At 65.7% G+C, this 111,469-nt stretch carries 106 protein-coding genes, 8 tRNA genes and 4 pseudogenes (2 of these 118 cut by a window edge); 52 read left to right on the top strand and 66 right to left on the bottom strand.

Going from position 1 to position 111,469, the window contains the following annotated elements; translation table 11 throughout:
* Positions 1-530 carry the 5' portion of a redoxin family protein gene (locus V3B30_RS04025; RefSeq protein ID WP_262084393.1) on the bottom strand. 274 nt of this gene lie to the left of the window's left edge, so 530 of the gene's 804 nt are visible here — the first part of the coding sequence; the start codon lies at positions 528-530; its stop codon lies off the left edge, out of view.
* An 81-nt stretch (positions 531-611) separates the two neighbouring features.
* A complete protein-coding gene (locus tag V3B30_RS04020; RefSeq protein ID WP_100473173.1) occupies positions 612-1,679 on the bottom strand; it encodes a helix-turn-helix domain-containing protein in 1,068 nt (355 codons plus the stop codon).
* 186 nt (positions 1,680-1,865) lie between these two features.
* Between V3B30_RS04020 and V3B30_RS04015 the strand changes: the two genes are divergently transcribed.
* From V3B30_RS04015 to V3B30_RS03985, 7 genes are all read left to right on the top strand, one after another.
* Positions 1,866-2,264, top strand: coding sequence for a heavy metal-responsive transcriptional regulator (locus V3B30_RS04015; protein ID WP_100473174.1), 399 nt, complete (start codon positions 1,866-1,868; stop codon positions 2,262-2,264).
* A 103-nt stretch (positions 2,265-2,367) separates the two neighbouring features.
* A tRNA-Ala gene (locus V3B30_RS04010) sits at positions 2,368-2,443 on the top strand.
* 54 nt (positions 2,444-2,497) lie between these two features.
* Positions 2,498-2,573, top strand: a tRNA-Glu gene (locus tag V3B30_RS04005).
* Positions 2,574-2,757: 184 nt separating this feature from the next.
* Positions 2,758-2,833: transfer RNA gene (locus V3B30_RS04000), tRNA-Ala, on the top strand.
* A gap of 48 nt (positions 2,834-2,881) precedes the next feature.
* A tRNA-Glu gene (locus tag V3B30_RS03995) sits at positions 2,882-2,957 on the top strand.
* Between the two features lie 46 nt (positions 2,958-3,003).
* A tRNA-Ala gene (locus V3B30_RS03990) sits at positions 3,004-3,079 on the top strand.
* Positions 3,080-3,126: 47 nt separating this feature from the next.
* A tRNA-Glu gene (locus tag V3B30_RS03985) sits at positions 3,127-3,202 on the top strand.
* 139 nt (positions 3,203-3,341) lie between these two features.
* Here the strand turns inward: V3B30_RS03985 and V3B30_RS03980 are convergent.
* Complete coding sequence (locus tag V3B30_RS03980; protein WP_100473175.1) at positions 3,342-3,758, bottom strand: GNAT family N-acetyltransferase; 417 nt, start codon at positions 3,756-3,758, stop codon at positions 3,342-3,344.
* A gap of 77 nt (positions 3,759-3,835) precedes the next feature.
* Between V3B30_RS03980 and V3B30_RS03975 the strand changes: the two genes are divergently transcribed.
* Positions 3,836-4,792, top strand: coding sequence for an SOS response-associated peptidase (locus tag V3B30_RS03975; RefSeq protein WP_262083120.1), 957 nt, complete (start codon positions 3,836-3,838; stop codon positions 4,790-4,792).
* Positions 4,793-4,837: 45 nt separating this feature from the next.
* On the opposite strand, the gene V3B30_RS03970 is transcribed toward V3B30_RS03975, so the two are convergent.
* Both V3B30_RS03970 and V3B30_RS03965 read right to left on the bottom strand, forming a co-directional pair.
* Entirely contained in the window at positions 4,838-5,035 is a 198-nt protein-coding gene (locus tag V3B30_RS03970) for a hypothetical protein (RefSeq protein WP_075677767.1), read from the bottom strand.
* Positions 5,036-5,104: 69 nt separating this feature from the next.
* On the bottom strand, positions 5,105-5,485 hold the full coding sequence (locus V3B30_RS03965) for a response regulator (protein WP_188485166.1): 381 nt from the start codon (positions 5,483-5,485) through the stop codon (positions 5,105-5,107).
* A gap of 133 nt (positions 5,486-5,618) precedes the next feature.
* On the opposite strand from V3B30_RS03965, the gene V3B30_RS03960 reads away from it, so the two are divergent.
* From V3B30_RS03960 to V3B30_RS03950, 3 genes are all read left to right on the top strand, one after another.
* Positions 5,619-5,704, top strand: a tRNA-Leu gene (locus V3B30_RS03960).
* A 70-nt stretch (positions 5,705-5,774) separates the two neighbouring features.
* The gene (locus tag V3B30_RS03955) at positions 5,775-6,128 is read left to right on the top strand and encodes a GNAT family N-acetyltransferase (RefSeq protein ID WP_262083121.1); all 354 of its coding nucleotides are present in this window, start codon (positions 5,775-5,777) and stop codon (positions 6,126-6,128) included.
* Between the two features lie 304 nt (positions 6,129-6,432).
* Positions 6,433-7,875, top strand: coding sequence for a GGDEF domain-containing protein (locus V3B30_RS03950; RefSeq protein ID WP_262083122.1), 1,443 nt, complete (start codon positions 6,433-6,435; stop codon positions 7,873-7,875).
* Here the strand turns inward: V3B30_RS03950 and V3B30_RS03945 are convergent.
* Positions 7,872-9,698 (bottom strand): methyl-accepting chemotaxis protein, encoded by a 1,827-nt coding sequence (locus V3B30_RS03945; protein ID WP_262083123.1) that lies wholly within the window; start codon positions 9,696-9,698, stop codon positions 7,872-7,874. The genes V3B30_RS03950 and V3B30_RS03945 overlap by 4 nt on opposite strands.
* 551 nt (positions 9,699-10,249) lie before the next feature.
* On the opposite strand from V3B30_RS03945, the gene V3B30_RS03940 reads away from it, so the two are divergent.
* Both V3B30_RS03940 and V3B30_RS03935 read left to right on the top strand, forming a co-directional pair.
* Positions 10,250-11,338: a DUF5694 domain-containing protein gene (locus tag V3B30_RS03940; RefSeq protein WP_262083141.1), complete on the top strand. Its 1,089-nt coding sequence runs from the start codon at positions 10,250-10,252 to the stop codon at positions 11,336-11,338.
* Between the two features lie 62 nt (positions 11,339-11,400).
* Positions 11,401-11,691 (top strand): putative quinol monooxygenase, encoded by a 291-nt coding sequence (locus V3B30_RS03935; RefSeq protein WP_262083124.1) that lies wholly within the window; start codon positions 11,401-11,403, stop codon positions 11,689-11,691.
* A 1-nt stretch (position 11,692) separates the two neighbouring features.
* On the opposite strand, the gene V3B30_RS03930 is transcribed toward V3B30_RS03935, so the two are convergent.
* The 10 genes from V3B30_RS03930 to V3B30_RS03885 form a co-directional block, all read right to left on the bottom strand.
* Positions 11,693-11,932 carry a hypothetical protein gene (locus V3B30_RS03930; protein WP_238381588.1) on the bottom strand — a complete coding sequence of 80 codons (240 nt, stop codon included), beginning with the start codon at positions 11,930-11,932 and terminating at the stop codon, positions 11,693-11,695.
* Positions 11,933-12,097: 165 nt separating this feature from the next.
* Positions 12,098-14,281 carry a PAS domain S-box protein gene (locus tag V3B30_RS03925; protein WP_262083125.1) on the bottom strand — a complete coding sequence of 728 codons (2,184 nt, stop codon included), beginning with the start codon at positions 14,279-14,281 and terminating at the stop codon, positions 12,098-12,100.
* A gap of 207 nt (positions 14,282-14,488) precedes the next feature.
* Entirely contained in the window at positions 14,489-16,876 is a 2,388-nt protein-coding gene (locus V3B30_RS03920; protein ID WP_100473186.1) for a Tex family protein, read from the bottom strand.
* Positions 16,877-17,083: 207 nt separating this feature from the next.
* Positions 17,084-17,299 carry a hypothetical protein gene (locus V3B30_RS03915; protein WP_006452005.1) on the bottom strand — a complete coding sequence of 72 codons (216 nt, stop codon included), beginning with the start codon at positions 17,297-17,299 and terminating at the stop codon, positions 17,084-17,086.
* 379 nt (positions 17,300-17,678) lie between these two features.
* Positions 17,679-18,131 (bottom strand): hypothetical protein, encoded by a 453-nt coding sequence (locus V3B30_RS03910; RefSeq protein WP_100473187.1) that lies wholly within the window; start codon positions 18,129-18,131, stop codon positions 17,679-17,681.
* The gene (locus V3B30_RS03905) at positions 18,128-18,325 is read right to left on the bottom strand and encodes a PspC domain-containing protein (protein WP_202908150.1); all 198 of its coding nucleotides are present in this window, start codon (positions 18,323-18,325) and stop codon (positions 18,128-18,130) included. Before V3B30_RS03905 ends, V3B30_RS03910 begins: the two co-directional genes overlap by 4 nt.
* 73 nt (positions 18,326-18,398) lie before the next feature.
* Positions 18,399-18,773, bottom strand: a complete 375-nt coding sequence (locus V3B30_RS03900) for a YfeK family protein (RefSeq protein ID WP_100475212.1) — start codon at positions 18,771-18,773, stop codon at positions 18,399-18,401.
* Between the two features lie 52 nt (positions 18,774-18,825).
* Positions 18,826-19,893, bottom strand: a complete 1,068-nt coding sequence (locus V3B30_RS03895; protein WP_262083126.1) for a class III poly(R)-hydroxyalkanoic acid synthase subunit PhaC — start codon at positions 19,891-19,893, stop codon at positions 18,826-18,828.
* Positions 19,890-20,978, bottom strand: a complete 1,089-nt coding sequence (gene phaE / locus V3B30_RS03890; RefSeq protein WP_262083127.1) for a class III poly(R)-hydroxyalkanoic acid synthase subunit PhaE — start codon at positions 20,976-20,978, stop codon at positions 19,890-19,892. The genes V3B30_RS03895 and phaE overlap by 4 nt, the downstream gene beginning before the upstream one ends.
* 22 nt (positions 20,979-21,000) lie before the next feature.
* Positions 21,001-21,615, bottom strand: a complete 615-nt coding sequence (locus V3B30_RS03885) for a CDP-alcohol phosphatidyltransferase family protein (protein ID WP_100473191.1) — start codon at positions 21,613-21,615, stop codon at positions 21,001-21,003.
* A gap of 347 nt (positions 21,616-21,962) precedes the next feature.
* Between V3B30_RS03885 and V3B30_RS03880 the strand changes: the two genes are divergently transcribed.
* Positions 21,963-22,613 carry a class I SAM-dependent methyltransferase gene (locus V3B30_RS03880; RefSeq protein ID WP_262083128.1) on the top strand — a complete coding sequence of 217 codons (651 nt, stop codon included), beginning with the start codon at positions 21,963-21,965 and terminating at the stop codon, positions 22,611-22,613.
* Between the two features lie 64 nt (positions 22,614-22,677).
* On the opposite strand, the gene V3B30_RS03875 is transcribed toward V3B30_RS03880, so the two are convergent.
* From V3B30_RS03875 to V3B30_RS03855, 5 genes are all read right to left on the bottom strand, one after another.
* Positions 22,678-24,042 carry an MATE family efflux transporter gene (locus V3B30_RS03875; protein ID WP_262083129.1) on the bottom strand — a complete coding sequence of 455 codons (1,365 nt, stop codon included), beginning with the start codon at positions 24,040-24,042 and terminating at the stop codon, positions 22,678-22,680.
* A 118-nt stretch (positions 24,043-24,160) separates the two neighbouring features.
* Positions 24,161-24,775, bottom strand: coding sequence for a DUF2239 family protein (locus tag V3B30_RS03870; RefSeq protein WP_262083130.1), 615 nt, complete (start codon positions 24,773-24,775; stop codon positions 24,161-24,163).
* A gap of 143 nt (positions 24,776-24,918) precedes the next feature.
* Positions 24,919-25,407 carry an 8-oxo-dGTP diphosphatase gene (locus V3B30_RS03865; RefSeq protein WP_075677609.1) on the bottom strand — a complete coding sequence of 163 codons (489 nt, stop codon included), beginning with the start codon at positions 25,405-25,407 and terminating at the stop codon, positions 24,919-24,921.
* A 42-nt stretch (positions 25,408-25,449) separates the two neighbouring features.
* The gene (locus V3B30_RS03860; protein WP_100473195.1) at positions 25,450-25,959 is read right to left on the bottom strand and encodes a DUF1249 domain-containing protein; all 510 of its coding nucleotides are present in this window, start codon (positions 25,957-25,959) and stop codon (positions 25,450-25,452) included.
* A 150-nt stretch (positions 25,960-26,109) separates the two neighbouring features.
* The gene (locus V3B30_RS03855; RefSeq protein ID WP_005417170.1) at positions 26,110-26,931 is read right to left on the bottom strand and encodes a pyruvate, water dikinase regulatory protein; all 822 of its coding nucleotides are present in this window, start codon (positions 26,929-26,931) and stop codon (positions 26,110-26,112) included.
* 144 nt (positions 26,932-27,075) lie between these two features.
* Between V3B30_RS03855 and ppsA the strand changes: the two genes are divergently transcribed.
* Both ppsA and V3B30_RS03845 read left to right on the top strand, forming a co-directional pair.
* The gene (ppsA, locus tag V3B30_RS03850) at positions 27,076-29,454 is read left to right on the top strand and encodes a phosphoenolpyruvate synthase (RefSeq protein WP_262083131.1); all 2,379 of its coding nucleotides are present in this window, start codon (positions 27,076-27,078) and stop codon (positions 29,452-29,454) included.
* Positions 29,455-29,604: 150 nt separating this feature from the next.
* Positions 29,605-30,498 carry a mechanosensitive ion channel domain-containing protein gene (locus tag V3B30_RS03845; RefSeq protein WP_049422444.1) on the top strand — a complete coding sequence of 298 codons (894 nt, stop codon included), beginning with the start codon at positions 29,605-29,607 and terminating at the stop codon, positions 30,496-30,498.
* 48 nt (positions 30,499-30,546) lie between these two features.
* Here V3B30_RS03845 and V3B30_RS03840 read toward each other — a convergent pair whose 3' ends face one another.
* From V3B30_RS03840 to V3B30_RS03820, 5 genes are all read right to left on the bottom strand, one after another.
* On the bottom strand, positions 30,547-31,662 hold the full coding sequence (locus tag V3B30_RS03840; protein WP_262083132.1) for an alkene reductase: 1,116 nt from the start codon (positions 31,660-31,662) through the stop codon (positions 30,547-30,549).
* Between the two features lie 209 nt (positions 31,663-31,871).
* Entirely contained in the window at positions 31,872-32,744 is an 873-nt protein-coding gene (locus V3B30_RS03835) for an EcsC family protein (RefSeq protein WP_100473198.1), read from the bottom strand.
* A gap of 114 nt (positions 32,745-32,858) precedes the next feature.
* The gene (gene orn / locus V3B30_RS03830) at positions 32,859-33,431 is read right to left on the bottom strand and encodes an oligoribonuclease (protein WP_100473199.1); all 573 of its coding nucleotides are present in this window, start codon (positions 33,429-33,431) and stop codon (positions 32,859-32,861) included.
* A gap of 74 nt (positions 33,432-33,505) precedes the next feature.
* On the bottom strand, positions 33,506-34,030 hold the full coding sequence (gene tadA / locus V3B30_RS03825; RefSeq protein ID WP_262083133.1) for a tRNA adenosine(34) deaminase TadA: 525 nt from the start codon (positions 34,028-34,030) through the stop codon (positions 33,506-33,508).
* A gap of 75 nt (positions 34,031-34,105) precedes the next feature.
* On the bottom strand, positions 34,106-34,465 hold the full coding sequence (locus V3B30_RS03820) for a helix-turn-helix domain-containing protein (RefSeq protein ID WP_100473201.1): 360 nt from the start codon (positions 34,463-34,465) through the stop codon (positions 34,106-34,108).
* A gap of 78 nt (positions 34,466-34,543) precedes the next feature.
* Between V3B30_RS03820 and V3B30_RS03815 the strand changes: the two genes are divergently transcribed.
* The 3 genes from V3B30_RS03815 (at position 34,544) to V3B30_RS03805 (ending at position 36,081) form a co-directional block, all read left to right on the top strand.
* The gene (locus V3B30_RS03815; RefSeq protein WP_262083134.1) at positions 34,544-35,311 is read left to right on the top strand and encodes an NAD(P)H-dependent oxidoreductase; all 768 of its coding nucleotides are present in this window, start codon (positions 34,544-34,546) and stop codon (positions 35,309-35,311) included.
* A gap of 68 nt (positions 35,312-35,379) precedes the next feature.
* A complete protein-coding gene (locus V3B30_RS03810; protein ID WP_262083135.1) occupies positions 35,380-35,817 on the top strand; it encodes an acetyltransferase in 438 nt (145 codons plus the stop codon).
* Between the two features lie 57 nt (positions 35,818-35,874).
* The gene (locus V3B30_RS03805) at positions 35,875-36,081 is read left to right on the top strand and encodes a hypothetical protein (protein WP_087922941.1); all 207 of its coding nucleotides are present in this window, start codon (positions 35,875-35,877) and stop codon (positions 36,079-36,081) included.
* A gap of 12 nt (positions 36,082-36,093) precedes the next feature.
* Here the strand turns inward: V3B30_RS03805 and V3B30_RS03800 are convergent, their stop codons facing one another.
* Positions 36,094-36,600 (bottom strand): N-acetyltransferase, encoded by a 507-nt coding sequence (locus V3B30_RS03800; protein ID WP_100473204.1) that lies wholly within the window; start codon positions 36,598-36,600, stop codon positions 36,094-36,096.
* Between the two features lie 261 nt (positions 36,601-36,861).
* Between V3B30_RS03800 and V3B30_RS03795 the strand changes: the two genes are divergently transcribed.
* Genes V3B30_RS03795 through V3B30_RS03785 form a run of 3 tightly spaced genes read left to right on the top strand, consistent with a single transcriptional unit; the run spans position 36,862 to position 39,537 of the window.
* The gene (locus V3B30_RS03795; protein WP_262083136.1) at positions 36,862-37,518 is read left to right on the top strand and encodes a hypothetical protein; all 657 of its coding nucleotides are present in this window, start codon (positions 36,862-36,864) and stop codon (positions 37,516-37,518) included.
* A 40-nt stretch (positions 37,519-37,558) separates the two neighbouring features.
* Positions 37,559-38,212 carry a hypothetical protein gene (locus V3B30_RS03790; RefSeq protein ID WP_262083137.1) on the top strand — a complete coding sequence of 218 codons (654 nt, stop codon included), beginning with the start codon at positions 37,559-37,561 and terminating at the stop codon, positions 38,210-38,212.
* The gene (locus V3B30_RS03785) at positions 38,209-39,537 is read left to right on the top strand and encodes an XVIPCD domain-containing protein (protein WP_262083138.1); all 1,329 of its coding nucleotides are present in this window, start codon (positions 38,209-38,211) and stop codon (positions 39,535-39,537) included. The genes V3B30_RS03790 and V3B30_RS03785 overlap by 4 nt, the downstream gene beginning before the upstream one ends.
* Positions 39,538-39,591: 54 nt before the next feature.
* Here V3B30_RS03785 and V3B30_RS03780 read toward each other — a convergent pair whose 3' ends face one another.
* The 20 genes and pseudogenes from V3B30_RS03780 to V3B30_RS03685 form a co-directional block, all read right to left on the bottom strand.
* Positions 39,592-40,437: a hypothetical protein gene (locus tag V3B30_RS03780; RefSeq protein WP_262083142.1), complete on the bottom strand. Its 846-nt coding sequence runs from the start codon at positions 40,435-40,437 to the stop codon at positions 39,592-39,594.
* 517 nt (positions 40,438-40,954) lie between these two features.
* Positions 40,955-41,962: an XVIPCD domain-containing protein gene (locus V3B30_RS03775; RefSeq protein WP_100473209.1), complete on the bottom strand. Its 1,008-nt coding sequence runs from the start codon at positions 41,960-41,962 to the stop codon at positions 40,955-40,957.
* Between the two features lie 57 nt (positions 41,963-42,019).
* Complete coding sequence (locus tag V3B30_RS03770) at positions 42,020-42,556, bottom strand: hypothetical protein (protein ID WP_262083139.1); 537 nt, start codon at positions 42,554-42,556, stop codon at positions 42,020-42,022.
* A gap of 460 nt (positions 42,557-43,016) precedes the next feature.
* On the bottom strand, positions 43,017-44,030 hold the full coding sequence (locus tag V3B30_RS03765; RefSeq protein WP_262083140.1) for a hypothetical protein: 1,014 nt from the start codon (positions 44,028-44,030) through the stop codon (positions 43,017-43,019).
* Between the two features lie 1,228 nt (positions 44,031-45,258).
* A complete protein-coding gene (locus V3B30_RS03760; RefSeq protein WP_100473214.1) occupies positions 45,259-45,744 on the bottom strand; it encodes a DUF4189 domain-containing protein in 486 nt (161 codons plus the stop codon).
* A 216-nt stretch (positions 45,745-45,960) separates the two neighbouring features.
* Positions 45,961-46,587 (bottom strand): annotated as a pseudogene (locus tag V3B30_RS03755) (type IV secretion system protein); the annotation flags it as partial.
* Between the two features lie 50 nt (positions 46,588-46,637).
* Positions 46,638-47,174, bottom strand: coding sequence for a DUF4189 domain-containing protein (locus tag V3B30_RS03750; RefSeq protein ID WP_111175862.1), 537 nt, complete (start codon positions 47,172-47,174; stop codon positions 46,638-46,640).
* A 9-nt stretch (positions 47,175-47,183) separates the two neighbouring features.
* Positions 47,184-48,344: a type IV secretion system protein gene (locus V3B30_RS03745; RefSeq protein ID WP_329809637.1), complete on the bottom strand. Its 1,161-nt coding sequence runs from the start codon at positions 48,342-48,344 to the stop codon at positions 47,184-47,186.
* 83 nt (positions 48,345-48,427) lie between these two features.
* Positions 48,428-49,243, bottom strand: a complete 816-nt coding sequence (locus V3B30_RS03740) for a hypothetical protein (RefSeq protein WP_262083352.1) — start codon at positions 49,241-49,243, stop codon at positions 48,428-48,430.
* 52 nt (positions 49,244-49,295) lie between these two features.
* Positions 49,296-51,743, bottom strand: a complete 2,448-nt coding sequence (locus V3B30_RS03735) for a VirB4 family type IV secretion/conjugal transfer ATPase (RefSeq protein ID WP_262083353.1) — start codon at positions 51,741-51,743, stop codon at positions 49,296-49,298.
* Positions 51,744-51,824: 81 nt separating this feature from the next.
* Positions 51,825-52,133: a VirB3 family type IV secretion system protein gene (locus V3B30_RS03730; protein ID WP_100049996.1), complete on the bottom strand. Its 309-nt coding sequence runs from the start codon at positions 52,131-52,133 to the stop codon at positions 51,825-51,827.
* On the bottom strand, positions 52,126-52,536 hold the full coding sequence (locus tag V3B30_RS03725) for a TrbC/VirB2 family protein (protein WP_100473219.1): 411 nt from the start codon (positions 52,534-52,536) through the stop codon (positions 52,126-52,128). Before V3B30_RS03725 ends, V3B30_RS03730 begins: the two co-directional genes overlap by 8 nt.
* A gap of 580 nt (positions 52,537-53,116) precedes the next feature.
* Positions 53,117-53,581, bottom strand: a pseudogene (locus V3B30_RS03720) (lytic transglycosylase domain-containing protein); the annotation flags it as partial.
* A 15-nt stretch (positions 53,582-53,596) separates the two neighbouring features.
* A complete protein-coding gene (gene virB11 / locus V3B30_RS03715) occupies positions 53,597-54,640 on the bottom strand; it encodes a P-type DNA transfer ATPase VirB11 (RefSeq protein ID WP_100473221.1) in 1,044 nt (347 codons plus the stop codon).
* 14 nt (positions 54,641-54,654) lie between these two features.
* Complete coding sequence (locus V3B30_RS03710) at positions 54,655-55,926, bottom strand: TrbI/VirB10 family protein (RefSeq protein WP_262083355.1); 1,272 nt, start codon at positions 55,924-55,926, stop codon at positions 54,655-54,657.
* The gene (locus V3B30_RS03705; RefSeq protein ID WP_019660294.1) at positions 55,923-56,702 is read right to left on the bottom strand and encodes a TrbG/VirB9 family P-type conjugative transfer protein; all 780 of its coding nucleotides are present in this window, start codon (positions 56,700-56,702) and stop codon (positions 55,923-55,925) included. Before V3B30_RS03705 ends, V3B30_RS03710 begins: the two co-directional genes overlap by 4 nt.
* Positions 56,699-57,763 carry a type IV secretion system protein gene (locus tag V3B30_RS03700; protein WP_262083356.1) on the bottom strand — a complete coding sequence of 355 codons (1,065 nt, stop codon included), beginning with the start codon at positions 57,761-57,763 and terminating at the stop codon, positions 56,699-56,701. The genes V3B30_RS03705 and V3B30_RS03700 overlap by 4 nt, the downstream gene beginning before the upstream one ends.
* Before the next feature lie 89 nt (positions 57,764-57,852).
* A complete protein-coding gene (locus V3B30_RS03695) occupies positions 57,853-58,299 on the bottom strand; it encodes a hypothetical protein (RefSeq protein ID WP_100473225.1) in 447 nt (148 codons plus the stop codon).
* 429 nt (positions 58,300-58,728) lie between these two features.
* On the bottom strand, positions 58,729-60,408 hold the full coding sequence (locus V3B30_RS03690; protein ID WP_100473226.1) for a type IV secretory system conjugative DNA transfer family protein: 1,680 nt from the start codon (positions 60,406-60,408) through the stop codon (positions 58,729-58,731).
* A 35-nt stretch (positions 60,409-60,443) separates the two neighbouring features.
* A complete protein-coding gene (locus tag V3B30_RS03685) occupies positions 60,444-60,701 on the bottom strand; it encodes a hypothetical protein (RefSeq protein ID WP_014037656.1) in 258 nt (85 codons plus the stop codon).
* A 219-nt stretch (positions 60,702-60,920) separates the two neighbouring features.
* On the opposite strand from V3B30_RS03685, the gene V3B30_RS03680 reads away from it, so the two are divergent.
* Positions 60,921-62,132 carry an MFS transporter gene (locus V3B30_RS03680; protein WP_100473227.1) on the top strand — a complete coding sequence of 404 codons (1,212 nt, stop codon included), beginning with the start codon at positions 60,921-60,923 and terminating at the stop codon, positions 62,130-62,132.
* A 16-nt stretch (positions 62,133-62,148) separates the two neighbouring features.
* Here V3B30_RS03680 and V3B30_RS03675 read toward each other — a convergent pair whose 3' ends face one another.
* On the bottom strand, positions 62,149-62,628 hold the full coding sequence (locus V3B30_RS03675) for a MerR family transcriptional regulator (RefSeq protein ID WP_262083357.1): 480 nt from the start codon (positions 62,626-62,628) through the stop codon (positions 62,149-62,151).
* An 89-nt stretch (positions 62,629-62,717) separates the two neighbouring features.
* Here V3B30_RS03675 and V3B30_RS03670 point away from each other — a divergent pair, with 89 nt between their 5' ends.
* The 6 genes and pseudogenes from V3B30_RS03670 to V3B30_RS03645 all read left to right on the top strand — a co-directional run bounded on the left by V3B30_RS03670 (position 62,718) and on the right by V3B30_RS03645 (position 67,711).
* Positions 62,718-63,956, top strand: coding sequence for an NADH:flavin oxidoreductase/NADH oxidase family protein (locus V3B30_RS03670; RefSeq protein WP_262083358.1), 1,239 nt, complete (start codon positions 62,718-62,720; stop codon positions 63,954-63,956).
* Positions 63,957-64,048: 92 nt separating this feature from the next.
* Positions 64,049-64,525 (top strand): hypothetical protein, encoded by a 477-nt coding sequence (locus V3B30_RS03665; protein ID WP_262083359.1) that lies wholly within the window; start codon positions 64,049-64,051, stop codon positions 64,523-64,525.
* Between the two features lie 102 nt (positions 64,526-64,627).
* A complete protein-coding gene (locus V3B30_RS03660; protein WP_100473231.1) occupies positions 64,628-64,897 on the top strand; it encodes a hypothetical protein in 270 nt (89 codons plus the stop codon).
* A gap of 123 nt (positions 64,898-65,020) precedes the next feature.
* Positions 65,021-65,260 (top strand): annotated as a pseudogene (locus V3B30_RS03655) (hypothetical protein); the annotation flags it as partial.
* Positions 65,261-65,380: 120 nt separating this feature from the next.
* On the top strand, positions 65,381-65,629 hold the full coding sequence (locus V3B30_RS03650; RefSeq protein WP_262083360.1) for a hypothetical protein: 249 nt from the start codon (positions 65,381-65,383) through the stop codon (positions 65,627-65,629).
* Between the two features lie 378 nt (positions 65,630-66,007).
* Positions 66,008-67,711, top strand: a complete 1,704-nt coding sequence (locus tag V3B30_RS03645) for a PAS domain-containing sensor histidine kinase (RefSeq protein ID WP_100475213.1) — start codon at positions 66,008-66,010, stop codon at positions 67,709-67,711.
* Between the two features lie 7 nt (positions 67,712-67,718).
* On the opposite strand, the gene V3B30_RS03640 is transcribed toward V3B30_RS03645, so the two are convergent.
* Positions 67,719-69,242, bottom strand: coding sequence for an FAD-dependent monooxygenase (locus V3B30_RS03640; RefSeq protein WP_262083361.1), 1,524 nt, complete (start codon positions 69,240-69,242; stop codon positions 67,719-67,721).
* An 82-nt stretch (positions 69,243-69,324) separates the two neighbouring features.
* Between V3B30_RS03640 and V3B30_RS03635 the strand changes: the two genes are divergently transcribed.
* The 6 genes and pseudogenes from V3B30_RS03635 (at position 69,325) to V3B30_RS03610 (ending at position 75,254) form a co-directional block, all read left to right on the top strand.
* Entirely contained in the window at positions 69,325-69,969 is a 645-nt protein-coding gene (locus tag V3B30_RS03635; RefSeq protein WP_262083362.1) for a TetR/AcrR family transcriptional regulator, read from the top strand.
* 126 nt (positions 69,970-70,095) lie between these two features.
* Positions 70,096-72,183 (top strand): TonB-dependent siderophore receptor, encoded by a 2,088-nt coding sequence (locus V3B30_RS03630; protein ID WP_315973628.1) that lies wholly within the window; start codon positions 70,096-70,098, stop codon positions 72,181-72,183.
* A gap of 189 nt (positions 72,184-72,372) precedes the next feature.
* Complete coding sequence (locus V3B30_RS03625) at positions 72,373-72,939, top strand: UDP-N-acetylglucosamine acyltransferase (protein ID WP_100473235.1); 567 nt, start codon at positions 72,373-72,375, stop codon at positions 72,937-72,939.
* Positions 72,936-73,406 (top strand): hypothetical protein, encoded by a 471-nt coding sequence (locus tag V3B30_RS03620; RefSeq protein ID WP_100473236.1) that lies wholly within the window; start codon positions 72,936-72,938, stop codon positions 73,404-73,406. The genes V3B30_RS03625 and V3B30_RS03620 overlap by 4 nt, the downstream gene beginning before the upstream one ends.
* Before the next feature lie 140 nt (positions 73,407-73,546).
* Positions 73,547-74,651 (top strand): annotated as a pseudogene (locus V3B30_RS03615) (ABC transporter permease); the annotation flags it as partial.
* Positions 74,652-74,741: 90 nt separating this feature from the next.
* Positions 74,742-75,254 (top strand): EF-hand domain-containing protein, encoded by a 513-nt coding sequence (locus V3B30_RS03610; RefSeq protein WP_262083367.1) that lies wholly within the window; start codon positions 74,742-74,744, stop codon positions 75,252-75,254.
* 381 nt (positions 75,255-75,635) lie between these two features.
* Here the strand turns inward: V3B30_RS03610 and V3B30_RS03605 are convergent, their stop codons facing one another.
* From V3B30_RS03605 to V3B30_RS03590, 4 genes are all read right to left on the bottom strand, one after another.
* Positions 75,636-76,958: an XVIPCD domain-containing protein gene (locus tag V3B30_RS03605; protein ID WP_262083368.1), complete on the bottom strand. Its 1,323-nt coding sequence runs from the start codon at positions 76,956-76,958 to the stop codon at positions 75,636-75,638.
* A 31-nt stretch (positions 76,959-76,989) separates the two neighbouring features.
* The gene (locus V3B30_RS03600; protein WP_100473239.1) at positions 76,990-77,853 is read right to left on the bottom strand and encodes a hypothetical protein; all 864 of its coding nucleotides are present in this window, start codon (positions 77,851-77,853) and stop codon (positions 76,990-76,992) included.
* A 76-nt stretch (positions 77,854-77,929) separates the two neighbouring features.
* Positions 77,930-78,337, bottom strand: coding sequence for a hypothetical protein (locus tag V3B30_RS03595; protein WP_262083369.1), 408 nt, complete (start codon positions 78,335-78,337; stop codon positions 77,930-77,932).
* Positions 78,338-78,825: 488 nt separating this feature from the next.
* Positions 78,826-79,173 carry a helix-turn-helix domain-containing protein gene (locus tag V3B30_RS03590; RefSeq protein WP_262083370.1) on the bottom strand — a complete coding sequence of 116 codons (348 nt, stop codon included), beginning with the start codon at positions 79,171-79,173 and terminating at the stop codon, positions 78,826-78,828.
* A gap of 101 nt (positions 79,174-79,274) precedes the next feature.
* Between V3B30_RS03590 and V3B30_RS03585 the strand changes: the two genes are divergently transcribed.
* From V3B30_RS03585 to V3B30_RS03575, 3 genes are all read left to right on the top strand, one after another.
* A complete protein-coding gene (locus tag V3B30_RS03585; protein ID WP_262083371.1) occupies positions 79,275-80,264 on the top strand; it encodes an MDR family oxidoreductase in 990 nt (329 codons plus the stop codon).
* Between the two features lie 168 nt (positions 80,265-80,432).
* Entirely contained in the window at positions 80,433-80,753 is a 321-nt protein-coding gene (locus tag V3B30_RS03580) for a hypothetical protein (RefSeq protein WP_100473242.1), read from the top strand.
* A gap of 316 nt (positions 80,754-81,069) precedes the next feature.
* Complete coding sequence (locus V3B30_RS03575; protein ID WP_262083429.1) at positions 81,070-83,823, top strand: UvrD-helicase domain-containing protein; 2,754 nt, start codon at positions 81,070-81,072, stop codon at positions 83,821-83,823.
* A 94-nt stretch (positions 83,824-83,917) separates the two neighbouring features.
* Here the strand turns inward: V3B30_RS03575 and V3B30_RS03570 are convergent.
* Positions 83,918-84,007, bottom strand: a tRNA-Ser gene (locus V3B30_RS03570).
* 123 nt (positions 84,008-84,130) lie between these two features.
* Between V3B30_RS03570 and V3B30_RS03565 the strand changes: the two genes are divergently transcribed.
* Positions 84,131-85,204: a DUF4241 domain-containing protein gene (locus V3B30_RS03565; protein WP_262083372.1), complete on the top strand. Its 1,074-nt coding sequence runs from the start codon at positions 84,131-84,133 to the stop codon at positions 85,202-85,204.
* 55 nt (positions 85,205-85,259) lie between these two features.
* Here V3B30_RS03565 and V3B30_RS03560 read toward each other — a convergent pair whose 3' ends face one another.
* Positions 85,260-86,252, bottom strand: coding sequence for a LysR family transcriptional regulator (locus V3B30_RS03560; RefSeq protein ID WP_005410175.1), 993 nt, complete (start codon positions 86,250-86,252; stop codon positions 85,260-85,262).
* 126 nt (positions 86,253-86,378) lie between these two features.
* On the opposite strand from V3B30_RS03560, the gene V3B30_RS03555 reads away from it, so the two are divergent.
* Positions 86,379-86,966: an NAD(P)H-dependent oxidoreductase gene (locus V3B30_RS03555; protein WP_049471397.1), complete on the top strand. Its 588-nt coding sequence runs from the start codon at positions 86,379-86,381 to the stop codon at positions 86,964-86,966.
* A 136-nt stretch (positions 86,967-87,102) separates the two neighbouring features.
* A complete protein-coding gene (locus tag V3B30_RS03550) occupies positions 87,103-87,453 on the top strand; it encodes a ligand-binding protein SH3 (RefSeq protein ID WP_262083373.1) in 351 nt (116 codons plus the stop codon).
* Positions 87,454-87,594: 141 nt separating this feature from the next.
* Here V3B30_RS03550 and serS read toward each other — a convergent pair whose 3' ends face one another.
* Positions 87,595-88,875 (bottom strand): serine--tRNA ligase, encoded by a 1,281-nt coding sequence (serS, locus tag V3B30_RS03545; RefSeq protein WP_006452392.1) that lies wholly within the window; start codon positions 88,873-88,875, stop codon positions 87,595-87,597.
* A 113-nt stretch (positions 88,876-88,988) separates the two neighbouring features.
* Here serS and V3B30_RS03540 point away from each other — a divergent pair, with 113 nt between their 5' ends.
* Both V3B30_RS03540 and V3B30_RS03535 read left to right on the top strand, forming a co-directional pair.
* A complete protein-coding gene (locus V3B30_RS03540) occupies positions 88,989-89,627 on the top strand; it encodes an energy transducer TonB (protein ID WP_100473247.1) in 639 nt (212 codons plus the stop codon).
* Positions 89,628-89,746: 119 nt separating this feature from the next.
* Positions 89,747-90,322 carry an energy transducer TonB gene (locus V3B30_RS03535; RefSeq protein WP_262083374.1) on the top strand — a complete coding sequence of 192 codons (576 nt, stop codon included), beginning with the start codon at positions 89,747-89,749 and terminating at the stop codon, positions 90,320-90,322.
* A gap of 120 nt (positions 90,323-90,442) precedes the next feature.
* Here the strand turns inward: V3B30_RS03535 and aroA are convergent, their stop codons facing one another.
* The 4 genes from aroA to V3B30_RS03515 form a co-directional block, all read right to left on the bottom strand.
* A complete protein-coding gene (gene aroA, locus V3B30_RS03530; protein ID WP_262083375.1) occupies positions 90,443-91,750 on the bottom strand; it encodes a 3-phosphoshikimate 1-carboxyvinyltransferase in 1,308 nt (435 codons plus the stop codon).
* A gap of 76 nt (positions 91,751-91,826) precedes the next feature.
* A complete protein-coding gene (pheA, locus tag V3B30_RS03525; RefSeq protein WP_262083376.1) occupies positions 91,827-93,026 on the bottom strand; it encodes a prephenate dehydratase in 1,200 nt (399 codons plus the stop codon).
* Positions 93,027-93,077: 51 nt separating this feature from the next.
* Positions 93,078-94,163 (bottom strand): 3-phosphoserine/phosphohydroxythreonine transaminase, encoded by a 1,086-nt coding sequence (gene serC, locus V3B30_RS03520; RefSeq protein WP_262083377.1) that lies wholly within the window; start codon positions 94,161-94,163, stop codon positions 93,078-93,080.
* Positions 94,164-94,416: 253 nt separating this feature from the next.
* A complete protein-coding gene (locus tag V3B30_RS03515) occupies positions 94,417-95,223 on the bottom strand; it encodes an FHA domain-containing protein (RefSeq protein WP_100473252.1) in 807 nt (268 codons plus the stop codon).
* A gap of 125 nt (positions 95,224-95,348) precedes the next feature.
* Between V3B30_RS03515 and V3B30_RS03510 the strand changes: the two genes are divergently transcribed.
* The 3 genes from V3B30_RS03510 to V3B30_RS03500 all read left to right on the top strand — a co-directional run bounded on the left by V3B30_RS03510 (position 95,349) and on the right by V3B30_RS03500 (position 97,437).
* Positions 95,349-95,624: a polyhydroxyalkanoic acid system family protein gene (locus V3B30_RS03510; protein ID WP_005417302.1), complete on the top strand. Its 276-nt coding sequence runs from the start codon at positions 95,349-95,351 to the stop codon at positions 95,622-95,624.
* Positions 95,625-95,704: 80 nt separating this feature from the next.
* Positions 95,705-96,196, top strand: a complete 492-nt coding sequence (locus V3B30_RS03505; RefSeq protein WP_100473253.1) for a phasin family protein — start codon at positions 95,705-95,707, stop codon at positions 96,194-96,196.
* A 236-nt stretch (positions 96,197-96,432) separates the two neighbouring features.
* Positions 96,433-97,437 (top strand): restriction endonuclease, encoded by a 1,005-nt coding sequence (locus V3B30_RS03500; protein WP_262083378.1) that lies wholly within the window; start codon positions 96,433-96,435, stop codon positions 97,435-97,437.
* Between the two features lie 102 nt (positions 97,438-97,539).
* Here the strand turns inward: V3B30_RS03500 and hutC are convergent, their stop codons facing one another.
* Together hutC and V3B30_RS03490 are read right to left on the bottom strand one after the other, a co-directional pair.
* Positions 97,540-98,268, bottom strand: a complete 729-nt coding sequence (hutC, locus tag V3B30_RS03495; RefSeq protein WP_088026455.1) for a histidine utilization repressor — start codon at positions 98,266-98,268, stop codon at positions 97,540-97,542.
* Positions 98,269-98,296: 28 nt separating this feature from the next.
* On the bottom strand, positions 98,297-99,667 hold the full coding sequence (locus tag V3B30_RS03490; RefSeq protein WP_262083379.1) for a formimidoylglutamate deiminase: 1,371 nt from the start codon (positions 99,665-99,667) through the stop codon (positions 98,297-98,299).
* Between the two features lie 67 nt (positions 99,668-99,734).
* On the opposite strand from V3B30_RS03490, the gene hutI reads away from it, so the two are divergent.
* The 6 genes from hutI to V3B30_RS03460 all read left to right on the top strand — a co-directional run bounded on the left by hutI (position 99,735) and on the right by V3B30_RS03460 (position 109,045).
* Positions 99,735-100,958: an imidazolonepropionase gene (gene hutI, locus V3B30_RS03485; RefSeq protein WP_262083380.1), complete on the top strand. Its 1,224-nt coding sequence runs from the start codon at positions 99,735-99,737 to the stop codon at positions 100,956-100,958.
* On the top strand, positions 100,955-102,496 hold the full coding sequence (hutH, locus tag V3B30_RS03480; protein WP_262083381.1) for a histidine ammonia-lyase: 1,542 nt from the start codon (positions 100,955-100,957) through the stop codon (positions 102,494-102,496). Before hutI ends, hutH begins: the two co-directional genes overlap by 4 nt.
* Entirely contained in the window at positions 102,493-103,347 is an 855-nt protein-coding gene (hutG, locus tag V3B30_RS03475; protein WP_100473258.1) for an N-formylglutamate deformylase, read from the top strand. Before hutH ends, hutG begins: the two co-directional genes overlap by 4 nt.
* The gene (gene hutU / locus V3B30_RS03470) at positions 103,344-105,011 is read left to right on the top strand and encodes a urocanate hydratase (RefSeq protein WP_262083382.1); all 1,668 of its coding nucleotides are present in this window, start codon (positions 103,344-103,346) and stop codon (positions 105,009-105,011) included. Before hutG ends, hutU begins: the two co-directional genes overlap by 4 nt.
* Positions 105,012-105,231: 220 nt before the next feature.
* On the top strand, positions 105,232-106,668 hold the full coding sequence (locus V3B30_RS03465) for a serine hydrolase domain-containing protein (RefSeq protein WP_262083383.1): 1,437 nt from the start codon (positions 105,232-105,234) through the stop codon (positions 106,666-106,668).
* Positions 106,669-106,933: 265 nt separating this feature from the next.
* Positions 106,934-109,045, top strand: a complete 2,112-nt coding sequence (locus tag V3B30_RS03460; protein WP_262083384.1) for a TonB-dependent receptor — start codon at positions 106,934-106,936, stop codon at positions 109,043-109,045.
* A 46-nt stretch (positions 109,046-109,091) separates the two neighbouring features.
* Here the strand turns inward: V3B30_RS03460 and V3B30_RS03455 are convergent, their stop codons facing one another.
* From V3B30_RS03455 to V3B30_RS03440, 4 genes are all read right to left on the bottom strand, one after another.
* Complete coding sequence (locus V3B30_RS03455) at positions 109,092-109,610, bottom strand: hypothetical protein (protein WP_315973627.1); 519 nt, start codon at positions 109,608-109,610, stop codon at positions 109,092-109,094.
* A 192-nt stretch (positions 109,611-109,802) separates the two neighbouring features.
* Positions 109,803-110,582 (bottom strand): hypothetical protein, encoded by a 780-nt coding sequence (locus V3B30_RS03450; RefSeq protein ID WP_262083386.1) that lies wholly within the window; start codon positions 110,580-110,582, stop codon positions 109,803-109,805.
* A gap of 153 nt (positions 110,583-110,735) precedes the next feature.
* Positions 110,736-111,119 carry a nuclear transport factor 2 family protein gene (locus tag V3B30_RS03445; RefSeq protein WP_262083387.1) on the bottom strand — a complete coding sequence of 128 codons (384 nt, stop codon included), beginning with the start codon at positions 111,117-111,119 and terminating at the stop codon, positions 110,736-110,738.
* Positions 111,120-111,171: 52 nt separating this feature from the next.
* On the bottom strand, positions 111,172-111,469 hold the 3' portion of the coding sequence (locus V3B30_RS03440; protein ID WP_262083388.1) for a TetR/AcrR family transcriptional regulator. Its footprint extends 278 nt past the window's final position; only the last 298 of its 576 coding nucleotides appear in the window; its start codon lies off the right edge, out of view; its stop codon occupies positions 111,172-111,174.

Raw genomic sequence — 111,469 nt, 5'->3', positions numbered from 1 at the left:
GGCATTTCGCGTCGGCAGGGGCCACACCAGCTGGCCCAGAGATTCAGTACCACCGGTTTGCCCCGGAACTGCTGCAGGTCGATCACGCGCCCCTGCAGATCGGCCACGTTCACCGCCGGCAGCGGCATCCGCTGTGCCTGCCATGCCGCCAGCAGGTGGCTACCCGCCGCCCAGAGCACCACGCCCGCCAGCGCCCCCGCCAGCACCGGCGCACGCAATGCATGCCATGGCCTCAGCCGCCAGACACCCCATGCCAGGCCTGCAACCAGCGCGACCGTGAGGTGATACCCACCATCGGCGATCTGCAGGATGCTCCAGGGGGCCTCACGATAGAGCGCGAAGTTCAAGGCCACGAAGCTGATGCGTCCGCATAGCAGGCCGATCAGCAACATGTCCAAGACCATGCTTGCCGCGGAAGGCACTGCCATCCCGTCCTTCCGACGCGGCCACAGATGTGCCACCGCCATGGCCAGCAGCACGCACATCAGGATCAACACCACCGGCATCGGCACCGGCCCAACACTCGACATCAGCCCACCTGTTCCAACATCCGTTGCCTGCATGGTCGAGGCGTCGCGCCCAGGTTGCAAGCGCGACGCCCACCGCAGGCATCAGGCCGCGCTGCGCGGCATCTGCATGCCAGGCACCGGTTGCAGCCCGCGCAGGCTGCCCGCCACCGATGACAACAGCGGCCGCTCGCGCCGCTTGTTGTTGACCAGCCGACGATAGTTGGCCGGCGTCATTCCGACGATGCGCAGGAACAGGCGGCGGAAGGCGCTCTGGTCGGCGTAGCCCACGCCCCAGGCCACTTCATCGATCCCCGCCCCCTGCTGCAGCAGCGTCTGCGCCTTGGCGATACGCAACCGCTGGCAATACTCGATAGGACGCAGCCCCGTGGCCTTCAGGAAGCGCCGCTGCAGGGTCCGCGGCTCCAGTCCGGAAACCTCACAGATCGCGCCGAGCGTGGCGCCGCGCGCAGCCGTGGTATGCAGCCAGCGCTGCGCCTTCAGCACATCACGATCACCGTGAGCGAAGTTGGCACTGAAGCGCTCCAGATCCTGCTGGATGGCTGCCGGCACCGTGATTCCCAGCTGCTGCGCCACGGAACTCGCCACCCCCTGGCCATACAGCCGATACAGCAGTCGCAGGCCGAGGAAACGCCACGCCTGGGAACCGGCCACCGTCAGCAGGTCGCCATCATCGACCAGCGCGCGCTCACTGGGTACCCAGCTGGCAGCTTGCCCCTGCAGGCCGGGATGGCGCCCGAGGTCCGGCCCACTGACCGTGCGCCCGGCCAGCAGACCGGCACGCGCGAGCATGCTGACACCATCGCTGGCCGCCGCCAGCAGACTGCCACCGTCGTAGTGCGCGCGCAGCCAATCCAGCAGGACCTCATCGGCACGCAGGCAGACGCCTTGGCTGATCTGGCCAGGCACGGCGATTACAGCGGGAATGTCTGCCTCGAGCATCTCCGCGCCGGCGATGCGATGCACGCCGGTCTGGCTGGCCGGCACGATCCAGCGGGTCACCAGGACACGCTTGAACGGACGGCGCTGTTGCTGGGCAAGCCGGTTGGCCACATGTGCCATTTCAGTCAGCACGGAGGCGGCCGATGGGTCGCCTCCCGGGTACTCGACCACCGCGACCTCGACGAATCCTTCGTTTCTGAATCCTTCCACAGACCATCTCCTCGGTTCGTTGCAGGCCATCCAGCGGCCGGTTCAGGCGCAGGGTAGGAACTGCCTCGAGGGTGGGGCTATGAAGAAAGTTGCAAAGTGCGCTGAATGCGCCCTCATCGGCGGGGCCTTGACCCTGGACCAGACTCAAGGCTTCACAATGGCCGGCGGCATCTGCAGGAATCCCCCATGAACATTGGTCAACTGGCGCGCCAGGCCGGCGTACCGATCGATACGGTGCGCTACTACGAGCGCCAGCAGTTGCTGCCCACGGCGGCACGCTCAGCCGGGGGCTACCGCATCTTCGGCGAGCAGGACCTGCGCAGGCTGCGCTTCATCCGCCGTGCCAAAACGCTGGGTTTCAGCCTGGAAGAAATCGCCGAACTGCTGGCGCTCAGTGACCGCCACCCGCAGGACATGGGCAGCGTGCGCGACACGGCGCAGGCCCGACTGAGGGACATCGCGCAGCGCATGGCCGAACTGCAGCGCATGCACACCGCGCTTTCGCAGCTGGTCGACGCCTGCCCCGGCCACGGCACACTGGATCAATGCCCCATCCTGGCGGCACTGACCGACGACGCCCCCTGAGTACGGACGACCACCATCCGCCTCGCAACGCGCGTGAAGAAAAGTGCAACAAATGCTTGCCAACCCCCTGGGGCAAGGCTATTATTTCGCTCCTCAGCGACGTGGGGCCATAGCTCAGCTGGGAGAGCGCCTGCATGGCATGCAGGAGGTCAGCGGTTCGATCCCGCTTGGCTCCACCAATCTTTCGGCATTAGGCCGCCGAAAGGTCGCTAAAGAACATTGATGAGAATTGCGTCCCCATCGTCTAGAGGCCTAGGACATCACCCTTTCACGGTGGCGACCGGGGTTCGAATCCCCGTGGGGACGCCACTCATCACGAACAACGAGGACCCGGCCGATAACCGGGTCTTTTTTGTTCACCGCCTACCGGCATTCAGGTTGTGGCGTTGCGGGTCCCCTGCCTTGGTGGCAGCGGTTGAACCGGAACGAAAAAAGTTCTGAAAAAGCTTCCACAAACGTGAACACGCAGGTATGATAGGCGGCTCGGCAACACGGGGCCATAGCTCAGCTGGGAGAGCGCCTGCATGGCATGCAGGAGGTCAGCGGTTCGATCCCGCTTGGCTCCACCACTTTCGACAGTAGGCCGTCGAAGGTTCGACAACTTGAAGTTTTCGTGCGTCCCCATCGTCTAGAGGCCTAGGACATCACCCTTTCACGGTGGCGACCGGGGTTCGAATCCCCGTGGGGACGCCAGTTTCAAAACGGACTCTGCTCCCGGCAGATCATCCGGAGTTTCATTGGGGCCATAGCTCAGCTGGGAGAGCGCCTGCATGGCATGCAGGAGGTCAGCGGTTCGATCCCGCTTGGCTCCACCACTTCGACATTAGGCCGTCGAAGGTTCTACAACTTGAAGTTTTCGTGCGTCCCCATCGTCTAGAGGCCTAGGACATCACCCTTTCACGGTGGCGACCGGGGTTCGAATCCCCGTGGGGACGCCAATTCTTGGAAACCCCGGCTTCGGCCGGGGTTTTTCTTTGCCCGCGATTCCTGGGAAGGCCCTATCCACGCATGGCGTGGATCTACTGCAGGTCCCCGGTAGATCCACGCCATCGTGGATGGCTTCACCCCGATTACGGCTCAGAACCGCCGATACATCCCGATCGATGCTGGTGCCGTGGGTGCGAAACCAAACTGGGCGTACAACCGATGCGCCTCGCCATCGGCCAGCAGGCTGACGTACGCCGATGGCGGCAGGTTGGCCTGCATCCAGCCATCCAGGCGCCGCATCACCTCCTTGCCCAGTCCCTGCCCCTGCAGCCGCGGCAGCACCGCGATATCGCAGACCTGCAGATGGCAACCGCCATCGCCGACGATGCGCCCCATTGCCACCAGCTCACTGCCCTGGTACGCACAGACACCAAACAGCGTGTTGGGCAGTGCGCGCGCAGCTGCTTCCCGGGTCTTGGCGCTGAGGCCGGCCAGTACACGCAGCTGGCAGTAGTCCTCGACCGTGGGCACGGCTTCGCGGAACTGGCAGGCGATGGAATCGTTCATGCGGTATCTCCCTGTAGGTCGGGCTATCCTGCCGCATCCACGTCGCAGCTGCTGCGACCCAGGCCCTCCACAGTCCCATGTGCTATTCCGCCCTTATCCGCGCTGACTACGCCAAGCTGGTACGCGAGTTCGGCGCCATCCTGTCGCTGGAAGAGTTCGCCGAACTGTACGCACACGATCCGGGCAAGAAGCGGCCGAAGACCCCGAAGGCGATGGATGACGGATTCGCCGGCGCGCGTACCGAACAGGGACGGGACATCGTGACGAAGATCCAGCAATGGCATGCGCAGGAGCGGCAGGCACTGGAGGCCGAACTGGCCCGGCAACGCGAACGACGCGATATCGCCCATGCCACGCTGGCCACCCGGCCCACGCAGAAGGCACGCCATGACCTGCGCGTGGCCGGCAACCGCATCGAGCGCGCGCAGGCCCGACTGGAGGACCTGCATCGGGTGCAGTTGCTGCCGCGCGACAACCGCATCTTCCCTGGCACCTACGCGCCGGTGATGGTCAGCGAGAACGGCCAGCGCGTGATCAAGCCGATGCGCTACCAGTGCCGGCTGCCGGACAAGCCGGCGCGCAACGACGTGCTGTACCCCGGCACCTACAATGCGCGGCGCGACAGCCTGGAGGGCTACTGGCGGGGTGCGTTCGGACTGCGCCACGGCGTGGTAGTGGTGCAGGCGTTCTACGAGCACGTGCCACGCCACGCCATCGCCGGCCGCACCCTCGGTGCCGACGAAAAGGAACAGGACGTGGTGCTCGAATTCCGTCCCGTTCCGCCCCGCGACCTGCTGCTGGCGTGCCTCTGGGCGGAATGGGAAGGACCGGAAGGCCGCCTGCTGTCGTTTGCCACGATCACCGACGCACCTTCCAGCGACGTCGCCGCGGCCGGGCATGACCGCGGCGTGGTACCGATCCGCAGGGAACACCTCGACGCCTGGCTCAATCCCGACCCGGATGACCTGGCGCGCCAGTACCAGATCCTCGATGACCGCGAGGAGATCCGTTACGTGTACGAGGAAGCGGGCTGAGCGCCAGGCGCAATTGAAAAACCCCGCCTGGGCGGGGTTCCTGGTTCAGGGGTTGCCGCCGCACATCGCCTCTTCGCAGAAGGCCTGTTCCTGCAGGCATTGCTCAACTTCACCGCCGCGCGCGATGCAGCTCTTGTAGAGCTGGAAACAGGGCTGGCCGCACCATGCGGCAGACGCCGTACCACCGAAGACCGCCATCGAAAGGACACCCGCAGCAACCATGCGCTTGATCCACTTCTGCATGCCACTCTCCTTGTAGGCCTGAGCATTCAGGCCCCAGCAGCATACCCCCGCCGGTGCACGGCGAGCGGCTCAGGCCTGGACGCTGGAGCGGCCAACCGCACGCGCCAGCGCCCGCGACAGATCGGCTGACAGGTACGGCTTGACCAGCAACAGACCCGCCAACATCGGCGCCGGCAGCTGCTCGGCCAGCATTCCGGTGGCCAGCACGAACGGAATGCCACGTGCCGAAAGCGCTGCGGCCACCGGCTCACTGGTCTCGTTGCGGGCCAACCGGTAGTCCAGCAGGGCCACGTCCGGGGTGCTCTGCTCGAGCAGCTGCAGGGCTTCGGACACGCTCGCTGCGAGCCCGACCACGGTCGCACCGGCATGCACCAGCTGCATCTGCAGCAGGGCTGCACTCATTTCGTCGTTCTCGACCACCAGCACCCTCAGGTCCTGCAACACTGTCATCAGCTACCCCCTCCTGGAGGCAATTGCACACTGGGAGTATAGCTACCAAGGAGCCAATGCCGACAGGAACCGCCCTGATAGGCCCTCCTACTATGCATCTCCCGCCGACCTCGGTTACACTCGCACGCTGCCTGCCGGTGTGGCGGAATGGTATACGCAGCTGACTCAAAATCAGCCGGGGGTAACCCCATGAAGGTTCGAGTCCTTTCACCGGCACCACTGCATCAAAGGCCAGGTCCCCGACCTGGCCTTTTGCATTTTCAGGGCCGGGGCGCCGACACTGGCGACGATGCCAACGCCCGCCCTGCCCACGCTCCCTGCAACGCTGCCCGCACGGCTGCGTCCACTGCACGTGGATGATGCTGCCGCCTGGTCCCGCTATCTCTCGCTGCCGGGCGTGACCGGGCACACCAGCTGGGGCGACGTTTCCGAAATGGCACTGCGACGCCAGATCGCCAGTTACCTGCCCACGGCAACGGACCAGCGCTGGGCGCTGGTGAACGCCGACGACCAGCTGATCGGCACCGTTGGCCTGAACGGAATCGACCTGTCGCATGGCCGCGGCGAACTCGCCTATGATCTCGATCCGCGCTGGCAGGGTCAGGGACTGGCCACGCACGCAGCACGCGCGGTGCTCGAATGAGGCCGTGCCGCACACGCCCTGGTCCGTATCCAGGCGACCGTCCTGGACAGCAACGCCCGCTCGATCGCCGTGCTGGAACGCCTCGGCATGCAGCGCGAAGGCCTGCTGCGCGCTTACCGGCGGGTTCGGGGACAGCCCCGTGACTTCTGGATGTATGCCCAGGTGGAAGGCTCTGCGTCACCTCGATGACACACAACTGCGATCTACGGCAAGGTTTAAAATAGACGTAGCTCACACTTTTCTTGCCAGCCTCACCTACTTCTGCCTATCGTGATCCCAGCCGGAGCTGGGGGCGGGGGAATGCATGACGTTGCGTGCGGCACTGTTTTTCCTGGTCACGCACGCGCTCGTCATTACCTTTGTCGGCCCGCAGGACCCGATCGGCTCCTACCTGATGCTGATCACCGCCCCACTGCTGGCCGCACTGGCCTGCGTGCGGCGTGCACGTGACAGCCATCAGGCGGCCTGCAAATGGCGGACGCTGGGCGCTGCGGTCGGCTTGTTCTCGCTGGCCCTGCTGGCCCTGCTGTACCGCAATGTGGCCGGCCTCGATCCTGCGCAGATGACCGTACCTTCACTGGTTCTGTACGTGTTCTACCGGATTCCCCTGACCTACGTGGCCGCCAGCCCAGGCGGTGGCAACCGCTACATCCGCGCGGTGGACCTGCTGATCATCGGGTTGCTGTGGCTGTTGTACTACGGGCACACGCGGGCGATGGCGCACTTCAATACCGCCCTGTGGACGCAGTGCCTGAACACCATGAGCAGCGTGCAGAACAGCCTGGTGTTCTGCTTCGCACTGATCCGCTTCCTGGCCGAGGACAATGCCGACCGCCGTGACTTCTTCCGCACGTTGACGATCTACGCGCTGGGCTACTTCCTGTTGGCGTTCTACATCAGTACCTGGCAGCCGCAGGTACCCGATGGTGGCTGGGGGGACCTGCTGATCAGCGGGCTGTTCGTGCTGTTGGCCGTGCTGGCCGGCAGCCTGCACCGCCCACCAGCAGTGGCTGTGCCGCGCAACCTTCGCCGCATCGTCGATGCCAGCGCGCCACTGATGCTGCCGTTGCTGCTGATGATGGTGGCGCTGCTGGTCGCACGCCTGCAGCCGACCCTGGCCTCGGTCGGTTTCATCGGTGCCCTGCTCGGCTACGCGCTACGCAGCGTGCTGACCCAGGCCCAGATCCAGCGCGAGCGCGACGAACTGGCGCTGCTGGCCCGGCGCGATCCGCTGACCGGCCTGGGCAACCGCCGCAACTTCGATGAATCGCTCGTCAGCGCGCGCGGTCGCGCTCGCCGCCAGGGCATGGGGCTGGCGGTGCTGATGATCGACATCGACCACTTCAAGCGACTCAATGACACCTACGGGCACCCGGAAGGTGATCGCCGCCTGCAGGCGGTCGCCGCGATCCTCGAGGGCTGCCTGCAACGCGGTGATGACCTGCTGGCCCGCTATGGCGGCGAGGAATTCATCGCTGCCCTGCCCGCGCCCGACGCAGCCCACGCCTTGGACCTGGGCGAGCGCCTGCGCGCCGCCGTGGAAGCCGCCGCGCTGCCCGCCGCCGAGGCTTACGTGACCATCAGCATCGGCGTGGCCTGGCAGGCCGCACATGAGCAGGCCGACCCGCGCGGCCTGGTCGACCGCGCCGACCAGGCCCTGTACCGCGCCAAGCATGCCGGCCGCAACTGCGTGCAGGCTGCCCCGGGCCTCGAGACCGGGAAACAGCCCTCCGACCGCTTGGCCTAGACCGCGCGCAGCACCGCCGCACCATGCATATGCCCAGCCCCGCCCTGCACGCGGAAGCTGGCCACGGTCTGCAGCAGCTGCGCCGACTGTTCTTCCATGCTGCGCGCCGCGGCGGAGGCTTCCTCTACCAGCGCGGCGTTCTGCTGCGTGCCCTGGTCGATCAGGTCGACGGCATGGTTCATCTGCTGGATGTCGTCGCTCTGCTGCTGTGCTGCCGTGCTGATCTCGGACATCAGGTCACTGACCCGGCGCACGTTGACCACGATCTCGTCCATGGTACGGCCGGCGCTCTCAACCTGCGCCGTGCCGGCGCCCACATTGGCAACCGATGCATCGATCAGCTGCTTGATCTCCTTGGCTGCGCTGGCCGAACGCTGCGACAGCTCGCGGATCTCGGTAGCAACCACGGCGAAGCCACGCCCGTGTTCACCTGCTCGCGCCGCCTCCACCGCCGCGTTCAACGCAAGGATGTTGGTCTGGAAGGCGATGCCGTCGATCACACCGATGATGTCGACGATGCGCCGCGAGGACGCGTTGATCACCGCCATGGTCTCGACCACTTCGTGCACCACGTTGCCGCCGCGCGCGGCGACATCAGCGGCGCCTCCGGCCAGCTGGCTGGCCTGCCGTGCGTTGGTCGCGGTGCGCTGCACGGTCTCGGCCAGGCCCTTCATCGACACCGCGGTCTCCTCCAGCGACGCTGCCTGCTGCTCGGTGCGCTGCGACAGATCGCTGTTGCCCTGCGCGATCTCGGTTGCACCGACCGCGATGGTGTCGGCGGCGAACTTGATCTGACCGATGATCGCGGCCATCGCCTCGACCAGCGAATTCACGCCTTCGCACAGCTCGGCGATCGGCCCGCGCTTGTCGGTGGTGGCCACGCGCTGGGTCAGATCACCCTGCTTGGCGGCAGCCACCACCTCGCGGGTCTGCGCCACGGCACGCTGCATGGCCTGGTTCTCATGCACCTGCGCGGTGATGTCGGTGGCGTACTTGACGACCTTGAACGGCTTTCCGTTGAGGTCCAGGATCGGGTTGTAGGACGCCTGGATCCAGACCTCGCGCCCGCCCTTGCCAAGGCGCCGGTACTGGCCGGCATCGTATTCGCCACGGCCGAGCTTCTCCCAGAACTGGCGATACTCGATGCTGCCGCGATGCTCGGGCTCGACAAACAACGAATGGTGCTGCCCGCGCACTTCGTCCAGGCTGTAACCGGTGGCGGCCAGGAAGTTGTCGTTGGCCGACAGGATGCGGCCATCCATGCTGAACTCGATCACGGCCTGCGACTTGTCGATGGCAGCCAGCTGGCCGGCCGAGTCGGCCGCCTGCAGCTTCTGCGCGGTGATGTCAGTGGCGAACTTGACTACCTTGTACGGACGCCCCTGACGGTCCAGCACCGGGTTGTACGAGGCCTGGATCCAGATCTCGCGCTGGTTCTTGCCGAAACGCCGGTACTGGCCAGCGTCATATTCGCCACGTCCCAGCCGCGCCCAGAAGTCACGGTATTCGGCGCTGCGCGCCTGCTCGGGATCGACGAACAGGGAATGGTGCTTTCCCTGGATATCCTCCAGCCGGTAGCCCATCGCCTGCAGGAAGTTGTCGTTGGCCTGCAGGATGGTGCCATCGAGGGCGAACTCGATGACCGCCTGCACGCGATGCAGCGCCGCGACCTGGGCTTCAAGTTCGGCGCGGTCGGTTGCCATCGACTCGGTGCCGGTCCGCTGCTGCGGGGCAAGGGCACCCAGCAGCGCGCGCCACGGCGACCAACGGGTATGCAGTTCGGCCGGCGCCTGCGCGTCCGCCGTGAAGCCTGGAATGAGCATTGTCTGATCCTCGGTGTCCGGTAAGCGGTTGCGATCCGACGGGCGGGATGCCCGGCGGCAACTTCGGTTGCTTGGGACTGCAGGTGCCCGCAGGCACCCCTCGAGCAGCTGGCAAGAACGTCTGGTGCGGGTCCGATCAGCATTGGGGAGCGGCGGAACACACTGCGCGGACCGCCCATCGGGGCAGTCTGGGGTCCTGCGGCGGGTGGCTGGAGCGGGATCCAGAGGGAGTATCGGCGATGCCGTCGGCCGCTTTAGCGGGATTCCGCGACGTCCGTCGCAACTCCGTACATTGCAGACGGAATGTGGTCGACGATTGCCGTGTACTTCACGTTCCGCTCATGTGCCACAACCTGCCCACCAAGGGACTCAGGCCCTCCCCCGCCACCGGGTAGCGGAATGCAGCAATGCCTGAGCATTGAATAAAGCATCGCTCAGCAGAAGGATGCAGCTCAAGGCAGAAAGGTTTACATGACCAATGCGGGATTCCCCAGCAGGAAAAAGCGAACAGCATGAAGGTCCCGCAGGACGCTCATCGACATGGAGATCGCATGTTCCCTCGCATTGCCACCCTTCTCTTCCTGGCCATGTGCAGCAACAGCGCGCTGGCCACCGACACAGCCTATCGACCGGCCTTCCACCCAGACCGGTTGAAGGGCCCCCCAGCCGGGCGCCCGAACGAAGTGCTGGTACTGGGCACCACCCATTTATCCGGCCTTCCCACGTCCTTCCAGCCGGCCTCGCTTGAGCCATTGCTGCAGCGACTGGTCGCCTGGAAACCCGAGCTGATCGCTACCGAAGACCTGTCCGGCCTCCAGTGCGATTTCATGCGCCGTTATCCGGCCCGCTATGCGGAGAGCGTGGCCACCTACTGCTTCGACACCACCGCTGCGCAGGTTGCGACGGGACTGGACGTGCCTGCGGCGAACACCCAGGCCGAGCGCCTGCTCGCAACCTGGCCGAACAACCCGACGCCCGCACAACGTCGTCGGCTCGCCGCGCTGTTCCTGGCAGCAGGCGAACGCGGCTCAGCGCAGGTGCAGTGGCTGCGCCTGCCTGCGTCCGAGCGCAAGGACGGTGATGGATTGACTCCGGCGCTGGTCGAGATCCTCGACAAGGGCCTGGTTCGCCGCAATGAAACCCATCTGATCGCCGCCGAAGTCGCCGCCCGCCTCGGGCATGAGCGCCTGTGGGCCGTGGACGACCACACGGCCGATTCCCCCACACCCGCCGAGGATGAAGCGGCGGCGAGCGCGGCCATCACCGGTGCCTGGAACAACGCCCATACCCAGGCACGCAAGGACGCGGATAAACGCTTGTTGGCCGATCTGGACAAGCCCGGGGGTGTCATGGCGCTGTACAGGGCGTACAACAGTCCCACGGTAGCGATGACCGCTTACCAGAGCGATTTCGGCGCGACGCTCGTCGAGCCCTCGCCAAAAGCCTTCGGCAGGATGTATGTGGGCTACTGGGAAACGCGCAACCTGCGCATGGTCGCCAACATCCGCGATGTGCTGGGCCTGCATCCGGGCCGCCGCATGCTGGCCATCGTCGGCGTCTCGCACAAGGGCTACTACGAGGCTTACCTCAACCAGATGCACGATGTGCGTCTGGTGAATTCGGACAATGTATTGCGTTGACGGTGAAGTGCCGGCCGGGCGCCGGCACTATCATCGGATGCCTCCCCTGCACGGACTAGCACATGCTGAAGGTGATCGCCGAAGACTTCATTTACCCCGAAGCCCTGAACCACGTCCTGCCGCTGTACCGGGAACTGGTCGCCTGCACGCAGCGCGAGCCACTGTGCATCAGCTATGAGCTGTTCGTTGACGAGAAGGATCCTGGGCACTTCGTCTTCATCGAGCTGTGGCCCGACCACGGCGCCCTCGACGCCCACTGCGTCAGCGAGCACTTCCAGCGTCTGGTGCCGCAGATCAATGCCTTCCAACGCGCGCCCTGCCGGTTCGTACTGATGAAGCCCGCTGCGCTGTAGATCATCCAGCGGTGGGCTGGCGCGGCGGCCGGCGGGAACGCCACAGCACCGCGCTTGCTGCCAACGTGCAGGCCAGCGTCAGCACCAGCAACGTCACCGCGCCGCCCTGCAGCACTGGCAGCAACGCCTTCGCATGCAAGTCGTCGCGCAGTTGTTCCAGGCGCAGCCAGCTGGCCAGCGCCAGGCACCAGCCAACCATGGCAGGCGCATAGGCGGCAACGACGTTTCGATTCCAGGCCATCATCGTCAGATCTCTTGTCCGGGGGAGGGGCGATTGTTCCGCCCTGCCCTCTCACGGACTGAGACGGGCCGGAGTGCCCCGCCGGGCATGGGCCGATGTCACCGCTCCAATCCAACGCCCAGTGCCCCATCGGCACCGCGCTGGCTCCCGGTGGTGCGGACCGGTTCAGCCCGGTTCGCCGTCGTCACCCGGACTTTCGGACAGCTCGCCCTGTACCTGCACGTTGTTGCGGCCCATCGCCTTGGCCCGGTAGCACTGGGCATCAGCCGCAGCCACCGCCTGGTCCACGCTCATGCCGCTGGCCAACGGCGCGATACCAATGCTGGCACCGACCCGCAGCCGGTCCTGGTCCCACGGAATCGACAGGGAGGCCAGCGTGTGCAGCAGTTCACCACCGATACGGGCCGCACGACGTGGCGTGCAACCGGACAGGATCACCGCGAATTCGTCCCCCCCCAGCCGCGCCACCACGTCCGAATCGCGCACGCCATGGCGCAGCACGCTGGCCACCGCCCATAGCACGGCATCACCGGCCAGATGGCCCCAGGTGTCGTTGACCGGCTTGAAGCGGTCCAGATCGATGTACATCAGCGAGGCTGCCTGGCCGGTGCGCTCGACGCGGGTGATCGCCTGCTGCAGGTGCACCTCGAAGCCGCGGCGGTTGCTCAGCTCAGTCAACGGATCGATCTCGGCCAGGTGCCGGGCTTCGCGCTGGCGCGCGCGCTGCTGGGTGTCGTCGCGCAGCACCCAGACTGCACCGCGCACATGGCCTTCATCATCGCGCAGCCAGGCGCGGGTCAGGTCCACCGGTACCGTTGCCGTGCCCAGCCGCAGCAGCAGGTCGGCGTGCAGGTCCACCGCATTGCTCTCCGGGTCCAGCAGCACTGACACATCCAATACCGAGCCGGGCGCGTACTCGGTGGTCAACGCCAGCACGTCCTGCACCTTGTGTCCGGCCAGCGACAACGCGCCATCCCCGGCCAGGGTACGCACCGCGGCCGCGTTGGCGTAGTCGATGCGGCCATCAAGGCTGACGCTGAGCACCAGGTCAGCCACCGCATCCAGGGTGATGCGGCTGCGTTGTTCACTCTCGAACAGGCGCTGCTCGCTGCTGCGCTGGGCGGTGATGTCCTGGATCTGCGACACGAAATGCAGCGGTTCGCCATGCTCGTTGCGCACCAGCGACACCGACAGCCGGGCCCATATGATGCGGCCGTCGCGGTCGAGATAGCGCTTTTCCAGGTGGTAGTGGCTGCGCCGTCCGTCCAGCAGGTCCCGCACCAGGGCCAGGTCGGCCTGCAGGTCATCGGGATGGGTCAGGCGCTGGAAATCGACCTGCAGCAGCTCTTCGCGCGGGTAACCCAGGATCCGGCACAGTGCGTCGTTGACATCCAGCCAGCGCCCCTCCAGCGAGACCAGGGCCATGCCCAGCGCGGCAGACGTGAACGCCCCGGCGAACTTCTCCGCCGAAAGCCGCGCCTCCGCGCGCGCCTGCAGGATTTCGGTAATGTCGATGGCCATGCCGACATAGCCGATGCGCGCGCCTTCGGCGCCATCCATGCGGCTGATCGACAGGCGCACCTGCCGTGGCTGGCCGTCCTTGCGCAGCAACATCCACTGCCGCGAATAGGTCTGTCCGTCGGCGCGTGCACTGAGCGCTTCGAACACGTCAGGAAGATTGCCATGGGCATCGGCCAGCGGTCGCATCCATGCCTTCAGCTCATCCGGATCGTGGAAGGCATCGAGCCGCCGTTGGCCGACCACCTCCGCCGCGCTGTAGCCCAGCAGACGCTCCGCCCCCGTGTTGAACAAGGTGATGGTGCCATCGGTATCGGTGGCGATCACCGCTACCTCGTCGGACGCATCGACCACGGCCTGCAGGCGTTGCCGGGTCTCGGCCGCGTCCTGCCTCGCCTGCTGCAGCTCGGTGACATCGGCATGCGCGCCGGCCATCCACAACGGCTTGCCCTGCCTGTCCCACTCGAAGACCCGCCCGCGGTCCTGGATCCAGATCCACTGGCCGTTCTTGTGGCGCATGCGCAGCAGGCAGGCGTAGTTGTCGCTGCGTCCTTCGAAATGCTCATCCAGCGCCGCATCGGACAGCGCGATGTCATCGGGATGCACCAGCTTCAGGAACGTCTTCTGGCAGATCGGTTCCAGCTCTTCCAGGCGGTAACCGACAATCTCGGCCCAGCGCGCATTGACCCGCATCTCGCCGGTCTGCACGTTCCACTCCCAGGTTCCCGCAGCGGTACCGTCGATGATCATCGCCAAGCGGCGACGCTCTTCCGCCAACTCCTGCAGGCGGCGCTCCAGCAGTCCATTGCCGTGGGTGCCCTGGCCCGGCATCAATCCGGTCCCCTGCCGGCACGGGCAGGCGCCGGCCGCAGCGGAGCGCTGCGGCCTGCAACGATGACGGCGGGTCGTGCTGGCGTCATGGCCCTCCCCAGCGACAGCGGGGAGGCCAAACGCCCCCCTCAGGCGCAAGTGTGCGCAATCACGGGGAAAACCGACAAGTCCCCCGCCACGAATCAAGCGTGACGGGGGGCACGATCCTCAGCTGCGCTTGGCCCGTGCAAAGGCCTCGGCCAGGGCATTGTTGGCCGGCGGCGCAGACTGGGCCGGACGGCCGCCAGCGCCCTGGCCGCGGTTCGGACCACGGTTCTGGCCGCCAGCGTCACGGCGCGGTCCTTGGCCCTGGCCGCGCTCATCACGCTGGCCCGGGCGGCTGGTGGCCTGGCCCGGGGTATCGTCCAGGCGCCGGGTCAGGGCGATGCGCTTGCGCGCCACATCCACCTCCAGCACCTTCACCTTGACGATGTCACCGGCCTTGACCACGTCGCGCGGGTCCTTCACGAAGGTATCGGAAAGCGCCGAAATGTGGATCAGGCCGTCCTGGTGCACGCCGATATCGACAAAGGCACCAAACGCAGCCACGTTGCTGACCACACCTTCCAGCACCATGCCCTCGCGCAGGTCCTTGATGTCCTCCACGCCCTCGGCGAAACGCGCCGCCTTGAACTCCGGGCGCGGGTCGCGGCCCGGCTTCTCCAGTTCCTTCAGGATGTCGCGCACGGTCGGCACGCCGAAGGTGGCATCGGTGAACTGCTCGGCCTTCAGGCCACGCAGGAAGCTGCCATCACCGATCAGTGCCTTGATCGGGCGCGAGGTGCTGGCGACGATGCGTTCAACCACCGGATAGGCTTCCGGGTGCACCGCCGAGGCGTCCAGCGGCTGGTCACCATCGGCGATACGCAGGAAGCCGGCGCACTGCTCGAAGGTCTTTTCGCCCAGGCGCGCGACCTTCAGCAGGTCCTTGCGACGCTTGAACGGGCCGTTGTCGTCGCGATGGCGCACGATGTTCTCGGCCACCGTGGCCGACAGGCCGGACACCCGCGACAGCAGCGCAGCCGACGCGGTGTTCACGTATACGCCGACCGCGTTCACGCAGTCCTCCACGCGTGCATCCAGCGCCCGTGCCAGGCGGTACTGGTCCACGTCGTGCTGGTACTGGCCAACGCCGATCGCCTTGGGCTCAATCTTCACCAGTTCGGCCAACGGATCCTGCAGGCGGCGTGCAATCGACACCGCGCCACGCAGCGACACGTCCAGGTCCGGGAACTCCTTGGCCGCGAACTCGGACGCCGAGTACACCGACGCACCGGCCTCGCTGACCACCACCTTCTGCAGCTTCGGATTGGCGGCGGCCTTGATCGCTTCGCCGGCCAGCTTGTCGGTTTCGCGGCTGGCGGTGCCGTTACCGATCGCGATCAGTTCCACGTTGTGCTTGGCGCACAGCTGCTTGATCGTCTGCAGCGACTGCTCCCACTGCCGGCGCGGTTCGTGCGGATAGATCGTGTCGGTGGCGACCAGCTTGCCAGTGGCGTCAACCACAGCAATCTTGCAGCCAGTACGGATGCCCGGATCCAGGCCGAGTACGGTCTTCGCGCCGGCCGGCGCGGCCAGCAGCAGGTCCTTCAGGTTGTCGCCGAACACCGCAATGGCCTCGGCTTCGGCCTTCTCGCGGGCCTGGTTGAACAGGTCCAGCAGCAGATGGGTATGCAGCTTGGCGCGCCAGGTCAGGCGGCAGGCATCCAGCAGCCAGCGGTCAGCGGCACGACCGTGGTCGGCGATGCCGGCCTTGCGCGCCACGCGCCCTTCGGCGTACTGGTGGCCGGCCTCGGCATCGCTGCCCGGGTCCAGCTCCAGGAACAGGATCTCCTCGCGGCGCGCACGGAACAGTGCCAGCAACCGGTGCGACGGAATCTTTGCCAGCGCCTCTGCATGCTCGAAATAATCGCGGTACTTGGCACCTTCGGCTTCCTTGCCCTCCGCCACGCGCGCGCGGATCACGCCGGTCTCGCCCAGCCAGGTGCGCAGCTCACCGACCAGCGCGGCATCTTCGCCCCAGCGCTCCATCAGGATTGCGCGCGCTCCCTCCAGCGCGGCCTTGGTGTCGGCCACACCCTTGTCGGCATCGACGAAACCGGCGGCGAAGATCTGCGGGTCCTGCGTCGGATCGGCCAGCAAGCCGTCGGCCAGCGGCTCCAGGCCCGCCTCACGGGCGATCTGGGCGCGGGTGCGGCGCTTGGGCTTGTACGGCAGGTACAGGTCTTCCAGCCGGCTCTTGGTATCGGCCGCCAGGATGTCGTTGCGCAGTTCGTCGCTGAGCTTGCCCTGCTCGCCAATGCTGGCCAGCACTGCCGCGCGGCGGTCTTCCAGTTCGCGCAGGTAGGTCAGGCGCACTTCCAGGTTGCGCAGCTGGGTGTCGTCCAGGCCTCCGGTCACTTCCTTGCGGTAGCGCGCGATGAACGGAACGCTGGCGCCCTCGTCGAGCAGGCCGACGGCGGCGCGTACCTGGGCGGTCTGGGCACCGATCTCGTCGGCGATGGTCTGGGCGATCTGCTGGGCGAGCGCGCTCTGGGCGTTCTTGGCGTCGTGCATTGCTTCAGGTCTGTGCCGCATTACGGGAAGACCCCATTCTGGCAATCCACGACGGAGCCGGACAAGGCATTGACAGGGGACGAGGTTCAGCGGCCAGGCCGGATTGGACGCCGGCATCCTGGCGAAGAGAGGGCTCGGACTGGCCCTGGGCTGGGATGCCGGCGCGGGCGCACGATGGTGGGCGCGCCCTGCCGCGTGTTGCGAAGGTCAGCGGTAGTGGCGGGCCGCGCGCTGCATGACGATGTCGTCGCGCATGCTTTCCAGGGCCATCAGGCGGACCTTGCCGACACCCTGCAGTTCCATGAACCGCTCCGTGTAGAACTCCGGCCCCAGCGCGGTGTCAGCGCGGGATTTGCTGAAGCCGTAGGGCACCACGCCCTTCTCGCCATCCTTGCTACCACCGACATAAAGAACGATTGCCATGTGATGTATTCCTCCAAATTGCTACTGCGTACTGCACTCGATGAGCGATGCTGCGAGCTCATCGGGGGAGAGCTTACCGCGTCGAACCTGACTGGAACGTCACGAAGGCTAATGACGATCGGTTGCATGCAGATGACTGCGGGATCGCAGCAGAATGCTTACGGATCTTTAACCTCCGGCTAACGAACCCGCAGGGGATTCCCGCCGACGGCGCTGCCCCTTGTGGGTGGTTTGGGGGTGATCGCGAACAGCCGGTTTCCCGTGGGCTGGCCGGGTGGCTGGGACTGGCGGGGACGCCGCGAACCCATCCCGCCCGGCCCAATCGCATGGAAACGCATTCCGCGACCAAGGCACGAGGGGCTGCGCCGTTGGCGGGAACCTACGGCCACCAGCCACGCCCGAACCGGGCGAAATGATCCGCCGCGCGCTCGAACGGATTGCGCGCACTCACTCCGCCACACAGCAGGTACACCGGCAGGTACAGTGGCCCCAGCACCATGTACTGGTACACGTGTGCGCGCTCGTGGTCGTCCAGCCGGATCAACGGTTCCACGCCCCACCCCGCCTGATGCGCATAGGTGCGGCAGGAAATGCCAAGATCGTGGCCGGTATGCAGAATCACATTGCCCAGTGTGATCGCCCCACCCGGCCCCCACGGCCAGCGGTCGAACACCAGCGCACAATCCCGCCCGCTCCATCGCAGCGTCGCGCCGCCGAGCATGCCGGCCAAGCCGCCGATCACGCCGATCAGTGTGTTGGGCAGCGTCCATGCTGCGCCCAGCGTCTGCAGCGCGCGCAGCCAGAGCCGCCAGGGTCGAGCGGCGGTGTTCAATCCGCCTCGTTCGGAATCAGCAGCCACAGGATCAGGTAGACCAAGATGCCAGGGAAGGCGGCCGAGGCCAGCGACAGCAGCACGTAGACCACCCGCAGGAGGGTGACGTTCCAGCCGAAGCGATGGGCAATGCCGCCCATCACGCCGGCGATCATGCGGTCGTTCAATGAACGCGACAGCGTCTTGGGCGTCATGTTCATGGCGGTGCCTCCTCGGCTTGCGGGCAGAATCAGTCGAGCACGCCGCGACTCTACACCGCCCCCATGTCTACGGCGTGCGGTGACGCAGTGCCTGCAGGCGGGCACCGAACCAGGCCGCTGCGGTCTGTTCAGGCTGCCCCGGGCACTGGATGCGGTAAGGCTTGCCGCTCATGCTGCTCTGGCTGGCGGCGCGCTCGATGAACTGCTCGGCGCTGTCCACCATGTCCTTCTTCAGCAGGTAGTCGTACTTGCGCTGCAGATGCGCGCGCGCATCGCCGCCTTCATACCAGCTGCCATTGCGCTGGAACCGGCACTGGGAGCCGTCCAGGCTGGAGATCAGCTGGGCGATCTCCCGCCGTGCATCCGCACTGGGTGCGGCGTGGGCCACAGGCGCTGCCAACAGCAGTGCGGCAAGCAGCTTCGAAATCCTTTGCGACATCATCATTCTCCATGCAGTCGAGCATGGCTCGACGCTACAGAAATCGAAGCGGGCTTCACGCGTCACGCGCCTTCAGCCAGCCATCGATCGTCGCCGGCACTTCCCGCTGGGCACGACCAGACACATAGATACCAATATGCCCGCCACGGAAACTGGACTCGGTGTAGTCTTCGGTGCCCAGGCGCCCGCGCATCGCGCGCGAGGCATCCGGCGGCACCAGATGGTCCTGCTCGGCGTAGATGTTCAGCACCGGCAGAGTCACCTGCGACAGATCCACAGCTTCCTCGCCGATCCGCACCGTGCCGTTCACCAACCCGTTGCCCTGGTAGAACTGCTTGATGAAGTCACGGAACGCCTCGCCCGCCAGGTCCGGCGAATCGAAGATCCACTTCTCCATCCGCAGGAAGTCCTGCAGCGCCGCCTTGTCATCGAGGATGTCGAGCAGGCCCACGTACTTCTGCACGTTCAGGCGGAACGGCTTGAGCATCAGGTAGCTGGCATTCATCAGGTCAGCCGGGATGTTGCCCAGCGTGTCGACCAGCAGGTCCACGTCCACCTGCCGCGCCCAGTGCGAGAGCATGTTGTCGGCGGTCTGGAAATCGACCGGGGTGACCATGGTGATCAGCTTGCCCAGCTTCTGCCGGCGCAGTGCGGCGTAGCACAGGGCAAACACCCCCCCCTGGCAGATGCCAAGCAGGTCGACCGGGCCGCCACTGCGCGCGCGCAGCGCGTCCACTGCGCCATCGATGTAACGCAGCAGGTAGTCCTCCAGGGTCTGGAAGCGTTCGGAACGGTCCGGGTAACCCCAGTCCAGCACGTAGACATCCTGGCCCAGCGCCAGCAGCTTCTGCACCAGCGAACGGTCGGCCTGCAGGTCGACCATATACGGCCGGTTGACCAGTGCGTAGACGATCAGCAGCGGCGTGCGCCGGGCCGGTGCCTGCTCGCCGACGAAGCGGTACAACACCACCTTGCCGTCGCGCCAGACTTCCTCGCGGGCGGTCACGCCATAGTCCACGTCTTCCACCTGCGGCAGCAGCTTCAGCCCTTCCATCAGCTTGCGCTGCATGGCCAGGGTTTCCTGCATCAGGTCATCGGCGTTGAAGCCCAGCGGCCCCTTCATCGGTCACGCGCCCGAGTGGAAGTGCGAGGTGCGGCCTTCTTCGCAGACGCTTTTTTCGCAGGTGTCTTCTTCGTTGCGGCCTGCTTTGCAGGCTTTGCCGGCGCCGTCTTCTTCGTGGCCCTGCGCGCGGCCGGCTTCACCTTCGCCGGTGCGGGCTGTGCCACCGGATCGACTTCGCCCGTACCGGCCATGGCCACCACCTGCGCCTGCAGGCGGCGCAGGCTGCGCTCCAGCTCGGCGATGCGGCGGTGTGCGGCGTCCATCTCGCTGCGGGTCGGCAGGCCGATCCGTTCACTCATCTGTTCCACCTCGCGCTGCAGGCCGGCGCGCAGGCGCATCTGCGCGTTGCCCAGCGAGGCATACACCTGCTGGAACGGCTCGGACATGGCGACCTTGGCGTAGGCCTCCTCGGCTGCTTCGATCCACAGGTCGAACATCGCGCGGGCGCTGGTCAACTGGCTGCCCGGCTGCTCGTGCTCGGCCAGGCGTTGCTCGAACAGCGCGAAGGCCTCGTCCAGCGCCTGCTTGATCTGATCGACGTACGCGCGCGAATGCTGCTGGTATTCCTCCTGCGCACGCAGCAGGGCCTGCCAGCGCGCCTGGTGCTCGCGGCCGGGGCCGAATGCCGGGCTCTGCAGCCACGGACCGGCCTGCAGCTGGAACTGCTGCAGCCAAGCCGCGAATTCCGGTACCGCGGCGCCGGCGTGGGTGCTGCCGCGGGCGCCCTGCAGCATCCATTGCAGCATGCCGTCACCCTGCCCCTGCACCGCCTCACGCCACGCCTGGGCCACCTCGGCACTGCTGGCGTCGCGGCCGGCAAACCGTGCAGCGACTTCCTGCATGGTGCCGTACCAGCTGCCCGCCTGTTCGCGGAACCGGCGCAGGGCATCTTCCGGCGCGCCCGGCCCCTGTTCGGGCAGCAGCTGGCCCCACCAGTCGAACAGCCGTTTCCAGCTGCCCGGGTCATCGCCAGCCGGCGCACCGGGCGTGGTCGCATGGCGCAGGGCATCGCCCCAAGCGCCGAAGTACTGCCGCGCCAGGGTTTCGAAATCGCTGCTGCCGGCATCGTGGGCCGAGCTGGTCATCGCAGGCCTCCGCAGGGCTGGCTCATGGCTTGGGGATACGCAGGGTCTTGCTGATCATCAGCGACCCGGACAGGGCGAACAACAACACCATCGGATGCAGCTGCCACGGGCCGATCTGCCACTGGCCAAACCAGATGTTCTGGCCGATGGCATCGGTGCCGGCGGCGATCGCCAGCACGATCACCAGCACCAGGCTGGTCGGGATCGGGGTGCCCTCGAAATACTTGACCTTGCCCTCGTCGCCGGCCAGCGCCTCGGCGGTGACGTTGTAGCGCGCCAGGCGGCTGACGCCACAGCAGACGAAGTAGCTCAGCACCAGCCAATCCCAGCCGCCCTGCATGCCACAAGCGTACGCCAGCGCTGCCGGCGCCACGCCGAAGGAGATCACGTCGGACAGCGAGTCGAGCTCGCGGCCCAGGGTGGAGCTGGACTTGCGCCAGCGCGCGATGTGCCCGTCCAGGGCGTCGAAGATGAAGGCCAGCGGGATCAGCGCCATGCCGAACAGCAGGTACCCGCGCTCGCCGTCCTGCAGGAAGCGCATCGCGGCGAACACCGCACCGGTGCCGCAGAAAGCATTGGCCAGGGTGAACCAGTCGGCCAGCTGGAATTCGCGCAGCATCGAGAAGTGACGTTTCATGGGGTCTCACGGAGCATCAAGGCCCACAGGTTACCGCGAGCGCCGCCGCTGGCGACAGCGCCGACAGGATCCACCCTTCACCGCTCCCTCACCCATCCTCACCGGCGGTGAATTTTTCGCCACCCATCTTGACAGCCTAGGGGGGTGGCGCCTGTCGCGGCTTATCCACAAAGTTGCCCACGCGTAATCCACACCCCCTGTGGACAACCAGATCTCACCGACCGCGACGGTGGACATTTCCTCATCACCCTTCCGCGGGGTTTCCCTACTTCCCAAGCCGCGGAGTCGGCGCTATGGTCACCGGCGGGCCCGCCGCCGCCACGTCCGAAACCCACCGACGGACGACGATGACGATGCTGGATGCCTCCTCCCTGGCCGCGCAGCTGCGGCAGCCCCACGGCGACGCCGCACTGGCGGTGGCCGATTCAATGAATCGCAGCAACGGCGCGCTCAACCGCGCGGCGATCAGCCTGCTGGCAGTGTCGGCAGGCGAACGCATCCTGGAGATCGGTCCGGGCAACGCCGCCTTCGCACCCGAGCTTCTGCAGGCCGCCGACAGCCAGTACCTGGGGATCGAGCTGTCCTCTGCCATGGTCGAGGCCGGCAATCAGCGCCTGGCCGCCGGCGGGCTGGCCGACCGTGCCGCGATGCGCCATGGCGATGCCCACCTCCTGCCAGTCAGCGATGCCTCGATGGATGCGGCGCTGGCAGTCAATACCCTGTACTTCTGGCCGAACCTGGCACCGGTGCTGGACGAACTGGCGCGGGTACTGCACCGGGGCGGCCGCCTGTGCCTGGCTTTTGGCGATGCTGCCTTCATGCGCAGCCTGCCGTTCGCTGCCGACTTCCAGCTGCATGAGCTGGACGCGGTGGAGCTGGCCCTGCGGGTATCCGGCTTCCGCGTCTCGGCTTGGCGCAGCCACCGCGAAACCGCGAGCGGCAATGACGGCCAGACCCGCGAAAAACACTTTCACCTGCTGCTGGCACAGCGGCGCTGAAGTGGTAGAGCCGGCCGCTGGCCGGCTGCCCCGACCGTTCCGGGTTGCCGGCCAGCGGCCGGCATTACCCGCCCTGCACCCGTCGCCGCCAACGCGCGAAACAGAACACCTGCATCACCAGCATCGCCAGCAACCCCAGCGGCCACGCCCACCACACGCCCGCCAGCCCATGCCGCGCCTGCAAGCACATCGCCAGCGGCAGCTCCAGCAGCAGTACCGCCGCCATGCCCAGCAACGCGGGCAGCAAAACCGTTCCGCTGCCACGCATCACCCCGACCAGCACGGTGCTGCCTCCCATCGCCAGCACGCCCCACGCCACTGTGCGCAACTGCAGCGTGGCCAGTTCGCGCGCTTCGGTCGCCACCAGGATCAGCCCAGTCAGCCAGGGTGCCAGCGCCATCACCAGCAGCACCACCGCGCTCAGTATCGCCAGGCCAAGCAGCACGCCGGTGCGGGCGATGGCGAACAGTCTTTCCGTACGCCCCGCGCCCATCGCATGCGCCGCGAGGATGGTGGCGGTGATCCCCAGTGACATCGCCGGCAGCTGCACCCAGCTCATCAACTGGTTGACCGCACCGTAGGCGGCCGTGGCCGTGTATCCGTAGCGGTTGATCCAGCCCAGCAACACGATCTCGGCAATGGCCAGGCTGAGCATCTGCAACGAAGACGGCACGCCAATGCGGAGCATCGCGCGGATGATCGCGCCATCGAAACGGATGGCGCGCAGCAGGTCACGGCCCGGCGCCAGCGGATGTCCCAGCCGATCCCAACGCCACAGCAACCAGACCAGTGCCAGCAGCGACGCGAACGCCGCGGATACGGCCGCACTGGCCGAACCCAGCTGCGGCGCGCCCGCCCCGCCCAGGATCAGCAGCGGCGTGCACAGCAGGCCGACCGCCGTGGCCAGCAGCAGCGCATGCAACGGCGACGTCGCATCGCCCACTGCACGGCTCACGGCGGTGGCCAGCCATAGCAGGAAGAACGCCGGGGCCGCCAGCAGCAGCACGCGTGCATAGACAATGGACTCACTGAGGACCGCTGCCGGCGTGCCCAGCGCCGCCAGCAGCTGTGGTGCGAAACCGCCGCCCAGGGCCATCACCAGCACCGATAACAGCAGGATCAGCGCCACCGCGCTGCCAGCCACCGCGCGTGCCTGCTGCGGGCGGCCCGCGCCCCAGGCCTGGCCGATCAACACCATTGCGCCCGTGGCCAGGCCCATCACCAGGGCCAGCAACAGGAAGAAGACCGGGAAGAACGCGGCGGCTGCAGCTACCGCCTGTGTGCCAAGCAGGTGGCCAAGATAGATGTTGTCCAGCGTGCCTGCGGCCAGCTGCAGCGCATTGGTCAGCAGCATCGGCAGCAGCAGCGTCAGGTAGGCGCGCCACAGCGGGCGGGCCGCCGGGGATATCGGATGTACGGGGGGGCTCATGGGATTCTCTGGGCAAGGCGCCGCCCTGCCCGGCGTTTCCGCCAGCAAAGCAAGCACAGGGGAAGCGGGCCGCGGCCCGCAATCAGATGACGCCGTCGCTCAGCAACGGCGCGATGGCTCAGCCGCCAGCGTCTTCGAAGGCCAGGCGCAGGGCGTGCTCACGCACGTCCACGGGCCAGGAATGCAGTGCCGCCTCCAGGCCCGCGCGATCGTGCGCGAACAGCACGCGGATGGCCTCCTCGAAGCCCGGCAGGTCACCGGCGATGGCCTGCAGGAAGTGATAGGCACGCTCGCTATGGCGGCGCTGCCGGTCCTCGTCAGCACCGGCACGGCTGGCCGCTTCCACCAGCCTGCGCAGCACCACCGAGGCCCCACCCGGCTGTTCGGCCAGCCACGCCCAATGGCGCGGCAACAGCGTCACTTCGCGGGCGACCACGCCCAGCTTGGGGCGGCCGCGGCCACGCGGGGTTGCGGGCGCCCCTTCGGCAGTGACATCCGCATCCGCCTCCACGGCGGGAAGCGACTCGGCCACCCGCGCCAGCAGGTCTGCGTCGCTGCCGCGCGTGTCGAAATCGCGGGTTCGGCCGCTGGCGTTGTCGAACACCAGCAGCGGACCGGTGGCGTTATCGGCACGTAGCTGTTTCAACGCCAGCGCAGCAACTTCCGGGGTACCGGAAGCGACCAGGCGATGGCCGTCGAAACAGCTGAAGGGAGGAAGTCGGGACGCAGGCATGGCAATGGCATCGGAGGCGATGCGGGAATATTGCCCGGGTAATTTGCGAGAGTCAATATTGCCCGGGTATTAACCAGCCAGAAGAGCGTGCCAACCAAGGTTGGCACCCACCCGAAAGGTCGGCGTCCATCCGATTCGTCGGGTCACAGCCGGCTGTAGGACCAGCTGACCATGCGACCGTCCTTGTACGGCATCACGCCGTGGAACGGGCGCGGGTCGGCGTCGAACACCAACGGCAGGAAGTTGCGGTCGCCCTCCCACATCGGCAGCGTGTCCAGCTTGTCCAGGTCCACCCACTCCAGCGTGCCCTCGTGGTTGCCGCCATGCGGGGTGCCCTCGAATCCGTCGATGACGAAGACGAAGCCCAGCCAGTCCTCGCCATGCTTGCCGAAGCCCGGCCAGCTGATGGTGCCGCGCAGGTGCATGTCGGTGCAGTGGATGCCGGCCTCCTCGGCGATCTCGCGGCGCATGCTGGCCGCCACGTCCTCGTCCGCTTCGATCTTGCCGCCCAGTCCGTTGTACTTGCCCAGGTGGTGGTCACCAGGGCGGGTATTGCGGTGGATCATCAGCACCTGGCGACGATCAGGCGACAGCACATAGCCCAGGGTGGCGACGATCGGGGTGTACGGCATGGGGCAGCATCCAGCGGCAGGTCAGCCGTGGATTATGGCCGATCAGCGCACCAGCGACAGGCGGCGTTCGGCAGGCGCAGCGGCGCCATCGGGATCGCGGCGCAGGGTGGCCACGCCGTGGCCGCGTTCGGCCAGGTATTCCAGCCATTTGCCGAGGAAGGTGTTCATCCGCATGCGATGGCTGATCAGCTCCGCCGGCGGGGGGTACAGGCCCATGGTGTCCTGCCAGCGGCGACCGACGTAGCAGTGCGTGGTCTCCGCCTGGCGCGCATCACGATACAGGCGCACGTAGGCCGACGGATCCGGTTCACCGGTGACCGGGTCGGCCAGGTCGTAGGTCAGGCGCAGTTCCACCGTGTAGCGGTGGCACTCGATCACGTCCAGGCGTACGTCCAGGCCGTCGCCGATCGAGGAAATGTAGCTGCCCGCCACCAGTCCGGCCGGTTCGAACAGGCGCACCAGGTGGCGGTAGTTTTCCGCGTACAGGCCCATGAGCCAGCTCAACCGGCTCAGGCGGGGAATGCGTTCGGTGCGGGGCGAGGCTTGGGCCATGGGTCGATCCTACACGTTGGTGCTTCAACGTGGGGGCGGGATCGCCCTGACCAAAGGGACTCGGTGTCGACCAACGGCCGATACCCACCGCGGAGGAGGCGTAATGCCCGCCACACAGGTAGGCCACGCCCGTGGGTCGCGGCGCACGGATCAATACAGCTCGCGCTGCAGCCCCAGCGTGGCCAGCACCTTGCTGGAAATCTCCTCGATCGAGGTATGCGTAGTGCTCAGGGTCGGGATCCGCTCCATGCGGAACATGGTCTCGGCCGCGGCCACCTCGCGCTTGCAGGTGTCCAGGTTGGCGTAGCGCGAGTTCGGACGGCGCTCCTGGCGGATCTGCTGCAGGCGGTCGGGGTCGATGGTCAGGCCGAACAGCTTGCGCCGGTAGTTGCGCAGGCGCGGCGGCAGGCGGTCGCTTTCCAGGTCTTCGTCGGTCAGCGGGTAGTTGGCCGCGCGTACCCCGTAATGCAGGGCCAGGTAGATGCAGGTGGGCGTCTTGCCGGCGCGCGACACCGCCACCAGGATCACGTCGGCATCGTCGTAGTTCACCGCGATGCCGTCGTCATGGGTCAGGGCGAAGTTCATCGCGTTGATGCGGCGGTGGTAGGTGTCGAAATCGACCATGCCGTGGGCCTGGCCGACCCGGGCCAGGCGCGGGCTGGCCAGTTCACGCTCCAGCGGCTCGATGAACGGCGCGAACACATCCAGCATCAGCGCCCCGCTGTCGGCCAGGATCAGGCTCAGGCTCTGGTCCACGCAGGAGTTCACCACGATCGGCCGGACCTGGTACCGCTCCCCTGCCGCCTGGATCCGGGCACAGGCTTCACGCGCTTTTTCGGGGTCGTCGACAAACGACATGCGGTCGGTAATGAAGCTGAACCCGGAGAACTGGGTCAGCAGGCTATGCCCAATGGTTTCAGCGGTGATACCGGTTCCATCGGAAACGTAGAACACCGGACGGATGGTCGACATGCGCGCTTTTACCCCCTACGAAGCTTAAAAAGGCCGCCAGCACAAGCTTGTGCCGACGGTGGTCTGCCCGGCATCATATCGGCTTCTTCCTACGGACGCGGCCATTCAGCCCGCCTCGGGCGATGGCCAAACGGAGCATCGCGCTTGAACGAGAACATCCTGTGGTTGCACGAACTGCGTCTGGCCGATCTGGCCCGCGTAGGCGGCAAGAATTCGTCGCTGGGCGAGATGATCGGCAACCTCGCCGGTCTGGGCGTTTCGGTGCCGGGCGGTTATGCCACCACCGCTGAAGCCTTCAAGGACTTCATCGCGCACAACGATCTGTCCAAGCGCATCTTCGACAAGCTGGCCACGCTGGACGTCGAGGACGTCAACGCGCTGACCGCCGCCGGCAAGGAAATCCGCACCTGGGTGATCGATGCGCCGCTGCAGCCGCAGCTGGACCAGGACATCCGCAGCGCCTACGCCAAGCTGAGCGCCGACAATGGCGGCGGCGACGTGGCCGTGGCCGTGCGTTCCTCGGCCACCGCCGAGGATCTGCCGGATGCGTCTTTCGCCGGCCAGCAGGAAACCTTCCTCAACGTCACCGGTGCCGACGACGTCGTGCACAAGGTCAAGGAAGTGTTCGCCTCGCTGTACAACGACCGCGCCATCGCCTACCGCGTGCACCACGGCTTCAAGCATGAGGACGTGTTCCTGTCCGCCGGCGTGCAGCTGATGGTGCGCTCGGGCGTCGGCTCCTCCGGCGTGCTGTTCACCCTGGACACCGAGTCCGGCTTCCGCGACGTGGTGTTCGTCACCTCTTCGTTCGGCTTGGGCGAAATGGTCGTGCAGGGCGCGGTCAACCCGGACGAGTACTACGTCTACAAGCCCACCCTGCAGGCCGGCAAGCCGGCGATCCTGCGCCGCTCGCTCGGCAGCAAGGCCATCCGCATGGTGTATTCGGATGTTCCGGGTGAGCGCGTCAGGATCGAGGACACCCCGGTCGAACTGCGCAACACCTTCTCGATCAGCGACGAGGACGTGCAGGAACTGTCCAAACAGGCGCTGGTCATCGAAAAGCACTACGGCCGCCCGATGGACATCGAGTGGGCCAAGGACGGTGTCAGCGGCAAGCTGTTCATCGTGCAGGCGCGCCCGGAGACGGTGAAGTCGCGCAGCCACGCCACCCAGATCGAGCGCTTCGCGCTGACCGAAAAGGGCGGCAACGTGCTGGCCGAAGGCCGCGCCGTTGGTGCCAAGATCGGCTCGGGCGTGGCCCGCGTGGTGAAGACGCTGGACGACATGAACCGCGTGCAGCCGGGCGACGTGCTGATCGCCGACATGACCGATCCCGATTGGGAGCCGGTGATGAAGCGCGCTTCGGCCATCGTCACCAACCGTGGCGGCCGTACCTGCCACGCCGCGATCATCGCGCGCGAGCTGGGCGTGCCGGCCGTGGTCGGTTCGGGCAATGCCACCAAGGTGATCGAAGATGGCCAGCTGGTCACCGTCAGCTGCGCTGAAGGCGATACCGGCTTCATCTACGAAGGCAAGCTCGGCTTCGAGCGCACCACCACCGATCTGGGCAACATGCCGCCGGCACCGCTGAAGATCATGATGAACGTGGCCAACCCGGAACGTGCCTTCGACTTCGGCCAGCTGCCGAACGCCGGCATCGGTCTGGCCCGCCTGGAAATGATCATTGCCAGCCACATCGGCATCCACCCGAACGCGCTGCTGGAATACGACCGCCAGGACGCAGCGACGAAGAAGAAGATCGACGAGAAGATCGCCGGCTATGGTGATCCGGTCAGCTTCTACGTGGACCGCCTGGCCGAAGGCATCGCCACCCTCACCGCCTCGGTCGCCCCGAACGCCGTGATCGTGCGCCTGTCGGACTTCAAGTCCAACGAGTACGCCAACCTTATCGGCGGCAGCAACTACGAGCCGCACGAAGAGAACCCGATGATCGGCTTCCGCGGCGCCAGCCGTTACGTCGACCCGAGCTTCTCGGCCGCCTTCGCGCTGGAGTGCAAGGCCGTGCTGCGCGTGCGCAACGAAATGGGCCTGGACAACCTGTGGGTCATGATCCCGTTCGTGCGCACCCTGGAAGAAGGCCGCAAGGTCATCGAGGTGCTGGAACAGAACGGCCTGAAGCAGGGCGAGAACGGCCTGAAGATCATCATGATGTGCGAAGTGCCGTCCAACGCACTGCTCGCCGATGAATTCCTGGAGATCTTCGACGGCTTCTCGATCGGCTCCAACGACCTGACCCAGCTGAGCCTGGGCCTGGACCGCGACTCGTCGATCGTCGCGCACCTGTTCGACGAGCGTAACCCGGCAGTGAAGAAGCTGCTGTCGATGGCGATCAAGGCAGCACGTGCCAAGGGCAAGTACGTCGGCATCTGCGGCCAGGGCCCGTCCGATCACCCGGATCTGGCCGAATGGCTGATGCAGGAAGGCATCGAGTCGGTGTCGCTGAACCCGGATACCGTGGTCGATACCTGGCTGCGCCTGGCCAAGCTGAAGGCCAACGGCTGATGCCGTGATGGCCACAGGCTGACGCCGTGTTCATCGGCGTCGGCCCATACTGCTGCTGCACGCAAGCCCCGCCTCTGCGGGGCTTGCTGTTTCTGGCGTCCACGTACGCCCTGCCCCGCGCAGACTTCCCCCGCAGCAAAGGATTTCCGCATGATCGCCGCCGCAGCACCCGCCCCCACCGCAACGCCCTGGTTCCATTCGCTCGACTGGGAGCGCCTGCTGGAAACTTACGGTGTGCCGTTGCTGGCCGCGATCGTGGTGCTGCTGGTCGGCATGTGGCTGGCGCGACGCCTGTCCAACGCAATGCCGCGCGCCACCGCGCGCATGGGCGTGGACCCGATGCTGGGCAGTTTCCTGCGCAACGTGGTGTACGCCGCGTCGCTGGTGATCGTAGTGGTGCTGGCGATCGGCACGCTGGGTGTGCAGATCACCCCGCTGCTGGCCGTGCTCGGTACCGCTGGCCTGGCAGTTGGCCTTGCCCTGAAGGATTCGCTGTCCAACATCGCGTCGGGCGTGATGCTGGTGACGCTGCGCCCGTTCCGCGTGGGCGACGTGGTGACCGTGGCCGGCCAGACCGGCACGGTGCGCGAAGTGCGCATCTTCCAGACCGTCATCACCGGTGCCGACAACCAGCACACCACCATTCCCAACACGCTGATCACCGCCGCACCGATCATCAACCTCACCGCCGAGCCGACCCGCCGCGTCGAACTGGTGATCGGCATCGGTTACGAAGACAACATCCAGCTGGCACGCGACACGGCGCTGGCGCTGATGAAGGCCGACCCGCGCGTGCTGCAGGCACCCGCACCGGACGTGGTCGTCTACGAGCTGGGGGCGCACGCGATCAATCTTGGCATCCGCTGCTACGTGAAGTCGGCTGACTGGTTCGGCACCAAGGTCACGCTGCTGGAGCAGCTCAAGCTGGGCTTCGACAAGGCCGGCATCAACATTCCGTATCCGCAGCAGGACATGCACCTGTACCTGCACGGCAAGGATGGCGGCGTGGTCGAGGCCGATGCCCTGGTACGCGACAAGCCCTGATCCATGCCGGTAGTGCCGACCAACGGTCGGCACCCACCCATCCGCGCGTCAAGCGGTGACGCTCTCTTCCAGCATCGGATAATCAGTGAGGCCCTCGGCACCACCGCCGAAGAACGTCGCCCGATCCGGCAGGTTCAATTCCGCCCCCAGACGCAGGCGCTCAGGCAGATCCGGGTTGGCGATGAACGGGCGGCCGTAGCCGATCAGGTCGGCCCAGCCTTCGGCCAGTGCCTGCTCGGCGCGCTCGGCGGTGTACTTGCCGGCGTAGATCAGGGTGCCCGGGTAGACCATGCGCAGCGCCTGCTTGAACGCCACCGGCATCAGCGGTGCATCGTCCCAGTCGGCTTCGGCAATGTGCAGATAGCCCACACCCAGCTCACCCAAAAGGTGGGCAGCCGCCAGGTAGGTCGCCTGCGGCGTATCGTCGACCGCGCCCTGCAGCGTCGTCAACGGCGCCAGACGCACGCCCACGCGATCACCGCCGGCCACCGCGATCACCGCCTGCACAACCTCGCGCAGGAAACGCAGACGGTTCTGCAGTGAGCCGCCATAGGCGTCGGTGCGCTGGTTGGCCTGCGAGTCGATGAACTGGTTGATCAGGTAACCGTTGGCGCCATGTAGTTCTACGCCGTCGAAGCCGGCCTCCAGCGCATTGCGTGCAGCTTGGGCGTAGTCGGCGACGACGCCCGGGATCTCGCCTTCGGTCAGCGCACGCGGCATCGAGTGCTGGATCATCTCACCCACGCCCGCTTCCGGGCCTGCGCCGGTGGGGTCGACAAACACCTTCACGCCTTCGGCCAGCAACGCCGACGACGACACCGGCGCGGCACCACCGGGCTGCAGGGCCACATGCGAGACCCGGCCCACGTGCCACAGCTGGGCGTAGATGCGACCGCCGGCAGCGTGCACAGCATCGGTCACCCGGCGCCAGCCCTGCACCTGTTCCGGGCTGTGGATGCCCGGGGTCCAGGCATAGCCCTGGCCCTGCGGGCTGATCTGGGTACCTTCGCTGACGATCAGGCCCGCGCTGGCCCGCTGCGCGTAGTAGGCGGCCATTTCCGCGGTGGCGACGTTGCCATCGGCAGCACGCGACCGGGTCATCGGCGGCATCACGATGCGGTTGGGCAACGTCAGCGCGCCCAGGCGGTGGGGGGTGAACATCATGGCGGCAATCTCTTGCGGGGGGGAGTACCGCAAAGGATGGGGATGCCGGCTGCCGCGCAACAGGCATGCGCTGGCAAAACAATTGTTCCCCCGAGGCAAGGATGGCGTGACCAGGGGTCAGAGCCCCTGCCTGCGGAAGAGGATCCGACCCCACGCGCAACCGGGGTCGGATCCCTTTGCAACGCAAAGGGCTCTGACCCCAAAGCCGGTTACAGAGTCGGCTCGATCTTCACCGCGCCGTGTGCCACGCGGTCATAGCAGCTGCGCACCACATCTTCCCCGTACTTCAACTCCAGCCGGCGCACGATGAAGTGGCCGCGCGCCATGTCCTGGTAGTAATCGGTGAACATGGTATTGAGTGTCGCACCGGCAGCCGCGCCGACGATCGGCACCGCTTGTGCCGCGAACTTCTCGGTGACCACCACGCCGAAGCGCGCCGCCACCTTTTCCACCATCTTCGCCAGCAGCTTGCCAGCCTCCTTCGGTGCCACGCCCAGGGTCAGGTCGCGGCCGGTCACCACCCGCCCGGCCAGTTCGGCCGACAGATGGCGCATCACATCGGTGGTAAAGCCACGGGCCAGGTAATAGCCGGTCTCGCTGGCATCATCGCGCGGTGAGTTACCCCCTAGCGCGAACACCTCCAGGCAGGCCTGGCGGGTGCTGAACTCGGACAGGTCGAAGCCCTCGCTGCGGGCCACATCGGCCACCGCGCGCATCATGATGGTGGTCGACACCGGCAGCTCGATGAATAGTGCCGCGAAGCCGAAGGCCCCGCCGACCGCGCCCGAGGTGGCTGCCGCCACCTTGTGCCAGCGCGTGGAGGCCCCTTTGCCGGGCGTGTTGTCCATGCTCCACAGCGCCGCCTGCGCCGACTTGGACAGCGCCGCCTGCACCGCGCCATGGATGCGGTTGGAGACCGAACTGGGCAGCGCCTTCACCGCGAATTCCAGCGGCGTGCCGACCAGGTTGGCCATGCGTGCGGTCAGGGTCGGGGCTTCCAGCAGGGTCACCGCCCGCTGCAGGTCGGACCAGTCGCGGGCGTCGTGGGCAATGTCGCGGGGCAGCAGGATGGGCTCGTTCATGGCGCCGATCTTAGCGCCAGGGAGTTGAACGAAGCGTAGTGCCGGCCGCTGGCCGGCAACCTGTTGGACCTCACGAAAGCCCTGGAATTGCCAGCCGGCGGCCGGCACGACCGGTCAAGGTGTCGAAAGCCCGGACAGCGCGCCCATGAACTGGCGGTAGTGGCGCAGCTCGGCGATCGAATCGTGCACGTCGCTCAGCGCGGTGTGGTTGCTGTTCTTGCCAACACCGGCGGCCACGTTCGGCGCCCAGCGCTTGGCCAGTTCCTTCACGGTGGAGACGTCCAGATTGCGATAGTGGAAGTACTTCTCCAGGCGCGGCATCTGGCGATGCAGGAAGCGGCGGTCCTGGCAGATGGAGTTGCCGCACATCGGCGACAGGCCAGCCGGGATCCACTGCGCCAGGAAGTTCACCGTCTGCGCCTCGGCCTGGCCCAGGGTGGTGGTGCTGTCCACCACGCGCTGCCACAGGCCCGAACGGCGGTGCTGGTTGCGGTTCCACTCATCCATCGCTTCCAGCGTTTCCAGCGGGTGGTGGATGGCGAATTCCGGCCCTTCCGCCAGCACATTGAGCTGGGCATCGGTGACCACGGTGGCGATCTCGATGATCGAATCGTTGTCGGTATCCAACCCGGTCATTTCCAGGTCGATCCAGATCAGTCGTTCGTTGGCCGCGCCGTTGTCCGCCATGTGTCGCCTCGTTGCTGGGCAGGCGCGCGGCCTACCGGTAATGGAAAGAGGCGCCCATCATACCCGTTCGCCCCTCAGGCCTCGCCGGCATGGTCTTCCAGCAGCAGCGGCGGCTTGCCACGCTTGGCACGGAAATAGTTGGTCAGGCGCATGCTGGCCTCCTTGGCCAGCACCCCGCCGTGGATCTCGACGCGGTGGTTGTGGCGGGCATCGCCGAGCAGGTCGAACACGCTGCCGCAGGCCCCGGTCTTGGGGTCGCTGGCGCCGTAGACCAGACGGGCAACGCGTGCATGCACGATCGCCATCGCGCACATCGCGCACGGTTCCAGGGTCACGTACAGGGTACTGCCCAGCAGCCGGTGGTTGGCCAGCAGCTTGCCACCGGCACGCATTGCCACGATCTCGGCATGCGCGCTGGGGTCGTGCGAAGCGATGTTGAGGTTCCAGCCCTCACCCAGCAGCTGGCCATCAGCGCCGACCAGCACCGCTCCCACCGGAATTTCATCGAACTCGCGCTGCGCACGCTCGGCCAGCGCCAGCGCATGGCGCATCCAATGTTCATCGGCGTCGTGCACCGGCACACCCAGGGCATCGGTCATGGCGGTTCTCGCGTATATACAGGGCCAGGATGGCCGCCGGGGCCGCATTGTACGCCCACGGCCGTGCAGGTTCCGCTAGCGCGCGTCGAAGCGTTCGCGGGCAGCGTCCAGTGCCGGGAAGTTGTGCTCGGCCCAACGGTCCAGCGCGTTCAGGGTGTCCACCAGACTGCGCGCAACCTCGGTCAACCGGTACTCGACATGCAGCGGCTTGCTGCCCAGATCGCAACGCTCGACCAGGCCGTTGCGCTCCAGCTGCCGCAGGGTCTGGGTCAACACTTTCTGCGAGATCCCTTCGATCTTCCGCAGCAGTGCGCCGTTGCGTTGCGGGCCCTGCGCCAACGCTGGCAACAGCAGCATCACCCACTTGCCGGAGATCAGCGCCAGCGCATCGCGTGCCGAGCAATCGGCGGCATAGACATCGCCCGGATAGGCCATGGTTACCTCAAGGTGCGTAATTGCCGGGGCACCCCGGCATCGCGAGGATGGTCGCACACTCCGCCAACGCCTCGCCCCATGCGCGCCCTGATCCTGCTTGCCCATCCGGAACCCCGCTCGTTCAACGCCCATCTGGCCACGCAGGCCGCCGAGCAGCTGCGGCACGACCATCTGCAGGTGGACATGGTCGACCTGTATGCAGAGGGCTTCGATCCGCTGGAAGCGGCCTGGCACCATCCACGGCGCCTGCAGCCCGAGCGCTTCGATGCCCAGCGCGAACAACGCTACAGCGCCGAACACGACCAGTTGCCCGCCGAGGTGCAGCGCCATCTGCAGCTGCTGCAGGCCACCGACCTGCTGATCCTGCAGTTCCCGCTGTGGTGGTTCGCGGCACCGGCCATCCTCAAGGGTTGGCTGGACCGCGTGCTGGTCTACGGGCCGATGTACAACAGCCGCCAGCGCCACGAGCACGGCGTGATGCGGGGCAAGCGCGCGTTGCTGAGCGTCACCACCGGATCATCGGCGCAGGCCTGCGCAGCCGACGGCCGCGAGGGAGATACCCGGTTGTTGCTGTGGCCGTTGATGTACAGCCTGCGCTACGTAGGCTTCGAGATGATGGAACCGCATGTGGTGCACGGCGTGCGTTCAGGGCTTGCACCGGAGCGCGTGCAGGCGCACGACGAGGCACTGGCTGCGGCCACCCATTACTACCGCGAACGACTGGCGCAATGGCCGCAGTGGCCCACCGTGCCCTTCAACGACAGCGGCGATTTCGAGGACGGCGTGGTGCTGCGCGCAGAGGCAATGGCCTACAGCCCCTTCATCCGCCATCGCAACATCGGGTGAATCCACGCCTGCGCGCTGGGTCGGGACGCGCCATACTACGCACTCTTTGCAAGCACCTTGGTGAGCCCGTGACCACCCTCCGTCCCTCGCGCGCCGACGACGGCACCGCCCTCGTCGACCTCTGGCGTCGCGCCGTCGACGCCACCCACGACTTCCTCAGTACCGATGACCGCCAGGCCATCGAAGCCGAAGTGGCTGGCTTCCTGCCGCAGGCGCCGATGACCGTTGCCGTCGATGCGCAGGATCGGCCCGTAGGCTTCATGCTGATCGACGGCACGCACATGGAAGCGCTGTTCATCGATCCGGACGTGCGCGGTACCGGTATCGGCCGGCAGCTGTTGCAGCACGCACTGGCCCTGCATCCGCAGCTGAGTACCGACGTCAACGAACAGAACGCACAGGCCGTTGGCTTCTACGTCCGCATGGGCTTCGTCGAAACCGGCCGCTCACCGCTTGATTCGCAGGGCCGTCCGTATCCCCTGATCCATCTACGGTACAACGGCTGACATCCCTCGACAGCAACTGCGTGCTAGCGTGGTTGCTTTCGAAGAGGAGTGCCCTACATGGAAGGTGGCAGAGCCCTGCTGACCCTGTTTGCGCTGGGAATCAGCCTGATATGGATCCTGGTGCCGTTCGCGATCTTCGCGGTGCGCAATCTGCTGCGAGAGCTGTTGGCCGAGCAGCGCCGCACCAATGAACTGCTTGAACACATCGGCGGCTACCGCATTCCCAAGCCGCAACCCGAGCCCACCGTCTGGCGTGCGCCCTGACCTCCCGCACTCTCAGGCGGTGGCTTCAAAGGCCGTGGAATAGCTCACCTCGCCCTGCGCCATCGGCGGCCGCAGGCACAGCGCCTGGAAGTACTCCGGCGGAACACCCGGTAGTACCAGGCCCGGCTCGGCGCGGAATCCGAACCGCCCGTAATACGCCGGCTCCCCCAGCAATACGCAGCCGCGCGCGTCCTGCCCACGCAATGCGTCGAGCGCCGCGTGCATCAGCGCCGCGCCAATGCCCTGTCCCTGCCATCCGGGCAGCACCGAGATTGGCCCCAGGCCAAACCAGCCGGTGCTGCCATCGCTGATCGTTACCGGCGACAGCGCAATGTGGCCCACCACCTGCCCTTGGCGCTCGGCGACCATCGAAATGCTCAGCTCTCCGCGTGCACGCAGCGCGTCGACGATGAACTGCTCGGTATGGCTGCTGTGCGGGGCTTCACGGAAGGCCGCCTCGGTGAGTGCATGGATGCCGGCGTGGTCTTCGCGGGTTTCGGGGCGGATCGTGCAGTTCAAGGACAACACCTTTGATGAAGTGATGGACATGTGAATGATCGATTTCCGTCACGGATTCAGTTACGAACCTGCGTCCGGCAGCAGAGCCAACGCGGCGATCGGACGCCCTGTGCGGTAAGCGATCTGCCGGCGCGGAGCGCCCTGGATGCGTCAAAAATCCGTCTCGAGGGGTGGCACAGCCCTCCCGGCACGTTCCATAATCGAGAAACCTGCCACCCAGGAAGGATATATGGACACGGACGCACGATGCAGGATCGGGCCATGGGTGTAGAACACCGCGCGCACAGGAGACGGCCGTTGCTGGCAGTGCTCGCCCTCCTCCCGCTGGCGGCGTGCTCGCCGTACGCCGATGCCGAGCGTGATGTCGCCGCGGGTGGACGCGGTCTGGCCAAGCTCAACCCGGCACCGAAGCAGGCCTATGAGCTGGTGCTGACACTGAAGGACGCGCCGGGCCCGTTCGCGATTGTTGAGGGCGTGGCCCAGTACGACGCCAGCAACTACGCAGACTGTGGACGGATCGTGCCTGCAACAGGCACTGCGGGCCGCATCACCAGCCAGGAGCCCGTCATCCTGCGCAAGATCGGCGAGAACGAATACCGCGGCACGTTCTACCTCGACCGTATGCAGGACGAGGACTACTACGGGCGTGGCGTCTGCCATTGGTCGCTGACGGGTGCTGGTGCAATGTTGCGCGCCACGAACGGAGAGGCGGATACGCGATTCCTGACGTATTTCAGAAAGGAACGCATGAACGCCGAATCGCCGTTGACTCTCTACTATCCGAAGGCTGCCTATCCTCGCGCCGAACTTGCTGCCAACTATCCTGCAAGTGGCAAGGAAGATCCTTCAGCCTACAAAGAAGAGCTGCGAGACGCGCTGTTCTCTACCACCACCACTGTGCAGAAGCTCATGCCATGAGCTGCCAGTTCCACACCCCCTACCCCCAAGGAGGCCGACATTGCGCCACAAGATGATTCCGTGCCTTGCTCTGCTTCTGTTGACCGCCTGCCACCCGGAGACCGCCATGAACCAGGAACGTGCCGCTGCCGAAGCCGATGTCGCCCAGGGAGGGCGCGGGCTCGCAAAGCTCAACCCCAGCCCGCGCAAGGCCTATGAACTGGTGCTGCGCCTGAAGGACGCCCCCGGCGACTTCGCTCTGGTCAAGGGCGTGGCTCAGTACGACGTCACTAACGAAGACCAGTGCGGCCACATCGAGCCAGCCACCGGCACGGCTGCTCGCATTACCAGCCAGGAGCCAGTGGAGCTGCGCAAGGTCGCTGATGGTGAGTACCGGGGCATGCTGTATGTGGACCGCATGCTGGATGAAGACTACTACGGTCGTGGCGTGTGCAAGTGGGAGTTCACCGGTGCCGGGGCAATGCTGAAGGCAACGGGCGCTGAAGAAGAGACCCGCTTCCTCACCTTCGTTGACGCCAAGCCGCTGACCGAAGGTGGCGCGCATACGCTCTACTATCCGGATCTGGTCTATCCGAAGGCAGATCGCGTTCCGAATTTCCCCGCCAGCGGCGAGCCCGATCGCAGCAATTACGCCCCTGATCTTCGGGACAAGCTGTTTACGATCACCCTCTCCGCAACTGAGGTGGCGCCGTGACCATCACCTCCCAGGACTACGCCGCGTTATCTGATGACGCCTACAAGGATCGGGCCGTCGGCCGACGTGAACCCGGCCAGGAAGAGAAGGTCACGTTAAACGGCCATGAGTACAAGATACTTGAGCATGTCAACAATCGCCTCAACGGCTATCAAGGTACCGTCTATCAGCGCGTAGACACCAAAGAGATTGTCATTGCGCATCGTGGCACCGAGCAGATAGCTCGCGACGCGATTCTGACCGATGGCGGCATGGTGGTTGCGCGCACCAACGTGCAAGCGCCCGACGCGATTGCCTTGACACAGAGGACACTTGAAGGCGTCGCGCTTCAGTCGCGCTTGAACGGTGTACCCGCCCCCCAGGTCACCGTCACCGGCCACTCCCTCGGCGGCGCCCTGGCCCAGATCACCTCGCACCACTTCAACGTCAAGGGCGAGACCTTCAACGCCTATGGCGCGGTCAGCCTCAGCTACCGCATCCCCGAAGGCGGCAACACCATGATCAACCACGTCATGGCCTCCGATCCGGTCAGCGCTGCCTCGCCGCACTTCGGCCAGGTGCGCATCTATGCTAAGCCGGATGAGATCAAGACACTTGCCGCAAACGGCTTCAGCAATCATCCGATGCGCGCCCTGATCCCGGACAGCCCGCTCGTCGCAGCAGGCAGCTCGTTCGGCGCGCACAAGCTGGGCAACTTCCTCGGCGACGGCTCGGTGCTGCAACACCCGGAAACGCAGACGCTGGCAAAAGACAACGCCAGGATGATCGAGGAATACCGCGACGACGTCGAATCGTTGCGCCGTGGTGTCACCCGCGCGGCGCGCGGCATCCCGGGCGGCGCGGTCGATCTGTACGACCATATCCGCGGCCCGCTGCAGCCCGGTGAGCCGGCACGCCGCGAAGCGGAGAAGAACGGCCATCACACCAGCATGTTGCGCATGGACGATGCCAACCACGTGGGCAACCCACTGTTCAACGACGCGATCCGTGGCGTGCACGCGCAGGACGTCCGCGTCGGCCGGGTACCAGACGTAATGAGCACGCAACTGGCCGGCAGCCTGGCCGCCGAAATGCATGCGGCGGGCGGCAAGCGCATCGACGAGGTGGTCATGAATGCCGATGCCTCGCGCAGCTTCGCCGTGCAGGGCCAGGGCGGTGACCCGGCCCACCTTCGCGTGTCAGTGGATACGGCGGTGGCGATGAACACACCGCTGGAACAGAGCAGCCAGCGCATCGACCAGCAGGCCGCAGGCCAGCGCCTTGCACTGGAGCGCGACCAGCAGCTGGAACAGCAGCAGAATCAGACCCGCAGCCTGCAGGCCTGATGGACAGCACGGGAGCCGGTCATTCCGGCTCCCGCTTCACCTCTACAGCGCGCCTCAGGGGCTGGAGGCCGCGACCGCTCCAGACCCATTGGCAGTCACGAACAGGTCCGGCCCGGAATCAGGGAATCCACCACAGGCGCGATCGCCCGGTGCTACCGGATCACACGGCCACTGCGCACGCGCCACCTTCTCGCGCAGCTCGAAGCGATCACCGGTCCAGACCACGAACGCGATGTGCTCGCGGTTCCAGTCACCGTAGGAGCGCGGACCGCCCTTCTGCGCCGACTCCGGGTACTGCACGAACCAGCGCATGGCCGGGCCGTACTGCAACTTGCTGTGGTCCAGGCTGATCCGCCCCTCGCGCGACAGCTGGCGCACACGATCGGCCTCCGTCACCTGGGGCATGGCCGGCATGGCATCGGCGGTCACATCCCTCGGCGCGGCGTCTCCGCGCACCTGGTACACGCGCTGGGCCACATAGGCCTCGCGGCAGTCACCCGCTGGCATACGTACCGGCTCCGCGCCGTACTCATCGGGGTTGGCGACCCGGTCGCTGCAGGTGAACGGCGCCGACACCAGGTAGAACGTGCTTTCGGCGTCGCGCCCTTCCAGCGAGCGCACCCAGATGTCGCCCATCCGCACGATGAAGTCCGGGCGCTGGCCGTAGCCCGGCACGGCCTTGAACCAGGCCTTCTGCTGTACCTCTCGCTCGCGCCAGCTGCGCGGCAGGTGGATGTCCTGCTCGGGCAGCGCGACCAGCATCGCAGCCAGATGCGCCGGCATCGTGCCCTGGCAGGCGCCGATCAGCAGGTCGCCCTGGGTCGCCAGCCGCCCGGCCAGATCCACCGGGCAGCGGGCACCAAGTGCCCGCTCGGTCGCCTGCTCGGGCGGCAACGGCACGATGGCCAAGGCGGGAGGTGCGGGCGCTACCGCCGGAGCGGCTGGCTCGACGGCGGCAGGCGGTGCAGCTACAGGGGCCGTCGCTGCGGCCGTCACGGGCGGGGGCGTCGGGTTTGCAGCGGGCTCCGGCTGCGCGTCCACCACGGCTGTTGCAGGGGCTGGCGCGGCAGCGGGTACATCAGAAGCCGGCACCACGACAACGGCGTCGGTCGCCGCGGGCGCTGCAACGGGCGCCGCCCCTACAGGCGCGTCAACGGTCCCCTCGGCAGTGGGGGGCGTCTCCACGACAGGTGCCGCTGCCTCCTGAGCCTGTGCCGACGCTGCGGCAAGTCCAAGTGACAGCAGCCAGAGCGGCGGCAGGCGGCGCACGGATGCATTGCGGGTAGCGGCGTGCCGGGCATTCGAGGGAACGATTCGCATGTGGTGTCCTTACGAGTGGGTTTCCATGTCGGCGCCACAGGGCGCCACGCGTCGTACGTAAAGCGCCTGCGGGCACCCTGCCCGCCGGCATCAGGTGCTACAAGGATCGAGAACGCTGCTCCTGCTCGCGGGCGAGCGCAGCCGCCGGGTCCTGCTGCGCAACGCTGGCGGCCAACTGCTGGCTGCTCTGCGCCAGCGGCTGCTGCGCCGCCTGTTCGCGATCGACCGATGCGCGCAGCATGGCCGGATCGCCCAGCGCACCCTGTACAGCAAACAGCGTGCGACCGTCATTGCCGGCCAGCAGATGATCGATACGCGACATCCCGGCCTTCTGCGCGCTCAGCGCCAACGCGCCGGCGGCATTGTCCAGTTCCTGCCCAGTGCGCAGCCCGCTCTGAGGCCCCATCTGCTGCAGGTGCTGGCGCGCGCCCGAGAACAGTGTGTATCCCGGCTCGCCCGGTTGCGACATGTCGCGTTCGGTTGCCTGCTGGGCTGGCGCCCCCACTTCGCCACGTTCCAGGCGCGCCATCACATCGGGGGTCAGCTTCTGCTGCCACACGTCAAAACGCTGCTGGCGGGCTTCGATGCCGTTGAGCGCGCCATTCAGGGCACGCGTGGCTTCCCGCACATCCTCGCGCGCCGCTTCCGGCACCCGCGTCTGCCATTGCCACACGGCAATACGGCCTGCGTGCTCGGGCTGCGCGGCCAGTTCCGGCTGATTCACCAGGTCCAGATCCAGCGCCTTGCCGGCACGCTCGTAATTCTCCTTGCCGACCAGCGGCAGGTAGCCACGGCCGTGATACTTCAGCGCATCACCGGGCGCATCGTTGCCCATGCGGCCGCCATACATCAGTTCGGCCAGGTTCTCCGGCCGCCCACGCAGCGCTTCCTGTCGGGCGCTCTCAAGCGCGCCATTGCCATTGCGCCACGCCGCTTCCACCGGGATCTGCGAGATACCCCGGGTGAAGTTGAAACTCTCATTGAGCCGGCTCAGGCCACGGGACTCGTGCCCGGCCTGCGCCATGAAGTTGGCCAGTTCCCGGGACGAGGTCATGCCGGCCTCCGTGGCCTGCCGCAACAGCTGCGACTCTCTATCCTGCGACACGGTGAAACTCCTGCTCGATCATCGTTGGGTACTCCCGCCTCCTTACAGGCATGGCACTCAGGGCAAGCTGACGTCGGCGACGACGGCCGGATCGAAATCCTCGAACCGCACCCGCCCAAGTTCGGCGGCCGAGAAGTCACGCGTATGGGTGGCTTCGGTCTCGGTGTCGACCACCCTGCGCTGCACGCCATGCACCCAGCACGCCTGCTCGGCAGGTGCATACCGGAACGTGTAGACGCTGCTCCAGCGTTCGCGACTGCCGCCGTTGGTGATCACACTGAACGCACCATCCTCGATGGTTACGTACGCGAAGGGATCGCCGGCGATGCCACCGCGCGTTGAGCACGGCACCAGCTTGTCGTTGCGTGCCGCCAGCTGCCAGCGGCCCGTGGCATCGCCCAGCAGCAACAGCAGCACCCGGTTCGGTCCGTGCTGGCCGGGCAACAAGCCCTCCGGAGGAGGTTGGTCGATCACCAGGAGCTGGTCCTGGAAACCATTGCCGGTCAGATCGCCGCGCACGGCTTCCAGCAGGTTCGCGCCGGACGGAACGAACGCCAGGGCGTTGTCCATGTGCGTGCCACTCCCCTTCTCCATCCGCTGCAACTCCTTCAATCCCGTCTTGCCAGTTCCCGAGCGGAGGCCGGAAACGGGGCGATGCCTCGCACGTGCCCGGCGGCCGCCATGGCGGATGATAGCCCCGAGCCCACGGCAACCGCGATGGTGGCAAGCGTCACCCGCACCGCGGGGGGACACAGTCCTCATGGACGGAAAAGCTCCTGCGTTCGATGGCACCGGCGCGTCGGGATTTTGACGCGCACGCAGCTTACTTCGAGGAGGCAGCGCTCGTCGAAGGGAGCTTGGGATGAAAAGCGCACTTGATCACAGAAAAAGCGCGGCTAACGTGAATGGTGGCTTATCTGACAAACAGATCCGCAGTGGATGGCGCCGTGGAGGATGCGCCGCGCCCCCGCCCACGGCCTGGTCCGGCAGGGGCGATGTTGCAGGGAAAGCCTGCACACGCTTTGTCGCCCCGCGTCGTGGCCAGCAATCGCGATCAGCGCAAGTGCTGCGCGCAGGTGGCTTCCTGCGTGGCGTAGTCACGAACGTAGCCGTCCATCGTGAGCACCGATATATCGCATCGATTGTTCACGTCACTGACGACATGCCCGTAAGCGTTCAACCCCCGCACACGCTCGCCACGATGCAGATACAGCGTGCGCGAACCATCGGCCCCATTCTCCACACGATCCGGTGAGCCCCACGTCCTCACGAATTCCTGCTCTGTCTTGCCGATCCACATGTCCATGAGATTGTTGCGACCCACGCGGTTGGCAGCGCGACGCGACTCATCCAAAGCCCTGCTGGTTTCATTCTGGGCGCGCGCCACAGTCGCTTCAAGGCTACGCACAGTGCTGTCCATTTCAGCTTCGGTCGGCCGATAGGTGAATGCTGGGCGCTTGCCGTCCTTCCGCAGGTCACCCCAGATGACATCTACAGGTGATTGCCCGACGTCACCGACGGAAAGGAAGCCGTGCTTCAGCATTTCCGCCGGCACCTTGGCCTTGGGATCAGGCCCCACGAGACAGGCAAACCGCACCAGTTGCACCTGCCAGGGAGCAATCGCCTCGGCTCGCGGTTCGGATCTTTCCGGTGGGACGTTCTCCATCGGCCGGTCGCGCCACTGGATCAGACTCGTCCTGATGGCCACGTTGTTCTGTGAGCAGTTCACCCAGTACTTCCTGATCAGGCGATTCGGTTTCGTCGCGTTCTCGTAGACGGTATTGACCTGGATCTCGTACACCGGTTCCGGACCAGCAACGGGCTCACCGGGTTTCGGTGCCTTCCTGCGGCGCAACTGCTTCAGGTACGCGTTCTGCTCTGCCGGCGTGGCACGCTGCAGAAAACCGACCAGATCCGAGCGGTCAGCGAGCGTTTGCGCATCGACCACCCACGCCTCGCGGTTCGGCGTTTCGCCACCGGTGAAGATGACCCAGCTATCAGCCGCATGGGTCGACGAGGCGAACAGCAGTCCGCCAATCAGTGAGGCAACACGGCCTGGATTCTGCATGATTCGTTCCTTCGAATGGCGCGAAGACCTACGGCATCGCGAATGGAGCCTTATGGCACGGTCTGGCGCGTCGCCTCGACCAATGCCCACCCATAGTGCAAAGCCGACATCTTACGCAGGAGCGGAGAATAGAAATGGCCCGCTTTTCAGCAGGCCACCCCTAAAAAAACACAAGCAGAACTTCAGCATGCAACCAAGCCCAACCAATCCCGGCATTCACATCAGCGGAATACTTGAACTCAGACATGCTACATGCTGAATAGATCAATTCACAGCGCGAAGCATTAGCACGTGCTTGGCATTCACGCAGAAAATACAATTTTGCCTCGCTCTCCGATGGAGCTCTCGACGAATATGTTGCCCCACCCTTCATCCTGAACTCACTTACTTCTGGCCCAGCGAGTGCAACACATTGAGTGTGGTACTCATTAAGATTTTACAACTTGCGCCCCCAGCTTTAGCACAATGCGAGATTGTGACCGAAGCCGCCTCTCGCTTCGAAGCCCTAGACTCCGAAACGCCGATAGCGAGCATTGCACCTTGGGCAGGAGAGGTATCCTGAGCAATCGCTCCCCAACGAGTCTCCCATTTCCCGGTAGGTACAGGAGCACTTGGCTGAGCACTCCCTTGACTCTGACCGCCAGGAATCGGCGCACATCCACGACCCCCCTGCCGATCATCGCCAATGGGGTACTGACCAGGAGGGCAGCGCCCTTCCGCCCACGCGAACGAGGGAGCGATAAGCAGAGAAACCAGCCGGACTGCCACCTATCTGGGAATATGCCATGAATCTACCCAAGGTGCCCTGGAAGAACATGGCTGCCATTGGGGGAGCAGTCGGAATACGCGTCGTTAAGATCGGGCCTATGCCGCCCTGCCAGATCGTCGATTGGTCATGCTACCGATGGACGCGGCCATAAGCGGGAACTCGCTCATCGGCTCATTCGTACAGAATGGATCCGAAATACGTGTCATCGCCTCTTACGCGGGGCAGCCACTCACCACGTTCATATGGCTAGCTGCGGGCCCCAGCACCATCATCTAGCTTGATTGGCCACAGTATTCAGAAGAAAGAAAGCACGAATTTTCAGCAGCCCTCTTACGCCTCATACCAAGCAAAGATGGCTGCAATGATTGCAGGAAATTGAGTTGGCAAGCTAAGCATGAGAGCAGGCAAAACCTTAACTCTTCCAGCCATTTCAAGCTGCGGCGCCTCATTGCCTACCACTCAGAACGACTCGAATTCCGGTTCGCTGCATGCCGAGTAGATCACCTTACAGCCTTCACTACCGCGCCTAGTGCAAAGCCCCATCGCCAATGAAGTCGCGGCAGAGACAGATTCAGCGCGTCCAAACGTGGAACCGCCGAATGCACTAGTTCGGGGAGAGACCAGGGCGACGCATTGATTCTTGTAAGTCTGAGTAACCTTGCAATCCGATGCCCCGTGCTGACTACAATTGGCCAAGGCCTCATTTGAGGCGTCAGCCTTTCTCACTTTTCCGACTGACACACCGACGTCACCATTGGAAGCCATGGCAATCGCGCCCCAAGTCTTATTCCAGCGTCCTGTTTGGATAGGGCCCGTCTGACCCGATCCCGCGTCCCCTCCCGGGATCGGCGCACACCCACCAACACCCTGACCTCCGATTGGATACTGGCCTGGCGGGCAACGCCCTTCAGCACCAGCAACGGGCGCGAAGCCAAAAAACAGCATGCAAGCTGCAGCGCCGAAGATAAGCGCACATCGGCGGCCAAATATCGAGACCATATCGTTAGACCCTCAAACTTCCCGTCAGCTGTTGTTCTTTGCAAGACCAAGACGCCCTGAGTCCACGACCGCCGAACCCGGCGATGAACTACCGCCAGTCACTCGCGAACCAACAATCTGCTCGGTAGTGGCACTATGCGTCCCGCCCTTCTCTGGAGCCGGAGGCGTGTAGTAACTACCCGGCGGCTGCCCGCTGGGCCCCGGTGCCTGCGCCACCGGGCTGCCACCTATCTTCGAATATGCCATGAAGCTGCCCAAGGTTCCCTGGAAGAACATCGCCGCCATTGGGGGAGCGGTCAGGATCAGGGTCGTGAGGATCAGGCCCATGCCGCCCTGCTGCATCGCCTGGCTGGTCATGCCGTCGCTGGAGGCGCCTTCGAGCAGGAACTTGTTGACCAAGGCGGTGGACCAGAACGCGGTCGAGGCACGGATCACCATGTCCAGCGCGATCGATACCATTGCTGCCAGGACCGCCATCGAGAACATCGTGCCGATGCCATAGAACAGCCATCGCTGGAACAGCTGCTTAGTCTGGTCGAACAGCAGACACAGAATGAACAAGGGACCCAGGCCGATGAACAGCGCCAGCGCGACCTCGTAGAGCAGCAACATCGCACCAGCGGTGACGGCCGGACCACCCGCGCCCATGCCGATGAACCACAGCGCCCGGGTCTTGTCCGCCTGCAACCCTGGATCATTCAGGATCTTGATGCCATCAATGCTCGACAGCGCCACCTGCATCCAAGCCAAGCTCTTGTCGATCTGCTCATCCGGCGCCTTGTCTTTTCCGGCTAATCAGGCATTTCTACGTTTTCAGCCAGAAACTCACAAGCGCAACCTCAGAAGTTCTCAAACTCAGGCTCGGTGCATCCAGAATAAATCACTTTACAGCCATCGCTCCCCTGCTTTAAGCACGCATCCACAGCCATCTTACTCGCAGCATCAACAGATGCCGCACGCGCAAACGTGGAGCCACCAAATCTTGCATCACTGGGGGATACGAATGCTGCACATTGATTATTGAACTCCAATACCACCCTGCAATCCGTAGCCCCCCGCTGTGCGCAATTAGCAAGGGACTCCGAAGCCGCATCCCTCTTCTTTCGCTTACCGAGAGCCACGCCGACATCGCCCCCCTTCGCTAAAGCGATGGCCCCCCAAGTCTTGATCCAACGCCCTGTCGCAACAGGCGACGCTTGGCCTGCTCCAGTGGTACCACCTGGGATGGGAGCACAGCCGCCGACTCCCTGACCACCAATTGGATACTGACCAGGAGGACACCTACCTTCTGCGTTGGCCGTCTGTGGCAATTGGCACGCAATGATTCCCAGACCCAGCAGGATTACTGCACCTGAATAGACACGAATTGACTTCATCTCCGGCCTCTAGTTCGAAGCTAAGCCTTTACGGCCAGTATCAGAATTGCCTGACCCAGCTGTGGAGTTGCTGCCAGTGACTACGACATTGCTCCCAACTGAAGTCGATCCACCCGATTGACTGCCACCGCTCGTTGAAGGTTTATCCGGCGTGTAATAGCTACCCGGCGGCTGTCCATTAGGTCCCGGCGCAGCAGCAACCGGGCTGCCACCTATCTGCGAATATGCCATGAAGCTACCCAACGTGCCCTGGAAGAACATGGCCGCCATTGGGGGCGCAGTCAGAATCAAGGTCGTCAGGATCAATCCCATGCCGCCCTGCTGCATCGCCTGGCTGGTCATGCCGTCGCTGGAGGCGCCTTCGAGTAGGAACTTGTTGACCAAGGCGGTGGACCAGAACGCGGTCGAGACACGGATCACCATGTCCAGCGCGATCGATACCATCGCTGCCAGTACCGCCATCGAGAACATCGTGCCGATGCCGTAGAACAGCCATCGCTGGAACAGCTGCTTGGTCTGGTCGAACAGCAGACACAGAATGAACAAGGGACCCAGGCCGATGAACAGCGCCAGCGCGACCTCGTAGAGCAGCAACATCGCACCAGCGGTGACGGCCGGACCACCCGTGCCCATGCCGATGAACCACAGCGCCCGGGTCTTGTCCGCCTGCAACCCTGGATCATTCAGGATCTTGATGCCATCAATGCTCGACAGCGCCACCTGCATCCACGCCAGGCTCTTGTCGATCTGGTCTTCCGGCTGCTGGTCCTTGCCGGTCACCCCGTGGGTGATCAGGCCTTTGACGTCCTCGTTGAGGAATTTCTGCAGGTTGCTGCCGAACATCGCCATGCTGGTGGCAACGCTCACAATCAACGCCGCGCGCGCCATGTTGGTCACCAGCACCATCATGGAGTCGCGGCTGCGGCCGGTGACGATCCGGAAGCCCTGGATCAGTACCCACAGCGTCATCAGCACCAGGGCCATGCCACCGACCCAGGACATCATGCGCCCCATCAGGTCGATGCCGTAGTCACTGATCCTGTCGCGCAGGTAATCCATGATCAGCTTGAAGAAGACGAAATCGCCGATCGACTGGACACGCACCGCGTAGCCCAGCAGATCCTGCAATCCGCCTGAGAAATCAAAGTTGGCCAGCCACCTGATCGTCATTTCCACAATCCCTTGGTAATTCCGTTACTGCATGAAATGCCGCATTGCTTTGCAGCGCATGTCTACGTATTAGCGGCCTGCAATCACTTGACGCTGAGCGCGGCCTTCAGTGCGGTGGTCTTGACCATGTCGCTGATCAGCTGCTTGGTCGGGTCCCCCTTCAATGCGGCCTGCGCCACCACCTTCTGGTTGGCCTCCATGACCTCGATATAGGCATCATAGGATTTCATCCGTGCTTCCCAGCTCTGGGCAAGTGCGGCAATGTCATTGGCGGTGCGGAGCGATTCGCTGTCGGCACCCTGCACGGTGCCCTGATCGTTGTTGGTCAGGCGGATCTTGAGGATGCGGGTCAAGGAGTTGTTGATGCGCGGAACGGTCTGGGTCAGGAAATCGATCGCGTCGTTGTACTTGCGGTTCTGCATCATCCGGATGTTGACGCAGATCTGCATCTGCTGCTCCTTCACATCCGCCTGCGGATTGAACACGAACACCTTGAAGGCGGACTCCAGGTTGAAGTCCAGCGCCTTGCCACAGGTTTCGGCAACCAGATAGTTCGGCGCCACCGGCACCAGCGGCGCGCTGTCGGGCATGCCGAAGCTGTTCACCGCCGCCTGCACCTGGATCAGCGCCTGGCGATACTGCTCCAGCGTGCGGATCCAGCGGGTGTTCTGCTCGACGTACTCGGCCGCGTCCTGCGCTTTGGCCGCGTAGGCAGTCGCCTCGGTCTTGTAGGTATTGATCTGATTGAGCAGGTGCTGGATGAGGCTGGCACCGGTCTCCTGCACGGGAATCCAGGCGCTGACATTGCCGGTGCCGAGCGCCATCATGGCTGCCACGGTCATCGCTGCAAGACGGGGCGCGCGGCGGCGGGGCAAGGAAGTTTGCTTGGTATTGTTCATATCAGTCTCCATTGATCGGAACTCGTAGTCTTCGGGCAGGCCGTCTTGCGGATCAGGGAACAGTGTCGCGCGCTTCGACAGCCGCCTTGCCCGAGCCCTTTCGTTTCCTGTAGAACTCGCTCAACCACTGCTCGGGGGTGAGGTCAGCCTGGGAGACGCCTTCCGTGCGCGCAGCCTCCAGCAGTACCCGGTGCATCACCTCGATATTGTCGGTAGATGCGGAAATCACCGACAGGATGTCGTCCATACCACGCAGGTTGAGCTGGCAGACGCTGGAGGCATGACCCTGCTTGACCAGGAAGCAGCGCGAGCGCTCGTCCAGGGCTGTAACCACCCTGAACTCGGCCTCGGTCAGTTTCAGGCCGTCCATGTAGTCGCTCTTGCTGGCGTTCGGGTTCGGCAGCAGGATCAACGTGGCAGTCTGCTCGATCAGCGCTGCCGAGATGTCGCTCTTCAGCGCGTCCTCCGGGCTCTGCGTCGCGAAGATGCCCAGGCCATTCTGCTTACGAATGGTCTTCTGCTTGTTCTTCGCGAACTCCTTCAGGCCACCTTCGCCATCCAGGATCTTCCAGAATTCGTCCATCACGTAGATCAGCGGACGACCATCGATCAGCGACTCCAGGCGGTGCAGCAGGTAATTGATGACCGGCACGCGCACTTCGGGATTGTCGATGATGTCGGTGTAGTCGAAGCCGATGATGTTGGCCTTGCTCAGATCAACGGTGTCGACCGGATTGTCGAATACCCAGCCCAGCGAATTGCCCGAGGTCCAGCGACGCATGCGCGCGTAGAGGCCATCGTCACCCATGTTGGGCAGGCTCTTCTGGAAGTTGGTCATGCTGCGCAGGTGCATCGGCGTATCAAGCATGCTTTCCACCGCGCGATAGATATCTTCTTCCTCGCGCGCGCTGTACTCACGCTTGCCGGCCAGGACCTTGATCAGGTCGGCCAGGAACTGCACGTTGGCTTCGTTGTTCTCGCACTGGAACGGGTTGAAGCCGGTCGGCGCGCCGTTCTCCAGGGCCAGGTAGTTGCCTCCGCAGGCACGCACGAATATCTCCGCGCCGCGATCCTTGTCGAAGAAGAAGATGGTCGGCGACGGCTCGTACTTCTGCACCTGGCTGAGCAGGAAGTTGATCAGCGCGGTCTTACCGGTACCGGACTTGCCGATCACCATGGTGTTGGCGATCGCCTTCTCACCCAGCGAGTTTTCCGACGGGTGGGTCGCGTGGAAATTGAAGTAGTACGGCTGGCCATTGGTGGTCTGCAGCGTGGTGACGCAGTCGCCCCACGGGTTGTTGTGCTGCTTGCCGGTCGCGAAATTGTGCAGCGGCGACAGGCCCAGGAAATTCAGCGAGCTGACATTGGCCAGGCGGGTGCGATAGCGCCAGTTGCCCGGCAGCTGCGAATAGAAGGACGAGGTAACCGCCAGGTCTTCCTTGGTCGACACGAAACCGGCATTGGACAGCTCGGCACGGGTCGAGGCGACATTCTGCGAAAGCTTGGCCTGCGTGTCGCCGTAGACCGCCATGATGAAGTGGTATTCACCCAGCACGAAGTTGCCCGACGACAGCTGATCCATGGCCTGGTCGAGCTCGACGATCTGGCTGACCGCCTTGTCGCCGGAGGAGATCATCATGCCCTTGGTGCGGTCGAGCACCTTCAGCGCGTCCTGGCGCCCCATCGGGCTGAACGAATGGGTGATGACGTATTCGTAGTCCAGGTACTTCAGGCCATTGAGGATGCCCGGGTAAGTGCCCTCGGCATACTCCTTGATGTTCAGAATGGCGCCGAAGTGGTTGGCACCATTGGGGGTATTGATCGCGAAATCGCCGGTCTTGGCCGAGAACATATGGCGGCTGACAGGCAGGTAGTCCTTGATCGGTGCCGACAGCACCGGCACCGGCTCGTCGATGCGATTGATCAGGTAACCGAACAGCTCCAGCGTTTCCGAGAACACCACGCCGTTCTTGGCCTCGTACATTCCCAAGCGGTATGGCGCATAGTCCCGGATGACGGCCTCGACGTTGCCGGCCAGCTCCATCAGCTTTTCGACCGCCTGCTCCTGCTCGGCGCGCAGCTTGTCCACGTTCGCCGACTTCTCTACGAAGCGCTTACCCGCCACCACGGGGCGGTAGATCATGGTCAGGTACAGCTCGTTCTGCATGATGCGCTGCGAGGACAGCATGCCCATGTACTGGTCGGACACGTCCTGGTTGAAGCGCTGCTTGTAGTTGCTCTTGCCCTTCAGCGTGCGACGGCGACGGATGTCGTGCACCCAGAACGCCACGTTCACGAAGTCCGGTGCACGCAGCGTCTGCAGCAGGCGGTTGAACGTGTTGTGGCGATGCTCGAGCTCCCACTCCTCACGACCCACGAACGGCAGCCCTTCCAGATGCCAGGTCAGCAGGTAGTCGCCGCCCGTGGTCTTGACCACGTTCGGGGCAACATGCGACGACAACGGAATGAACTCGCTGATGGAGGTGTCAGGGCTGAACATACGACTGCTTCCAAAGAGGTACTGCCAAGGAGTTTCAAGAGACCCGGCGGGCGCGGACGCCCGCCAGGCCGGATCCGGACCTCAATCCATTCGGGCCGGCTTGTCGCGGTAATGGTTGGGGTTGAACACCCACATGCCATCGTGTTCCTGCACGTTGCGCACCTTCAGCTTGAACATCAGGCGCAGGCCCAGCAGCCGGAAGATCATTTCGTCACGCTTGGCCATGTGCCGCATGATGAAGACCGCCACCGGAATGGTGAGCAGGAACCAGAAGTTCGTGTACATGCTGAGCAGCAACAACCCACCGGCCACCATGAAAAATGGCAGGTAGGGGACGCCCAGGAACATCGCTGGGCGCGTGCAGCCGCGGAACACGACGTTCTTATGCACTGTAGTACTGGATCGCGTTGTTGATCAGGTAGTAGGTGGTGCTGGTGCCAGCACCGCACTTGCCATCGCTGCCTTCGCCCAGCAGCATGCGCGCGATCTGGCCAGCGGCACCGATCAGCACGCCACCGATCAGGATCGGCGCGACGTCACCGATGCGCTTGTGCGCGAAGGCGATTTGGTAGCCGGCGAAGATCACCGCAATGGTCACCACGGCGATCGAGGCCATGTTCAGCAGGCCGTTGATGTTGGAGAAGAAACCGCAGACCTTCTTGTCGGTGCCGCCGAAGTCGGTGCTGGTGGCGAACACCTGCGGGGCGAACAGTGCGCCAACGAAGATCGTGGCCATCAGCAGGGTCTTCAGCGTGCGCTGGGCCTGGACGAGGTCGAGATTGGATCGCTTCATGGATTGATTTCCTTGTTGATGGACTAACACAACTGAATCGACCAGCCGGGGGACTGGCCGCACCACGACTTCGTCAGAACACGAAGGCCGCATCCCCTGCGGGAATCTGCTGCACCGGCGCAGCCTGCACCGGTGCGTTGAATGAATTTTCGCCACTGGCCACAGGCTGGTTGCGCTCGCTCCAGGGCCGCAGCATCACGGGCCCCTCGTTGCCGGCGCCGGCAGCGCCCGGCAACTGCTGCGGCATGGCCATTGCCTGCGCCGGACTCTGCTGAGGCAGCTGCTGCGGCATGCCACCGGCCTGTTGCTGCGGATAGGCGGCCCCTTGGGTGGGCTGCGCCTGTGGCTGCATCATCCGCTCCACCGAGCCCAGCACTACCTTGGACAGCGCCTGGTCGGCGATGTTCAGCAGGCTGCCCTGCGCCATTGCACCGGTGGACGGGTACACGACATAGGCGCGTGCGGGATCTTCCGACGGCACGTACACGGGGCCATTGGATTGAGCAACGATGCGCGCCTGCGCCGGCGAAGCCAGCTGCGGGTGATGCTCGACCTTCACCGCGCGGCGCTCCCCCCGACTGACCACGTCGATCGGTGCGACACCATTACTGGCGACCTGCTGCCCGCGGCGGATCGAGTCGTAGATCTTCTGCACGTAGCCATGACGGAAGCCGGTCTCGAAATTGCCCGAGTAGTAGCAGCTGAACGACTTGCCCCAGTCACCACCGGAGCGCTTGTAGCACTCGGCGAGGATGCGCGAACCTGCCTGCAGGTTCGGGCACTGCTGGAAGGCCTTCTCGTAGGAATCCAGGCCGTACTTGCCCAGGTTGTAGCGATTGACCTGAGCCAGCCCGATCGAGAAGTTGTAGCCCTTCTCTTCCAGCATGCGCACCGTCGCCAGTGCTTCATCCAAGGCCTTGGGCTGGCGCACCAGTGCGCCGCCGACCACGCCGATGGCGTAGGGATTGCGCGACGATTCGACGTTGATGACGTGCTGCATCACATCCATCGATACGGCCATCTCCGGGCACGCCATCATTTCCAGTCCTGGCAGCATCCTTCAGCCCTCCTGCCCCTGGGCACGCCCAGGATTGAAGTCGATGCCGGTGATGTAGCGCGAGCCGGCATGCGCCTTGATATGCACGACGATGTCGATGGTCATCATCAACAGTCGCTTGATCACGTTGAATTCAAGGCCCGAACCTTCGGTCGAGGCCTTCACCATCAATGCCAGCTGGTCCCAGGTCTGCTCTGGACTGCCAGCGTGGCAACTGGTGATCGAACCCGGGTGGCCCGATGCACAGTTGCGAATGAAGTAGAACGCCTCGTCACCGCGCAGCTCGGCGAGGATGATGCGTTCGGGCTTCATGCGCAGGCAGGCCTCCATGCAGCTCTTGGCCGTCACATTGCTGGTGCTCTGCCCGCCTTTGGAATACAACAGGTGCACGACGTTGGGCTGGGTCAGGAACAGCTCGCGCGCGTCCTCGATCGTGACCAGGCGCTCGTTGTCCGGGATATGGTTGACCAAGGCCTTCATGAAGGTGGTCTTGCCGCTACCGGTCGCACCGGATACCACGATGTTCTTGCGGTACATCACCGCACGCCGGAAGAACTCGGCGTACTCGCGCGAATGGCGCAGCTCCAGCAGCTCGCGATCCTGCTCGCTGATGCTGCCATCGCTTTCCAGGATCTGATTGAAGAAGCCGTCTTCGTGATACTGGCTGAGCGACTTGGTGTGCTTGGACGGCAGACGGATGGTGATCGACACCTTCCCTGCATCACATGCCGGCGGAATCACGAACTGCGCACGCTGGCCGGTGGGGAACGTGAGCGACACGACCGGATCGGCATCGGTGATGCGCTGGCCGGTGTTGCTCTCGTTCACCACCGCCGTGCAGAACTGCCGGGCCCGCTCGAAGGTCAGGCTCGGCACGTCCACCCGCTGCCACCCGGCCCGCGTTTCCAGGTACAGCTCACCGGGACGGTTGATGCAGATTTCCGTCACTTCCGGGGATGTCATGTACTCGGCGATGCCCAGCACTTCGTACTGATAGCGCAGGAAATCGCTGGAGACGAGGGCGAGGGGTGACACTTCAGCGTCCATGATCGTTCGTTGGGTTACCGGCGGGGGTGCAGCACGTTGGTGAAGTCGACGTCCTTGGCAACGTAGACGTTCACGATCGTGCCCTGGTTGATGGTGACGGTCGGCGGACGACGGTTGCTGCTGAGTGCTTCGTTGGCCAGGCGCTCCATCGTGCGTGCGGTAGCACTCTCATAAGGCGACTGCACCGTCATGCCGTTGTTGGCGATGGTGGTCGTCTCCGGACCGTGTTCGGCGGCCGCGTACTTGAAGGCGTCGGAAATCAGGCTGATCATCAGCGCCGAGGCGATACGGCTGCCCCAGTGCGCGCTGTACTGGCCCGGATGACCGGCACCGCCCAGCTGATCCACGCCCGGGCTGGACATCGCAACGTCGATGCCATTCGGAGTGGTGATGCGATCCCAGATCACTTCCACGCGCTTGCCCATCGGACCGCCGCCGTAGGCGCCATAGATCTTGGAGCCCTTCGGCAGCAGCAGGTTGCGACCGTTGATCGAGTACACCGGCTCGGTCAGCAGGCACGAGGTATAGCCGGCGAGATCGGTGATGATTCGGGTTTCCAACACGCAACGCAGGTAGGTGCCACGCACCAGCAGCGCGTCGGGGCTCTGGATATAGGTGGCGCTGGAGACATCCTCGACGTCCGGGCCGCGGCGAACCTTTGCCGGCGCCGCCTGATTGTTGGGCAGCTGGGCCAGCATGGCACGGGTGTACTCATCCATGCCGCGGCCGCCATTGCCCCCGTTGCCATCCTGTCCATCACCACCACCCACCCCGCTCCCGGAGCCGATGCGGCGGTCCAGCAAAGTCGGGCCACGGTCCATCTCGCGCGCCGAATCGGACTGGGGAACGAACAGCGGGGTGGAATCCAGCGGCGGCGGCGGTAGCGGCGGCGTCATCGGAATCGGATCAACCGGTTGCATGGCCTGGGAGGGCACCGGACTCGTCTGCACGGCGTCCGGCAGAGTCGGCGTAGACACGCGCGCAACGTCCGGCACCTTCTGCACAGCGTCCTTGTCATCCTGGCCCTTGCGGAACAACAGGAAGCCCATGGCCACCAGCAGCACCACGATGCCGCCGAGGAACATCAGCGCCTTGCGGTTCAGCCGCTGTTCTTCGGCCGAGCGCAGCTGCGGTGCGGCCGCATCCAGATCCGGCGCAGGCTCGGCCTGGGTCGTGCCGAAGTATGGATTCGACTGCGCGTCCGGGGCACCCTGTGCGCCGTACGGGCTCTGGCTCTCGTCGCGTCCGTTGTTCGGGTCGTTTCCGGGAGTGTTCTGCTGGCTCATTTCTTCACGTTCCTTCGCAGGCCGACGACGAAGTCGCCGTGGCGGATGACCAGGTACGGGTAGGTCCCGTGCACGATCAGCGTATTGCCTTCAACCGTGGTGTTGACCACGAAATCTTCACCGTATTCCGTTTCGCGACCGAACACCGCCGGGAAGATGCCCGTCTTGTACTCCGGCGAATTCGGCAGTTTCAGGTAGGTGAAACGACCATCGTCATAGGCGTTGACCGGGATCAGCCATCCCATCTTCTTCGCCTTGCTGGTCGAATAGGAGTAGTTGAAGTTGTACTGGCGATCCTTGGCCAGTTCAGAGCTCAACAACGGCTTGGCCTCTTCCTCGACCGCCTCCTGGGCGACGCCGAACACGGTGTCGTTCGGATAGACGAAGGCGATCTTGTACTGCACGCCTGCACGACGGGCCTGTTCCAGCTGGCGCCAGTCGGTGGCTACCACCTTCAACTCGAAGATGTAGGAATGGGTCTCGGTGCGCACCATCATGTTGGTGTCGACGTCGACGTTCTTCGGTTTGAGATAGAACACGTTCTCGCGACGGGTCAGTTCCCAGCCGCTGCTGAATCCGGTGCTGTAGTCGAGGATCTTCTCGTTCGGGCTCAACTCGATCTGGGTGGTCAGGCCCAGGCCGGTGCGAACCGGATAGATGCGGTCCTTCTCGTACTCGTAGTGGTCAACCGCCTGCGCCATCGCCGCCGCTGGGAACAGCAACGACAACATCGACAGCAGCGCCAGCGCGCTTCCCCTGATATTTCGACTACTCATCGGTTGCTTGCTCCATCAGCAGTTCCGGTGGAATTGTTCTGCGCCGGCCTCATGGCCGGCTGTCCGGGCATGGCCTGCCCCGGCATTGCTTGCCCCTGCACCGGCTGACCCGGCATGGGTTGACCCTGTACGGGCTGGCCCGGCATCGGCTGGCCCGGCACCTGGCCGTTGGCCGGAACCGCGACCGGCTGGCCGGTGGCCGGATCGATCATCGTGGCCGCGGCCGGGTTGTTGGGATCGTAGACGCCCTGCGCCTGCTGCGCGGCCTGCGCGGCCTGTGCAGCCTGCTGCGCCTGTGCCTGCATGGCGCCGTCATCCGGCACCGGCACGCCACGCGAGTAATCGTTGTCGACGCGGTACTCGGTGACCTGGAACGCCAGCGGGTTGAGGATGCGATCCTGCTCGGACAGCGCCAGGTTCTGGTTGTAGCCGAAGCGCATCGTCACCAGCTGGTTGTCCAGGTAGGTAGAGACGCCGGTGCGCTTGTCCAGCAGGCTGCGCTGTATGCGCACCGAAGCGCCGCGGAAGCTGCCGTTCGGCTCGGCCCCCAGTGGCGTGATGCTGAGGATCTTGACCCGGATGGCGCGCTCGCGACCGTACATCACGAACGGGTTCTGCGGGTTGTTGCCGGCATAGCGGACCCGCATGGACTGCGCTACCGGATCGGTGGACATCACGAACACCAGTTCCCAGTCGCGCAGGCCCATCACCGCCGAGTCGTACGATTCGCGCGCGAGCACGTACTGGGCGACGTTGCTGCGATTGATCGCTTCGTTGGTGGTGATCGTCTCGCCCTGGAAGGTGCCACTCAGGCGCGCGACGGTCGCGGTGCCGGTGTAGGCATCGGCCATCACCAGGAACGGCACCTTCTCCTTCAGCGGCAGCATGTAGTAGTAGCCGCCCGCCAGGGCGAGCGACATCAGCAACGAGCCTGTGGCGACCCACCATGCGCGCCGCTCGCTGCGGCGCGCCATGTCGGCCACGGTGATCTCGTAGCTGACCGCCTTGGCGACCGACTGCTCGACCTTGGGACTATTGCCGGGATCCTTCTTGCGGAACATGGATTCTTCCGTACTGCTGAAACATCAATGGGCGTGGCACCCCTGCGACAGGCGCGGGGAGCGGCACGTTCGATGATTTCGAGGTGGACTCAGGTGCCGCTGCTGGAATCAGCGCCCTGCGCCGACGCGGTCGGCGTCGAGCCTGCGCTCTGCACAACGATCTGGTTGCCAACGATGGAGACGGAGATGCCCTGCGCTGCATAGGCTGCGGTCAGATCGATCACGGCCTGCTGTGCATTGGTGGTGTCGATGTTCGAGACCGCGCCGAACAGCGTGAAGTCCGAGCTGAGGCGGTAGTCCAAGGTGCGTCCAGAATCCTTGGCCCAGCGCTCGAGCATGGCTTTGAGCGTGCCATCCATCGGCGAAGCCTGGTAGACGTAGCTGGAGTACAGCGGGATCTCGGTCGTTGCCGCAGCGAAGCGGTTGACCGGCTTCCAGCGGCCTCCGAAATCGGGAGCGGACTTGGTGGCACAACCGGCCACCATCAGCGCCGCCACTGCGGCGATGGATATTTTCGCGATAAACGCCTGATTCATACGGGCTTCACTTTGACGTACGAAAAAGCAGTCCCGAGCATTGGTCCCCTGGTCGTCCGGCGCTGCATCGCGCACGCCGGAATCGGAGGGAAGCGCTGCTGCGTGCAGCACACCCGCTCCGGCTCCCCTGCAGCCCCAAAGGCTGCCAACCAGGTCGCAGGGCCGCCGGACGTTGCCGACCGCGCACCCGCATACCTCACCAACGTCGAAACCATCCTTGTTTCCATGGCACAAACTCCTGGCCACCCTACTGCTACAACTTTGACATCCAGCACACATTTCTGGATGACAGACACAGGGTCGCACAACCACGCGTCAATTCCATGTCAGACAAGTCTGAAAATCCATGAACAGATGCCAAATTATTGACCTCCATCACTAATTCACATTCTTAAATGTGAATCAATTTCACAAATTTAGCGACGTGAATTAGACATTAAGCATTGGAACGTCCACCTTCGGCAGCAGCCTGGAGGTGAAGTAGCGGTCCTTGTAGTAACGGATCTTGTCGCATTTCACCGGATGCGGTATGCCCTCATACAGGAACACCTCCATGTCCGGCCCCATCGCTTTCAACTCCTGCGGCAGCATCAGCGCGCGCCGTTCCTCGGTGAAGTTGTGGGTCTTCTCGCGGGCGTGGGTGACGTTCTTCCTGCGCACTGTGGTGTAGCCCAGCATGTCCGAGTAATCGTTGGCATCCTGCTGTTCGCGCGGCGCGTAGAGGATCTGCAGCGCGTGGTTGGTGATGATCGTGCGCGAGACTTCCCGGCCGTAGGTGGCATCAAGCTGGGACATGCTCTGGATGATCGGCAGCAGGCGGATGTTGTAGCCGGCCATGTAGGAGACCGCCGAGGCGATGATCTCCACCTTGCCGATCGAGGTGAATTCGTCCATCAGCAGCAGGCACTGGTACTTCAGGTCCGGGTTGGACTTGGGCAGTTCCTTGGTGTTGAGGTTGATCAACTGGCTGAAGAACAGGTTGATGATCAGCCGGCTCTCGGCCAGCTTGTTCGGCTGGATGCCGATGTAGATGGTCATCTTCTTCTTGCGGACGTCGGTCAGCAGGAAGTCGTTGCAGCTGGTCGCCTTGTCCAGCACCGGATTGATCCAGGGATTGAGCGGTTCCTTGAAGGTGCCCAGGATCGAGGCGAAGGTCTCGTCGGCCTGGGACAGCATGTTGGCGAACGCCGAGCGGGCGTTGGCACTGAGGAACGGCCGCTCCGACAGGGTCTTGAGGTACTTCTTCAGGTCGGTGCCGTCACCGGAGGACAACCGGTACACCGCGCCCAGCGTGGGCGTGCCCGAGCCGCCCGGGAAACCGCTGCTGCGCTCGTCGTCCCAATTCTCGAACAGGTACAGGGTGAAGGCCATGAACGCGTTGCGTGCCTGGCTGACCCAGAATTTCTGGTCCTCGGCCCCGTCCGGATATAGCATCGCGGCGATGCTCATCAGGTCCGAGACACGGAAGGCCGGATCGTCGGAGACGTAGCTGAGCGGGTTCCAGCGGTGCGTGCGCCGATCCTCGGCGAAGGGATTGAACAGGTAAATCTCCTGGCCCTGGCTGGCGCGCCAACCGCTGGTCAGGTCGAAGTTCTCCTGCTTGATGTCCAGCACCACCAGTGATTCGCCGTACTCCAGCAGGTTCGGAATGACCACGCCCACGCCCTTGCCCGAACGGGTCGGCGCGGCCAGGATCACGAACTGCTGGCCATCCAGGCGCACCAGCTTGCCACCATGGCTGCCGACCACGATGCTCTGGCCGGTCTTCTTGAACATGCCGTGCTTGGCAAGGTCGGCACCGGTGGCAAAGCGCGCGTCGCCGTGCAGCGAGCGCTTGTCCTTCTTCAGCAGCAGCACCAGGCCAGTCACCAGCAGCACCAGCAGCGGCAGGCCAAAGCCCACGTAGCCGGCCCATTTGATCTTGCCCACGAAGGGCGCAACCTGCGGCTGGCCGATGGCGTGGAAGTACTGGTAGTACGTATTCCAGGTGAACAGCTGGGTGTCCAGCCCCAGGAACAGCAGGGTCAGGTAACCGGAAAACACGAAACCAAGCAGCAGGGTCGCCAGCGTGATGATGGCGATGAGCGGATACTTCTTACTGGGCAACACCCGAATCCTCCATGATGCGCACGCGGCGCGACGGCCTAGCGGTGGCGCCAGCGCGACGCCTTCTTCCGCAGGTGGTTCTCGTTCTCCAGCCCGGGCTCCTCGCCCTCCTCACGCACCAGTTGTAACAAGCGTTGGCGCGCTTCGGCCAGAGATATCAGGTCGGTCAGACGATCCCCATCGTCGGCGACGACCGCATGGCCGACCACATCGCCCGGAGCGTACACCGGCGCGTAGGACACCGCTACCAGCTGATAGCGCCCGCGCGACTCCAGCACGTGCTTGAACTCCTGCATCGATCCGCCTCCTTGTTTGAGCAACGCTACAGTGTCCTGCACCACCATCATGCCCACAGGCATGTCATCTGCGCATGCACACCAGCGGCACGGATTGGCGGACCATCCCGCAGCGGAACCGGCATCACCACCGATCAAACACTGATTTACCCCCAGCGTGGCTGCTCCTGTTGCGGTGCAGCAGTACAATGGCTGGCTCCCCGCCTCCATCGCGCCCGCATGAGCCCCAACTCTTCCCTGGCTGCGCGGCTGACGCCCCGTCAGCGCACCCTGATCATCCTCGCCCTTTCACTGGGCGGCTTCGCCATCGGCACCAGCGAGTTCGCCAGCATGGGCCTGATGCTGGAGATCAGCCGCGGCCTGTCGATCTCCGAAACCCAGGTCGGGCACCTGATCAGCGCCTACGCAATCGGCGTAGTGGTCGGCGCTCCGATCCTCGCCTTCGTAGGTGCCAGCTTCCCGCGCCGCAAGCTGCTGCTGGCGCTGATGGGCTTCTACGCGGTCGGCAACCTGGCCAGCGCGCTGGCGCCGAACTATGCCACGATGCTGGTGGCGCGCTTCGTTGCCGGCCTGCCGCATGGCGCTTACTTCGGTGTTGCGATGCTGGTGGCCGCGGCGATCAGTCCCGCCGGCCAGCGCGGCCAGGCGATGTCGCGCGTGCTGCTGGGCCTGTCGATCGCGATCCTGGTCGGCAATCCGCTGACCACCTGGCTGGGCCAGCAGCTGAGCTGGCGCACCGCCTTTGCCCTGGTCAGCGTGCTGGCCATCGCCACCGTGGCGATGATCGCGCGCTTCCTGCTGCCGGACCCGGATGAAGTACGCACCTCACCGATGCGCGAGCTGCGCGCCTTCAACACCACCCAGGTGTGGCTGGCGCTGGCGATCGGTGCGGTCGGCTTCGCTGGCATGTTCTGCGTGTTCACCTACCTGGCACCGACCCTGGTGCAGGTCACCGGCGTGGCCGAATCGTGGATGCCGCTGGCGGTGGGCGTGTTCGGCATCGGCGCGATCATCGGCAACATCGCCGGTGGCTGGCTGGTGGACAAGTTCCACTTCAAGGCCGCCGCCGTGGTGCTGCTGTGGTCGATTGTGATGCTGCTGCTGTATCCACTGGCCGCGCAGTCGGTGTGGACCATCGGCCCGATGATCGTCACCGTCGGCACCATGGGCGCGCTGGCGGCGGTGCTGCAGACCCGCCTGATGGACGTGGCCGGTGAAGCGCAGACGCTGGCGGCGGCCTCCAACCACGCCGCGTTCAATACCGCCAATGCACTCGGCCCGTGGCTGGGCGGCATGGCGATCAGCGCTGGCTTCAGCCCGGCCAGTACCGGCTACGTGGGTGCGGCTACCGCGATCGGCGGCCTGCTGCTGTGGTGCGTGGCGGTGATGCTGGACAAGAAGCGCAAGACCGCCGTCGCCGGCAGCCACTGAACATCGCGCCGGATCGTCAGTCGCTGCCCCTGCGGCGGCGGCGATCCGGTCGCAGCAGCGCTGTATCGCCGGCTGCCAGGGTCGGCCGCGCCAGCTCACCGCGCTTCACGCGGTCCAGCACCCGCCGCGAATTGGCTGCACAGTCGATGCCGTCCGGCCGCGCCTGGATGTCCTCGATCAGGGCCAGCAGGTGCGCCCGGCTCTCTGCCAACCGCAGCTGCAACGCCTCGATGTCAGCCACCTTCTTCTGCAGCATCGTGATCAACGCATCATGCTGCCACTGGCCCATGTCCGGCGGCAGCAGGGCACGGATCTCTTCCAGGCTGAAGCCTGCACGCTGCGCACCCGTGATCAGCTCCAGCAGCAGCACCGCCTGATCCGGATAATCGCGGTAGCCATTGGCCTGGCGCTGCACCACCAGCAGCCCCGCGTCTTCATAGAAACGAATGCGCGACGCCGCGAGGCCCGTGACGCGGGCCAGCTCACCGATCTTCATCTGCCTGAACCCTCGACATGGGAAGCCGTTGACCTTCAATCAAACTTGAAGGTTAGCGTAGCGCCATTCCCCTGTCCTGGAGCTGTCCGATGTCGCTGTTCTCGCCCCTGGCACTGCCCTCCGGTGCCGTCATCCGCAATCGCATCGCCAAGGCGGCGATGGAGGAGAACATGGCCGACGCCGACCATGCGCCTTCCGCTGCACTGCTGCAGCTGTACCAGCGTTGGGCCGACGGCGGCGCGGGGCTGATCATCACCGGCAACGTGATGATCGATGGCCGCGCCATGACCGGTCCCGGCGGCGTGGTACTGGAAGACGACCGCCACCTTGATCGCTTCATCGCCTGGGCCGAGACAGTACGTTCGCGGGGCGCGCAGATGTGGATGCAGATCAACCATCCCGGGCGGCAAATGCCGGCCGCACTCGGCCAACCCGCACTCGCGCCGTCAGCCGTCGCCCTGGAGATGGGCGCACTGTCCAGGCAGTTCGCACCGCCGCGGGCGATGACCGAGGCGGACATTGAAGAGGTGACCGCCCGCTTCATCCGCAGCGCCGAGCTGGCCGAGCGCGCCGGGTTCAGTGGCGTGCAGATCCATGCCGCGCACGGCTACCTGCTCAGCCAGTTCCTGTCGCCACTGTCGAACCGCCGCGACGACCGCTGGGGTGGCAGCCTGCACAACCGTGCGCGCCTGCTGCTGGAGATCGTGCAGGGCGTGCGCGCCACCGTGTCGCCCACGTTCGCGGTGGCCGTGAAGCTGAACTCCGCCGATTTCCAGCGCGGCGGCTTCTCGCCCGAGGATGCGCGCGCCGTGGTGGAAATGCTGGCGCCGCTCGGCGTGGACCTGGTCGAGCTGTCCGGCGGCAGCTACGAAGCACCGGCCATGACCGGTGCCGCACGTGACGAACGCAGCCTGGCACGCGAGGCCTACTTCCTGGAGTTCGCGCGTGAGATCGCCACGGTGGCGACGATGCCACTGATGGTCACCGGCGGCATCCGCCGTCGCGCCGTGGCCGAGCAGGTGCTGGACAGCGGTGTAGCCATGGTCGGCATCGCCACCGCGCTGGCGATCGAGCCGGATCTGCCGCAACGCTGGCAGCAGGGACGCGATCCGGTGCCGACCCTGCGCACCATCGACTGGCGCAGCAAGCCGTTGGCCGCCAGCGCGCATATGGCAGCGGTGAAGTACCAGCTGGGGCGGTTGAGCCAGCGCCGCCCCACCGCGCCGGGTGTCTCACCGGTGTGGGCGCTGCTGTTGGCCCAAGCCGCCGGCAAATGCCGGACCCGCCGCTACCGGCGCTGGATCGGTGCACGCGCAGGCGGATACTGAGCGGACAGGCTTCTCATCGCTGACGCGATGCTCCACCATCTGCATGATCGGCGGCAGCCCGTCGTCGGTCGCAACAGGCGGAAGGAACCCTCGTGGCAGCAGGACCAACCAGGAACCGCGAAAAGCTGCTCGATGACCTGCTATCGCTGGGCCGCAACTGGGCGCTGGCCATCGCCATCGCAGGCGCCGGGGCCGCGGTCCATTACAGCGAGTCGGTATACGAGGCAGGCCTCTGGCGCGGCCTGCTGCCCACGCTCTGCTTCCTGGTTGCCATCGTCTGGATCGTGCTCAGCATCATCCGCTTCGACCTGACCATCCAGCAGCACTTCGAGCGGAAACTGTCGCGCTGGCTCAGCCGCCTGCTGTATGTCCTACTGCTTGGCACCGGCATCACCGCCGTGTTCTTCGTCACCGAACTGGCGGAGAACAACCACATCGCGCGGATGTGCGACTCGGTGGCCAACGAACCCGGCAGCCGCATCCACAGGTCGGCCGAATGCCAGCGCCTGTACCAGCATCGCGCAGCGTACCGGCAGCGCCTGGAATCGGCAGAGGGTGAGTTCGACTGAACGGCTTCATCGCGGTCTTCGCGCGCGATGAACACATTTCGTGGATGTGCATTTGGGCACAGTGCAGCCGACGCCGCGCTCTCGGCCCGTACCGGACCCGCAATGCACCCCCATCGCGCATCTGCCCGCCATGATGCCATCGCCTTGCAGGCCGGCATGCTGGGCAGCGTATTGGGCGCGGCGCTGTTCAAGGCCATCGCACTGTCTGCGTTGGCGACGGGTTCGATGATGGGTATCGGGCTATGGGTGATAGCCTGCGCGCTGCTGGCAGCGTGGGCGCTCGCAGCCTATCTGGCCTGCCTGGCACTGAGCCGACGCGTGTTCGTGCTGATGCTGGTGCTGTGCACGGTGCTGATGATCTGCATCGCCTGACGCCGGCAGGGGCCGGACTATTGGGCATCTGTTATAGAATAACAAGTACGATTGGTCCGATTGCGCATGGCCGATGTCACGGATTTGAATTCCATGGCCATCCCGGCATCACCCGAGGCCCTCATGAACCTGCAGCCCCCGCTCCGCGCGACCCTCATTGCCATCGCCCTCGCATCGCTCAGCGCCTGCGCCACCTATGACGACAGCAACATGCGTCAAGCCTGACAGGAATCGCCGCACCTGACGGACCTGCCGCCCGAGGTCGCTGCCCGCGAGAGCCGCTGCAACAAGGGCATGGAAGTGTGGTCGAGCGAGCGCAAGGGCAGTGACAAGCCGCTGGACCTTAGCGGAAAGACGAAGAATCCCCGACGAAGGTGCACACCCGGTTGCCGCGCCTGTCTTGATCGCGCCCATGCATCCGGCTGACTGCTCCATCACAGCCGGCGCGCAACGATGAGGTCTCCCCACCCTGTCGAGACTCAGATGCCGGACACTGCCCACCCTGTCATTCGCGCGTTCGAGGCCGTGTTCGATCTATCAGGCAGCGTGCAGCGCATCACTGCGCTCACGGTCACCTGCCGGCATTGCTCGTCGACCAGCTCTGCCAGCCAAGACAACCTGGTGCAACTTCCGGGCGGGGCGTTGTTCCGTTGTGACGGGTGCGGCTGCCATCAACCGGTCAGCCACGCCCGCCTGTCGGACTGGCAACCGGCGTCGTTGCTGGGTATCTGAGGGCCGCCACGTGGGAATGACTGCGGAACAGCGGAAAATACTCCAGGCAATCGCCGCTGCAGAGCCGGTGCGCGGCGATGCCGCAACGTGGGCGGTGACCGCCGGATGGGCGGTACAGGCGGAAGACGGGGATATCGATCTCACCGAGGCTGGCCGGGATGCGCTCACCGCGCAGGCAGGTCGTGAGGGCTAGACCCGCCGATCAGGCCAGCTTCGCCTCCCTTCGCGCTGCGCCGCGATAGCGGCAACCTGCGGAACAAAGGGTGCATCCCTGCCACGTCGACGGCGAAGTGGCGAGGCCTTTCATGCCGGCGGTGTGCAGGGCGTCATGACATGCGCTCGGCTATGCTGCGCCACCTCCCTGCGCCAATGGCGGCCATGCATCCTTTTCCCCTGCCAGTCTCTGCGCCTGATCAGCTCGCCTACCGACTGCTGCAGGACAGTGACTGGGCCCGCTCGGCCACTGCCGCAAGCGCCCCCGCCGAACTTCGCACCTTGCTGGCGATGATCCTGGATTCGCCGGAACCCCTGTGGCTTGCCTGGGGCAAGGAAGACAAGGCGTTCTTCTTCAATGATGCCTACCTGCCGATGCTGGGGGAAAAGCTGCACGGCGCGATGGGCAACCGCCTGGAGGATGTCTGGGCGGACGTATGGCCGGACGTGGTGCAGGCCGTCAACGATGCTTTCGCCGGCACCAGCCGCAGCTTCAAGAACCTGCCATTGATGATGGATCGCGACGGCACGCTGCGCGAAACATTCTGGACGTTTTCCTATTCACCGCTGCGCGTCGGCTGCGGCAGTGTCGCCGGTATCCTGTGCGTGGTCAGCGAGCAGACCGAACGGGTGATCGAGCGCGACTTGCACAGCCGCCAGGTCGCGGCGATCACCGAGCAGGCGCGAGAGGCCCATCTGGAACTGGTGCGCGCCCGCGAGCAGCTGCGCCAGTCGCAGAAGCTGGAGGCGATCGGCCAGCTCACCGGCGGTGTGGCCCACGACTTCAACAACCTGCTGCAGGTCATCACCGGTTCGGTGGACATGCTCCTGCACACGTGGCCGTCAGACGACACCCGGCGCCGCTACATCCAGGCCATTGCCACAGCCTCGGACCGCGCCACCAAGCTGACCGCGCAACTGCTTGCGTTCTCGCGTCGCCAGAGCCTGTCGCCGGAGGTCTTCGATCTCTGCGAGAGCGTGCACGCGCTTTCGGACATCATCACCACGGTACTGGGTGCACGCATCCAGGTGTCGTTGACGTTGCCCGGCACGCCGCTGCCGGTGCTGCTGGACCGGACCCAGCTGGACACTGCATTGATCAACATCGCGGTCAATGCGCGCGATGCGATCGAGGGACAAGGCAGGGTGACCATCGAGGTGGAGCAGGTAACCGCCGTGCCTTCGGTGCGCTTCGCCGCACCGATGAAGGGCGACTTCGCCGCGATCAGCGTGACCGACACCGGAGCAGGCATTGACCCCGCCGTCGTCGACCGCATCTTCGAGCCCTTCTTCACCACCAAGAGCGTCGGCGCCGGAACCGGCCTCGGCCTCAGCCAGGTGTTCGGCTTCGTCAAGCAGTCAGAAGGCGAGGTGGACGTGCAGAGCCAGGCGGGTGCTGGTACCCGCTTCACCCTGTACCTGCCGCTGGCGCAGGCGAGAGAAATGACGGAACGGCCGGCGACGCTACCGGGGCTGCAGCATGGTCATGGTGTCTGCGTGCTGGTTGTGGAAGACAACGTCGATGTGGCCGAATTTGCCGTCGGCGCCCTGCGCGAGCTCGATTACAACGTGGTACTTGCGCACAATGCGGACGAGGCCCTGGCGGAGCTCGAACGGGATGCCTCCCGCTTCGATGTAGTGTTCAGCGACGTAGTGATGCCTGGCATGAACGGCCTGGATCTGGCCCGTACCATCCGCAGCCGCCTGCCTGGGCTTCCAGTGATCCTTACCAGCGGCTACAGCGAGCTGCTGGCCCGGGATCCTGGCCATGGCTTCACCCTGCTGCGCAAGCCTTACTCATTGAAGCAGCTGGCCTCGGTGATGACCGAAGCCGGGCGCTGCGCGCAGGCCGTGGTGGCGTCGCCCTAGCGGGCGGTCAACGCAGCGAACCGAACCAGCGTTCCAGCGAAGACTCGATCCCCGACGTGTCGCCGCCAGCATCGCAGGCCCAGGCCACAATACCGTCAGGGCGGACCAGCAACGCACCCAGTCCCATCGCATCGCGCGCCAGGGACATCACGCAGGGAACCGACTGCTGCCAGCGATCGATAGCCGGGCCGAGCGAAGCGTCGGCGTCGATCCCCAGCAGCACGCCCTTCCCCGCACGCAACAGCTCTCCCATGCGACGGTCATCAGCCAGTTGGACGTCCGGCGCGCTTCGGCCAACCCACGGATGGCTGCCGTCGAGCACCGGTGGCGGTGCTACACCCCACAGCCGCTCGGCGAGATAGGTGGCACCGTCGCGGGTCGCGGCCAGGTCGGCGATGACCGCCGCCAGCGCGCGCGACCCGGGGCCTGGCCGCATCAACGCCACCTGCGCACGTGACCAGTCGAGCACCCGGGCGCCGATCGGATGGCGCTCAGCCTGATAGCTGTCCAACAGCGACTCTGCGGCATCACCTCGCACCACCGCGGCCAGCTTCCATCCCAGGTTCATCGCATCGCCGATGCCGAGGTTCAGCCCCTGCCCGCCCAACGGTGAATGCATGTGCGCGGCATCACCGGCCAACAGCACGCGGCCGCTGCGATAGGCCGTGGCCTGGCGCGCGGCGTCGGTCCATGTGGTGGCCAGATGCAACGCCGTGATCGTTGCCTCTCGCCCGGACACACGCCGCAGTAGCGCCTGGGCGGTGTGCCGGTCCAGCGGCGTGCGATGGCCGGCGCCACCGTCGAAATCGGCCAGCGCCAGCATGCCCGGCGGATTGAAATTGCACATGCCGTGTTCGGTGAACTGACGCCCCGGGACGAGCACCGACGGGTCCGCCAGTTCGACCTGCAGCGTGTGCCCGGTGAACTCCGGCGCCGTCCCTGCGAACACGAACCCCGATTGCTTGCGTACCGTGCTGCGGGCGCCATCGCAACCGACCAGCCAGCGCCCCCGCATCAGCCCGCGACCGGTCTGGACCTCCATCTGTGCTTCGCGTGCGTGCACCGCCTGCACCGTGCAGCCACGCTCGATCTGTACACCCAGTGACACCGCACGCTCGGCCAGCACCGCCTCCAGCGACTGCAGTTCGACCGCCATCTGGGTGGGCACCGGCGTCGGCGGGCGATGGCGCCAGCGCGCACTGTCCACGTTGTCCAGCGCAAAGGGAATGCCGGCGAAGTGGCCGCCCAGCGGCCGCGGTTGCGCCAGCCAATGGGCGGTGCCGGGCGGCGGTGCGCCGTTGCCCGGCTTCAGTACCTGACTGGCGGCGACCGCATCCAGCAGGCCGCGTCGATCCAGGGCCTCCAAGGTGGGAGCGTTCAAGCCGCGCAAGCCTAAGGGCAGGCGTTTCAAGGCTGTCTCGGGCGACGCTGCCTGGTCCAGCAACAGGACCGAACAGCCGGCCTGGGCCAGCTCACAGGACAGGAACAGGCCGACCGGGCCGGCCCCGGCGATGACGACGTCGTACAACATGGGAATTCCCTGTGAGCGCCGGGTCGACGCTCTGGCGGGCCAAATGTTACACTCGGTGTATGTTTTTACAAGCGAGCCGCCCATGACCCCGCCTCCTGGCCGTCGTGAACAACGCAAGGCCCAGACCCGACAAGCGATTTCGGACGTCGCCACCGAGCTGATCATCCGTCGTGGCTTCGAGTCGGTGTCCATGTCCGAGATCGCTGATGCGGCCGGGGTGTCGCGCAAGACGGTCTTCAATTACTTCGCCAGCAAGGAAGACCTGGTATTCGACCGCGATGAGGAGGCCCGGGCCCTGCTTCGCGAAGGCATGGCGGCGCGCCGTGGCATGACCCCGCTGGCCGCCTTCCAGTCGCTGGTGAGGGAGCTGCTCGACAACGGACATCCCCTGTTGCGGATCAACTCCGGTGCAGCGGCCTTCTGGGCCACCGTGGCCGACAGTCCGGTGCTGGTGGCGCACGCGCGACGGCTGCAGGCACTGCTGGCCGACGACCTGGCGCAGCTGATGGCCGACGCTGCCGGCCGGCCGACGCATGACGCCGAGGCACGCCTGGGCGCGGCGATGCTGCTGGCGTCGATGGTGGCGGCCTATGAGAAAGGACTGGCTAGCCAGCAGGCCGGCGAGGATCCGCGCAAGGCGATGCTGCAGCTGATCGTGCGGGGCGGTACCGGCGTGCTGGTGGCCTTGGCTGGTACCCCGTATACCGACCCGGGCCTGCGTCCATAGCGCATTCGGGGGATAGGTTTCGAAGTGTTGCAAATGCTAATCTTTCTCATTTGCAATCGACCCGGACTCCTCATGCCCCTTCCAAACCCGCTGAAGCACGCACTCTGCCTGGCGCTGCCCCTTTCCCTGGCTACGCATGCACTGGCCTCCGAGGCCTCCGCTGACGCCCCGAAGGAGCTGGACAAGGTCGAAGTCCGGGGCCGCGCGCAGACCCTGTACCGCGCCAACGATGCGGCCGTCGGCACCCGCACCGATACCCCGCTGGAACTGGTACCGCAGTCGATCCAGGTCGTGCCGCGCGAGCTGATCGACGACCAGGCCGCGCGCCAGGTCACCGATCTGTACCGCAGCATCAGCGGCATCAGCTTCTTCAGCTATGCCGGCGTCACCCTGCGCGGTTTCCGCCAGGAGAACGTGCTCTACGACAGCCTGCGCGGCGATCCCTATGCAGGCTTCTCGGTGCCGCAACTGTTCAACATCGAACGCGTGGAGGTGCTGAAGGGTCCGGCCGGTGCGCTGTACGGCGGTGGTGATGCAGGCGGTGTCATCAACTATGTAACGCGCAAGCCCAAGGCGCGCGCCGAACGCCGCATCGAACTGCAGGCAGGCGACAAGGACTTCCGCGCCGGATCGATCGAAGGCACCGGCCCCTTGAATGCCAACGGCAGTATTCGCTATCGCGCCGGCCTGTATGCCGACAGCGAGCAGGGCGTGCGCTGGAATGCCGACAGCGAAAGCGTGATCGGCGATGCCTCGCTGGCCTTCGACGTTGGCCAGACCGGCGAGCTGGTGCTGCAGTTCACCGACATCTCCCAGAACCTGGGCGGCAACCGCCTGCGCGGCGTGCCGGTGAACGATGCCGGCAGCTTCCTGACCGACCGCCGTTGGAACCACAACGAGGCCAGTGACTTCCTCGACATGCGCGCCAAGGTCGCACTGGCGCAGTATCGCTTCGCACCGCGCGACAACCTCGACGTGGACATTGCCGCGCGCTGGTTCAGCAACACCGAGCACCAGATGTACCACGAGCCGATGGGGCTGATTGATCGTGATCGCGACGGCGTGGCCGAGTGGATGACGCGCCAGCTGCGCAACCAGATCCGTGACAACGAGGCCTTCACCGCCAGCGGCAATGCCATATGGCGTATCAACACCGGCCGTATCGAACACAAGATGCTGTTCGGTGCCGACGTGTATCAGCTCGACGCTGACTTCACCGCGCAGACCGCCAACAGCGCCGACCTGGCACGCGGCGCCGGCCCAGTGCGCGGCATCGATCTGTTCAACCCGGTCTACGGCGCAAGCACCTGGCACGACTACAACCTGGCGACTCTGCCCTGGCGCAGCACCGCCACCCGCAGCAAGCGCTACGGCGGCTATCTGCAGGATGAGCTGGCACTGGGCACGCGCTGGCACGTGCTGGCCGGACTGCGCTGGGACGGCTTCAAGGATGAGGACCGCATGGGTGGCAGCAGCGTGGATGGCAACGATCTCAGCTGGCGCCTGGGCAGTACCTTCACCGTGCGCGACGGCCTGAACCTGTATGCCAACGTCGCCAGTGGTTTCGTGCCGCAGAGTGCCGCCAACCAGAACCGCGCAGCCGGCGGGCCGTTCGATGCCGAGCGCAGCAGGCAGTGGGAAGTCGGCATGAAATCCCTGCTGGCCGACCGCGTGACCTTGAACATGGCGGCCTACCGCATCGACCGCAGCAACATCGTGCAGGCTACCGGCGAGGTGATCGGCGGGGTAAACCAACTCGCTGCACTGGGCCTGGTACGCAGCACGGGCATGGAAGTGGACCTGTTGGCCGACGTGACCGAGCGTTGGGTGGTGAACCTGACCTACGCCTACAACGACGCACGGGTGAAGGATGCCGGACCGAACGGCATCACCAATGCCTCCGGCGACCGCTTCGCAAACGCGCCACGCAACAAGCTCGGCCTGTGGACGCGCTACGACCTGCCATCGATCAACTCGGCCATTGGCTTCGGCGCCGACCATGTGGGCGAGCGTGTCAGCCTGGATGGGCAGGCGGTCAAGGCTTACACGGTGTTCGACATGAGCTGGAAGACCACGTGGAAGCAGTGGCAGTTCCAGGCCAACGTCAAGAACCTGTTCGACAAGGTGTATGCGGCCAGCGGCTTCATCGAACGCAATGGGCATTTCCCGGGCGAGCCGCGGCGGGTGTATGTGCAGGCGGCTTACAGCTTTTGATCGGAGCCACCTACGTCGCCTGCATCTCCTGCCAGCGGGTCGCCTGCCCGGACGGCAGACCACCCCAATTCAGGTATCCTTGCGCCCAGTCAGCCACGCCTACATGCGACCGCTGCGGTGCAGCATAGACGTTGCCGACGGACGCACGATTCACCATGGATGTTTCAACGTAGTCACAGGGGAGAATGGATGAAGAAGTTTCTGCTCGCGGCGATCATCGCCGTGTCGCTGGCGGGTTGCACCACTAATCCGCCACTCAATTTCTCAGTCCCGAACGTCGGGGTCAGCAGCAAAAAGATTGATGGCGAACTGAAGTCGCTGACGGTCACGCTGGCACGTCCGGATGAAGCCAAGGGCAAGATCCCCGCGGAGGCCCAGCACGAAGTACCGCAGATGTGGCAGAACGCGCTGACCGAAGCGCTCAACAGGATGGCGGTGTTCCGCGACGACGCACCGGTGAAGTTGAGCCTGTCGGTGAAGATCCTGGCGATCGACATTCCCAGCTTCGGTGCATCGATGACCACCAAGACGATCGCCCGCTACGAGCTGATCGATCGTGCAACCGGCAGCATCGTCTACACCCAGGATGTCAGCGCATCCGGCGAAGTTCCGTTCAACTATGCCTTCGCAGGCATGGTCCGTGCCCGCGAATCGATCAGCCGCTCGGCACAGAACAACATCGCCCAGTTCCTGCAGGCGCTGGAAACCGTGGACATTACCAAGCCGATGTTCCCGAACAAGCAGGAAGCGCCATGAAGCGGCTGCTGGTGGCTGCATCCGTTGCTGCGATGCTGACGGCCTGCGCGCCGAACGTGCGTACGGACAGTTATTCCATCGGTTCAGTGGGACAGGTCAATCGAACTGTCGGCGGTACGGTCATCAGCGTCCGTGCGGTCAGTATTGACGGCTCACAGGGCGGCGGTGCAGTTGCCGGCGCTGCGGCTGGCGGTGTGGCCGGCTCCACCATCGGTGGCAGCGACCAGGCAGCGGCCATTGGTGCCATTGGCGGCCTCGTGGTCGGCGCGATTGCCGGTGCGGCCTCCGAACGCGCACTCTCGCAGGCCAAGGGCCTGGAATACGTGGTGCAGACGGAGAACGGCAACCTGATGACGGTTGTGCAGGGCCCCGATCCGGTGTTCATCACCGGCATGCGGGTCCTGGTGCTGTATGGATCGCCCTCGCGCATCATTGCCGATCCGCGCCAAGCGAAGACAGCACCGTAACTCCACAGCAATGCCCCTTTCGAGGGGCATCGTTGTATTGAGCACCGAGGGGGAGGTGGCAACCCACCTCCCCTGCCCACGTCAGTGCGAGCAGGACACCAGCATCGAGCGGGTGGCCATCTGGGTGGAGGTTCGGCACTGCGTCGGTGGTCTCCGTAGTCGCGCTGGGTACTGGCGCGCGCCAGGCCATCCTGTCCAACATTTCCTCGCTGGGCACCAACACCATCGAGATCTACCCCGGATCCGGCTTTGGCGACCTGCATTCGGCACGGGGGGAAACGCTCACCCCCGGCGACAGCGTGGCCCTGGCCGGACAGCCGTTCGTGGACAGCGCTACGCCCGGTGTGGCCACCACGGGCACCGCGCTGCGCGGCAACCGCTCGGCCAGCGTGCAGGTGCAAGGCGTCAGCGAGCAGTACTTCCGCTTGCATGGCCTGAAGCTGGGCGAAGGTGACTTCTTCGGCCCTGCCGCCATAGCCGGCTACCAGCAGGTGGTGGTGATCGATGCCAATGCCCGTGCCCGCTTCTCCGCTGTCGGGGAGCCAGATCAGACAACCCCATCGGCCAGACCCTGCTGCTGGGCAACGTGCCGGTTCGCGTGGTGGGCGTGGTGAAGAAGGATGCCGGCGTGGTCGACGACGCCTCGTTGCTGGGGGTGTGGTTGCCCTACACCACCACCCTGGCACGCATGCTGGGGCAGAGCCACGTTTCCAGCATCACCGTGCGCGTCTCCGACGCTATCAGCATGGAGGCGGCCGAGCACGCCATCGGACGATTGCTGGCACGCCGCCACGGCAGCACCGATTTCTGCATGAGCAACAACGCGCAGATCCGCCAGTCCATCGAACAGACCACCGGATCCTGACCATGATGATCAGCTCCATCGCCGCCATCGCGCTGGTGGTGGGCGGAATCGGAGTGATGAACATCATGCTGGTATCGGTGACCGAGCGAACACGCGAGACTGGCGTGCGCATGGCGGTGGGCGCGCGGCGCAGCGACATCCTGCAGCAGTTCCTGATCGAATCGGTACTGGTGTGCCTGCTCGGCGGCATGCTCGGCATCGGCGTGGCCCTGGCACTGGGCGCTGGATTGGAGCTGGCCAACGTGGGTTTCAGCCTGGTGTTCTCCGCCAACTCGATTCTGGCTGCCTTCGCCTGTTCCAGCTTGATTGGCATTGGCTTTGGCTTCCTGCCAGCGCTCCGCGCCGCGCAGCTGGACCCGGTCGAGGCACTGGTTCGATAGCCCGTGAAGTTACCTGCAGTGACGGCAGGTTCGCGCAATGTCCACAGGCTCTACTGGCGCTACCTACAATGTCCGCAGAGGAGCTGGACGATGTTTCTGAAACCAGGAAGAACCGCACTGCTGCTGGCAGCGGCTGCACAACTGATGCTGCTGTTGCCCTACTCCGGCGACGCCCATGCGCAACGCGGCGACCGCTACAACCCGCAGTGGAGCCGAGACTACCGAGACCACGATCGTGACGCGTGGGATCGCCGGGAACGCGAGCGCCGCCACGAGGCCAAGACCACCGGTGTGGTGGTGGGCGTGGTGGGCGCGGCAGTGGTGGCCGGTGTCATTGCCGCTGCCGCCAAGCGCGAACGCGAGACCCGCGAACGCGCCGATTACTGCATTCGCCGCTACGGCAACTATGACCGCCGCAGCGATACCTATCGCGGCGCCGACTGCTACACCTATCCCTGCCACAGTAAGGAAGAAGCCAGTGTGGTGCCGGAGATTGCGAAGTACTTTGCGGGCCTGGACACCGATGGCGATGGTTTTCTGTCGCTGAAGGAAATGCAGCAGGCCATGGTGGCCGCGCAGACCGCAGACGCGCCAACAAAGTAAATCCAGGGCGGCGCGCTGAAGATGGATGCCCATACGGGCGCGACGGGGGTTGAATGCACCCTCTTCCCACGATAGCCTCCGTGCTGCCCAAGGAGGGCTATCAACGGAGTGAAGCATGAAGATTGGATTCAAGCTGTCTGTTGCTATTGCGGCTGCTGCATTGACCCTGGGAATCGGCAGCGCCGCCGCGGAGTCCCGGTGTACCCCGTGCTACACCGCATACCAAGCCTGCCTCGCCACAGGCAAGAGTGATGATTTCTGCTACCCGCCGTTTGCCCGCTGCCTGCGGAACAGCGGCTGCACCGTCCCGTAAGTCACACCTCACCATGATGTGTGCCGGCCCCCTCCCGGGGCTGGCATTGGCGGCCCGGCACTGTGATTTCAACCCATCCGCATCGCAGGGCTCTCGCAAGCCTGCACGTCAATGTGCTGCTGGCGTTGCACAGCCGCCTGTTGGCGATCCAGGCTGGCGGCCTCGATCTGCTGCAGTGGCTGCTCGACCGGTGTCTGCACCGCCCGGTCCGTGGGCATGAAGGCCCGCAGATGCGCCGGATCATTCAACTCGCCCTGCACCACAAATACGTTGCGGCCGGCCGGGTGATCGGCGGTCTGGGCGCTCAGCAGCACATGGTCGGCACGCTCGAGCTGGTTGTGGCGCGCCAATGCCATGATGCTCGCCACGAGGCGCTCGCTGTTCTCATCATGGGTACGCCCAGCACTGGCATCGATCGCGGCCACGCCTTCGCGCACCTGCTGCATCAATGCGTACTCACGATGGCCGGGACCAATGTCGGCCAGACGGGTCGGTGCCTGTGCGGGATCCGGCACAGCGTCCACCGCTGCGGTAAGCGGGCTGCGGGTAATGGTCCGGTACGGGTCGTCCGGGTGGAACTGGGTGCGCTTCTCCTGCCGCTCCAGACGAACCTCGCGGGCGTCGTTGAGTTCGGCGATGCGTGCGGGATCGGTGATCTCGCGCAGCGACAGGTGGCCGCCAGCCGCGCTGACACTGGCCCATTTCCTGTCGGCTTCGAAGTACATCGCGTAGTAGCTGGTGCCACCGATGACGTTTGGATCGACCGCCGAGCGGCCCTCCAGTGCCTGGGTGGCTTCCAGCACGCTCAACCGGGTCAGGTATTGCCCGCCCTTCGCCCATCCCATCTGGCTGATGGCATCGACGCTGGTGTTGCCTACGCGCGGGCCCCCGGCGTAGTCATTGTTGAGCATGTTGGTCCAGATCTGTTCCAGCTTCTCCGGGCCACTCTTCTGCTCGGCCGCCTCCAGCAGCACGCGCGGCGTCCAGCAGTTGGGATCAAGCTCATGCCGTTCAAATGCCCGGTCGTGGGCCAGCATCACATCCTTGCCGGGGAGATTCAGTGCCAGGTCTGGGCGGCGCTCGTTCATCCACTGCTGCCGCAATTCAAGATCTCTTTCGAGCAGGGTCTGCCCAAAGGACTCCCACCGCCGCTCGCTCAACCGTGCATTTGAGAAACGCGATCCCTCATCCTGCTGGGTCTTCGCATAGTTCTGTGCGTAGCTGTTTGCAACGCGGCCTGGCAGGCTATCGTTGCGAACGACACCCAGTGCCAGCGTCCCGTAGCCATCGGCTCCCGGCAGTTGTGACAGGTAGTTCCAGTAAAGCTCGCGGTTGCCGTCTCTGGCATAGCTGCCAAGCACTCTGAGATCGCGTTCGGTCAATCCACTCATACCCTGTCCCTTCTCTTCCTTGATTCACCGATCACTGTGACCGCGTGCGCGCGATGACATCCCTGACAGCCTCTTCCATACGCTTCCAGTCCTTCAGAAACGCTCTCTTGTAGTCCAGGCTGACGGACAGCTTGTTGTCGATGTCCACGAAATAATGAACGCAACCGGCTGCCACTTCTCCTGGCTCACTGATCACCTCGCTTCCCTCCAGCCGCACGCCGTCGCGTCGGAATTCCTCGCCGTCACATTTGATGAACGAGCTGATCCGGCCGTCGGCCTGGCGTGCGATGTACCAGTCTCTCTCGTAGGCAGGATTGCGGACAGGCGGCTTCCCATACCGGGCCTCATACTTCTTCGCGTACAACACCATCTTCCCTTCATCGATTGCATAGGGCGTCAGGCCCAAGGTCTCCGGCTGTGCGACGCGTTGATCGAGACGGTCCCTGGGATCCTCCCTTTCCACAGAGCCCTCCTCCGTGATGGCTTCATTTGAGGAAAGCCTTGAAAGCGAAGTCTCAATTGGAATGCGATCGATATAGTTGATACGGACAGCAATCTCCTTGCGGAAATCATTCGTACGCGGATTCGCCCGGGCACCCGGCGGTGTCGGCGTCATGCCCGGCCACTCGATGACCAGCGTCACGCCCTCGCCCGGCCACGGTGCGATCTGGCTGTCCAGGTAGTTGGCCGGAATGCGGAAGGTGTTCGGCCCCAGCTTCACGTCTACGGGGGCATCGGTATAGGTATGGCCGTTGATCGTGCGACCGGTCTGGGTTGCGCCGGACATGGCGGGATTCCTTTCGTGTTCGGTGGACGGCGGCCGTGCGCACGCGCCGGCACTCACTACGACGGCAAGTGCGAGCGTCAGGCAACGGCCAAGGGACATCACGTGCATGGGCATTCCATTGCGGGGTTCCGGCGCCACTATAGGCAACCGGGCGCCAACGGAACAGGAACCGCATCGCAGCCCTTCACGGCACGAGGCAGCGCTCCACCTGCAGCGACAGCACCTGGCAGGCGTTGAACAGGCCCTCGACCACCGCTGCGGACGGGCAGCAGGCAGGATCGTCGTTCTCCCGCGCCACATGCGCGGCGTGCAGCACCGCGGTCAACGCCGTGATGCCCGACGCGCTGCGGGTGGCCAGGGCCATGTCGAAGGCGCGGCCGGGGCTCAGGCACATTTCACTCCAGATCTCGCCATCGGCGCGCAGGTTCCTGCCGTGGCCTTTCAGGTGTGCAAAGAATGCCGATGGCGTGACGAGATCGGCAGATTCGCGGAGCGCGTCCTCCAGCGTTTCGGCCAAGGCAGCGGGAAGATCGCGCGCGGCGGCGCCCAGCAGCGCGTGCAGGCGGGGATGATCGGCCAGACATTCGGGCATGACGGCAACCTCACGATGTGGCCACCTGCAGATGCAAGGTGGCGGACGGTGCGGGTTGGCGTGCCGGATACATGATGCAAGAAGCCGGCGGATCGAGAGATCCCCACGCACCGTCCGCCATGAACTGGCAGGCGATGCATTGTCACGGTTGCAACTCTGGCTGCAACCGCGACGCCGCGCATCATGTACGTTCGGGACGCCAATCCCGGCCACGGCGAATGCCTTGGCGCGGCCATGGTTACCGCCCCGAACCGGCGATGGAAAGCAGGGAAATCCCGAGCGATCGCGCTGTTACGTTGGTTGCGTCAGCGGATGTCGAGTTGTCCATTGGCTGACGCGCTTCGCCAGCAGACGACTCCCGCCAGCGTGCGCTTTCCGGATGCGCTATCCCGCCGTATACGACACGCGTGCTGCCGGCACCAAAGACCCGTCGGTGGCTGTGAGCATTCGCGAAAGCCGGACGCAGCAAGCGCAACGCCGCTCAGCCTTCAGCTGTCGTCTTGAGTGCTCTGATAGCCCCGGTAGGTTTCACCCCACTCGCGCATGGCCAGAAGCACCGGCACCAGCGTGCGCCCGAACTCGGACAGCTCGTACTCCACTTTCGGCGGCACTTCCGGGTACACGTGGCGGATCACCACGCCGTCGGCTTCCAGCTCACGCAGTTGGCTGGTCAGCATGGACTGGGTGGCGTTGGGCACCCGCCGCGTCAGTTCCATGAAACGCCGCTTGCCGGTCATCAGATGAAAAAGAATGATCGGCTTCCACACGCCGCCGATCACCGACAGCGTGACTTCCACCGCGCAACCGCTCTTGCCATCCCAACGTTTGCTACGCATGCATACTCCGGAAAACCATAGTACCTACGGAAAATCATCGTTCTTGTTGCGATAGAGGCGCGAGCCTAGCATGGCCTCATCCGGTGAATGTGAGCCCCTCCATGACGTTCAAAGCACTGCTCGCCCGCAAGACGAACAACCAGGTTTCGACCGAACTGGTCGATTTCGATGAGGCCGACCTGATGGACGGTGACGTCCTGGTGCAGGTCGAGTACTCCACGCTCAACTACAAGGATGCGCTTGCCCTGACCGGCAAGAGTCCGGTCATCCGGACGTTCCCGCTCATTCCCGGTATCGATCTGGCAGGCGTGGTGCTGGAATCCAGCAGGGCCGACTTCAAGCCAGGCGACCGCGTTGTGCTCAATGGCTGGGAGCTGAGCATGGGCCACCACGGCGGCCTGGCACAGCGTGCCCGCGTGCGCGGCGAATGGCTCAACCGGATTCCCGGCAACCTGAGCACCCGCGACGCCATGGCCATCGGCACCGCGGGCTATACCGCCATGCTGTGCGTACTGGCCCTGGAACATGCCGGCGTGACGCCCGACAGGGGCGATGTGCTGGTGACCGGCGCCAACGGCGGTGTCGGCTCGATCGCGGTGGCGATCCTTTCAAAGCTGGGCTATCGCGTGGTGGCCGCCACCGGGCGACCGGAGCACGCCGAGTATCTGCACAACCTGGGTGCGGCCGAGATCATCGATCGTGCGCAGCTTTCGGAGCCGCGCGAGCGACCGGTGAGTGCCGCGCGATGGGCCGGCGTGGTGGATGTGGCCGGCGGCCCAACGCTGGTCAATGCCATCGCCGAAACGAAGTACCGCGGTGCCGTGGCCGCATGCGGCCTGGCGCAGAGCGACGCGCTGCACGGCTCGGTGCTGCCCTTCATCCTGCGCAACGTGACCCTTGCGGGCGTGGATTCGGTAAATGCACCGCAGGACGTTCGCCAGCGCGCGTGGGATCGCCTCGCTACCGACCTGGACCCGCAGAAGCTGGAAAGCACGGTGCAGCTGATCGGGCTTGCCGACGTGTTGGACGTGTACCGGAAGATCATCCCCGGCCAGGTACGCGGCCGCATCGTTGTGGATGTCAATGCCTGAGCGGGTGACCGCAACTGCGCTCGATTGATGCGTGTGGATGGAGGGCCGCAACGCGCCCTCCATGCTGCAGCGAATGGTGAACCTGCCGTGAAACACGCGGCGCGACACTGGCCTTTGGCCACCGCCGGTCGCATACGCTCAGGCTCCCACCGCTGCTGGACACCCGCCATGCCAATGACCGCATTCGCGCTTGCTGCCGCACTTTCGGGCCTGCCCGACATCGACTGGGAGCGCCAGCGCGCCGAGGACGCGCACCAGCTCATGCTGTGCCAGATCCATCGCGATGAGTTGCAGCAGGCCGAGGGAAAAGACGAGGCCTACCAGCGCGCAAAGGCGGTCTGCGACCTGCTGGCACGGGACTACAAGGATAGGTGGGATTTCGACGCACAGGATGCACTGGCGGCATCGGCGGTGGATCTGGATGAGCTGATCCGGCGTGGCGACGCGGTTGAAGTCCCCCCTGCAAAGCGGGACCGTGCCTACGAGTGATCCGGCAACTGCCGGGATGACGGTGCCGTCGTCCATCACGATCAGCATGTCGGAGACTTCGCCCTCGTGCCCTTGCTTCGCAGTGGTCACCAGGATCCTCAATGGATCCGTCCGGATATCGTAGCCGCCGCCGGTGTGCTTCAAGCTTCCCACGCGGTCCCAGTCGATTTCCATGGCCTGCTCCGGGATCCAGACGCGCCATGATGCATGCGCCAGGCAATTGAGAAGGCCACATGCAACGTCAAGGCCCCTTATCATGCGGGCTTAGGGGCTCTACATGCCCGGTTGACGCTTGCAAGGCAGTACCTGGATGTCTATGGAATGGCGCCCCTCGATCTGGGGCCAACGTGTGACTCGTTCGCCACACTGGTGGCTGCGACTGGAGGGCGAAAGCATCGAGCTGAACGTCGCCGGCCAGCAGTACCGGCAACGCGCGGATGACGATCACAGCGTGCAGGTCATTCCAGGGCTTTTCTGGTCGCGGGTCGAGCTGCAGACAGAAGGCGCCGCGCGGCTGTCGGTGGACGGGCTTGCCAACGCGCAGGCGTCCCGGCTTGCGGCGGCGCTGCAGCACGTGCGCTTCGCGCGCACCACACGCGGGCGCAAGGCCTTGTTTGACACGATCCTGGAGCAGATCCAGGCGTGGTTGAGCGCCGCGGACGCGCTCATCGACCGCGGCAGTGCCGGCCGCCGCTGGATCACGCACGAGCAGCAGCAGGCGCTGCTGGCCGAACGTTCCTCCCTGCCGCTGCAGCCGGCGGAGCTGGATCAACTGTTTCTTGATGAAAGCGTGCATGGCGACCTGCATTCGCACAGCCATCGTGCTGCGCTGGATGCCCTGCACGACTGGCAGCTGGACTGGCCGGCCGCCTGGGCCGAGGCCAACGCGACCATGGCAGCGCGTGAGCGGGTGCTGGCCAAGGACTTCCTGGACCGGGTCGAGAGCAAGCCCCTGACCGAAGAACAGGCCCGCGCCGTCATCTGCTTCGACAACCGGGTACAGGTCGTGGCCGCGGCCGGCTCGGGCAAGACCTCCACGATGGTCGCCAAGGCCGCTTATGCCATCGATCGCGGCTTTGTCGAACCCGAACGGATCGTGATGCTCGCCTTCAACAAGGACGCCGCCAAGGAGCTGGAAGCGCGTGCGCAGCAATGCTTCGACCGGCTCGGCATGGGCGACACCGTGGTTGAAGCCCGGACCTTCCACGCCCTCGGCCTGGCCATCATTGCCAAAGCGACAGGTCGCAAGCCCGATATCCCGGAATGGGCCGTCGACGCGACGCTGGGCTTCAACAAGCTGGCCGAACTGGTAGACGACCTGAAGGACCGCTCGACCCATTTCCGCACCCAGTGGGACATGTTCCGCCTGGTATTCGGGCGCGATCTTCCGCCGTTCGGTGCCGACATGATGGCCGATGGGTACGACCGCGATGGCACGCCCTACATGCGTACCCTGCAGGGTGAGCGGGTGAAGAGCCTGGAAGAGTGCATCATCGCCGACTGGCTGTTCTACAACGGCGTGGCCTACGACTACGAGCGGCGCTACGAGTTCGACACCGTGACAGACACCCACCGCCAGTATCGTCCGGACTTCTACTATCCAGACGCCCAGCTGTATCACGAGCACTTTGCGCTGGATGCCAATGGCCAGCCGCCGAAGCACTTTGCCAACTACAGCGAAGGCATGCACTGGAAGCGCCAGCAGCATATGGCGCGCGGCACCGCCCTGGTCGAGACGACGTCGTTTGGCCTGCGCAGTGGACAGGCCCTGCAGGATCTAGCAGAGCGGCTCGGCGCGTCTGATGTCGAGCTCGACCCGAACCCGGACCGCGAGCTGCCTGACCAGGGCGCCAAGCCGATACCGGACGCAGACCTGATCGGCCTGATGCGCACCTTCATCGCCCATGCCAAGAGCAACTGCCTGACGCTGGACGATATGGCGGCACGCCTACGGCAGATGCCCGAGGATCAGTTCAAGGAACGCTACCGGCGCTTCCTGGAAATCGCCGGGCCGGTTTTCCAGGCCTGGGACAACGCACTGGCAGACGAGCGCAGCATCGACTTCGAGGACATGCTCAACATGGCGGCCGGGCTGCTGGAACAGGGCCACTATGAATCGCCCTACGAACTGGTGATGGCCGACGAGTTCCAGGATGCATCGCGCGCCCGTGCGCGCCTGTGCCGTGCATTGGTCAGCCAACCAGGCCGCCATCTGTTCGCGGTGGGCGATGACTGGCAGTCGATCAATCGCTTCGCCGGTGCCGACGTTTCGGTGATGACCGGATTCCGCGAATGGATAGGGCATGGCCAGGTGCTGAAACTGGAGCAGACGTTCCGTTGCCCGCAGGCACTGTGCGATGTGTCCAGCCGCTTCATCAGCCGCAACCCCGCGCAGATCGCCAAAGCAGTTCGCTCTGCTGCACCGGAAATGGGCCCGGTACTGCAGGCGTTCCAGATGAACCGGCGCGAGGAGGTGCAGGATGGGGTTCGCCAGTACCTCGCCAAGCTGCATCAGCAGCTGCTGTCCGGGGCCGTTCCACAGGGCCGCAACGGGCGCGTGACTGTATTCATTCTGGGGCGGTATCGCGCGGATCGCGGTGCAGTGCCTTCTGATTGGAAGACGGCCTTCGGCAGCACGATGGACGTCGAGTTCCTGACCGCACATCGATCGAAGGGGCGCGAGGCGGACTACGTGATCCTGCCTGGCATGATCAACCGCAGCTTCCCGAGCCTGCGCGCGGATGACCCGGTGCTTTCGCTGGCAATGCCGGATGGGGATACCTATCCGCTGAGCGAAGAACGGCGGTTGTTCTATGTCGCGCTGACGCGTGCACGACGTTCGGTGGCGATGTTCACCCTGCGGGGCAAGCACTCGCCGTTCCTGGATGAGCTGGTGAAGGACGGAGCAGTGGAAGTGACCGCGATTTCAGGGGCGGCCATCCACGACGAGCGCTGCCCGGTGTGCAAGTTGGGCGTGTTCGTGGAGAGGAATGGGCCGCACGGGGCCTTCCGGTCGTGCTCCAGCTATCCGTTGTGCCATAACAAACCGAAGGATGGGCGTCGTGAATGAACACGTGAGCTCAGGTGCAGGCCAACAGCTCAAGTGTTCAGGGGGCCACGGCCTGTCAGAAACGTAAAACGCCCCTTCCGGGGCGTTCGCGGTATGGCGGAGAGAGTGGGATTCGAACCCACGGAAGGTTTGACCCTTCGCCGGTTTTCAAGACCGGTGCCTTAAACCGCTCGGCCATCTCTCCAATCGGGTCCCGGTCGCCCGGGCAGCGGCGTATTCTCGCACGTGAAGAGCATTTGCCCAAGACCACCTTGCCCCTGCCCTCCGCATCCGGCACGGTGGGGCCTCCACCGCACTCGGAGCCGCCATGGCCCATCTCGATCTGGCCAACCTGCGCACCTGCCTGCTGGACGACACCCAGCTAGCCGCTGTGGCCCTGCACCGCACCTTCGCCGGGCACCTGCCGGTCAGCAGTGGGCAGCTGGTGGTCTGCGATCCGCTGGTCCAGGCCGAGGCGCCCGCGCTGGCCGACTATACCGCCCCGCTGGGCCGGCATCCGGTCGAGATCATCGTGCACAGCGGCCGCCCGGCGCTGGCCGCGGTCTGGTTCAAGCCGCGCCAGTCGCTCACCGCATCCGCCCTGCACTGGCAGATGGCGCGCTGGACCACACAGGACCTGACCGGCCTGGATGAGGACAGCTTCATCGGCTATCCGGTCGACGCCGGCATCGGTTGTTTCATGGATACCGACACCCAGCAGGCGCTGCTGGCCCTGATCGAACAGGCCGATGGCGACGAAGAGAGTGAATGGTCGGATGCACTGATCGACCACGATGGCCTGGATGAAGGCGCCGAGTACCGCCCCTGGGGCGAGGACTCGCCGCACGGCCTGGTGGTGTTCACCAGTGGCTGGGGCGACGGTGTCTATCCCAGCTACTGGGCGCTGGATACGTCCGGCATTCCGGTCGCCCTGGTCACCGATTTCCTGTGCATCCAGGGCGGCGATGGGCGCGACGAGCGCGAGATCGCCGACCAGGCCTATCGCGACAATCTTGCACCCGAAGAAGCGGATGCCCTGGCGCGGCTGGTGGCTGCCGTGGAGCGAGACGACGGAGACGCACTGCGAGCCCTGCTGAAGGATGCGCCGCAGCGCGCCAACCAGATCGAACCGGGCTGTGGCGGCACTGCGCTGTTCGAGGCGATCCGCTTGGATCGTCCGCAGGCATTGCGGGTGCTGTTGCAGGGCGGCGCATTGCCGGCGATGCCAGAGCGCCTGCACATGAGCAAGGTGACCAGCTATCTGGACTACGCGCGCTTCCTGAAGAAGCCACGCAGCGCGGCGCTGATGGCAGTGCTGGAAGCACCCGTCGTTGCAGCCGAACCACAACCGGCCGCACCGCGACGCCGTAGTTTCTGGGACCGGCTGTTCGGCCGGAGCTGATCGGCGCCGGAATACAGCAACGCCGGGCATGGCCCGGCGTTACTGTTCAGCGCTCTCAGCCGGCATCCACGGCCAGCGCACCCAGTGCACTGGCCTTGATCCGCTCCTTGGCCTTTTCACAGGCGCCACCGCAATCCAGGCGCGAGGCCTCCAGCTGCGGCGGCAGGTGCTCGGCCAGGAAGTCGATGAACACGCGCACCGCCGGCAGCAGGCCACGGCGCGAGGCGAACACGGCATGGCACACGCCCTGCGGCAGTGACCAGTCCGGCAGCACCACTTCCAGCTCGCCGTTGCGCACGGCGTCGGCGCACACGGTTTCCGGCAGCATGGTGATGCCGAAGCCGTCCTTCACCATGCTCTGCAGCAGCGGAAAGTCGAAGCCGGCCACGCGCGGCTGCAGGTCCACCCGGCGCACTTCGCCTTCCGGGCCATGCAGCTCCCAGCGCTGGCGTGCTTCGTCCTCGCTGATGCTGAGGGTGACATGCTGGGTCAGTTCTTCCGGATCCTTGGGACGGCCGGCGCGGTCCAGGTACTTCGGGCTGGCCACCAGCAGTTCCTGCACCTGGCCGAAGCTGCGCATCACCAGGCTGCCGTCGTCGTCCAGGCGCGAACGCACGCGCAGGGCCACGTCGTAGCCTTCGTTGATGATGTCCACGCGGCGGTTACTGATGTTCAGCTGCAGCCGCACCTTCGGGTACTGCTCCAGGAACTTGGGCAGCAGCTTGGGCAGCTGCATCTGCGCGAGCGACACCGGCACGCTGGCGCGCACCACACCGCGCGGTTCGGCGCTGAGGCGGTCAACCACTTCGCGCGCGGCCTGGGCCTCGGCCAGCATCGTCTGCGCATGGCGGTGCACGCTGGTGCCGACGTCGGTGACCGCGAAACGGCGCGTGGAGCGCTGCAGCAGGCGCACGCCCAGGTCGGTTTCCAGCTGGCTGATGCGGCGGCTCAGTCGCGACTTGGGGATGCCCAAGGCGCGCTCGGCGGCGGCGAATCCACCGTGGTCGACCACCATCGCGAAGTAGTACAGATCATTCAGGTCATGCATGCCCGAGTTCCATATCTAGAACAATACGTGGCATTCAACCACCTTTATCCCGCCTTTGCAACAACCTATCGTTCTCTCCGTCGGCGGGGCACCCCGCCCCTTCTTCCCAGAACATAGGTGACTGCCATGAAGCTTCTGCATCTCGACGCCAGCGTGCTTGGCGACAACTCCGTGTCCCGCCAGCTGTCGGCCGCCGTGGTCGCCCGCTTCACCGGCCAGATCGACGGCCTGCAGGTCGATTATCGCGATCTTGACGCCAATCCGGTACCGCATCTGCGCAGCAGTTCGCTGGCCAAGACCGACGCCGCCGAGGCGACCGATGCTGAACAGGTGATGCAGCAGTTCCTGGAAGCCGACATCGTGGTGATCGGCGCACCGATGTACAACTTCAGCATCCCGTCTACGCTGAAGGCCTGGATCGACCGCGTGGCCGTGGCCGGCCGCACCTTCAAGTACACCGAGAACGGCCCGGTGGGCCTGGCCGGTGGCAAGCGGGTGATCATCGCCAGCAGCCGCGGCGGCATCTACACCGACTCGCCGGCCGACTTCCAGGAACCGTTCCTGCGCCAGGTGTTCGCCTTCATGGGCATCAACGAAGTCGAGTTCGTGCGCGCCGAAGGCATCGCCTACTCGCCGCAGCACCGTGAAGACGCCATTGCCGGCGCGCTGGCGGCACTGCCTTCGCACGAAGCGGCCGAAGCTGTCGCCGCGTAACGCGTTCCAGCGTTCGGCGCCCCTCTCTCCTCGTCTGGGCGCTGAACGCGGGCCGGGATCCCCTCCCCCATCCCGGCCCACCCTGGCGGCCCCGCTCTGCGGGGCCGTTTTTTCATGGGCGCGCTACGCTGGGGCCATGGACTACATCGTGACGGCTGCGCACCGCAGCGAATTTCCGCATCCGATCACCCTGCGCCGCGGCCAGGCGCTGGTGGTGGGCGAACGTTATGAAGGCCCGGAGGGCTGGGACGCCTGGTTTCTGTGCGAAGCCGAGGGGCAGCAGCCCGGTTTCGTGCCGGCACCGGTGATCGGCCGCGATGCGCAGGGTGGCGCGTTTGCCACGGAGGATTACTGCGCGCGGGAGCTGGATGTGGATCCAGGGCAGCTGCTGCGCGGGGTGCGCACGCTCAATGGCTGGGCATGGTGCGTGCCGGGAACGGGCGAACCGGGATGGGTGCCGTTGGAGAAGCTGCGCGCTGTGGAGTGATCGCGGTGGTTCATCCACGCATGGCGTGGATGTCGCCCGCATTGTAGATCCACGCCATGCGTGGATTCGGTGCCATGCGAGCATGGCACCCACCAAGGCCACAGCGGTGCCATGCGAGCATGGCACCCACCGATCAGGGAATCAGGCGATGGTTTCCAGGCCACCCATGTACGGGCGCAGGGCCTCCGGCACGGTGATGCTGCCGTCGGCGTTCTGGTAGTTCTCCATCACCGCGATCATCGCGCGGCCAACGGCCACGCCCGAGCCATTCAGCGTGTGCGCCAGCTCCGGCTTGCCAGTGGCCGGGTTGCGCCAGCGGGCCTGCATGCGGCGGGCCTGGAAGTCACCACAGTTCGAGCACGAGGAGATCTCGCGGTAGGTTTCCTGCGACGGCAGCCAGACTTCCAGGTCGTAGGTCTTGATGGCCGAGAAGCCCATGTCGCCGGTGCACAGCAGCACCTTGCGGTACGGCAAGCCCAGCTTCTCCAGCACCACTTCGGCACAGCGGGTCATGCGCTGGTGTTCGGCATCGCTGTCTTCCGGGCGGCTGATCGAGACCAGCTCGACCTTCTCGAACTGGTGCTGGCGGATCATGCCGCGCACGTCGCGGCCACCGCTGCCGGCCTCGGCACGGAAGCACATCGAGTGGGCGGTCATGCGCAGCGGCAGGCGCTCGGCGTCGACGATCTCATCGCGCACGATGTTGGTCAGCGGCACTTCCGAGGTCGGGATCAGGTAACGCGTGGAGTCGCCCACGGCGGTCTTGAACAGGTCGTCCTCGAACTTCGGCAGCTGGCTGGTACCGCGCAGCGAGTCGGCGTTGACCAGCAGCGGTACGTTGGTTTCCTCGTAGCCGTGCTCGCCGGTGTGCAGGTCGACCATGAACTGGGCCAGGGCGCGGTGCAGGCGCGCGATCGGGCCGCGCAGGACGGTGAAGCGCGAACCGGACAGCTTGGCCGCGGTCTCGCCGTCCAGCCAGCCGTTGCGGGCGCCCAGTTCAACGTGGTCGAGCACCTTGAAGTCGAACTGGCGCGGGGTTCCCCAGCGCGCCTGCTCGACATTGTCGTTCTCGTCGGCACCGGCCGGCACGTCATCGGCCGGAAGGTTGGGAATGCCCATCGAGATCGCTTCGATCTTCTCGCGCAGCTCGTCCAGCGCCACTTCCGAAGCCTTCAGCTCGTCGGCAAAGGCAGCGACCTCGGCCATGATGGCCGAAACGTCCTCGCCCTTGGCCTTGGCCTGGCCGATGGCCTTGGAACGGCTGTTGCGCAGGCTCTGCAGCTCCTGGGTCCGCACCTGGATGCGCTTGCGATCAGCCTCCAGGGACTCCAGGGCAGACACGTCGAGCTCGAAGCCGCGGCTAGTGCGCAGGCGTTCGGCGAGGTCGGCGGGCTGGTGGCGGAGCAGGGCTGGATCAAGCATGGCAGGTGTCGTGGTGGGTATCAGGAACGGGATTATCGCCTGTTATACGGTTTTCTGCCGCCCGGTTCATTCCCGCCGTGGCAGAATCAGGCTATTCCGTACTGGTCCGGTCCATGTCTGCACCCCGCTCGTCGTCCGCCAAGTCGTTCACTGTGCATATCCCGCGCAACGCCCTGAAGATCGCCGGCATCGCCTTCGGCGTGGGCATGCTGCTGTTCGTGGTGGTCTGGTTGACCGGCCGCGACAAGGAGTTCTTCCGTGCCGACCCGGCCGCGCAGACGCCGCAGGAGACCGCGCAGGTGGAACCGCTGCCGGAACCGCTGGCTGCAGCCGCAGGCTCCAGCGACATGCCCGATGCCAAGCCGGCCCCGGCAGAGGACGAAGCCCCGAAGCTGGTCGAAACCGCCCCGCCACCGCCGGCACCCATCGCTGAACCGGCCCCGGCCGCGCCGCCCCCTGCGCCGGCCGCCACCGGCAACAGCCAGCCGATGCCGATTGCCGGCCAGTCGCCGCCGCCGGCCTACCCGGCTGCCGCGCTGCGCGCCGGCGAGACCGGCAGCGTGGTGGTCCGCGTGGACGTGGATGCCACCGGCTACCCGAACAATGCCACCGTGATCCAGCGCAGCGGCTCACGCGAGCTCGACCGTGCCGCCACCGACGCCGTGCGCCGCTGGCGCTTCACTCCGGCGCAGAGCAACGGCCAGGCCGTGCCCGGCAGCATTGAAGTGCCGTTCGACTTCAAGACCCAGTAACTGAACGTTGCCCGGCAGGAAAACTGAACCCTGCCGGTCGCGTTGACGCAACGCTGACACTTCCCGCCGCTGGCCCGCGCAACACTCTCCCCGTCGTCCATTGACGGAAGGAGTTTGCGATGACTGCCACCACCCACGAAGACCTTCATTCGCCGCAGTTGCAGCAGCAGCAAGCCAGCGAACAGCACAAGCCCACGTCGCCCTGGATGTGGATCGCGCTGATCGTGGCGATGTTTGCCGCCGCGCTGCTCTGGCTGCGTCACTCGAGCCAGGAAGACGTGGCACCGGCACCGGTTGGCGAGCGCATGCTCCCCGCCCCTGAGCAGGCGCCGGTCGCCGACGCGCAGGCACCTGCTGCCCGCCAGACTGCACCGGCCAGCAGCCAGCCCAAAACTGCTCCCGCAGTGCGCAATCGCGAGGCGCGCCCGCTGGCAGGCAACAGCAAGCCGGCCTACCCCCCTGCAGCGCTGCGCAATGGCGTGCAGGGCAGCGTGATCGCCAGCCTCAATGTCGATACCCGTGGCCAGGTGACCAATGCCGCGATTGTCTCGCGCAGCGGTGAACGCAGCCGTGACCTGGATCGTGCTGTGCTGAGTGCCGTGCAGAACTGGAAGTTCCAGCCGGCGATGCGTGATGGCCGTGCGGTGGCCAGTGTGGTGCGGGTTCCGGTGGATTTCCGTACCGAACAGCGTTGATCGCGGACGAGGGGTTCGTGATGCTTAGACGGAGGCTTCGGCCTCCGTCCTTTTATGCGCAGACGCGTGCCAACCAAGGTTGGCACCCACCGGGTTGCGTCATCCGCCGGGCGTGGCCTTTCAGGCCAGATTGAAGCCGGCGCTGCGGGCCAGGCCATCGAAGTCCGGGAAGGACGTGGCGACGTTGGCGATGTCGTTGATGCGCACTTCGCCATCACTGATCTGGCCGGCAATGGCGAACGCCATGGCGATGCGATGGTCGCCGTGGCTTTCAATGGTGCCGCTGCCCAGGCGCACACCGCCGTGCAGGGTGGCGCCGTCTTCGGTTTCGTCTACCTGCATGCCCAGCGCGCGCAGGCCGGTGGCCATCGCTGCGAGGCGGTCGGATTCCTTCACCCGCAGTTCGGCGGCACCACTCACCACGGTCTGGCCTTCGGCGGCGGCGGCAGCCACGAACAGCGCTGGGAACTCGTCGATCATGTCAGGCACCAGTGCTTCCGGAATGCGCGCCCCCTTCAACGGGGCGTAGCGCACCACCAGATCGGCCACCGGTTCACCGCCCTGCTCGGCCGGGTTCTCTTCGGTGATGTCCGCACCCATCAGGCGCAGCGCGTGCAGCAAACCGGTGCGACGCGGGTTCAGGCCGACCTGCTTCAGGCGCAGCTCGGAGCCAGGGATGATGCTGGCGGCGACCAGGTAGAACGCGGCCGAAGAGAAGTCGGCTGGTACCACGATATCCGTGGCGCGCAGGCGCTGGCCGCCGCGCAGGCGCGCCTTGCCGGGCGAGAATTCGATCTCCACGCCGAATGCAGAGAGCATGCGCTCGGTGTAGTCGCGGGTCGGGTGCGGTTCCACCACGCTGGTTTCGCCCTGCGCGTAGAGGCCGGCCAGCAGCACCGCCGACTTGATCTGCGCACTGGCCACCGGCGAAGCGAAGTCGATGCCGTGCAGCGATTGCCCGCCATGCACGTGCAGCGGCGGCGTGCCGTCATCCTGGGTATCGATCTTCGCGCCCATCTGCGACAACGGGCCGGTGACACGGCGCATGGGGCGGCCGGACAGCGACTCATCGCCGATCAGCGTGCAGTCGAACGCCTGGCCTGCCAGCAGGCCGGCCAGCAGGCGCATGCCGGTACCGGCGTTGCCGCAGTCCAGCGGCGCATCCGGGGCCTGCAGGCCATCGATACCGACGCCGTGCACGATGCGCTGCGACGGGCTGGGGGTTTCGATGCGCACACCCAGCTGGCTGAAGATGCGTGCAGTGGCGCGGGTGTCTTCGCCTTCCAGGAAACCTTCGATATGCGAGGTGCCATCGGCCAGCGCGGCGAACATCACCGAGCGGTGCGAGACCGACTTGTCGCCGGGAATGGTCAGGCTGCCCTGCAGCGGCTGGCCCTTGCGGGCGATCCAGTGTTGCGCGTTGCTCATCGTTCGATCGTTCCGTAAACGCCGGCAGCGCCGGCGATGCATCAGGGAGCGGCGGCCGTGGCCGCCGCGGCAGCACTCAGGGCACGGCCACCGGATAGGAGCCCAGCACCTTGATCTGCGCCGAGTGCGCTTCCAGTTCGGCCAGCGCAGCCTGCATCGGCGCGTCGTCGATGTGGCCGGCCAGGTCGATGAAGAAGCCGTATTCCCACTTGCCGTGGTGCGACGGCCGCGACTCGATGCGGTTCATGCTGATGCCGTGGCGGGCGAACGGGCTGAGCACGTCGAACAGCGCACCGGGCTTGTCATGGATGAACACCAGCACCGACGTGCGGTCGTGGCCGGAGGTCGGGAAGATGTTGCGGCCCACCACCAGGAAGCGGGTGGTGTTGTCGGCATCGTTCTGGATCGGCTTGGTGACCACCTTCTTCAGGCCGTACACATGGCCGGCACTCTCGCCACCGATGGCCGCTGCGTCGTCGGCGTTGCGCGCACGACGCGCACCTTCGGCGTTGCTCGACACCGGAATCTTCTCGGCCCTCGGCAGGTTGGCGCGCAACCATGCCGAGGTCTGCATGAACGACTGCGGATGCGCGTAGATGCGCTCGATGTCTTCGATGCGGCCGCTGCGCGACATCAGGTACTGCTGCACGCGCAGTTCCACTTCACCGCAGATCTTCAGGTTGGAGGTCAGGAACATGTCCAGGGTGATCTGGATGGTGCCCTGCCCCGAATTCTCCACCGGCACCACGCCGAAGTCGGCATTGCCCGCTTCCACTTCCTGGAACACTTCCTCGATGCTGGCCATCGGCAGCCCCAGCGCAGAGCGGCCGAAGTGCTTGAGCACCGCCTGCTGGCTGAAGGTACCTTCCGGGCCGAGGTAGCCGATCTTCAGCGGCTCCTGCTGGGCCAGGCAGGCCGACATGATCTCGCGGTAGACGTGCACCAGCAGCTCATCGCTGAGCGGGCCTTCGTTGCGGTCCACCACCATGCGCAGCACCTGCGCTTCGCGCTCGGGGCGGTAGTAATCGACGGCAGCGGCGAGCTTGCCCTTGGCCTTGCCGACCTGGTGGGCGAAACGTGCGCGTTCGGCGATCAGGCTCTGGATGTCGCGGTCGATCTGGTCGATCTTCGAGCGCACATCGGCCAGCGCCAGTGGCGCCAGGGTGGGGGCCGGGTTCGAGGCGGCCTTGGCCTTGCCCTTCGCCTTGCTGGGCGCGCTGTCCTTGGCCGGTACGGCCTTCTTCGGCGCCTTCTTGCTGGATTTGCTGCTTGCCATCGGAATTCCTTGTTGCGGGGCACGCACCCGACGGTGCGCGCCGTTCATTGCTCAGCCGTGACGCTGCTGGAAATCGGCCATGAAGGCGACCAGCGCCTCGGCCCCGGCCAGCGGCATGGCGTTGTACAGCGAGGCACGGATGCCCCCGACCACCTTGTGCCCCTTCAGCGCAAGCAGGCCGGCGGCCTTGGCTTCGGTGACGAAACGGGCATCAAGCTCGGCATCGGGCAGGAAGAACGGGATGTTCATCCGCGAACGTGCCGCGTGTACGACCTCGTTGCGGTAGAAGCCGTCGGAACCATCGATGGCGCCGTACACCAGCGCGGCCTTGGCGGCGTTGCGCCGGGCGAACTCGGCCACGCCGCCTTCGGCCAGCATCCACTTGAACACCAGGCCGGCCAGGTACCAGTTCCAGGTCGGCGGGGTGTTGAGCATCGAATCGCGGGCAACGTGCGAGCGGTAATCGAAGATGTCCGCACGCGGCTGGCCGCTGCGCTCGAGCAGGTCGCGGCGGATGATCATCACCGCGATGCCGACCGGGCCCAGGTTCTTCTGCGCGCCGGCGTAGATCACGCCGTAGCGGCGCACGTCCAGCGGTTCGCTGGCGATGGACGAGCTGAAGTCGGCGATCAGCGGGACGTTGCCGGTGTCGGGCACATCACGGAACTCGACGCCGTGGATGGTCTCGTTGGCGGTGATGTGCACGTAGGCGGCATCGGGCGAGAGCTGCCAGCCGGCGCGCGGCGGCAGCGTGCGGTAGCCATCGGCCTCGCTGCTGGCCGCGATGTTGACGTCGACGTAGACACCGGCCTGCTTGACCGCGGTCCTGCCCCAGTGGCCACTGACCACGTAGTCGGCACGCTGGCCGGGGGCGGCGAAGTTGAGCGGGATCAGCGCCTGCTGGGTGGTGGCACCACCGGACAGGAACAGCACCGCATAGTCTTCGGGGATATCGAGCAGGCGGCGCAGGTCAGCCTCGGCCTCGGCGGCCACGGACATGAATTCCGCGCCGCGATGGCTCATTTCCACGATCGAGGCACCGGTACCGTGCCAGTCCAGCATTTCCGCCTGCGCCTGGCGCAGGACCGATTCCGGCAAGGTCGCAGGGCCGGCACTGAAGTTGAACGCGCGCGTCATGTCACACCTGTGGGGCAAGACCCCTAGTATGCCGCAGTGCACCAGCCTTGCGGCCTTGTGGCGCAAGGGAAATTTGGTTTCATTGGAATCCATCGGCCGCAGCAATGCGGCCGGTAGTCGCCAAGCTTGGTCTACGTACGCCATCAGGCGTCAAGCCCGCCGAAGCAGCGTGCCGACCAAGGTCGGCACCCACCAAGAGCGGGGAAATGAACGCCGTCCCGGTAGCGCGCGGGCCATGCCCGGCCGGTTCAGATCAGCGCGCGCCGAACCAGAGCAGCAGGCTGAGCAGCGCGGCCAGCAGCAGCGCACTGACCAGCAGCCACGGCCAGCGCCGGACCCTGCGCGGCGCGGCCGGCAGCACCGTTGCCTGCTCGACCTCGTGGCTTGCATCGTCCTCGACCGGCAGCGGCCGCCGGCGCGGATCATGCGGCACTTCCAGCACGAACCGGTGCTGGCCATCGAACACCACCTGGTCGCCGGCCTGCAGCCAGCAGTGGCGCACGGCCACGCCGTTGACCCGGGTACCGTCGGCACTGCCCAGGTCGCGCAGCAGCACGCGCTCGCCGTGCACTTCCACCCGGGCATGCTGTTCGGCGAAGGCCGGGTCATCAATGGCGATGTCGGCTTCGTTGCCGCGGCCGATCAGGCGGGCCCGCGACAGGGTGAAGCTACGGCCATGGTGCAGGCCGCCAACACCGCGCAGCAGTCGTTGCTGCTCGTCGCTGCCGTCTTCGGTTTTCGGCGCAGGCGCCTGCAGCAGGCTCTCGACTTCGCCCTGCAGCACCATTTCCACGCCATCCACGTACACCGCGTCGCCCGCGCGCAGCAGGGCCATCCGGCGCACGGGGCGACCGTTGACGTGGATGCCGCGGATGCCATTGCCAACCTGCAGCCAGAGGCCGCGATCGTCCATGCAGAATTGGGCCAGCAGCAGTGCGCCGTGGCCGGCATCACCGAGCCGCACGCTGCCGTTGGCCTGGCGCACGATGCGCTGCACCCCGGGCCGCAGGAGCTGGTCGGGCTGTTGTTGTTGACTGAAGTGAACAAGCAGGTTCTGCACGCGGCGCAGCCTAGCAGGTTGGCCGCCAACGAAGAAGAACCCACGATGAGTGCTTGGCGCGAAGGCCCGCGATGCGCACAATGCTTGCCCTCTTTGATCATCCCCGCCCTGCGCCAGGAGCCTGCATGTCCACCATCGATGTCCGCCACGCCCACGCCCTGCCCGACGCACAGGCGCGCGCCGCGATCGAGCAGGTCGCTGCCAAGCTGTCCGAGCGCTTCGGCCTGAAGTCGTCCTGGACCGCCGACGTCCTGAACTTCTCCGGCAGCGGCGTGGACGGTGCGATCGAACTGCAGCCGGGCGCCGTGCGCGTGACCGCCAAGCTGGGTTTCCTGCTGTCGGCGATGAAGGGCATGGTCGAAGGCGAGATCCAGCGCGTGCTGAAGGAAAAGCTGGGCTGAACCCCGGCGGCGGCCATCACGGCCGTGCAACGCCAACGCGCGCTACTCTCGGGGCAGGCCCAACTCCCACGGGAAGTGCGATGAACCACTACGAAAACGACGACCGCCGCAACGACGACGCCTCTTTCGGTGACCAGGCCGAGCGCTTCTCGCGCAAGCTCAGTGACTCGGCACAGCAGGTCTGGCTGGCCGGGCTGGGTGCGCTGGGCCGTGCCCAGGCCGAGGGCAGCCGCTTCTTCGATGGCCTGGTGAAGGAAGGTGAAGCCTGGGAAGCCCGCCGCCGTGAGCGCAGCGGCGAACAGGGCCCGGGCTGGCGCGACAACGTCGAAACGTCGCTGGACGAGGCCCGCGAGAAGGCTTCCGGCACCTGGAACAAGGTCGAGAAGGCCTTTGATGACCAGGTGCAGGGCGTGCTCAAGCGCCTGCATGTCCCCACTGCCGACGAAGTGACCGCGCTCGAGGCCCGCATCGACGCCCTGCACGCGCGCCTGGCCAAGCTGGAAAACCGCGCCGCGTCCGGCACCGACGCCCCCGCTCCGGGCAGCCATCAATCGCCGGACAGCGTGCCCTGAGCGCAATTGTTGCAATGCAATAAAAATTGATTGACAATCGCGAGCAACCCGCCAATCGCTTCGGCTGCCGTTTGTTCCCTCCCCTCACGGCTTCAGGATTGGCGGGTTTTTCGTGCCCGCCGTGCGCCGATCTGCGCGCTCCATCACGCTTCCTGTCAGGAACATCCTGACCCAGCCGGGCACCGCGACCTTTACACTGTCGTTCTCCGCTTTCGCCCCTTCCGCCCTACTCCTGCATGCTCCCTTGGATCCTGGCCCTGCTGTCGGCCCTGCTTACCTGTTCCCTGGCCGTTGTCTATCTGTGGTGGATCAAGCGGCGGCGGAAGGAGATGCAACTCGGCCTGCAGGCCCTGGCCGGCATGCACTGGCGCGAATTCTCGGTACTGGTCAAGCGCATGCTGCGCGAACAGCGCGGCCTGCGCGAGCTTATCGATCCGGCCGAAGATGCCCGCGAGCCGAGCAGCGACTTCCTGCTCAGCGATGGCCCCAATCAATGGCTGGTGTCGTGCAAGCATGGCCTGGCCTACCGCATCGGCACCGCCGCAGTGAACGAGCTGGGCGCGGCCGCGCGCCTGGCCGGGGCCAAGGGCGGCGTGCTGCTGACCGAAGGCCGTATCGAGCGCGACGGCCGTGGCGCCGCCGAGAAGCAGGCCGTTGAAGTGCTGGACGGCCCGCGCCTGTGGCCGCTGCTGCAACCCTACCTGCCTGGCGATATCGAGGCACGTGTGCGTGCCAGCGCCCGACATGAGGCACTGCGCCGGATTGCCATTGCGGCACTGGGTTCGGCAACGCTGGGGCTGCTGGTCGGCTTGGGCCTGCAGGGCCTGCACGTGGAAAAAACCGCGCCCGTTGCTGCGGCGCCGGCGGTGGCAACGCCTTCGGCCGCACCTGCGGCTGAACCTGCCCCGATCGAAGCAGTACCCGCGCCCGCCCCCGCTCCCGCGGCTGCCGTCGCCCCGGCGGTGGACGCGCGCAGCAATCCCAACCCGGATGCCGCCACGCTGGAGCGCTTCCAGGCCGATCTGGCCCGCGCACTGGCCGGCAAGCCCGGCATCGCCAGCGGCGTCTGGCTGACCCGCCAGACCCTGGCGATCAACCGCACCGGCGAACTGGAAGCGGTGTGGCCGCGGGTCTGCGAGGAAGTGCTGCATTACCCCGCCCTGCGCAACGTGCGCATCCAGCTCAACGCCCGCCCCGGCGTGGATGAACCCGTGCGCTGGCGGCAGTGCGCTACGTATTGATGAGGCAGCAACCACCCATGGCGTGGATCTACCAGGGGTTCACACCCATCGCGTAGTCCCGGCGAGACTTCAGTGGATCCACGCCAGGCGTGGATACGGCTCTTAACGCGCCCCCGGCGCGAAGCGCGCGACCAGGTCCCAGGCGTCGCCAAGGAATACCTGGCGCACGCGGGTGATCGGCTGTTCGCCACGCCAGGTCAGGCGCTCGATCACCAGGCAGGCGGTGCCCGGCTTCACGTCCAGCAGCTTGGCGGTGGCGGTGTCGGCGCCCCAGGCGCTGATGCGGTGCTGGGCGCGGGTCCACGAAACGTTCTGCAGCAACCAGCTGCCCGGCGCGGTGGTACTGAAATCGACCTCCAGCACCTCGGGCACGCCCACCGGGCTGATCAGGCGGTGCTCCAGCGCCAACGGACGGCCATCGGCCAGGTGCAGGCAACGCATCGCCAGCAGCGTCTCCTGGCCCGCCAGCTCCACTTCGCCGGCATTGCCGGCATCGGCCAGGCGCAGGTCGCGTTGCAGCAGTCGATAGGCGTACTGATGGCCGCGTGAGCCGACTTCCATCGCGATATCCGGAATCTCCAGCGCCACCTGCTCCAGGTGCGGGGGCTGCCGCGCCACGAACGAACCGGCGCGGCGGCGGCGCTCGATCATGCCGCTCTCGGCCAGTGCGGTCAGCACCTTGTTCACCGTCATCCGCGAGCAGCCGTACTGCTCCATCAGCTCGTGCTCGTACGGAATGCGGAAGCCCGGCGCCCACTCTCCGCTGAGGATGCGGCTTTCCAGATCACTGCGGATACGCTGGTTGAGCGTGGCGGACTTGCTGGCCTTCACGTAATGGAGTCTCGGTGGCGGGAGGCGATCAGCCCAGCACGCCGCGCAGCGCGGCGGCGAAGGCGGTGGTGATCGCCTCGTGCTGCAGGTGGCGGCCCTCGGCCACGCATTGGCGGCCATGGCGCCAGACCGATCGCAGCGCGCCATTACGTGCGGCGAACACCCAGCTGTCAAGCCATGCGTCATCCTGTCGCGCCTGCAGTGCCGGGTGCGCGGCGTCCAGCTCGACCAGATCGGCACTGGCGCCGACCTGCAGTCCCGGGGCCACGCCCAGGGCCTGCGCACCACCGTGCAGTACGCCCTCGAACAGGAAGCGGCCAGTGCTGCGGGTGGCGTCCGGGGCCAGCACATTGCGCCCGCGCAGGGTCAGCCGCTGGCCGTATTCGAGCAGGCGCAGTTCTTCAGCCGCGTCGATCAGCACATTGGAATCGGAGCCGACACCGAAGCGCCCACCCTCGCGCGCGAACGCCTGCATCGGGAACAGGCCGTCGCCCAGGTTGGCCTCGGTGATCGGGCACAGGCCGGCCACGGCCTGGCTGGCCACAATGGCCGCACGCTCGTCATCGGTGATGTGGGTGGCATGCACCAGGCACCAGCGCGCATCCACCGGCGCATGGTTGTACAGCCACTGCACCGGACGCTGGCCACTCCAGGCCAGGCAGGCCTCCACTTCGCGCACCTGTTCGGCGATGTGGATGTGCACCGGGCCGTCGGTCAGCGGCAGCAGCGCGCTCAGTTCCTCACCCGTGACCGCACGCAGGCTGTGCGGTGCGATGCCGAGCACCGCGTCGGGCAGCGTGGCCAATGACGGCTTGGCGGCGTCCAGCAGCTGCGCGAAGCCGTCCACGTCGTGGATCAGGCGCCGCTGCGCGGGGTTCGGTGCTGCCCCGCCGAAATCGGCGTGCGCATAGAACACCGGAAGCAGGGTCAGGCCGATGCCGGTCTGGTCGGCCGCCGCCGCAATCCTTGCGCTCATCTCGGCACGGTTGGCATACGGCCGGCCGTCAGCATCGTGGTGCAGGTAGTGGAATTCGCCGACGCGGGTAAAGCCGCTTTCCAGCATTTCCATGTAAGCCTGGGCCGCGATGGCCTGCACCGCGTCCGGGCGCAGATGGGCCAGGAAGCGATACATCAGCTCGCGCCAGCTCCAGAAGCTGTCACCGTCGCCGCCGCCGATCTCGGTCAGCCCAGCCATGCCGCGCTGGAAGGCATGGCTGTGCAGGTTGGGCAGGCCCGGCACCAGGATGCCGACGCGGGTGTCGCCCGCCTGCGCGCCCTGCCCCGTGCTGATTGCCGTGATGCGACCGTCCTGCACCTGCAGGCGGACGTCGCGGGCCCAACCTTCGGCCAGCAGGGCGTGGGCGGCATGGAAACTGTGCGGGGAACGCGAATCGGACATGGCTGGACAACCCGAAATGGACGCCTATATTGTATAGACATATAAGCACAGCCGCGTTGTGGATGCCATGCACGTCGATACCCTCTGGTCCAACGTCCACCTGATCACCCTCGATGGCGAGGGGCTGGGTGTCATGCGCGATGGCGTACTGGCCTGCGCCGACGGCCGCATCGTTCATGTTGGCGCGGCCGGCAGCGATGCCCACCTGCAGCCGACCACCCGCATCGACGGCGAAGGCCGCTGGATCTCGCCGGGCCTGATCGACTGCCATACCCACCTGGTCTACGCCGGCAACCGCGCCAACGAATTCGAGCAGCGCCTGCAGGGCGTCAGCTATGCCGAGATTGCCCGTGCCGGCGGCGGCATCGTCTCTACCGTGCGCGCCACCCGTGCCGCCACGCCCGAACAGCTGGCCCTGGAAAGCCGGCCACGCCTGCTGGCGATGCGCGCCGAGGGCGTGACCACCCTCGAGATCAAGTCCGGCTACGGCCTGACCCTGCCCGACGAACGCAAGCAGCTGCAGGTGGCGCGTGCACTGGGCGAGGAATGCCGGGTCAACGTGGTGACCACCTTCCTCGGCGCACACGCGATTCCGCCGGGCCGCGAAGCACAGGAATACACCGACGAGGTGTGCAACGTGATGATTCCGGCCATCGCCACCGAAGGTCTGGCCGAAGCGGTGGATGTGTTCTGCGAGAACATCGCCTTCTCGCCGGCTCAGGCGCGGCAGGTTTTCGAAGCGGCACGCGCCAACGGGCTGGCGGTGAAGATCCACGCCGAGCAGCTGAGCAACCAGCATGGCGCCGAACTGGCGGCCAGCTTCGGTGCACTGTCGGCCGACCATATCGAACACCTGGACGATGCCGGCATCGCCGCGATGGCCGCCGCTGGCACCGTCGCCGTGCTGCTGCCCGGCGCGTTCTATTTCACCCGCGATACCACCCTGCCACCGATCGCCGCGCTGCGTGCGGCCGGCGTGCCGCTGGCGCTGGCCACCGACAGCAACCCCGGCACCTCGCCACTGACCAGCCCGCTTCTGGCGATGAACATGGGCGCCACCCTGTTCCGCCTGACCGTGGACGAGTGCATCGCCGGCTTCACCCGTGAAGCAGCGCGCGCACTGGGCCATGGCGAGCGCATCGGCCGTTTGGCCGTAGGCATGGACTGCGACCTGGCGATCTGGGACATCGACGCCCCCGCCGACTTGGTCTATCGCATTGGATTCAACCCGCTGCACGCGCGCGTGGTGCGCGGACAGCCCGACCTGCCTGCCTCCTGGAGCAACACATGAGCAACACCCTGGTTCTTCGCCCCGGCCATGTCACTCTTGCCCAGTGGCGGCAGGTCTATCGCGGTGCGCCGCTTGCACTGGACCCGGCCGCGCTGCCGGTGGTGCGCGCCAGTGCGGCGGCCGTCGCCGCCATCGTCGCCAAGGGCGCACCGGTGTATGGCATCAACACCGGCTTCGGCAAGCTGGCCAGCGTGCGCATCGAGCGCGAAGACCTGGCCACCCTGCAGCGGAACATCGTGCTTTCGCATGCGGCCGGCGTGGGCGAGCCGATGCCGGCCAGCGTGGTGCGCCTGATGATGGCGCTGAAGCTGGTCAGCCTCGCCCAAGGGGCTTCAGGCATCCGCGAGGAAACGCTGCTGCTGCTGGAAGCGATGCTGGTCAAGGGCGTGCTGCCGGTGGTGCCCGCGCAGGGGTCTGTGGGTGCCTCGGGCGACCTGGCGCCGCTCTCGCACCTGGCCAGCGTGATGCTGGGCGTGGGCGAAGCGTTCATCGGTGACGAACGCCTTCCGGCAACCGACGCACTGGGACGCGCCGGTTTGCAGCCGATCGACCTGGGCGCGAAGGAAGGCCTGGCACTGCTCAACGGCACCCAGTTCTCCACCGCCTATGCGCTGGCCGGCCTGTTCGAGATCGAGACCGTGTTCCAGGCTGCGCTGGTCACCGGCGCGCTGTCAGTGGAAGCGGCCAAGGGTTCTGACACACCGTTCGACCCGCGCATCCATGAGATCCGCGGCCAGCGCGGGCAGATCGCCACTGCGGCCACCCTACGCACGCTGATGCAGGGCTCGGACATCCGCGAATCGCACCGCGACAACGACGTGCGCGTGCAGGACCCGTACTGCCTGCGCTGCCAGCCGCAGGTGATGGGCGCGGCACTGGACATCCTGCGCCAGGCCGCGACCACCCTGGAAATCGAAGCCAACGGCGTGTCCGACAATCCGCTGGTGTTCACCGATACCGGCGAAGCGCTGTCCGGCGGCAACTTCCACGCCGAGCCGGTCGCCTTCGCCGCCGACATGCTGGCGATGGCGGTGTGCGAGATCGGCTCGATCAGCGAGCGCCGCCTGGCGATGCTGGTCGACCCGGCGCTGTCCGGCCTGCCAGCGTTCCTGACCCCGCGCCCGGGCCTGAATTCCGGCTTCATGATTCCGCAGGTGACCGCCGCGGCGCTGGTCTCGGAAAACAAGCAGCGCGCCTACCCGGCCAGTGTTGATTCGATCCCGACCTCGGCCAACCAGGAAGACCATGTGTCGATGGCCGCGCATGGCGCGCGCCGCCTGATGCAGATGGCCGAGAACGCGGCCAACGTGATCGGCATCGAACTGCTGGCCGCTGCGCAGGGCTGCGACTTCCACGCCCCGCTGCGCTCCAGTGCCGCGCTGGAATCCGTGCGCGCCACCCTGCGTGCGCAGGTGCCGACGCTGGAAGAGGATCGCTATTTCCATCCGGACATGGTGACCGCCACCAACCTGGTGCGCAGCGGCGCGCTGGCGCAGGGCCTGGCCGAACTGTTGCCGACTGTGGAGCCACAGGCATGAACGCCCATCCCGACTGGCTGACGGTGCACGAAGGCGATGCCCCGTTGATCGTCAGCTTCCCGCATACCGGCAGCGAGCTGCCGCACGACCTGATCGGCGACTACCACTCGCCATGGCTGGCCCGGCGCGACGCCGACTGGTGGGTGCACGAACTGTACGATTTCGTGCGAGGCATGGGCGCGACCACGGTACGCTCGGCGATCTCGCGCTCGGTGATCGATCTCAACCGCGATCCCAGCGGTGTGTCGCTGTACCCGGGCCAGAACACCACCGGCCTGTGCCCGCTGACCACCTTCGACAACCAGCCGCTGTACCACGCCGGACGCGAACCCGACGACGCGGAAATCGCGCGCCGCCGCGACACGTATTTCCTGCCTTACCACGACGCGCTGGCTGCGCAGATCACGCGCCTGCGTGCGAAGTTCGGCACTGTCGTGGTGTATGACGCGCACTCGATCCGCTCGCATATCCCGCACCTGTTCGACGGTGAACTGCCGCAGTTCAATCTCGGCACCGCCGGCCCGTCCGGTGCGCCGGATACCTCCTGCGACAACGCGTTGAGCGATGTGGTGGAGAACCTGCTGAAGATCAGTGGCATGAGCCAGGTGCGCAACGGCCGCTTCAAGGGCGGCTGGATCACCCGCCACTACAGCAACGTCGCCGGTGGCGTGCACAGCCTGCAGATGGAGCTGGCCTGCCGCGGCTACATGCACGAACCGCTGCCGGACCAGGTGGACGAACACAGCTGGCCCACCCCGCTCGACCCCGACCACGCCGCACCGCTGCGCCACACCCTGGCGCAGGTGCTCAATGCCTGCCTTGAATTCGCTACGAACCGGAGCGCCGCATGACCCGCAACGACCCGTCCCGCACCATTGCCGCGCCGACCGGCACCACGCTCAACGCCAAGAGCTGGCTGACCGAAGCGCCGCTGCGCATGCTGATGAACAACCTGCACCCCGACGTGGCCGAGCGCCCGCAGGAACTGGTGGTGTACGGCGGCATCGGCCGCGCCGCGCGCGACTGGGAGAGCTTCGATGCGATCGTCGAGACGCTCAAGCGCCTGGACGACGACCAGACCCTGCTGGTGCAATCGGGCAAGCCGGTGGGTGTGTTCCGCACCCATGCCGATGCGCCGCGCGTGCTGATCGCCAATTCCAACCTGGTGCCGCGCTGGGCCAACTGGGACCACTTCAACGAGCTGGATAGGAAGGGCCTGGCCATGTACGGCCAGATGACCGCCGGCAGCTGGATCTACATCGGCGCACAGGGCATCGTGCAGGGCACCTACGAGACCTTCGTGGAGATGGGACGCCAGCATTTCGGTGGCGATCTGACCGGCAAGTGGCTGTTCACCGGTGGCCTCGGCGGCATGGGCGGCGCGCAGCCGCTGGCTGCCGTGATGGCCGGCGCCTCCTGCCTGGCCGTCGAGTGCCGCAAGAGCAGCATCGACATGCGCCTGCGCACCGGCTACCTGGATACCTGGACCGACAACCTGGACGAAGCGCTGCGCCTGATCGATGAATCGTGCAAGGCCGGTACGCCGAAGTCGGTGGGCCTGCTCGGCAACGTTGCCGACGTGCTGGCCGAACTGCTCAAGCGCGGCGTGAAGCCGGACCTGCTGACCGACCAGACCTCCGCGCACGATCCGGTGAACGGCTACCTGCCGCAGGGCTGGACCGTCGAGCAGTGGGACGAGAAGCGCGTCTCTGCGCCGAAGGACGTGGAGAAGGCCGCGCGCGCGTCGATGGCCAACCACATCCGCGCCATGCTCGGCTTCCACGCGCTGGGCGTGCCGACCGTGGACTACGGCAACAACCTGCGGCAGATGGCGCTGGAAGAAGGCGTGGAGAACGCGTTTGACTTCCCCGGTTTCGTGCCGGCCTACATCCGTCCGCTGTTCTGCCGCGGCATCGGCCCGTTCCGCTGGGCCGCACTGAGCGGCGACCCGGAAGACATCGCCAAGACCGACGCCAAGGTGAAGGAACTGATTCCGGACAATCCGCACCTGCACCGCTGGCTGGACATGGCCGCCGAGAAGATCAAGTTCCAGGGCCTGCCGGCACGCATCTGCTGGGTGGGCCTGGGTGACCGCGATCGCCTCGGCCTGGCGTTCAACGAAATGGTCGCCAACGGCGAACTGAAGGCGCCGGTGGTGATTGGTCGCGACCATCTGGATTCAGGCAGCGTGGCGTCGCCAAATCGCGAAACCGAAGCGATGGCCGATGGTTCCGATGCGGTGTCCGACTGGCCGCTGCTGAACGCCCTGCTCAACACCGCCAGCGGTGCCACCTGGGTGTCGTTGCATCATGGTGGCGGCGTCGGCATGGGCTTCTCGCAGCACGCCGGCATGGTGATCGTCTGCGACGGTACCGAGGCGGCGGCCAAGCGGATTGGTCGCGTGCTGTGGAACGACCCGGCCACCGGCGTGATGCGCCACGCCGATGCAGGCTATGAGATCGCGATTGATTGCGCGAAGGAAAAGGGACTGGATCTGCCGGGCATTCTCGGCTGATCGCAGGGTTGCCGGGCCGCGGGCGGGCCGACCGGAAACAAGTGGTTGTGGCGGGCGCGGGGCCGCGCGCCCTCTCTCGGCCCCCCCCGCCGCCCCCCCCCCCCGCCCCCCTTGCGGGGGGCCCGCCCGCGCCCCGGCTCTCCCCGATACGGCAACGGTGCCCTTGACCCGCTCTTCCGCCGTGACCAACATGCGCCATCACCGCTGATGGGACACCGCGATGTACCGCACCCTTGCTGCTGCATTGATCTGTGCCCTCTTCGCCGTTCCGATCGCGTCGGCGGGTGAGTCGCCTGGCGATCTTTCCAATCAGCTCGACACTCAGCTGCACGCCAATCGCGAGCGCTACGGCATTGCTGGCCAGGCGGTACTGGTCGCACACAACGGCCAGGTGCTCTACCAGGGCGCCAGCGGCGAACGTGACCCAGCCACCTATGCGCCTGCCACTGTCGATACCATCTTCGCCGCGCAGTCGATGGCCAAGCTGCTGACCAGCACACTGGTGATGCAGCTGGTCGACCAGGGCAAGGTGGATCTGGACGCGCCGGCCAGCCGTTATGTTCCGGACCTCCCGGTTGCCTGGCAGGCAATCCACGTACGCGATTTCATCAACCACAGCGCGGGTATCGGCGAGTACTACGGCCGGGTGGACAACCGCTGGGTGAGCAAGGGCTACACCGGCGTGGCGCCCGACCTTTCCGCTGCGCTGAAGGTGGCTGCGGCGGCGCCGATGCAGTTCGCCACCGGCAGCCGCGTGCAGTACACGCAGGCCAACTACCTGGTACTGACGGCGTTGCTGGAAGCGCATTACCGCAAGCCCTACCCGGCCATCGCGCGCGAACGCATCCTGCAGCCGCTGAAGATGACCAGTACTTCATGGGGAGCAGCCAGCGTGCCGGTGCAGCGCGCAGCGGTGCCGTACATCGGCAAGGATGGCGCGTTGCAACCGGCCAATGAAGATCCCTGGCCCAACTACGGCTGGGGGCATGCCGACCTGCAGACCACCGTGGGCGACATGAACCGATTCCTGCAGGCGCTGGCGACCGGCAAGCTGCTGCGCACGTCCACGCTGGAAACGCTCTGGCAGCCGCAGAAGCTGAGCGGCGGCGGCAGCAACTTCTTCTCCACGGGCTGGGACACCACCCGCAGCGACGGCTACACCCAGGTCGGCCACGATGGTGGCACCCGCGTGCGTGCACGGCTGGCCTACAAGGGCACGCTGGCCAACGGCTACTGGGTGTTCGTGTACCTGACCAACGGCAGCGCCCGCAATGTCTGGTCGAGCACGCTGGTCGAGAGCACGATGGCGGTGGCCGCGCCGGAGGAGTTTCCGCATACGGTGTTGTCCGAGCGACTGATCGCGTATGCGCTGGATGACAGCGCTGGCGCGGCCGAAGCTGTGCATCGCTGGCTGCGCGACAGCAACAAGGTTGCTGCCAGTGAACTGGAACGCGCGATCAATGCCGATGGGTACGCGATCCGCGAAAGTCTTGGTGCACGCAAGGCGGTGAAGGTGTTCACGCTCAACACCGAGCTGTATCCGGATTCGGCAAATGCGTGGGACAGCCTGGCGGAGTGTCATGCCGCGCTGGGTGAGAAGGAAACGGCTGACCGGCTGTATGCGAAGGCCAAGGCGCTGGCGAAGACGGCTCTGTAGTGGGGGGGGGGGGGGGGGGGGCGGGGGGGACCCCACAGAAAGACGAGCCCCCCGGCACAAAGGCCCCCCCCCCTGTATGCGAAGGCCAAGGCGCTGGCGAAGACGGCTCTGTAGTGTCGAGCCATGCTCGACTCCGGGCAGACAAGCAGTCGAGCATGGCTCGACACTACAGAGCGCCGCAGCGGACCATACGCGGGAGGTGGGTGACGCGGGGCTGCTGACCTGTTAACTTGCGCGCCACTTTCGTGGTTTACAGCATTTCCGCATGTCGCTCTCGCCGTACCGCCCCACCCCTCCGCTGTTGTTCCTGGCCGTTTCCTTTGGCCTCTCCACCACCGCCGCTGCCGCGCCGCAGGCAACCACCCTTGATGCGGTGCGGGTCACTGCTGCCGCCGATGCCAGCGCCCAGGCGCGCGAGGCGCTGAAGCGCGTACCCGGCGCCAGCAACGTCATCGACGTGGCCAAGGCCGACAGCCGCTTGTCCAGCAGTGCCGATGTACTGGCCTACCAGCCGGGCATCAGCGCGCAGTCGCCGGGCAACGAAGGTACCAAGGTCTCGATCCGGGGCTCGGGCATCAACCGTGGCCCGGGCGCGCATGCCTCGGGTATTGCAGTGTCGATCGACGGCCTGCCGCTCACCGGCCCGGGCGGCACCCCGTACGAGCTGCTGGAACCACTGTGGCTGTCCCGTGTGGAAGTACTGCGCGGCGCCAACGGTTTCGAGCGTGGCGCATTGGCGCTGGGCGGTGCCATCGACTACGTCAGCCGCAGCGGCCGTGATTCGGGCGGGGTGCAGCTGCACTACGAAGCCGGCAGCCGTGGCTACCAGAAGCGTGGCATCAGCTGGGGCGGCGTCAGTGGCGACGTCGATTACTTCCTGGCCTACACCGATACCGAGTTCGATGGCTATCAGCGCCATGCGCGCGGCGATGGCAAGGGCGCGATGGCCAACATCGGCTGGCAGATCACGCCCGACCTGCAGACGCGCTTCTTCGTACGTTACCGCGAAACGAATCACGAAACGCCCGGTCGCCTGACCCGCGACCAGATCCGCAACGACCCGCATGCCGCGAATGCGGCCAACCTGGCCATCGATGCGCGTCGCCCTCAGCCGGGCAGCACCTGGGTGGGCAACGTCACCACGCTGCAGATCGATGAGGGTTCCTCGCTGCAGGCGGGGCTGGTCTACCACACGTACCCGATGGACTTGAACGAGAGCCTGTACCGGCAGCAGCTGGACTACGCCAACCTCAACGCCACGCTGGACTACCGCCGCCGCCACCGGCTGTTCGGCCTGGACAGCGAAACCACGGTCGGCCTGCGTGTCACCCGCGACCTGGACGCCGATGTGCGCGAGTCGCTACGCTTCGGCAGCAACGGCTATGCCGCCGGTACGCGCACGCGTGATTTCCGCCACCACGGCACCGACAGCACGCTGCACGTCGGCAATACCCTCACCTTCAATGACCGCCTGCGCATGCAGACCGGGCTGGCACTGATCAACACCCGTCGCGATGTGCAGGTGACCTGGCCGAGCAGCGGCGGCCGCCTGCGCGACCGCGACTGGGACTACGCACCTCGATTGGGCTTCACCTGGCAGTACAGCGCCCAGACCCAGTGGTTCGGCAACCTCAGCCGTTCGGTGGAGGCGCCGCACCCGTGGTCGATGATCTGGGGCTCCAACCAGTACTTCGGGCCGGGCAATGGCCCGTCCACTGGCCGCCAGCGCGCGCCGGTGCCGATGCAGAACCAGACGGCCACCACGCTGGAACTGGGTGCGCGCGGTGACGCGGCGCTGGGTCGCTGGGAACTGACCGGCTACTACGCACACGTGAACCACGAACTGCTGAGCGTCGAACTGCAGCCGGTGCCGAACCTGTTCATCGCCGAGAACAACGCCAGCCCCACCGTTCACCGCGGCATCGAAGCCGGGTTGGACAGCACCTTGTGGCAGGCTGCGCCGGGCCGCCTGTCGCTGCGCCAGGCGTATACCTTCAGCGACTTCCGCTACCGCCATGATGCGCGCTTCGGCAGCAACCGCCTGCCCGGACTGCCGCGCCACGCCTACCAGGCCGAGTTGCGCTTCGATCACGCGTCCGGCCTGTACGCCGCGCTGAATACCGAATACGCCTCGCGCATCGCCGTGGACTACGCCAACAGCTATTGGGCCGACAGCCACGTGATCTTCGGCAGCCGCATCGGCTACGACGCACCCGGTGGCCGCTGGCAGGCCTGGGCGGAGATGCGCAACATCGGCAATCGCCACTATGCCGCCACGGTTACGCCGGGCTACGACGATGCCGGCAGGGATGTCGCCCGCTCGACGCCGGGCGAAGGTCGTGGCGTCTACGCAGGTGTGCGCTGGCGCTTTGATTGATGGCCGCAGGCGGCGCCGGGTGTGATCCGGCGCCGCCGTTCCAGGGTCAGCCGATACGCCAGGCCGGCAGGCGCTCGCTGCGCTTCCAGATGGAAGGCGCAAAGCCGATCAGCACCAGTGCCGCCAGCCACTTCGGCGAGGTAGTGAGCAGTGTGGAGGTGAGCGAGCCATCAACGGGTGCGGCCATTTCCTGCCAGGGGTTGTAACCCAGGTAGAGGATGCTGCCGGCCCACCACAGCAACGCCGCGCCGATACCCACCAGCAGCAGGGCCAGCGTGCGGCAGGTCCAGCGCTGCGTGGTGGTGCCCCATTCCCGCGATGCGGCGATCAGCAGGCCGACCACCAGCAGCGACACCAGTGCCACCAGGCCGATATCGACCTTGGGTCCAATGCGCTCATAGGTACAGGCGCGGCATTGCGCCTCTTCCGCGGCGGTGGCAGCTTCGGCGCCCTCAGCCTGCGCGGCTGCGGGCTGTGCCAGTGCTGCAAACGGCAACAACGCTGCCAGCAGCGTCACCATGATCCAACGAAACAACGTCCTGTTCCTGCGTGCGGCGACATCCATGCGCTCTTCCTCGTCAACGGTTGTGTGTTTGGACGGGCGTTCGGATAACCAGCGCCCCTGTTCCCTACCCAGTACGACAAGCTTCGAATAGGCGAAACCGCCAGGACACCAATCCCGGGCGACCGCGATCATAGCCCACTGTCCACTGCTGCTGAAAACGGTCCGGGCTGGCCATTTCAAGGACGCCCCCAACTACAGCGCCGGGATGACCTGCAGCAGATGGCTCGCACCGGGCGCGAGTTCCTGCGCGAGCCAGCCCAGCATCGCGAAGAACAGCAGCAACCCGAGCAGCGGCCAGACCGTATGCGACACGCATACCCGCCACCACCCGTGCTGCTGCATGCCCTGCATGCGCCGGTACAGGCCTCCGGCGATCGCCGCGTCCACCAGCAGTTCAGCCATCAGCACCGGCGCCGACCACACCACCCACACGCTGGCCAGCAGGACGGTCGCCACCAGCGCGACGAGGCCGAGGATCGCCAGCAACGGCAAGCCCGCTTCATCTTCGGCCAGGCCGGTCAACGGCAGCTCACCGGCATCGCCGCCACCGGCCGGCGCCGACTCGTTCCACGATGCCGATGCACCACCACCGCCGGAACGGCCGCCGACGCCGCTCCACGGTGATTCCACGGCACTTCCGCGTGGCGAGGGGCTGCCACCACCCACATCCGGCGACAGCCCATCCAGCACGTTGTCCCAACGCCAGCGCATCCAGATCCACATCAGCAGCAGGAACACGCCATAGGCCAGCAGCACGGCCATCGGATAGCGAAGCAGCATTGCGTCGATACCGGCCAGCCGCAGCAGATGCGAGGCAAGAAAACCAGCCGCACCGGTCAGGGCCACGATCAGCGCCATCTGCAGGCGCGGCCAGCCGCGCTGCTGCAGGTGCTGCCGCGCGCGCACGACTTCGCTGCCGCGGTTGACCGGCAGCTTCAATGGACTGCGTGAAAAGAAACGGGTGCGTTTCATCGGCGCCACCGGGTGCCGCGGATCGTGCAGCATGGAAGTGCGAGAACCTGATGTTGCATGCGGACATCCTTGCCGGGCACGCGTAGGCGGTGGTGCGCGGATTCTACCGCGGGCAGGTCCGCTGTCCAGCCGGCGGACCTGGGCGGCCGTTGCTCAGCTGCGGTCGATGATCCGCACGATGCGACCGCCCTCAAATGCGAACTCGCTCCGTCCCTGCAGGGCCAGTTCCGTGCCCGCACCGGGGCCATCGGGAATGTCCTGCGCGAACACGCCACGCCAGCCGATGCTGGCCAGCGCTACGCCATCCTTGAAGGTCAGCTCGAGCAACCGTTGTTCGCGCTCACGGAACAACGGCGCCGATTGCCGAGCCAGTTCGCCGAAGGCATCGATGCCTTCGGTGACCATCGTCAGCTGGCCACCGCTATGGTTTTCGAAGCGCACGTTGTGCGCCAGCACCGCCAGCATGGCGTCGATGTCGAAGCGGTTGTAGGCCAGCAGGTAGTGCTCGATCACCTGGCGGCAGTGCGATTCGTCCATGGCGGCGTCCAGTCAGGGCCTGCGCCGAGTCTCCCGCGACCGTGCCGCCGGATCAAGGCGGCGCAGCGGCTTTCAGCAACTGCGCGGCCACCTGGTCGAACGGGGCGATGTCCTGCAGCGCGCGGCACATCGCCACCGCACCTTCCACGCTGGCAATCACCAGGCTGGCCAGCCCGCCCGCGGCGGCCGGCTCGTGGCCATCGGCGACGAACGCCGCCGCCAGGTGGCCCTGCCAGCGCGCGAACACTTCCGCAGCCGCCGCGCGGGCCTGGCTGGGCGTCGCCTCAACCGGCTCCTCCACGGCAGCGGCCAGCACCGGGCAGCCGGCGCGAAAACCGGTGCGCAGCAGG

The organism is Stenotrophomonas sp. SMYL41 (assembly GCF_036319965.1).
Taxonomy (GTDB): Bacteria; Pseudomonadota; Gammaproteobacteria; order Xanthomonadales; family Xanthomonadaceae; genus Stenotrophomonas; species Stenotrophomonas maltophilia_R.
Note: the sequence above shows the minus strand (reverse complement) of the source record. Positions and strands in the feature narration are given on the sequence as shown.

What these genes read in the sequence shown, in the direction of transcription:
- V3B30_RS03945 (WP_262083123.1), bottom strand. Translation starts at nt 9,698, where the DNA reads ATGCTCATTCCAGGCTTCACGGCGGACGCGCAGGCGCCGGCCGAACTG.
- V3B30_RS03640 (WP_262083361.1), bottom strand. Translation starts at nt 69,242, where the DNA reads ATGTTGTACGACGTCGTCATCGCCGGGGCCGGCCCGGTCGGCCTGTTC.
- V3B30_RS03565 (WP_262083372.1), top strand. Translation starts at nt 84,131, where the DNA reads ATGGCCCATCTCGATCTGGCCAACCTGCGCACCTGCCTGCTGGACGAC.
- hutG (WP_100473258.1), top strand. Translation starts at nt 102,493, where the DNA reads ATGAACGCCCATCCCGACTGGCTGACGGTGCACGAAGGCGATGCCCCG.
- V3B30_RS03660 (WP_100473231.1), top strand. Translation starts at nt 64,628, where the DNA reads ATGCACCCCCATCGCGCATCTGCCCGCCATGATGCCATCGCCTTGCAG.
- V3B30_RS03490 (WP_262083379.1), bottom strand. Translation starts at nt 99,667, where the DNA reads ATGTCCGATTCGCGTTCCCCGCACAGTTTCCATGCCGCCCACGCCCTG.
- V3B30_RS03585 (WP_262083371.1), top strand. Translation starts at nt 79,275, where the DNA reads ATGACGTTCAAAGCACTGCTCGCCCGCAAGACGAACAACCAGGTTTCG.
- V3B30_RS03635 (WP_262083362.1), top strand. Translation starts at nt 69,325, where the DNA reads ATGACCCCGCCTCCTGGCCGTCGTGAACAACGCAAGGCCCAGACCCGA.
- V3B30_RS03950 (WP_262083122.1), top strand. Translation starts at nt 6,433, where the DNA reads ATGACGTTGCGTGCGGCACTGTTTTTCCTGGTCACGCACGCGCTCGTC.
- V3B30_RS03450 (WP_262083386.1), bottom strand. Translation starts at nt 110,582, where the DNA reads ATGAAACGCACCCGTTTCTTTTCACGCAGTCCATTGAAGCTGCCGGTC.
- V3B30_RS03795 (WP_262083136.1), top strand. Translation starts at nt 36,862, where the DNA reads ATGGGTGTAGAACACCGCGCGCACAGGAGACGGCCGTTGCTGGCAGTG.
- V3B30_RS03575 (WP_262083429.1), top strand. Translation starts at nt 81,070, where the DNA reads ATGGAATGGCGCCCCTCGATCTGGGGCCAACGTGTGACTCGTTCGCCA.
- virB11 (WP_100473221.1), bottom strand. Translation starts at nt 54,640, where the DNA reads ATGGACGCTGAAGTGTCACCCCTCGCCCTCGTCTCCAGCGATTTCCTG.
- V3B30_RS03980 (WP_100473175.1), bottom strand. Translation starts at nt 3,758, where the DNA reads ATGAACGATTCCATCGCCTGCCAGTTCCGCGAAGCCGTGCCCACGGTC.
- V3B30_RS03970 (WP_075677767.1), bottom strand. Translation starts at nt 5,035, where the DNA reads ATGCAGAAGTGGATCAAGCGCATGGTTGCTGCGGGTGTCCTTTCGATG.
- V3B30_RS04015 (WP_100473174.1), top strand. Translation starts at nt 1,866, where the DNA reads ATGAACATTGGTCAACTGGCGCGCCAGGCCGGCGTACCGATCGATACG.
- V3B30_RS03855 (WP_005417170.1), bottom strand. Translation starts at nt 26,931, where the DNA reads ATGTCGACCATCCGTCCGGTGTTCTACGTTTCCGATGGAACCGGTATC.
- V3B30_RS03915 (WP_006452005.1), bottom strand. Translation starts at nt 17,299, where the DNA reads ATGGCAATCGTTCTTTATGTCGGTGGTAGCAAGGATGGCGAGAAGGGC.
- V3B30_RS03465 (WP_262083383.1), top strand. Translation starts at nt 105,232, where the DNA reads ATGTACCGCACCCTTGCTGCTGCATTGATCTGTGCCCTCTTCGCCGTT.
- V3B30_RS03745 (WP_329809637.1), bottom strand. Translation starts at nt 48,344, where the DNA reads ATGACGATCAGGTGGCTGGCCAACTTTGATTTCTCAGGCGGATTGCAG.
- V3B30_RS03460 (WP_262083384.1), top strand. Translation starts at nt 106,934, where the DNA reads ATGTCGCTCTCGCCGTACCGCCCCACCCCTCCGCTGTTGTTCCTGGCC.
- V3B30_RS03700 (WP_262083356.1), bottom strand. Translation starts at nt 57,763, where the DNA reads ATGTTCCGCAAGAAGGATCCCGGCAATAGTCCCAAGGTCGAGCAGTCG.
- V3B30_RS03645 (WP_100475213.1), top strand. Translation starts at nt 66,008, where the DNA reads ATGCATCCTTTTCCCCTGCCAGTCTCTGCGCCTGATCAGCTCGCCTAC.
- aroA (WP_262083375.1), bottom strand. Translation starts at nt 91,750, where the DNA reads ATGAGCAACGCGCAACACTGGATCGCCCGCAAGGGCCAGCCGCTGCAG.
- V3B30_RS03835 (WP_100473198.1), bottom strand. Translation starts at nt 32,744, where the DNA reads ATGAACGAGCCCATCCTGCTGCCCCGCGACATTGCCCACGACGCCCGC.
- V3B30_RS03750 (WP_111175862.1), bottom strand. Translation starts at nt 47,174, where the DNA reads ATGAAGTCAATTCGTGTCTATTCAGGTGCAGTAATCCTGCTGGGTCTG.
- V3B30_RS03605 (WP_262083368.1), bottom strand. Translation starts at nt 76,958, where the DNA reads ATGAGTGGATTGACCGAACGCGATCTCAGAGTGCTTGGCAGCTATGCC.
- V3B30_RS03680 (WP_100473227.1), top strand. Translation starts at nt 60,921, where the DNA reads ATGAGCCCCAACTCTTCCCTGGCTGCGCGGCTGACGCCCCGTCAGCGC.
- V3B30_RS03620 (WP_100473236.1), top strand. Translation starts at nt 72,936, where the DNA reads ATGAAGCGGCTGCTGGTGGCTGCATCCGTTGCTGCGATGCTGACGGCC.
- V3B30_RS03870 (WP_262083130.1), bottom strand. Translation starts at nt 24,775, where the DNA reads ATGCCTGCGTCCCGACTTCCTCCCTTCAGCTGTTTCGACGGCCATCGC.
- V3B30_RS03610 (WP_262083367.1), top strand. Translation starts at nt 74,742, where the DNA reads ATGTTTCTGAAACCAGGAAGAACCGCACTGCTGCTGGCAGCGGCTGCA.
- orn (WP_100473199.1), bottom strand. Translation starts at nt 33,431, where the DNA reads ATGGCGGACAACGGCGCGGCCAACGAACGACTGATCTGGATCGACCTG.
- hutI (WP_262083380.1), top strand. Translation starts at nt 99,735, where the DNA reads ATGCACGTCGATACCCTCTGGTCCAACGTCCACCTGATCACCCTCGAT.
- V3B30_RS03925 (WP_262083125.1), bottom strand. Translation starts at nt 14,281, where the DNA reads ATGCCGGGCCAGGGCACCCACGGCAATGGACTGCTGGAGCGCCGCCTG.
- V3B30_RS03555 (WP_049471397.1), top strand. Translation starts at nt 86,379, where the DNA reads ATGAAGCTTCTGCATCTCGACGCCAGCGTGCTTGGCGACAACTCCGTG.
- serS (WP_006452392.1), bottom strand. Translation starts at nt 88,875, where the DNA reads ATGCTTGATCCAGCCCTGCTCCGCCACCAGCCCGCCGACCTCGCCGAA.
- V3B30_RS03455 (WP_315973627.1), bottom strand. Translation starts at nt 109,610, where the DNA reads ATGGATGTCGCCGCACGCAGGAACAGGACGTTGTTTCGTTGGATCATG.
- V3B30_RS03710 (WP_262083355.1), bottom strand. Translation starts at nt 55,926, where the DNA reads ATGAGCCAGCAGAACACTCCCGGAAACGACCCGAACAACGGACGCGAC.
- V3B30_RS03560 (WP_005410175.1), bottom strand. Translation starts at nt 86,252, where the DNA reads ATGCATGACCTGAATGATCTGTACTACTTCGCGATGGTGGTCGACCAC.
- hutU (WP_262083382.1), top strand. Translation starts at nt 103,344, where the DNA reads ATGACCCGCAACGACCCGTCCCGCACCATTGCCGCGCCGACCGGCACC.
- V3B30_RS03500 (WP_262083378.1), top strand. Translation starts at nt 96,433, where the DNA reads ATGCTCCCTTGGATCCTGGCCCTGCTGTCGGCCCTGCTTACCTGTTCC.
- V3B30_RS03930 (WP_238381588.1), bottom strand. Translation starts at nt 11,932, where the DNA reads ATGGCCTGGAATCGAAACGTCGTTGCCGCCTATGCGCCTGCCATGGTT.
- V3B30_RS03505 (WP_100473253.1), top strand. Translation starts at nt 95,705, where the DNA reads ATGAACCACTACGAAAACGACGACCGCCGCAACGACGACGCCTCTTTC.
- pheA (WP_262083376.1), bottom strand. Translation starts at nt 93,026, where the DNA reads ATGGCAAGCAGCAAATCCAGCAAGAAGGCGCCGAAGAAGGCCGTACCG.
- V3B30_RS03845 (WP_049422444.1), top strand. Translation starts at nt 29,605, where the DNA reads ATGATCGCCGCCGCAGCACCCGCCCCCACCGCAACGCCCTGGTTCCAT.
- V3B30_RS03770 (WP_262083139.1), bottom strand. Translation starts at nt 42,556, where the DNA reads ATGGAGAAGGGGAGTGGCACGCACATGGACAACGCCCTGGCGTTCGTT.
- V3B30_RS03820 (WP_100473201.1), bottom strand. Translation starts at nt 34,465, where the DNA reads ATGGCCTATCCGGGCGATGTCTATGCCGCCGATTGCTCGGCACGCGAT.
- V3B30_RS03880 (WP_262083128.1), top strand. Translation starts at nt 21,963, where the DNA reads ATGACGATGCTGGATGCCTCCTCCCTGGCCGCGCAGCTGCGGCAGCCC.
- V3B30_RS03905 (WP_202908150.1), bottom strand. Translation starts at nt 18,325, where the DNA reads ATGACGCCCAAGACGCTGTCGCGTTCATTGAACGACCGCATGATCGCC.
- V3B30_RS03670 (WP_262083358.1), top strand. Translation starts at nt 62,718, where the DNA reads ATGTCGCTGTTCTCGCCCCTGGCACTGCCCTCCGGTGCCGTCATCCGC.
- V3B30_RS03920 (WP_100473186.1), bottom strand. Translation starts at nt 16,876, where the DNA reads ATGCACGACGCCAAGAACGCCCAGAGCGCGCTCGCCCAGCAGATCGCC.
- V3B30_RS03875 (WP_262083129.1), bottom strand. Translation starts at nt 24,042, where the DNA reads ATGAGCCCCCCCGTACATCCGATATCCCCGGCGGCCCGCCCGCTGTGG.
- V3B30_RS03595 (WP_262083369.1), bottom strand. Translation starts at nt 78,337, where the DNA reads ATGCCCGAATGTCTGGCCGATCATCCCCGCCTGCACGCGCTGCTGGGC.
- V3B30_RS03685 (WP_014037656.1), bottom strand. Translation starts at nt 60,701, where the DNA reads ATGCAGGAGTTCAAGCACGTGCTGGAGTCGCGCGGGCGCTATCAGCTG.
- V3B30_RS03550 (WP_262083373.1), top strand. Translation starts at nt 87,103, where the DNA reads ATGGACTACATCGTGACGGCTGCGCACCGCAGCGAATTTCCGCATCCG.
- V3B30_RS03695 (WP_100473225.1), bottom strand. Translation starts at nt 58,299, where the DNA reads ATGAATCAGGCGTTTATCGCGAAAATATCCATCGCCGCAGTGGCGGCG.
- V3B30_RS03760 (WP_100473214.1), bottom strand. Translation starts at nt 45,744, where the DNA reads ATGCTGTTTTTTGGCTTCGCGCCCGTTGCTGGTGCTGAAGGGCGTTGC.
- V3B30_RS03675 (WP_262083357.1), bottom strand. Translation starts at nt 62,628, where the DNA reads ATGAAGATCGGTGAGCTGGCCCGCGTCACGGGCCTCGCGGCGTCGCGC.
- V3B30_RS03940 (WP_262083141.1), top strand. Translation starts at nt 10,250, where the DNA reads ATGTTCCCTCGCATTGCCACCCTTCTCTTCCTGGCCATGTGCAGCAAC.
- V3B30_RS03580 (WP_100473242.1), top strand. Translation starts at nt 80,433, where the DNA reads ATGCCAATGACCGCATTCGCGCTTGCTGCCGCACTTTCGGGCCTGCCC.
- V3B30_RS03900 (WP_100475212.1), bottom strand. Translation starts at nt 18,773, where the DNA reads ATGATGTCGCAAAGGATTTCGAAGCTGCTTGCCGCACTGCTGTTGGCA.
- V3B30_RS03510 (WP_005417302.1), top strand. Translation starts at nt 95,349, where the DNA reads ATGTCCACCATCGATGTCCGCCACGCCCACGCCCTGCCCGACGCACAG.
- V3B30_RS03650 (WP_262083360.1), top strand. Translation starts at nt 65,381, where the DNA reads ATGCCGGACACTGCCCACCCTGTCATTCGCGCGTTCGAGGCCGTGTTC.
- V3B30_RS03860 (WP_100473195.1), bottom strand. Translation starts at nt 25,959, where the DNA reads ATGGCCCAAGCCTCGCCCCGCACCGAACGCATTCCCCGCCTGAGCCGG.
- V3B30_RS03965 (WP_188485166.1), bottom strand. Translation starts at nt 5,485, where the DNA reads ATGACAGTGTTGCAGGACCTGAGGGTGCTGGTGGTCGAGAACGACGAA.
- V3B30_RS03805 (WP_087922941.1), top strand. Translation starts at nt 35,875, where the DNA reads ATGGAAGGTGGCAGAGCCCTGCTGACCCTGTTTGCGCTGGGAATCAGC.
- V3B30_RS03935 (WP_262083124.1), top strand. Translation starts at nt 11,401, where the DNA reads ATGCTGAAGGTGATCGCCGAAGACTTCATTTACCCCGAAGCCCTGAAC.
- hutH (WP_262083381.1), top strand. Translation starts at nt 100,955, where the DNA reads ATGAGCAACACCCTGGTTCTTCGCCCCGGCCATGTCACTCTTGCCCAG.
- tadA (WP_262083133.1), bottom strand. Translation starts at nt 34,030, where the DNA reads ATGACCGATGCCCTGGGTGTGCCGGTGCACGACGCCGATGAACATTGG.
- V3B30_RS03540 (WP_100473247.1), top strand. Translation starts at nt 88,989, where the DNA reads ATGTCTGCACCCCGCTCGTCGTCCGCCAAGTCGTTCACTGTGCATATC.
- V3B30_RS03740 (WP_262083352.1), bottom strand. Translation starts at nt 49,243, where the DNA reads ATGAACAATACCAAGCAAACTTCCTTGCCCCGCCGCCGCGCGCCCCGT.
- V3B30_RS03625 (WP_100473235.1), top strand. Translation starts at nt 72,373, where the DNA reads ATGAAGAAGTTTCTGCTCGCGGCGATCATCGCCGTGTCGCTGGCGGGT.
- V3B30_RS03815 (WP_262083134.1), top strand. Translation starts at nt 34,544, where the DNA reads ATGCGCGCCCTGATCCTGCTTGCCCATCCGGAACCCCGCTCGTTCAAC.
- V3B30_RS03735 (WP_262083353.1), bottom strand. Translation starts at nt 51,743, where the DNA reads ATGTTCAGCCCTGACACCTCCATCAGCGAGTTCATTCCGTTGTCGTCG.
- V3B30_RS03895 (WP_262083126.1), bottom strand. Translation starts at nt 19,893, where the DNA reads ATGAAGGGGCCGCTGGGCTTCAACGCCGATGACCTGATGCAGGAAACC.
- V3B30_RS03865 (WP_075677609.1), bottom strand. Translation starts at nt 25,407, where the DNA reads ATGCCGTACACCCCGATCGTCGCCACCCTGGGCTATGTGCTGTCGCCT.
- V3B30_RS03600 (WP_100473239.1), bottom strand. Translation starts at nt 77,853, where the DNA reads ATGCACGTGATGTCCCTTGGCCGTTGCCTGACGCTCGCACTTGCCGTC.
- V3B30_RS03445 (WP_262083387.1), bottom strand. Translation starts at nt 111,119, where the DNA reads ATGGACGAATCGCACTGCCGCCAGGTGATCGAGCACTACCTGCTGGCC.
- V3B30_RS03840 (WP_262083132.1), bottom strand. Translation starts at nt 31,662, where the DNA reads ATGATGTTCACCCCCCACCGCCTGGGCGCGCTGACGTTGCCCAACCGC.
- V3B30_RS03765 (WP_262083140.1), bottom strand. Translation starts at nt 44,030, where the DNA reads ATGCAGAATCCAGGCCGTGTTGCCTCACTGATTGGCGGACTGCTGTTC.
- V3B30_RS03535 (WP_262083374.1), top strand. Translation starts at nt 89,747, where the DNA reads ATGACTGCCACCACCCACGAAGACCTTCATTCGCCGCAGTTGCAGCAG.
- V3B30_RS03885 (WP_100473191.1), bottom strand. Translation starts at nt 21,615, where the DNA reads ATGAAACGTCACTTCTCGATGCTGCGCGAATTCCAGCTGGCCGACTGG.
- V3B30_RS03955 (WP_262083121.1), top strand. Translation starts at nt 5,775, where the DNA reads ATGCCAACGCCCGCCCTGCCCACGCTCCCTGCAACGCTGCCCGCACGG.
- V3B30_RS03725 (WP_100473219.1), bottom strand. Translation starts at nt 52,536, where the DNA reads ATGAAGCGATCCAATCTCGACCTCGTCCAGGCCCAGCGCACGCTGAAG.
- V3B30_RS03705 (WP_019660294.1), bottom strand. Translation starts at nt 56,702, where the DNA reads ATGAGTAGTCGAAATATCAGGGGAAGCGCGCTGGCGCTGCTGTCGATG.
- V3B30_RS03590 (WP_262083370.1), bottom strand. Translation starts at nt 79,173, where the DNA reads ATGCGTAGCAAACGTTGGGATGGCAAGAGCGGTTGCGCGGTGGAAGTC.
- serC (WP_262083377.1), bottom strand. Translation starts at nt 94,163, where the DNA reads ATGACGCGCGCGTTCAACTTCAGTGCCGGCCCTGCGACCTTGCCGGAA.
- V3B30_RS03975 (WP_262083120.1), top strand. Translation starts at nt 3,836, where the DNA reads ATGTGCTATTCCGCCCTTATCCGCGCTGACTACGCCAAGCTGGTACGC.
- phaE (WP_262083127.1), bottom strand. Translation starts at nt 20,978, where the DNA reads ATGACCAGCTCGGCCCACGATGCCGGCAGCAGCGATTTCGAAACCCTG.